Annotated in this window: 103 protein-coding genes and 1 other RNA gene (1 of these 104 running past the window's edge); 34 read left to right on the top strand and 70 right to left on the bottom strand. The window is 70.5% G+C overall.

The features are described from left to right. Positions 1-969: the 3' portion of an o-succinylbenzoate synthase gene (gene menC / locus NE236_RS13610; protein WP_252842304.1), read on the top strand. Its footprint begins 132 nt before the window's first position; only the last 969 of its 1,101 coding nucleotides appear in the window; the start codon falls outside the window, past its left edge; it ends in the stop codon at positions 967-969. Between the two features lie 22 nt (positions 970-991). On the opposite strand, the gene NE236_RS13605 is transcribed toward menC, so the two are convergent. Further along, complete coding sequence (locus NE236_RS13605; protein WP_252842303.1) at positions 992-1,528, bottom strand: cysteine dioxygenase family protein; 537 nt, start codon at positions 1,526-1,528, stop codon at positions 992-994. A gap of 101 nt (positions 1,529-1,629) precedes the next feature. On the opposite strand from NE236_RS13605, the gene NE236_RS13600 reads away from it, so the two are divergent. Continuing rightward, positions 1,630-2,520 (top strand): LysR family transcriptional regulator, encoded by an 891-nt coding sequence (locus NE236_RS13600; protein WP_252842302.1) that lies wholly within the window; start codon positions 1,630-1,632, stop codon positions 2,518-2,520. Between the two features lie 54 nt (positions 2,521-2,574). On the opposite strand, the gene NE236_RS45050 is transcribed toward NE236_RS13600, so the two are convergent. Then, positions 2,575-2,682 carry a DUF397 domain-containing protein gene (locus tag NE236_RS45050; RefSeq protein WP_372494336.1) on the bottom strand — a complete coding sequence of 36 codons (108 nt, stop codon included), beginning with the start codon at positions 2,680-2,682 and terminating at the stop codon, positions 2,575-2,577. Between NE236_RS45050 and NE236_RS13595 the strand changes: the two genes are divergently transcribed. Then, positions 2,671-3,084: an ATP-binding protein gene (locus tag NE236_RS13595; protein WP_252842301.1), complete on the top strand. Its 414-nt coding sequence runs from the start codon at positions 2,671-2,673 to the stop codon at positions 3,082-3,084. The two genes, NE236_RS45050 and NE236_RS13595, sit on opposite strands and share 12 nt — an antisense overlap. An 87-nt stretch (positions 3,085-3,171) precedes the next feature. Here the strand turns inward: NE236_RS13595 and NE236_RS13590 are convergent, their stop codons facing one another. After that, entirely contained in the window at positions 3,172-3,645 is a 474-nt protein-coding gene (locus NE236_RS13590; RefSeq protein WP_252842300.1) for a MarR family winged helix-turn-helix transcriptional regulator, read from the bottom strand. A gap of 183 nt (positions 3,646-3,828) precedes the next feature. Between NE236_RS13590 and NE236_RS13585 the strand changes: the two genes are divergently transcribed. Next, complete coding sequence (locus NE236_RS13585) at positions 3,829-4,074, top strand: DUF1905 domain-containing protein (RefSeq protein ID WP_252842299.1); 246 nt, start codon at positions 3,829-3,831, stop codon at positions 4,072-4,074. Here NE236_RS13585 and NE236_RS13580 read toward each other — a convergent pair. From NE236_RS13580 to NE236_RS13570, 3 genes are all read right to left on the bottom strand, one after another. Further along, the gene (locus NE236_RS13580) at positions 4,041-4,409 is read right to left on the bottom strand and encodes a VOC family protein (RefSeq protein WP_252842298.1); all 369 of its coding nucleotides are present in this window, start codon (positions 4,407-4,409) and stop codon (positions 4,041-4,043) included. The two genes, NE236_RS13585 and NE236_RS13580, sit on opposite strands and share 34 nt — an antisense overlap. Continuing rightward, positions 4,406-4,831 carry a nuclear transport factor 2 family protein gene (locus tag NE236_RS13575; RefSeq protein ID WP_252842297.1) on the bottom strand — a complete coding sequence of 142 codons (426 nt, stop codon included), beginning with the start codon at positions 4,829-4,831 and terminating at the stop codon, positions 4,406-4,408. The genes NE236_RS13580 and NE236_RS13575 overlap by 4 nt, the downstream gene beginning before the upstream one ends. A 75-nt stretch (positions 4,832-4,906) precedes the next feature. Further along, on the bottom strand, positions 4,907-5,752 hold the full coding sequence (locus tag NE236_RS13570; protein ID WP_252842296.1) for an NAD(P)H-binding protein: 846 nt from the start codon (positions 5,750-5,752) through the stop codon (positions 4,907-4,909). A 169-nt stretch (positions 5,753-5,921) separates the two neighbouring features. On the opposite strand from NE236_RS13570, the gene NE236_RS13565 reads away from it, so the two are divergent. Further along, on the top strand, positions 5,922-6,347 hold the full coding sequence (locus NE236_RS13565; protein WP_252842295.1) for a MarR family winged helix-turn-helix transcriptional regulator: 426 nt from the start codon (positions 5,922-5,924) through the stop codon (positions 6,345-6,347). 434 nt (positions 6,348-6,781) lie between these two features. On the opposite strand, the gene NE236_RS13560 is transcribed toward NE236_RS13565, so the two are convergent. The 6 genes from NE236_RS13560 to NE236_RS13535 are packed head-to-tail and all read right to left on the bottom strand — an operon-like array spanning position 6,782 to position 13,767. Continuing rightward, positions 6,782-7,357, bottom strand: coding sequence for a Uma2 family endonuclease (locus NE236_RS13560; RefSeq protein ID WP_252842294.1), 576 nt, complete (start codon positions 7,355-7,357; stop codon positions 6,782-6,784). Beyond that, positions 7,354-8,991 carry an acyl-CoA synthetase gene (locus NE236_RS13555; RefSeq protein ID WP_252842293.1) on the bottom strand — a complete coding sequence of 546 codons (1,638 nt, stop codon included), beginning with the start codon at positions 8,989-8,991 and terminating at the stop codon, positions 7,354-7,356. Before NE236_RS13555 ends, NE236_RS13560 begins: the two co-directional genes overlap by 4 nt. Before the next feature lie 41 nt (positions 8,992-9,032). Next, positions 9,033-10,190 (bottom strand): thiolase family protein, encoded by a 1,158-nt coding sequence (locus NE236_RS13550; protein ID WP_252842292.1) that lies wholly within the window; start codon positions 10,188-10,190, stop codon positions 9,033-9,035. Positions 10,191-10,193: 3 nt separating this feature from the next. Then, entirely contained in the window at positions 10,194-11,219 is a 1,026-nt protein-coding gene (locus tag NE236_RS13545; RefSeq protein ID WP_252842291.1) for a thiolase family protein, read from the bottom strand. After that, the gene (locus NE236_RS13540) at positions 11,216-12,160 is read right to left on the bottom strand and encodes a Zn-ribbon domain-containing OB-fold protein (protein WP_252842290.1); all 945 of its coding nucleotides are present in this window, start codon (positions 12,158-12,160) and stop codon (positions 11,216-11,218) included. Before NE236_RS13540 ends, NE236_RS13545 begins: the two co-directional genes overlap by 4 nt. 29 nt (positions 12,161-12,189) lie before the next feature. Beyond that, a complete protein-coding gene (locus NE236_RS13535) occupies positions 12,190-13,767 on the bottom strand; it encodes an acyl-CoA synthetase (protein ID WP_252842289.1) in 1,578 nt (525 codons plus the stop codon). A gap of 174 nt (positions 13,768-13,941) precedes the next feature. Here NE236_RS13535 and NE236_RS13530 point away from each other — a divergent pair, with 174 nt between their 5' ends. After that, positions 13,942-14,754 (top strand): crotonase/enoyl-CoA hydratase family protein, encoded by an 813-nt coding sequence (locus NE236_RS13530; RefSeq protein WP_252842288.1) that lies wholly within the window; start codon positions 13,942-13,944, stop codon positions 14,752-14,754. A 211-nt stretch (positions 14,755-14,965) separates the two neighbouring features. Here NE236_RS13530 and NE236_RS13525 read toward each other — a convergent pair whose 3' ends face one another. Then, positions 14,966-15,535 carry a hypothetical protein gene (locus NE236_RS13525; RefSeq protein ID WP_252842287.1) on the bottom strand — a complete coding sequence of 190 codons (570 nt, stop codon included), beginning with the start codon at positions 15,533-15,535 and terminating at the stop codon, positions 14,966-14,968. A gap of 197 nt (positions 15,536-15,732) precedes the next feature. On the opposite strand from NE236_RS13525, the gene NE236_RS13520 reads away from it, so the two are divergent. Continuing rightward, the gene (locus tag NE236_RS13520) at positions 15,733-16,119 is read left to right on the top strand and encodes a hypothetical protein (protein ID WP_252842286.1); all 387 of its coding nucleotides are present in this window, start codon (positions 15,733-15,735) and stop codon (positions 16,117-16,119) included. Between the two features lie 97 nt (positions 16,120-16,216). Beyond that, positions 16,217-17,230 carry an adenosine deaminase gene (gene add / locus NE236_RS13515; protein ID WP_252842285.1) on the top strand — a complete coding sequence of 338 codons (1,014 nt, stop codon included), beginning with the start codon at positions 16,217-16,219 and terminating at the stop codon, positions 17,228-17,230. Between the two features lie 246 nt (positions 17,231-17,476). Here the strand turns inward: add and NE236_RS13510 are convergent, their stop codons facing one another. Then, positions 17,477-18,589: an NAD(P)H-dependent flavin oxidoreductase gene (locus tag NE236_RS13510; RefSeq protein WP_252842284.1), complete on the bottom strand. Its 1,113-nt coding sequence runs from the start codon at positions 18,587-18,589 to the stop codon at positions 17,477-17,479. A gap of 306 nt (positions 18,590-18,895) precedes the next feature. Between NE236_RS13510 and NE236_RS13505 the strand changes: the two genes are divergently transcribed. The 3 genes from NE236_RS13505 (at position 18,896) to NE236_RS13495 (ending at position 25,706) form a co-directional block, all read left to right on the top strand. Next, positions 18,896-21,643, top strand: coding sequence for an AAA family ATPase (locus NE236_RS13505; RefSeq protein ID WP_252842283.1), 2,748 nt, complete (start codon positions 18,896-18,898; stop codon positions 21,641-21,643). 156 nt (positions 21,644-21,799) lie between these two features. Beyond that, positions 21,800-24,271, top strand: coding sequence for a M4 family metallopeptidase (locus tag NE236_RS13500; RefSeq protein ID WP_252842282.1), 2,472 nt, complete (start codon positions 21,800-21,802; stop codon positions 24,269-24,271). Positions 24,272-24,335: 64 nt separating this feature from the next. Then, positions 24,336-25,706, top strand: a complete 1,371-nt coding sequence (locus tag NE236_RS13495; RefSeq protein ID WP_252842281.1) for a M1 family metallopeptidase — start codon at positions 24,336-24,338, stop codon at positions 25,704-25,706. Here NE236_RS13495 and pgfA read toward each other — a convergent pair whose 3' ends face one another. Next, positions 25,707-26,750, bottom strand: a complete 1,044-nt coding sequence (gene pgfA, locus NE236_RS13490; RefSeq protein WP_252842280.1) for a cell envelope lipid trafficking protein PgfA — start codon at positions 26,748-26,750, stop codon at positions 25,707-25,709. Between the two features lie 127 nt (positions 26,751-26,877). Between pgfA and NE236_RS13485 the strand changes: the two genes are divergently transcribed. The 3 genes from NE236_RS13485 (at position 26,878) to NE236_RS13475 (ending at position 29,328) form a co-directional block, all read left to right on the top strand. Continuing rightward, positions 26,878-27,615, top strand: coding sequence for a class I SAM-dependent methyltransferase (locus NE236_RS13485; RefSeq protein ID WP_252842279.1), 738 nt, complete (start codon positions 26,878-26,880; stop codon positions 27,613-27,615). Beyond that, entirely contained in the window at positions 27,612-28,835 is a 1,224-nt protein-coding gene (locus tag NE236_RS13480; RefSeq protein ID WP_252842278.1) for an acyltransferase family protein, read from the top strand. The genes NE236_RS13485 and NE236_RS13480 overlap by 4 nt, the downstream gene beginning before the upstream one ends. Positions 28,836-28,950: 115 nt before the next feature. Next, complete coding sequence (locus NE236_RS13475) at positions 28,951-29,328, top strand: hypothetical protein (RefSeq protein ID WP_252842277.1); 378 nt, start codon at positions 28,951-28,953, stop codon at positions 29,326-29,328. Here NE236_RS13475 and NE236_RS13470 read toward each other — a convergent pair. After that, positions 29,325-29,705, bottom strand: a complete 381-nt coding sequence (locus tag NE236_RS13470; protein ID WP_252842276.1) for a hypothetical protein — start codon at positions 29,703-29,705, stop codon at positions 29,325-29,327. The two genes, NE236_RS13475 and NE236_RS13470, sit on opposite strands and share 4 nt — an antisense overlap. A gap of 2 nt (positions 29,706-29,707) precedes the next feature. Beyond that, positions 29,708-30,151: a MarR family winged helix-turn-helix transcriptional regulator gene (locus tag NE236_RS13465; protein WP_252842275.1), complete on the bottom strand. Its 444-nt coding sequence runs from the start codon at positions 30,149-30,151 to the stop codon at positions 29,708-29,710. A gap of 86 nt (positions 30,152-30,237) precedes the next feature. On the opposite strand from NE236_RS13465, the gene NE236_RS13460 reads away from it, so the two are divergent. Beyond that, positions 30,238-31,197 (top strand): NAD-dependent epimerase/dehydratase family protein, encoded by a 960-nt coding sequence (locus NE236_RS13460; protein ID WP_252842274.1) that lies wholly within the window; start codon positions 30,238-30,240, stop codon positions 31,195-31,197. A 113-nt stretch (positions 31,198-31,310) separates the two neighbouring features. Here NE236_RS13460 and NE236_RS13455 read toward each other — a convergent pair whose 3' ends face one another. Then, complete coding sequence (locus tag NE236_RS13455) at positions 31,311-31,916, bottom strand: TetR/AcrR family transcriptional regulator (protein ID WP_252842273.1); 606 nt, start codon at positions 31,914-31,916, stop codon at positions 31,311-31,313. Between the two features lie 123 nt (positions 31,917-32,039). On the opposite strand from NE236_RS13455, the gene NE236_RS13450 reads away from it, so the two are divergent. Continuing rightward, entirely contained in the window at positions 32,040-33,131 is a 1,092-nt protein-coding gene (locus tag NE236_RS13450; protein WP_252842272.1) for an AMP-binding protein, read from the top strand. Then, positions 33,131-34,504 carry an aldehyde dehydrogenase family protein gene (locus tag NE236_RS13445; protein ID WP_252842271.1) on the top strand — a complete coding sequence of 458 codons (1,374 nt, stop codon included), beginning with the start codon at positions 33,131-33,133 and terminating at the stop codon, positions 34,502-34,504. Before NE236_RS13450 ends, NE236_RS13445 begins: the two co-directional genes overlap by 1 nt. Positions 34,505-34,548: 44 nt before the next feature. On the opposite strand, the gene NE236_RS13440 is transcribed toward NE236_RS13445, so the two are convergent. From NE236_RS13440 to NE236_RS13430, 3 genes are read right to left on the bottom strand one after another with little or no spacing between them, the layout of a single operon-like run. Next, entirely contained in the window at positions 34,549-34,755 is a 207-nt protein-coding gene (locus NE236_RS13440; RefSeq protein ID WP_252842270.1) for a DUF397 domain-containing protein, read from the bottom strand. Positions 34,756-34,763: 8 nt separating this feature from the next. Continuing rightward, on the bottom strand, positions 34,764-34,850 hold the full coding sequence (locus NE236_RS13435) for a DUF397 domain-containing protein (protein WP_252842515.1): 87 nt from the start codon (positions 34,848-34,850) through the stop codon (positions 34,764-34,766). A 5-nt stretch (positions 34,851-34,855) separates the two neighbouring features. Then, on the bottom strand, positions 34,856-35,665 hold the full coding sequence (locus NE236_RS13430) for a helix-turn-helix domain-containing protein (RefSeq protein ID WP_252842269.1): 810 nt from the start codon (positions 35,663-35,665) through the stop codon (positions 34,856-34,858). 142 nt (positions 35,666-35,807) lie between these two features. On the opposite strand from NE236_RS13430, the gene NE236_RS13425 reads away from it, so the two are divergent. Continuing rightward, the gene (locus tag NE236_RS13425) at positions 35,808-36,191 is read left to right on the top strand and encodes an ATP-binding protein (protein ID WP_252842268.1); all 384 of its coding nucleotides are present in this window, start codon (positions 35,808-35,810) and stop codon (positions 36,189-36,191) included. Between the two features lie 294 nt (positions 36,192-36,485). Here NE236_RS13425 and NE236_RS13420 read toward each other — a convergent pair whose 3' ends face one another. Beyond that, positions 36,486-37,034, bottom strand: coding sequence for a YciI family protein (locus NE236_RS13420; protein ID WP_252842267.1), 549 nt, complete (start codon positions 37,032-37,034; stop codon positions 36,486-36,488). 97 nt (positions 37,035-37,131) lie between these two features. After that, a complete protein-coding gene (locus NE236_RS44465; RefSeq protein ID WP_308209097.1) occupies positions 37,132-37,392 on the bottom strand; it encodes an NUDIX hydrolase in 261 nt (86 codons plus the stop codon). Between the two features lie 943 nt (positions 37,393-38,335). Between NE236_RS44465 and NE236_RS13410 the strand changes: the two genes are divergently transcribed. Continuing rightward, positions 38,336-40,372, top strand: a complete 2,037-nt coding sequence (locus NE236_RS13410) for a WD40 repeat domain-containing serine/threonine protein kinase (protein ID WP_252842265.1) — start codon at positions 38,336-38,338, stop codon at positions 40,370-40,372. Between the two features lie 23 nt (positions 40,373-40,395). On the opposite strand, the gene NE236_RS13405 is transcribed toward NE236_RS13410, so the two are convergent. Beyond that, a complete protein-coding gene (locus NE236_RS13405; protein WP_252842264.1) occupies positions 40,396-41,076 on the bottom strand; it encodes a TetR/AcrR family transcriptional regulator in 681 nt (226 codons plus the stop codon). A 5-nt stretch (positions 41,077-41,081) separates the two neighbouring features. After that, entirely contained in the window at positions 41,082-41,996 is a 915-nt protein-coding gene (locus tag NE236_RS13400) for a sigma-70 family RNA polymerase sigma factor (protein WP_252842263.1), read from the bottom strand. Positions 41,997-42,068: 72 nt separating this feature from the next. Here NE236_RS13400 and NE236_RS13395 point away from each other — a divergent pair, with 72 nt between their 5' ends. Beyond that, positions 42,069-43,139 carry an oxidoreductase gene (locus NE236_RS13395; RefSeq protein ID WP_252842262.1) on the top strand — a complete coding sequence of 357 codons (1,071 nt, stop codon included), beginning with the start codon at positions 42,069-42,071 and terminating at the stop codon, positions 43,137-43,139. On the opposite strand, the gene NE236_RS13390 is transcribed toward NE236_RS13395, so the two are convergent. From NE236_RS13390 to NE236_RS13355, 9 genes are all read right to left on the bottom strand, one after another. After that, positions 43,045-47,190 carry an alpha-(1->3)-arabinofuranosyltransferase domain-containing protein gene (locus tag NE236_RS13390; RefSeq protein ID WP_252842261.1) on the bottom strand — a complete coding sequence of 1,382 codons (4,146 nt, stop codon included), beginning with the start codon at positions 47,188-47,190 and terminating at the stop codon, positions 43,045-43,047. The two genes, NE236_RS13395 and NE236_RS13390, sit on opposite strands and share 95 nt — an antisense overlap. Continuing rightward, positions 47,178-48,335 carry a glycosyltransferase family 4 protein gene (locus tag NE236_RS13385; protein WP_252842260.1) on the bottom strand — a complete coding sequence of 386 codons (1,158 nt, stop codon included), beginning with the start codon at positions 48,333-48,335 and terminating at the stop codon, positions 47,178-47,180. The genes NE236_RS13390 and NE236_RS13385 overlap by 13 nt, the downstream gene beginning before the upstream one ends. Before the next feature lie 176 nt (positions 48,336-48,511). After that, positions 48,512-49,285, bottom strand: coding sequence for a glycosyltransferase (locus tag NE236_RS13380; RefSeq protein ID WP_252842259.1), 774 nt, complete (start codon positions 49,283-49,285; stop codon positions 48,512-48,514). Positions 49,286-49,288: 3 nt separating this feature from the next. Beyond that, positions 49,289-49,423 (bottom strand): hypothetical protein, encoded by a 135-nt coding sequence (locus NE236_RS43495; RefSeq protein ID WP_289850344.1) that lies wholly within the window; start codon positions 49,421-49,423, stop codon positions 49,289-49,291. Beyond that, entirely contained in the window at positions 49,420-51,129 is a 1,710-nt protein-coding gene (locus tag NE236_RS13375) for an MmpA family trehalose lipid delivery protein (RefSeq protein ID WP_252842258.1), read from the bottom strand. Before NE236_RS13375 ends, NE236_RS43495 begins: the two co-directional genes overlap by 4 nt. Before the next feature lie 3 nt (positions 51,130-51,132). Further along, positions 51,133-53,415, bottom strand: a complete 2,283-nt coding sequence (locus tag NE236_RS13370) for an acyl-CoA dehydrogenase family protein (RefSeq protein ID WP_252842257.1) — start codon at positions 53,413-53,415, stop codon at positions 51,133-51,135. A gap of 24 nt (positions 53,416-53,439) precedes the next feature. After that, on the bottom strand, positions 53,440-55,638 hold the full coding sequence (locus NE236_RS13365; protein ID WP_252842256.1) for an acyl-CoA dehydrogenase family protein: 2,199 nt from the start codon (positions 55,636-55,638) through the stop codon (positions 53,440-53,442). A 110-nt stretch (positions 55,639-55,748) separates the two neighbouring features. Then, positions 55,749-57,431: a hypothetical protein gene (locus NE236_RS13360; RefSeq protein ID WP_252842255.1), complete on the bottom strand. Its 1,683-nt coding sequence runs from the start codon at positions 57,429-57,431 to the stop codon at positions 55,749-55,751. Positions 57,432-57,667: 236 nt separating this feature from the next. Beyond that, on the bottom strand, positions 57,668-58,450 hold the full coding sequence (locus NE236_RS13355; protein WP_252842254.1) for an EI24 domain-containing protein: 783 nt from the start codon (positions 58,448-58,450) through the stop codon (positions 57,668-57,670). A gap of 146 nt (positions 58,451-58,596) precedes the next feature. Between NE236_RS13355 and NE236_RS13350 the strand changes: the two genes are divergently transcribed. Continuing rightward, positions 58,597-58,953, top strand: coding sequence for a tetratricopeptide repeat protein (locus NE236_RS13350; protein WP_252842253.1), 357 nt, complete (start codon positions 58,597-58,599; stop codon positions 58,951-58,953). 408 nt (positions 58,954-59,361) lie between these two features. On the opposite strand, the gene ssrA is transcribed toward NE236_RS13350, so the two are convergent. From ssrA to ftsE, 6 genes are all read right to left on the bottom strand, one after another. Continuing rightward, positions 59,362-59,736: a transfer-messenger RNA gene (gene ssrA, locus NE236_RS13345) on the bottom strand. A gap of 491 nt (positions 59,737-60,227) precedes the next feature. After that, on the bottom strand, positions 60,228-62,090 hold the full coding sequence (locus tag NE236_RS13340) for a penicillin-binding transpeptidase domain-containing protein (RefSeq protein WP_252842252.1): 1,863 nt from the start codon (positions 62,088-62,090) through the stop codon (positions 60,228-60,230). A gap of 2 nt (positions 62,091-62,092) precedes the next feature. Then, positions 62,093-62,566, bottom strand: coding sequence for an SsrA-binding protein SmpB (smpB, locus tag NE236_RS13335; RefSeq protein ID WP_252842251.1), 474 nt, complete (start codon positions 62,564-62,566; stop codon positions 62,093-62,095). Positions 62,567-62,570: 4 nt separating this feature from the next. Further along, positions 62,571-63,737 carry a S41 family peptidase gene (locus NE236_RS13330; RefSeq protein WP_252842250.1) on the bottom strand — a complete coding sequence of 389 codons (1,167 nt, stop codon included), beginning with the start codon at positions 63,735-63,737 and terminating at the stop codon, positions 62,571-62,573. Between the two features lie 55 nt (positions 63,738-63,792). Next, positions 63,793-64,698 carry a permease-like cell division protein FtsX gene (ftsX, locus tag NE236_RS13325; RefSeq protein ID WP_252842249.1) on the bottom strand — a complete coding sequence of 302 codons (906 nt, stop codon included), beginning with the start codon at positions 64,696-64,698 and terminating at the stop codon, positions 63,793-63,795. Positions 64,699-64,755: 57 nt separating this feature from the next. Further along, a complete protein-coding gene (gene ftsE, locus NE236_RS13320) occupies positions 64,756-65,454 on the bottom strand; it encodes a cell division ATP-binding protein FtsE (RefSeq protein ID WP_252842248.1) in 699 nt (232 codons plus the stop codon). A gap of 267 nt (positions 65,455-65,721) precedes the next feature. Between ftsE and NE236_RS13315 the strand changes: the two genes are divergently transcribed. Continuing rightward, a complete protein-coding gene (locus NE236_RS13315) occupies positions 65,722-65,907 on the top strand; it encodes a hypothetical protein (RefSeq protein ID WP_252842247.1) in 186 nt (61 codons plus the stop codon). 82 nt (positions 65,908-65,989) lie between these two features. Here NE236_RS13315 and prfB read toward each other — a convergent pair whose 3' ends face one another. After that, entirely contained in the window at positions 65,990-67,111 is a 1,122-nt protein-coding gene (gene prfB / locus NE236_RS13310) for a peptide chain release factor 2 (RefSeq protein WP_252842246.1), read from the bottom strand. Between the two features lie 146 nt (positions 67,112-67,257). Between prfB and NE236_RS13305 the strand changes: the two genes are divergently transcribed. Continuing rightward, positions 67,258-68,301, top strand: coding sequence for a DUF8094 domain-containing protein (locus NE236_RS13305; RefSeq protein WP_252842245.1), 1,044 nt, complete (start codon positions 67,258-67,260; stop codon positions 68,299-68,301). Positions 68,302-68,421: 120 nt separating this feature from the next. Here NE236_RS13305 and NE236_RS13300 read toward each other — a convergent pair whose 3' ends face one another. From NE236_RS13300 to NE236_RS13250, 11 genes are all read right to left on the bottom strand, one after another. Then, on the bottom strand, positions 68,422-69,375 hold the full coding sequence (locus NE236_RS13300; protein WP_252842244.1) for a DUF8094 domain-containing protein: 954 nt from the start codon (positions 69,373-69,375) through the stop codon (positions 68,422-68,424). A 57-nt stretch (positions 69,376-69,432) separates the two neighbouring features. Beyond that, the gene (locus tag NE236_RS13295) at positions 69,433-70,344 is read right to left on the bottom strand and encodes a DUF8094 domain-containing protein (protein ID WP_252842243.1); all 912 of its coding nucleotides are present in this window, start codon (positions 70,342-70,344) and stop codon (positions 69,433-69,435) included. Between the two features lie 100 nt (positions 70,345-70,444). Continuing rightward, positions 70,445-75,382, bottom strand: a complete 4,938-nt coding sequence (locus NE236_RS13290; protein ID WP_252842242.1) for an NAD-glutamate dehydrogenase — start codon at positions 75,380-75,382, stop codon at positions 70,445-70,447. A gap of 588 nt (positions 75,383-75,970) precedes the next feature. Next, positions 75,971-77,785, bottom strand: coding sequence for a serine/threonine-protein kinase (locus NE236_RS13285; protein WP_252842241.1), 1,815 nt, complete (start codon positions 77,783-77,785; stop codon positions 75,971-75,973). Positions 77,786-78,034: 249 nt separating this feature from the next. Further along, complete coding sequence (locus NE236_RS13280; RefSeq protein ID WP_252842240.1) at positions 78,035-79,999, bottom strand: acetoacetate--CoA ligase; 1,965 nt, start codon at positions 79,997-79,999, stop codon at positions 78,035-78,037. A gap of 157 nt (positions 80,000-80,156) precedes the next feature. Then, positions 80,157-80,867, bottom strand: coding sequence for an HAD family hydrolase (locus NE236_RS13275; protein ID WP_252842239.1), 711 nt, complete (start codon positions 80,865-80,867; stop codon positions 80,157-80,159). A 203-nt stretch (positions 80,868-81,070) separates the two neighbouring features. Further along, positions 81,071-81,667 carry a methane monooxygenase/ammonia monooxygenase subunit B gene (locus tag NE236_RS13270; RefSeq protein WP_252842238.1) on the bottom strand — a complete coding sequence of 199 codons (597 nt, stop codon included), beginning with the start codon at positions 81,665-81,667 and terminating at the stop codon, positions 81,071-81,073. Between the two features lie 57 nt (positions 81,668-81,724). Continuing rightward, the gene (gene pruA / locus NE236_RS13265) at positions 81,725-83,353 is read right to left on the bottom strand and encodes an L-glutamate gamma-semialdehyde dehydrogenase (protein WP_252842237.1); all 1,629 of its coding nucleotides are present in this window, start codon (positions 83,351-83,353) and stop codon (positions 81,725-81,727) included. A 136-nt stretch (positions 83,354-83,489) separates the two neighbouring features. Continuing rightward, positions 83,490-84,125: an HAD family hydrolase gene (locus NE236_RS13260; protein WP_252842236.1), complete on the bottom strand. Its 636-nt coding sequence runs from the start codon at positions 84,123-84,125 to the stop codon at positions 83,490-83,492. A gap of 60 nt (positions 84,126-84,185) precedes the next feature. Beyond that, on the bottom strand, positions 84,186-84,890 hold the full coding sequence (locus tag NE236_RS13255) for a response regulator (RefSeq protein WP_252842235.1): 705 nt from the start codon (positions 84,888-84,890) through the stop codon (positions 84,186-84,188). Continuing rightward, a complete protein-coding gene (locus NE236_RS13250) occupies positions 84,890-86,578 on the bottom strand; it encodes an ATP-binding protein (RefSeq protein WP_289850342.1) in 1,689 nt (562 codons plus the stop codon). The genes NE236_RS13255 and NE236_RS13250 overlap by 1 nt, the downstream gene beginning before the upstream one ends. A 173-nt stretch (positions 86,579-86,751) precedes the next feature. Between NE236_RS13250 and NE236_RS13245 the strand changes: the two genes are divergently transcribed. From NE236_RS13245 to NE236_RS13235, 3 genes are all read left to right on the top strand, one after another. Then, entirely contained in the window at positions 86,752-87,570 is an 819-nt protein-coding gene (locus NE236_RS13245; protein ID WP_252842234.1) for an ABC transporter ATP-binding protein, read from the top strand. A gap of 55 nt (positions 87,571-87,625) precedes the next feature. Continuing rightward, entirely contained in the window at positions 87,626-88,513 is an 888-nt protein-coding gene (locus NE236_RS13240) for an ABC transporter permease (protein WP_252842233.1), read from the top strand. A gap of 70 nt (positions 88,514-88,583) precedes the next feature. Continuing rightward, positions 88,584-89,639 carry an ABC transporter substrate-binding protein gene (locus tag NE236_RS13235; protein WP_252842232.1) on the top strand — a complete coding sequence of 352 codons (1,056 nt, stop codon included), beginning with the start codon at positions 88,584-88,586 and terminating at the stop codon, positions 89,637-89,639. A 72-nt stretch (positions 89,640-89,711) separates the two neighbouring features. Here the strand turns inward: NE236_RS13235 and NE236_RS13230 are convergent, their stop codons facing one another. Next, positions 89,712-90,218 (bottom strand): DUF6912 family protein, encoded by a 507-nt coding sequence (locus NE236_RS13230; protein WP_252842231.1) that lies wholly within the window; start codon positions 90,216-90,218, stop codon positions 89,712-89,714. Between the two features lie 53 nt (positions 90,219-90,271). After that, positions 90,272-90,916 (bottom strand): HAD family hydrolase, encoded by a 645-nt coding sequence (locus NE236_RS13225; RefSeq protein WP_252842230.1) that lies wholly within the window; start codon positions 90,914-90,916, stop codon positions 90,272-90,274. Positions 90,917-90,976: 60 nt separating this feature from the next. On the opposite strand from NE236_RS13225, the gene NE236_RS13220 reads away from it, so the two are divergent. Together NE236_RS13220 and NE236_RS13215 are read left to right on the top strand one after the other, a co-directional pair. Next, a complete protein-coding gene (locus tag NE236_RS13220; protein ID WP_252842229.1) occupies positions 90,977-91,717 on the top strand; it encodes a copper homeostasis protein CutC in 741 nt (246 codons plus the stop codon). 73 nt (positions 91,718-91,790) lie between these two features. Beyond that, a complete protein-coding gene (locus NE236_RS13215; protein ID WP_252842228.1) occupies positions 91,791-92,339 on the top strand; it encodes a hypothetical protein in 549 nt (182 codons plus the stop codon). A 376-nt stretch (positions 92,340-92,715) separates the two neighbouring features. Here the strand turns inward: NE236_RS13215 and NE236_RS45045 are convergent, their stop codons facing one another. Beyond that, positions 92,716-92,853: a DUF397 domain-containing protein gene (locus NE236_RS45045; RefSeq protein WP_372494332.1), complete on the bottom strand. Its 138-nt coding sequence runs from the start codon at positions 92,851-92,853 to the stop codon at positions 92,716-92,718. Continuing rightward, positions 92,850-93,668, bottom strand: coding sequence for a helix-turn-helix domain-containing protein (locus tag NE236_RS13210; RefSeq protein WP_252842227.1), 819 nt, complete (start codon positions 93,666-93,668; stop codon positions 92,850-92,852). The genes NE236_RS45045 and NE236_RS13210 overlap by 4 nt, the downstream gene beginning before the upstream one ends. Positions 93,669-93,785: 117 nt before the next feature. On the opposite strand from NE236_RS13210, the gene NE236_RS13205 reads away from it, so the two are divergent. After that, entirely contained in the window at positions 93,786-94,094 is a 309-nt protein-coding gene (locus tag NE236_RS13205; protein WP_252842226.1) for a hypothetical protein, read from the top strand. Positions 94,095-94,096: 2 nt separating this feature from the next. After that, the gene (locus NE236_RS13200) at positions 94,097-94,465 is read left to right on the top strand and encodes a hypothetical protein (protein ID WP_252842225.1); all 369 of its coding nucleotides are present in this window, start codon (positions 94,097-94,099) and stop codon (positions 94,463-94,465) included. Positions 94,466-94,943: 478 nt separating this feature from the next. Here NE236_RS13200 and NE236_RS13195 read toward each other — a convergent pair whose 3' ends face one another. Both NE236_RS13195 and NE236_RS13190 read right to left on the bottom strand, forming a co-directional pair. Beyond that, positions 94,944-96,374, bottom strand: a complete 1,431-nt coding sequence (locus NE236_RS13195; RefSeq protein WP_252842224.1) for an HNH endonuclease signature motif containing protein — start codon at positions 96,372-96,374, stop codon at positions 94,944-94,946. Positions 96,375-96,793: 419 nt separating this feature from the next. Continuing rightward, a complete protein-coding gene (locus tag NE236_RS13190; RefSeq protein WP_252842223.1) occupies positions 96,794-97,462 on the bottom strand; it encodes a class I SAM-dependent methyltransferase in 669 nt (222 codons plus the stop codon). Positions 97,463-97,473: 11 nt separating this feature from the next. On the opposite strand from NE236_RS13190, the gene NE236_RS13185 reads away from it, so the two are divergent. Further along, a complete protein-coding gene (locus NE236_RS13185) occupies positions 97,474-97,872 on the top strand; it encodes a copper homeostasis protein CutC (RefSeq protein WP_252842222.1) in 399 nt (132 codons plus the stop codon). Here the strand turns inward: NE236_RS13185 and NE236_RS13180 are convergent. The 6 genes from NE236_RS13180 to NE236_RS13155 all read right to left on the bottom strand — a co-directional run bounded on the left by NE236_RS13180 (position 97,853) and on the right by NE236_RS13155 (position 103,924). Further along, complete coding sequence (locus NE236_RS13180) at positions 97,853-98,803, bottom strand: DUF3800 domain-containing protein (RefSeq protein ID WP_252842221.1); 951 nt, start codon at positions 98,801-98,803, stop codon at positions 97,853-97,855. The genes NE236_RS13185 and NE236_RS13180 overlap by 20 nt on opposite strands. A 150-nt stretch (positions 98,804-98,953) precedes the next feature. Next, positions 98,954-99,847 carry a carbohydrate ABC transporter permease gene (locus NE236_RS13175; protein ID WP_252842220.1) on the bottom strand — a complete coding sequence of 298 codons (894 nt, stop codon included), beginning with the start codon at positions 99,845-99,847 and terminating at the stop codon, positions 98,954-98,956. Then, the gene (locus NE236_RS13170) at positions 99,844-100,728 is read right to left on the bottom strand and encodes a carbohydrate ABC transporter permease (RefSeq protein WP_252842219.1); all 885 of its coding nucleotides are present in this window, start codon (positions 100,726-100,728) and stop codon (positions 99,844-99,846) included. Before NE236_RS13170 ends, NE236_RS13175 begins: the two co-directional genes overlap by 4 nt. Before the next feature lie 41 nt (positions 100,729-100,769). After that, on the bottom strand, positions 100,770-102,035 hold the full coding sequence (locus NE236_RS13165) for an ABC transporter substrate-binding protein (protein WP_252842218.1): 1,266 nt from the start codon (positions 102,033-102,035) through the stop codon (positions 100,770-100,772). Between the two features lie 39 nt (positions 102,036-102,074). Further along, positions 102,075-102,998: an N-acetylmuramic acid 6-phosphate etherase gene (gene murQ, locus NE236_RS13160; protein ID WP_252842217.1), complete on the bottom strand. Its 924-nt coding sequence runs from the start codon at positions 102,996-102,998 to the stop codon at positions 102,075-102,077. Further along, positions 102,995-103,924: a MurR/RpiR family transcriptional regulator gene (locus tag NE236_RS13155; RefSeq protein WP_252842216.1), complete on the bottom strand. Its 930-nt coding sequence runs from the start codon at positions 103,922-103,924 to the stop codon at positions 102,995-102,997. Before NE236_RS13155 ends, murQ begins: the two co-directional genes overlap by 4 nt. Positions 103,925-103,966: 42 nt before the next feature. Here NE236_RS13155 and NE236_RS13150 point away from each other — a divergent pair, with 42 nt between their 5' ends. Beyond that, complete coding sequence (locus NE236_RS13150; protein WP_308209090.1) at positions 103,967-105,028, top strand: N-acetylglucosamine kinase; 1,062 nt, start codon at positions 103,967-103,969, stop codon at positions 105,026-105,028. Positions 105,029-105,160: 132 nt separating this feature from the next. Here the strand turns inward: NE236_RS13150 and NE236_RS13145 are convergent, their stop codons facing one another. From NE236_RS13145 to NE236_RS13120, 6 genes are all read right to left on the bottom strand, one after another. Next, a complete protein-coding gene (locus NE236_RS13145; RefSeq protein ID WP_252842215.1) occupies positions 105,161-106,810 on the bottom strand; it encodes a hypothetical protein in 1,650 nt (549 codons plus the stop codon). A 252-nt stretch (positions 106,811-107,062) separates the two neighbouring features. Then, complete coding sequence (locus tag NE236_RS13140; protein WP_252842214.1) at positions 107,063-108,895, bottom strand: glycoside hydrolase family 3 protein; 1,833 nt, start codon at positions 108,893-108,895, stop codon at positions 107,063-107,065. Between the two features lie 118 nt (positions 108,896-109,013). Beyond that, a complete protein-coding gene (locus NE236_RS13135; RefSeq protein ID WP_252842213.1) occupies positions 109,014-110,291 on the bottom strand; it encodes a glycoside hydrolase family 3 protein in 1,278 nt (425 codons plus the stop codon). Between the two features lie 363 nt (positions 110,292-110,654). Next, the gene (gene ptsP / locus NE236_RS13130; RefSeq protein WP_252842212.1) at positions 110,655-112,316 is read right to left on the bottom strand and encodes a phosphoenolpyruvate--protein phosphotransferase; all 1,662 of its coding nucleotides are present in this window, start codon (positions 112,314-112,316) and stop codon (positions 110,655-110,657) included. After that, entirely contained in the window at positions 112,309-112,572 is a 264-nt protein-coding gene (locus NE236_RS13125) for an HPr family phosphocarrier protein (protein WP_252842211.1), read from the bottom strand. Before NE236_RS13125 ends, ptsP begins: the two co-directional genes overlap by 8 nt. Positions 112,573-112,585: 13 nt before the next feature. Then, positions 112,586-113,632 (bottom strand): SIS domain-containing protein, encoded by a 1,047-nt coding sequence (locus tag NE236_RS13120; RefSeq protein ID WP_252842210.1) that lies wholly within the window; start codon positions 113,630-113,632, stop codon positions 112,586-112,588. A 150-nt stretch (positions 113,633-113,782) separates the two neighbouring features. Between NE236_RS13120 and NE236_RS13115 the strand changes: the two genes are divergently transcribed. Both NE236_RS13115 and NE236_RS13110 read left to right on the top strand, forming a co-directional pair. After that, on the top strand, positions 113,783-114,538 hold the full coding sequence (locus tag NE236_RS13115; RefSeq protein WP_252842209.1) for a GntR family transcriptional regulator: 756 nt from the start codon (positions 113,783-113,785) through the stop codon (positions 114,536-114,538). A 278-nt stretch (positions 114,539-114,816) separates the two neighbouring features. Next, positions 114,817-115,305 (top strand): Rv3235 family protein, encoded by a 489-nt coding sequence (locus tag NE236_RS13110; protein WP_252842208.1) that lies wholly within the window; start codon positions 114,817-114,819, stop codon positions 115,303-115,305. The last annotated feature ends 38 nt before the right edge of the window (positions 115,306-115,343 follow it).

The raw sequence follows: 115,343 nt of genomic DNA, 5'->3' as shown, positions 1-115,343 counted from the left end.
GGCGAGTGCGTCGCGTCCGCCGACCCCCTTTACTCCGCCGAGTACGTGAACGGGGCCGAGCAGGTCATCCGGGACTTCCTGCTCCCCCGGCTGCCTGATGACGTCACCGCCCGCGGACTCGGTGCGGCATTCGCCCCGGTGCGGGGGCACCCGATGGCGAAGGCCGCCGTGGAGATGGCGGTGCTGGACGCCGAGCTGCGCGCCTCGGGGATGTCGTACGCGGCGTACCTGGGGGCGACGCGGACGCGTGTGCCGGCCGGGGTGTCCGTCGGGATCATGGACTCGATCCCCGAACTGCTGGACGCCGTGGACGCCTACCTGCGGCAGGGGTACGCCCGGATCAAGCTGAAGATCGAACCAGGGTGGGACCTCGAACCGGTACGGGCGGTGCGGGAAAGGTTCGGGGACGTCCCGCTGCAGGTCGACGCCAATACCGCCTACACGCGGACGGACCTGCGGCACCTCGCGGCGCTGGACCCCTTCGACCTGCTGCTGATCGAACAGCCGCTTCCGGAGGAGGACCTGCTCGGGCACGCGCACCTCGCGGAGGCCCTGACGACACCGATCTGCCTCGACGAGTCGATCGTCTCCGCACGGTCCGCGGCCGACGCCATCACGCTGGGCGCCTGCTCGATCGTCAACGTGAAGGCCGGCCGCGTCGGCGGCTACCTGGAGGCCCGGCGGATCCACGATGTGTGCGCGGCGCACGGCGTTCCCGTCTGGTGCGGCGGAATGCTCGAGACCGGGCTGGGCCGCGCCGCCAACCTGGCGTTCGCGGCCCTGCCGGGGTGCACGCTGCCGGGCGACGTCTCCGCGTCGAACCGGTACTACACGCGCGACGTGACCGAGCCGTTCCTGCTGGAGGACGGGCTGATGCGCGTCCCGGACGGCCCGGGCCTCGGCGTCGAGCCGCTCCCCGACGTCCTCGAAGAACTGACCGAATCGACCGATGTCGTGCGGCTCACCTGACAGGGATCACCGGCGCCCCGCGTCAGTCTCGTACGGGCAGGTCGTAACAGCGCCGCACGCTGGAGTCGACGCGGGAGATGTCCGTGCCGTAGATGTGCAGGGAGATCGCGGTGCCGTCGCCCGAGTTCCGCACCCGGTGGATGTCACCGGGCGGCGCGAAGCCGCTGACCTCGCCGACGTGGTTGTCGTTGACACCCACCTGGACGAGGTGGTCGCCGCGCTCGACGTACAGCTCCTCGTGCTCCACGCCCTGCAGCACGCCGAAGACGCACCAGGTGACGTGGTCGTGGATCGGCGTGACCTGTCCGGGCCGCCACACGAGCCCCACCAGGGAGAACATGCCGCCGGGCTCGACGTAGAGCGTGTGGCTGACGTACCGGTCAGGGTCACCGATCCGCTCCTCGGCGGTCAGCATGTCCGGAGTGGGCATGTGCCGACGCAGCTCGGCCGCGACGCGCCTCGCGGTCTCCCGCCAGTCCGCCCGCAGGTCGACGACGGAGCGCACTCCCGTCACCAGATCGTCCAGACCAGGGCGTACGGTCCCGAGCACGAGTGTCATGGCCAACCTCCTTCGTCCCCTCCAGAGTGCCGGGCGGGTCACTCATCGGTCCAATGCCAATCGTCGACATGTCTCATAGAAGACATCGATATATTGGCCTCATGCTGGACGTATCCCGCCTTCGCGTGCTCGTCGCGGTCGCCCGTACGGGCTCGGTGACGGCCGCCGCGAAGGAGCTGCACTACTCGCAGCCGTCGGTCAGTCATCACCTCGCCCGGCTGGAGGCCGAGACCGGCGCCAAGCTCGTGCAGCGCGCCGGGCGCGGCATCCGCCTCACCGACGCGGGCCGCACGCTCGCCGAGCGAGGCGCGGAGATCCTCGGCCGGCTCGACGCTGCCGAGAACGAGCTGTCTGCCCACCTCGGGCTCACCCAGGGCCGGGTACGCCTGGCCGCCTTCCCATCGGCGCTGGGCACGTTCGTGCCCCGGGCCGCGTCACTCCTGGCGGAGCGCCATCCCGGCCTGCGCGTGAGCCTCACCGAGGCCGAGCCGCCCGAGGCCGTCCGCATGCTCCGCGCGGGCTACGTCGACGTGGCGGTGATCTTCCGGTACGACCCCGGCGCCGAGGAGGACGACATCCGCACCCGGCGGCTGCTGGACGAGCCGAGCCACCTGGTCACGGCGGAGGAGGCCGGGCCCGACCTGGCGGCGTACGCGGACGCGGAATGGATCGCCGGCTGCGACCGCTGCCGCCGCCACCTGCTGGAAATGTGCGAGCAGGCCGGGTTCAGCCCACGAGTCTCCTTCATCACGGACGACTTCGTCGCCGTCCAGGCACTCGTCGCGGCCGGCCTCGGCGTGACAGCGCTGCCGGCACTGGCGCTGGAGGCAGCCCGCAACCCGGCCGTACGCACCATCGCGCTGCCAGGCTCGACCCGATACGTCCTTGCCGCGACGTACGGCGAGCCACCCGAGCCTCCTGCCACCACCGCCCTCCTCGACGCGCTGACCGAGAGCACCGGCGTGGGCGTTCAGCCCTCGGCGGGCGGCTGACTCACCCGGCGGTCCGTAGGACCAGGAGAAGCTGCGGACCGGGAACAGGAACGCCTATTTGTGCGTCGGCGGCACGCTCGCTACTTCGACACAGGCCCCTTGATTGGCACTCCGGCTGCTCTTCACCCAGGTCGGCGAGTTCTTCTGCTCGTGAATAGGCATGTCGCCAAGGCCCGCAGCTTCGCCAGTACGGCGGTGTTCGGATACCCGTTCGACGCCTACGAAGTCGCCCTGATCGTCAGCGAGCTCGTTACCAACGCCATCCGCACCGCCACTGCCCTGCGCACCTGGCCGGACGACACCTATCCGATCGGAATCGAACTGCTGGCCACCACCCGCTACGTGCACCTGGCCGTCACCGACCCCGATCACCGGCCCATGCCCGCACCTGACCAGGGCGGCCTGCTGGCCGAGCACGGCCGCGGACTGACCATCGTTGATCAGCACGCCGCCGACCGATGGGTCACCTACGCCGAGCACGGCAAGACCGTCCACGTCGTCATCCCCTCGCCCGGGATCACCCTCACCACCGCGGAACTCGCCGCACGCCGGCCCCGGACATGAGCCGACGGGTGACCGGCGGACTCGCGCCGAGGGTTTTCGGTCCTCTGGCACCGATGATCCTCGACGATCATCACCAGCGATGGGTGGTCAGTCGAGCCGTTTCACGCGCTCGATGACCTCGGGGGATATCTCGTTGTTGCGGGTGACGTAGGCGATCATGGTCCGCAGGTCGTCGTCGCCGAAGTCCGCCATGATCTTCTCGTAGAGCTCCGCCACGGGCATGAACCTGCGGCCGAGCTCCACGATCGGGCCGTCCTCGAGCACCTCGATGATGACCCGGCGGCGGTCCTTGTCGTCCCGGCGGCGCCGCACCATCCCGGCCTTCTCCAGCCGGTCGATCACGGCGGTGATCGCACCACCCGTGGTGAGGAACATCGCGTCGGCGATCTGCCCCGGCGTCATCGGGCCGCGCAGCTGCAGCAGGTTGATGCACTGCATGTCGGTGACGTTGATGCCGGACCGGCTGGCGATCGCGTTGTGCAGCAGCACCGTCCACATGGTGCTCACCCGGGCCTGGTGACTCAGCTCCGCGATGAGCTCCGCGCGCTCGGACGACGCCATCGACCCCCACCTTCGGACGATTCGGGAAACGCTCTGAAGACGAGCTTCTCCGGCCATCGTATCCATCACCCGTCAAGGAGATTCCCCAGCGCGCGTCTCAGTCCAGGAAGGTCGCCTGGGGTTCTCGCGATGAACCCGTGGGCGCGCCCAGGGACTGTCGGACCCCAGCGTCACGATGAACTCGTGGTGGTCGTTTTCGATGCCGAGCTGTGGATATGGGATGCCCGGCGCGCCGACACTTGGACCTTCGTGAGCCTGCCTACCGAGGCTTCCGAGGAGATCCGTGACCTGGCCGGCGGAGCCCGTCGCGGCTTCGGTTCGCTGCGGGTGCGGGTCACGGTCGGCGGGAGCACCTGGAAGACCTCGATCTTCCCGGACAGTACTGTGGGCGGGGGTCAGCCGGCGCGCGTCAGGATCTCCATGTTGTGACCGTTGGGGTCGTTGAAGTACACCCCGCGCCCATTCCAGCGATGGTCGATCTCTCCCGGCTCGGCGTGGCCGGGGTCGGCATAGTAGGTGACCCCGGCGTCCTGGACACGCGCGAAGGCCGCGTCGAACTCCTCGTCGCTGACCAGGAAAGCGCAGTGGTGCGAGTGGATGTCCTTGCAGTTCATGTAGTCGAGGGTCACGCCGTTGCTGACCGTGATGGGGACGAACGGGCCCGCCGGTTCGCCGATCGGCACGCCGAGGATGTCGGCGAGGAACGTCGCGGACGCGTGCTTGTCGTGGGCCGGGATGATGATGTGGTCGAGTTCGATACTCATCCTGCTGTTCCTTCCGAGGACGCGTGCTGTGTCGCAAATGGCGGTGGCCCGCCAATCGGGCTGAGATGGACTCCGGCAAGAAGCCAGTCCTCCCCGCGCCGGACGGCCACGTGCGTGCCGCGCAGCCGGGCGTCGGCGCGGTTGCCCTGGTATTCGGCCCGCTGGGTGTGGCATCCGATGGCGACCGCCGCGTCGCCGTAGGCGCGCACCTCGATCTCATCCCACACCAGGGAATGAGTGACCAGCGCGCCAGTGCGGTAACGGTCGAGCCATGCCTGCTTGTGCAACACGAAGCCGAGGGGTCCGACGAGCGTGAAGTCGTCGGTCGATAGTGCGCCGAGTGCTTCGACATCACCGCGCTGCTCCGCCTCGGCCCAGCGGCTTCCCAGTTCGCGGATGCGGTGGTCGGTGGTGTGTTCCATCTTGGTCTCCCTGCTGTGGTCAATTGCTCCACTGCGGACAGCCGGCGCCACCGTGGACGGTGAGCGCCATTGTGGTTAGTCGGCGCCGAGAAACGCGGCAGCGTGTTCGCGAGCCCAGGCGTCGAAGGTGACCGGAGATCGGCCGAGCACCTGCTCGACGGTTGGCAGGACCTCCGCCCCTTCACCGCCGGTCAGAACGCGGGCGACGACCGCCTCGACCACGGGCTCGGACATCCCGGACCGGAGCAATCTGGCCTTGGCCTCGTCGATCGTCGGTTCGACCAACCGCAACGGCCGGCCCAGCGTCGTGGCGAGGATGCGCAGCTCGTCGGCGGGCGTCAGCACCTCGGGTCCCGACAGCTGGTACGCGACGTTGCGGTGATCATCGGTGGTCAGCGCCGCCGCGGCGATGGCGGCGATGTCCGCCGGGTCGATCGGCGCGGCCGGTCGGTCCGCGAACGGGATGTGCACGGTGCCGCCCCGTCGGATCATCGGTGCCCAGTACAGCGCGTTGGACATAAACCGCCCAGGGCGCAGCAACGTCCAGTCCAGGCCGCTGTCCATCACGGCCGCCTCGGCCTCGCGGTGCCAGATGTCGAGGACGTCGGCGCCTCGGACGCCGTACACCGAAAGCTTCACGATGTGCCGGACACCGGCCCGCCGTGCGGCGCGAACGAGCCGCAGGTCGTGGGTCGGCTGTGCGGCGCTACCGACAGCTTGGGCGGACATGAGAAACGCTCGCTCGGCGCCGTCGAATGCCCTGTCCAGGCTGGCCGGGTCGTCGCTGTCGCCAAAGACCACGTCGACGCCGGACGGTGCGGCCAACTCTTTGGGGCGCCGGGTCATGGCCCGCACCGGCTGGTGCGCGGCAGCCAATTGGGCGATCAGTTCGCCGCCGACATGCCCGGTAGCCCCGGTCACGATGATCATGGTGATCCCCCTTGGGCCTTCGTGCTCATGAATGAGGTGCGCACCGCAGTCCGAGCCAAACGTTAGTTATCTAACGGTCACATGTCAAACCCTTAGATCTCTACTGATCTGCTATGCTCGGCCCATGCCGCGTCCGACTGGCCCACCGATCGGCCTGACCTTGGCCCGCACCGCCAAGAGCGTGAGTCGAGCATTCGACGATGCGCTCGCCGCCGCGGGTGGCTCGCTGCCGGTGTGGCTGATCATGATCTCGTTGAAGACGCGGAGCCTGGGCAACCAGCGCGAGTTGGCCGATGCCATCGGCATCCGTGGCGCCACGCTCACCCACCACCTCAACGCGATGGAGGCCGACGGCCTGGTCACCCGACAGCGTGATCCTGCAAACCGCCGGATCCATCAGGTCGCGCTCACCCAGCGCGGTGAGACCCTGTTCGGCCGGCTCGCCGCCGCAGCGACCGAGCACGACCGGCGATTGCACGCCGACCTCAGCAAGGAGGACATCGCCACGCTCGAACGGCTCCTCCACCGCCTGCAAAGCAACGTCGGCAGCGAAGTACCCGAAGCGACGGCCGGATCCGACGCGTGAAGACGCGATTCAACATCCCTGGGGAAACGAACCGCCTACCAAGGCAGAAGTGATCAGGCTCCCATGCTGTCACCCATCGGGCGCTAACCGAAGAACCTCATCGGCAGATGAGTATGTATAGGGCCGATCTGATCCGCAGACTCGTGGTATCGGGCTGGCGTCCGCTGGTCCGGTGTTCCACTGCTGCACTTCCGCCAGTGTCCCCGTGTGAGTCCCCGCACGAGCCTGCCGCAGCATCTCTTTGGCCTGCAGCAGGTCTCCGCCCAACTCGGCACGCAACACCATCATCAGCACGATGGAACTCGCCGACGAGTCAACGAGCTGAAGTCGCGCCGGACCGTGCTCGGCCAGGCAGCCGACTGCGCAGGCGGCTCGCCTAATTGGACGTGGCCATCGTATTCAGCGCCCGTCAAGAAGATCCCGGAGCGCGCGCCTCAGTCGAGAAAGATCGCGGTGTCCAGCGCAAAGTCCACCGGCTCGGGGATGTGCAGCTTCTCCCCCATCGTGACCTCGGTCTTCTCGGTGTACGCGCCGTTTTTGAGCCGACTGAAGACCGTGACGGTCGGCGGGTCGCACACCGGGTCGACCAGCAGCATGATCGGCACACGGCCCCGGGCGTAGATACGGGGCTTCTTCTCCCGGTCGTCCGCGACGCTCGCCGGGGAAACGATCTCCCCGGCCATGACGAGGCCGTCGGTGAAGACCTCCCGTTCGCCCCAGCGCGGCGCGTCCTTGGGAGCCATCACGAAGTCCGGCTCGAACGGCTCCCTCGTGCCGGGCAGGCACACGTCGAGCCCGGGATACACCCGCCAGCCCCGCTCCCGTGCCAGCGGCGCCAGCGCCTCCAGCAGTCCGGCGGTCATCCACCGCTCCTCAGGGGTGCCCCTCGGGCCGATGATGAGCCGTCCGTCGATGATCTCCGCCCGCCACGTGCCGAGATGGGGGACCAAGCGCTCGTAGAGATCGCGTAGTGGCTCGGTCGGCCGCTGCACAGGCGATCGCTCTGTCATGAGCCAGGCGTATCACGGTGGATACCCAGCGCGACGGAGTTGTACGTGCGGGCTGCGGCGTGTTCGGCGATCTGTTTGGCCCAGCGGTAGTCGGCCTTGCCGGCGGGTGAGCGCTGCATCTCCTCGACGAAGGCGTACGTGCGCGGCACCTTGTAGCCCGACAGGACGCCGCGGCAGTGGGCGTCCAGTTCCTCGGGGGACGGGGCCGTGCCGTACGGCTGGACGACGGCGGCGACGCGGCTGCCGAACCTCTCGTCGGGAATGCCCGTGACGAGCGCGTCGAAGACGGCGGGGTGCCGCTTCAGCACCGCCTCGACCTCCTCGGGGTAGACCTTCTCCCCGCCGGTGTTGATGCACTGGGAGCCCCGGCCGAAGATGGCGATGGTGCCGTCCGCCTCCACGGTGGCGATGTCACCGGTCAGCAGCCAGCGCACCCCGTCCACCTCGACGAACGTCTTCGCCGTCTTGACCGGGTCGCTGTAGTAGCCGAAGGCGATGTGCCCGCTCTTGGCGACCTGGCCGATCACCCCGGACCCGGGCTGGACCTCCTTGAGCGCGTCGTCCAGCACCCGCAGCCGCGCGTTGTTCGGCCGGTACCGCATCCCCGACTCCGGGGAGGAGCCGTCCACGCCCGACGCGGTGAAGCCCGACTCCGAGGATCCGAAGTTGTCGAGGATCGCGACGTTCGGCAGTTGCTCCTGCAGGCGGTCCCGGACCGCGCCGGACAGGATCGCGCCGGTCGAGCTGAGCACGGCCAGCGAGCTCAGGTCGTACAATCCTGCGGCGATGGCGTCGGCGAGGGGCCGGGCCATCGCGTCGCCGGTGATGTTGATGGTGAAGACCTTCTCCGCCCCGATGGCCCGCAGCACCTCGGCCGCGTCGAACCGGCGGGTGTAGACGATCGTCGCGCCCATCCACCAGCCGATGAAGGTGGCCATCTGCGCGGCGCCGTGCATGAGCGGCGCGGCGGGCATCATCACCAGCGGCCCGGAGGCCCGCGCGGTCTCGATCACCGCCTCGGGCGTCTCGAGCGGGTCGCCGTACGGGTTGCCGCCGCCGAACGCCATGAACAGGTCCGCGCACCGCCACATGACGCCCTTGGGCATGCCGGTCGTGCCGCCGGTGTAGATGATGTAGACGTCCTCGCCGGACCGCTTGTCGAACCCGCGCGTCGCCGGGCTGCCCGCCAGCGCGTCGGGGTAGGCGACCGCGTGCGGGGACGTGCCGCCGACGACGATCCGGTGCGCCAGCTCCGGCACCCGGGCCGCGGCGGCGGTCACACGGTCCTCGAACTCCGCGTCGTACACCAGCGCCACGAGGTCGGCGTCGTCGTAGAGGTACTCCAGCTCGGCCTCGACGTACCGGTAGTTGACGTTGACCGGCACGGCGCGGATCTTCAACGCCGCGAGCAGGGCCGTCACGTACTCCAACCCGTTGTACAGCTGGATCCCGACGTGCCGCCCGGCCTCCACGCCCGCGTCCCGCAGGTGGTGGGCCAGCCGGTTCGCCTCGGCGTCCAGGTCGGCGTACGTCCGCCGCTCCGTGCCGCGGGCCGAGTCGAAGACGACCACGGCGGTCCGCTCCCCGATCGCGTCCGCCAGTTCTTCGAACAGGTCGGCGTGGTTGAACTCCATCGGAACCTCCGGGGCCCGGGGTCCGGCCCGGGCCGGCAGTCTCAGGGTTTTTCGGAGCCGACGACCCACATGGCGTAGAACTGCGCGCCGCCGCCGTACGCGTGACCGAGGGCCTTGCGCGCTCCCTCGACCTGGTGTTCGCCGGCCAGCCCGCGCACCTGCAGGGCCGCCTCGGCGAAACGGATGAGCCCGGACGCGCCGATCGGGTTGGACGACAGCACGCCGCCCGAGGCGTTCCAGGGGATGTCACCGTCGAGTGCGGTGGCGCCGCTCTCGGTGAGCTTCCAGCCCTCGCCATCACCGCAGAAGCCGAGGTTCTCCAGCCACATCGGCTCGTACCAGGAGAAGGGGACGTACGTCTCGGCGCAGTCCAGCTCCCGGCGCGGATCGGTGATGCCCGCCTGCCGGTACACGTCGGCGGCGCAGTCCTTGCCCGCCTGCGGGTTCACCGTGTCGCGTCCGGCGAAGAAGATCGGCTCCGAGCGCATGGCGGTGCCGTGCACCCAGGCCGGCGGGTTCGGGGCGCGGCGGGCGGCGTCCTCCGACGCCAGCACCATCGCGGCGGCACCGTCGCTGGACGGGCAGGTCTCCAGGTAGCGGATCGGCTCCCACAGCATCGGCGTCATCTCGACCATCTCCCGCGAGATGCCGGCGATGCGCAGGTGGGCGTACGGGTTCTTCAGCGCGTTCTGCCGGTCCTTGACCGCGACGAGCGTGCCGATGTGGTCAGGCGCGCCGGTGCGCCGCATGTACGCGCGGATGTGCGGGGCGAAGTAGCCGCCCGCGCCCACGACGATCGTCGGCGACAGCGGCGGGTGCGTGGACAGCGCCCACGTCGCGTTCGACTCGGACTGCTTCTCCCACGCCACGACGAGCACGCGGTCGTGCACGCCGCCCTGGACGAGGCTCGCCGCGACGTTGGCCGTCGACCCGCCGACCGACCCGGCGGTGTGCACCCGCATCATCGGCTTGCCCCGCGCGCCCAGCGCGTCCGCGAGGTACGCCTCCGGCATCATCACGCCCTCGAACAGGTCGGGGGCCTTGCCGATGACGACCGCGTCGATGTCCCTGAACGTCAGCCCGGCGTCCTCGAGGGCGCGCAGGGCCGCTTCGCGGACGAGCCCCGCGATGGAGACGTCGGTGCGCTTGGTGCGGTACTCGGTCTGCCCGACACCGATCACCGCGCAGGGGTTCCCCATGGTTCAGGCCTCCAGGACGCAGACGAGGTTGTGCTGCAGGCAGGGCCCGGACGACGCGTGCCCGAGCGTGCGGCGTGCCCGGCCGCGGTGGATCCACGACGCCGCCTCGCCGATGCGGATCAGGCCGGTGGCCATCACCGGGTTGGCGGCGAGCGGCCCGCCGGACGGATTGACGGGGACGTCGTCAGGCAGGCCGATCGCCGCCCGCAGGATCAGCTCCTCGTGGCTGAACTGCGCGTGCAGCTCGGCCACCTCGACGTCGCGCGCGCCCGCCTTCTCGGCCGCCAGCGCGGCCGACTCCGACCGGCTCAGGTCGCGGGCGCCGAGGGAGTGCGCCTCGATCCGGTGGTCGATGCCGCGGATCCAGGCCGGGTTGGCACAAAGCTCGCGGGCGCGGTCCCCGGCGGCCAGCACGACCGCCGCCGCCCCGTCGGTGATCGGCGCGCAGTCGTACGGGCGCAGCGGCGCGACCTCATAGCCCTCATCGCCCGGATCGGGCAGGTCCAGGGCGTACGGGTTGTCGCGCCCGGCGGCACGGGACCGGGCGGCCACGGCGCGCAGATCGTCCTCCTTGTGCCCGGCGTCGAGGAACGCGCGGGCCTGCAGGGCGGCGAGGGACACCTGGTCGGGGCCGAGCGGCGCCAGGTAGTACGGGTCGAGTTGCAAGGTCATGATCTCCCGCAGCGACCCCTGGGAGGACTTGCCGAACCCGTACACCAGCGCGGTGTCGACGTCGCCGTGCTGGAGGCGCACCCACGCCTCGTACAGTGCCCAGGCGCCGTCCATCTCGACGTGGCTCTCGGAGATCGGCGGCCAGGCCCCGACCGTGTCCAGGGCGGACACGAACGAGAACGGCGCCCCGGCGAGGTAGTCCAGCGACCCCGAGCAGGTGAACCCGAAGCGGTTCAGCCCGGTGGTCTGCTTGATCTCGGAGATGACCGGCGCGAGCAGCTCCACCTCGGTCAGCCCGGCATCCTCGCCCGTGTGCTTCGTCTGCGCGAACGCGACGACCGCGACATCCGTCGTCATAGATAATCCTTGATCGAGTCGAAGGGGACGTCGGGTTCGCCGGTGGGCTCGAACCACTTGACGTTCTCCATGGTCCGGCCCCACTCCTCGCGCGGCCTCCAGGCGGCCCTGACGCGCATGCCCATCCGCACCTGGTCGGCGGGGACGCCTGCCACCAGCGCGAGCAGGGCGATGTCGGACCCGTCCAGCAGGATGTACGCCGAGACGAACGGCACCTCGGGGGCGCGCGGGTCCGGGATGTTGTTCACCGCGAACGTCGTGACCGTGCCGGTGTCGGGGACCTCCACCTCCTCGGTGGTCGGCACGCCGTCGACCGGACACAGCCCCCTCATCGGCACGTAGACCTTGCCGCACACGTCGCAGCGGTGGCCGAGGAAGCGGCCCTCGGATACGCCGGTGAGGAACCTCGTGAGCGCCCGGCCCGCGTTCAGGCGGTACTCCGCCCGGCTCGGTGCCGTGATCATCGTGATGTCGGGCCGGAAGGACTCGATGTCCTTGATCGAGCCGGTGCGCTCGGCGCGCCACTTCGGCCGGACCCGCATCCCCGTCCGCAGGGCCTTCGGTGGTTCGGCGCCGGGCTCGAACACCCCAACGTCGAGGGCGTGGAGGATGGCCGTGCCGGCGCCGTCGGGCCGGATCAGCGCCCAGGCGAACGGCCGGTCCAGGGGATGGACCGCGCGCGGACGCGACACCCACGACCAGGACGTCACCGTGCCGCCGGGACCGACCTCGACGTACTCGTCGGTGACCGCCTCGCCGTCGGGGTCGTACTCGGCGGGCGGGAAGAGCACCCCGCCGGAGGCCGTACGCACACCGACGAGACGCCCGTCGCGCAGTTCGGTGAGGAAACGGCCGATCACCGGGCCGACCGACCGGGTGTACCCGCCGGGGAACTCCAGGGCGTGGTCGGCGACCAGCGGCTCCCGGTCGTCAGCAGTCATTGTCGTGCTCCCCTCCTCACTCGCTCCGGTCAGATGGCATGGTCGCGGTCCTTCCAGTACGGGTCCCGCAGCTTGCGTTTGAGGAGCTTTCCGTTGGGCTCGCGGGGCATCCGCTCGATGAAGTCGAAGGACCTGGGCCACTTCATGCGGGCCAGCCGGCCGTCCAGGGTGGCGAGGATCTCCTCGGCCAGCTCCGGCCCCGGCGCCACGCCCTCGGCGGGCTCGACGACGGCCTTGATCTGCTCGCCCCACTCGTCGTCGGGGATGCCGAAGACGGCGACGTCGGCGACCTTGGGGTGGATGAGGATCTCGTTCTCGATCTCGGCGGGGTAGATGTTCGCCCCGCCGGAGATGATCATGTCGGCCTTGCGGTCGGACAGGAACAGGAAGCCGTCCTCGGTGAGGTAGCCGATGTCGCCGACGGTGAAGTGGTCCTTGAGCTGATTCGCCTTCGTCTTCTCGGGGTCGCCCTTGTACTCGAACGAGACGCCCGCCATCTTCATGTAGATCGTGCCGTGCGTGCCGGGCGGCACCTCGTTGCCGTCGTCGTCGACGATCAGCAGCTCACTGATCGGCCAGGCCTTGCCGACGGTGCCGGGGTGCTCGCGCCAGTTCTCGGGGCTCGCGACCGTGCCGCCGCCCTCGGTGGCCGCGTAGTACTCCCAGATGCAGTCGCCCCACCAGTCGAGCATCGCCTTCTTCAGCGGCACCGGGCAGGGCGCGGCGGCGTGGATCGCCCACCTCATCGAGGAGACGTCGTACCGCTTGCGCACGTCCTCCGGCAGCGACACGAGGCGCTTGAAGTGGGTCGGCACCATGTGCGTGTTCGTGATCCGGTATCGCTCGATGAGGCGGAGCGCCTCCTCGGCGTCCCACCGGTCCATGTAGACGAGCGTGTGGCCCATCTGCAGCGCCGACCCGCCGAACTGGGTGACCGCCGTGTGATAGTTCGGCGAGGTGACGAGGTGGGCGTTGGGCGGGCCCGGCGTGAAGCCGAAGAACGACAGCAGGAAGGTCATCAGCTCGGCGCTGTCATCGGGGTCGATCCCGGCCAGCCGGCGGCGCACGCCTTTGGGTCGTCCCGTGGTGCCCGACGTGTAGTGCATGGTCGCACCGTTCGTACGGTTCTCCGGGAGGGTGTCCGGCTGCCCGTCGACCAGTTCGTCGAAGCTCCGAAACCCCGGCACCTCGCCACGATGCCCATTCCGCGTCTCCGACACGAGCGAAAAGCGCCGCCGCGGGTCGAGGCCCGCCTCCTCGGCTCCCCGCGCGCCCTCGGCGGCGTAGCGCTCGTGCACGAAGAACGCCTTCGCCTCGCTGTCCGCGACGATGTAACCGATCTCGGGGCCGGTGAGGTGCCAGTTGACCGGCGTGTAGTACCAGCCGGCCTGCAACGCGGCGAGGTAGAAAATGAGGCCCTCGACGCCGTTGGGCACCAGGCCGCAGATGCCGTCGCCCGGCTCCAGCCCGAGGTCGCGCAGCCCGTGGACGACGCGGTTGCAGCGGGCGAGCAGGTCACCGGCGCGGTACTCCGTCCCGTCCGGGTCCACGGCCGCGATCCAGTCCGGATCGTTTCGCGCCAGCCGCCAAAAGCCCAACGAGCCCATCGGATTCTCCCTGTACGTCTCGGTACCGGTCGCACGGAGGTGTCCCGCCCGCAGTAGATCACGTTCTCGTTTTGTCGGGCAAGCCCTGTTGAAGTGCGACGCGCGTCACTAGAATCCGTTCTTGTTTTAGGTGTCGCGTGACCTCGTACGCGGCCGCGAGCAGGGAGGACGGCAATGGCGGAACGACTGCCCATCAGCACCCCGCACTGCACGGTCGAGCGCGACGGCCACGTCGTGATCGTGACCATGAACCGGCCCGAGGCCCGCAACGCCCTCAGCACCGACATGCTCGTCGGCATGGCCGACGCGTGGGCCTACGTCTCCGATACCCCGGACGTACGCGTCGGGATCCTCACCGGGGCCGACGGCCAGTTCTGCGCGGGCGCCGACCTCAAGGCCATGGGCCGCCCGTCGGAGGACGAGCGGGTACGGCAGCGCGCCGCCGAGATCGAGAACTTCCACTGGAAGGGCCTGCTACGGGACTCCCGGCCCAAGAAACCGCTGATCAGCGCGATCGAGGGGTACGCGGTGGCCGGCGGGACCGAACTGCTCGTCGGCACCGACCTCCGCGTCGTCGCCGAGGGCGCGACGCTGGGGCTGTACGAGGCCAAGCGCGGCCTGTTCCCCATGGGCGGCTGCGCCATCAGGCTCCCCCGCCAGATCCCGTACGCCTTCGCGATGGACATCCTGCTCACCGCCCGGTCCGTGACCCCGGACGAGGCCCTGCGGATGGGCTTGATCAACCGGATCGTCCCGGACGGCCAGGCCCTGAAGACCGCCCGTGAGATCGCCGACGAGATCGCCTCCTGCGGTCCTCTTGCCGTCCAGGCGATCCTGGAGACCTACCGCAGGACCGAGGGCCTACCTGAGGACGAGGCCCTGACGATCTCCGACGAACTCGGCTGGCCGGTCATCGGCTCGAACGACGCCAAGGAAGGCTCCCTCGCCTTCAAGGAGAAGCGCCCCGCCGTCTTCAAGGGCGAGTAGCCCGGCGCGCCCCCGCGACGCCGTCACTGCGCGCTTCGGAAGGCTTCACCCGGCTCTGGCCGTCCCACTTCGTCAGGCGTTTCGAGATTCCAGTTGACGCAGAGCCTCGAGGGAAGCACACTTAGTAGCAACGCCGCCGCTTCGCGAAGCGGGTCAGGAAGTGAGCCCGGGAAGTTCCCGCTGGACGGTGGGGTCCCGGGTTCGCGGCTTTTTATGCCTCCACCACGCAGACGGTGACCAGCGGCGCAATCTGGTCAAGGTAGGAACGATCCCCGCAGCGTGCGGCCACGACTGCACCCGCCACCAAGTCCGGAATCCAAAGAAGCGGTTCCCTGGGGCCAGATAGATGATCAACCCGAATGTCGGCGTGTATCTCCCGCCGCGATCGTAGCGCCTTGACGAGGTTAAGGTCATTACGGCTCTGCCTTGCCTCGCGCGCCTCGAAAATGATCTTGTGTGCACCCATCGCAGACAATTCGAAGAACAGACGCTCCATGCACTTACGCCGGCGACGCTCCGACGTCTCCCCGACTGCCCCGGTGCGCACGACAGCGAGATGGAGGACCTCAAGGGAGATCACCGTCTCGATAAGAATGCGACGCCGCTTGTCCGATTCGTGGTACCAGTGCACCTTATGCTCGCCAGGCAGCCTCAGGCATGCCATCACTTCCCGCACGCTCTCTCGGATATCTGACGCCATGATCGACGCTACGAGGATGTAGACGTCGGGGTCGAGTTTGCGGTTGGACTCGGACTCATCGACGAAAGCGCACCAGGACAACGCACCCTCCTACGCGCGAAACGCCTCTCTCCTTCCGCGGGTCGAGGGCGAACGAACCTTCGATTCGGCTGCTCAACATGCCAGGTCACATCGGTCGCCGCAGGCGATTACATAAAGTGACCGTTTAGTGGCTTTTTTCGGAGGGACAACCTGGGCAGAAGAAGCCCCCCGGGGGCCCTCTGGAGGAGGAAATACAGATGGCCACTCAGATATGGCGGCGGCGGCGCGAGCCGGCGGCCGAGGCGAGTTCGACGCAGGCGGCCGGCGACACCCGAGCCCGACGCTGGAACACCACACGGGTCCGGCGCTTCCAGCGGCACGACAGGCTGAGCGCGTTCGTGTGGCTCGTGGCGTGGACCGTCACGCTCGTCCTGCTGTTCGGCATCGCGCTGACGTGGGGCGGGGCCAACCCGCACAACCACATCGTCCACGGGCTACTGCGGGCCGGCACCTGGCTGGCGACCCCGTTCCACGACGTCTTCCGCAACGCCGACGCCCGCAGGGAGCTGACGGAGAACTGGCTGTTCGCCGCCGGCGTCTATCTCATCGCCGGCCGCGTCCTCGCCTGGCTGCTCCGCTGGTGACCGCGGCTGGAGCACGCTGAGCGGAAACTGACCAATCCGCGTCAGCTTCGACCGAAATCTCTGGCCTGGGCTGATCGGGCGCTGTTAGCTTCCGGCCATGACCGTTACAGATGACTTCATCAACGCGCTGCCCAAGGTCGAACTTCACGTTCATCTGGTCGGTTCGGCGTCCGTGCCCACGGTGCTGGAGCTCGCGCGTCGGCACACGGACCACCGTGTGCCGACGAACGAGGCGGACCTGCGGGAGTTCTTCGAGTTCCGCGACTTCCCGCACTTCGCCGAGGTCTACTTCGCGGTCAACGGTCTCGTACGGGAGCCGGAGGACGTCGCGACGCTGGTCACCGGCGTGGCTCGGGACCTGGCGGCGCAGAACGTCCGCTATGTGGAGCTGACCGTCACCCCGTACTCGCACGTGTCGGTCGGCATGACGATGCCGGCGGTGACCGAGGCGCTCGACCTGGCGGCGCGGGAGGTCGCCGACCGGATCGAGGTCGCGTACGTCTTCGACATCCCCGGTGAGTTCGGCGACGACGCGGCGCGCGCGACCGCCGACCACGCGCTGAACCACCCGCCGGAGAAGCTCGTCGGCTTCGGCATCGGCGGCATCGAGCAGGACCGCCTCGGGCATGAGCGGGCGATCCGCGACGCGTTCCGCGCGGCGGTGGACGCCGGTCTGCACAGCGTGCCGCACGCCGGGGAGATGACCGGGCCGGAGACGATCTGGGAGGCGATCCGCGAGCTGAAGGCGGAGCGGATCGGGCACGGCCTCAGCTGCCTGGACGACCCGGAGCTCGTCGCGTACCTGCGAGAGACGCAGCTCCCGCTCGAAGTCTGCCCGACTTCCAACGTGTGCACCAAACAGGTGCCGGACGTCGCCGCGCACCCGCTCCCCCGCATGCTCGCGGAGGGCCTGTACGTGACGTTGAACAGCGACGACCCGCCGATGTTCGGCACGACCCTGACCAACGAGTACCGGGTGGCGGCACGCGATCTGGGGCTCGGCCGGAAGGAGCTCGCCGACCTGGCCCGCAACGGCGTCCGTGCGTCCTTCTTGGGAGAGGGCCGCAAGCGGGCGATCCTCGCCGAGATCGACGCCGTCCAGTCGGCCTGAGCCGAGTTCCCCGGAGCGCGGCGTCTGCCGTGCATCGGCGGCCGAGCGGAAGGCTCGGTGAACGTCGGCGGGGCGACCGCCCGAAGGTGACGGCTTGGGAGGAATCGCAGCGGTCCGGCCGCGTTCGCCGAGTCTTCTGTACGGGACTCGTGCGGGGCGGGCCGGTGGACCCGTGGTGACCGGGGGCCCCGGCGCGCGGGTGGCCGGACCCGCCCGTGCGCCGGGGCCGCGATCGCGGATCTGAGGTCAGCCCTCGGTGAGGGTGTTCAGGCGCTCCATCGTCTCGACGTACTCCTCGATGAGGTCGTAGATCACCTGGGAGGTGCTCTTGACCTGGTTCATCGAGCCGACGATCTGGCCGACGGGGAAGGTGGTCAGCTCCCCCGCGCCGGCGCGGTTGATCCGGCGGAGGGCGTCGGAGATGAGCATGAACTGCATGGGCATCGGCAGGGTGCCGGGCGACTCCGGCGACTCCCACGCGTCGGTCCACGCGGTCTTGAGCATCCGCGCGGGCTTGCCCGTCCAGGAGCGGGAGCGCACCGTGTCGCGGGAGGTCGCGGCGAGGAGCCTGTCGCGGGAGCCCTCGGGCGTGTCCGCCTCCTCGACGGTGAGCCAGATCGAGCCGGTCCACGCACCCTCGGCGCCGAGCGCGAGGCCGGCCGCGAGCTGGCGGCCGCGGCCGATTCCGCCCGCGGCGAGCACGATGGTGTCGGGGCCGACGGCGTCGACGACCTCGGGGATGAGGACGATCGTGGACACGTCGCCGGTGTGGCCGCCGGCCTCGGTGCCCTGGGCGACGATGATGTCGACGCCGACCTCGACCTGCTTGCGGGCGTGCCGGGCGTTGCTGGCCAGGCCCGCGACCTTCACGCCGTGCTGGTGCGCCTGCTCGACGACGTCCGCCGGGGGCGGGCCGAGCGCGTTGGCCAGGAGGGCGATGGGGTGCTTGAGCGCCACCTCGACCTGGGGGCGGGCGGTGGCGTCGGTCCAGCCGAGGAGGTAGTGGCCGGCGCCCTCCTCGGTGAGCGGGTCGACGCCGTGGCGTTCGAGGAGGTCGTTGACGAACTGCCGGTGGCGCTCGGGGATCATGCCCTGGAGCTTGCCGAGCAGCTCGCCGGCGTCGCCGAGGTCCGCGCCCTCGTACTTGGCGGGCATGACGACGTCGACTCCGTACGGCTTGCCGCCGACGTGCTCGTCGATCCAGTTGAGCTCGGTCTCCAGCTGTTCGGGCGTGAAGTAGAGCGCGCCGAGGACGCCCATGCCGCCGGCGCGGCTGACCGCGGCGACGACGTCACGACAGTGGCTGAAAGCGAAGATCGGATACTCGATGCCGAAGAGTTCCGTTACCCGTGTCCGCACAGTCCCGACCATAAGAGCCGATCCATGAAACTGCAACACGTTCTAGTTGTCTTTCTTCGCTCGACTCTCCCCTCAATCCAGCTGCTGCTCTGTAACACGTAGCAGGCCCACTCCACCGGATGCCCGAACTAGGGGTGTTGACGGCCGTATGACCGATTGTTAGCTTGCCCGCTCGGGGCTCTCACGCTGGGAGCGGCGCCCGGAGGGCCAGAACGGATGACCGATGCGTTCGGATCAGCCAACGGAACGGCCGCCCCGCCTGCGGTGACACGACCGCCGGCCAGGGGACCGCGGCCGCCTGCCCTGGTGAACCGCGAGCCCCTCCTCGCCCGCGCCCGCGACCACCTCACCGCCGGCGGCAGCGTCGTCCTGACCGGTCCGGCCGGAATCGGCAAGTCGACCCTGCTGGCGACCCTGGCCGGTCAGTTCACCGATCACCAGGTGCTGCGCTGCTCGCTGTCGGAGACCGAACGCCACCTGCCGTTCCTGGGCCTCATCGACCTGCTGGCCGAGACCGGTGACGACCTCCTGGAGACGCTCCCGAAGCACCAGCGGGCCGTCCTGGAGTCCGCGCTGCTGCGCGGCGACGACCCGGTCGGCGAGCGCGACGTCCTCGGCCTGCGCGTCGCCGTGCTGGCGGCGTTCCGGACCCTGTGCGCCGCCGGGCCGGTGCTGCTCGTCGTCGACGACGCGCAGTGGCTGGACGCGCCGAGCGCGGAGCTGCTGGCGTTCATCGCCCGGCGCGCCGGCGGGCTCCCGCTGCGGGCCCTGACCGGCCTGCGTACGGGGCCGGGCGACTCGCAGGACCCGCCGGGGCTGTGCCCGCCGCCCGTACTGACCCTGCCCGTCCCCCCGATGACCGTCGCGGAGGTCGGCGGGCTCCTCGGTGACCTGGGACTGCCGCGCGCGGTCCTGGCGAAGGTGCACCGGGCCAGCGACGGCAACCCGTTCTTCGCGCTGGAGCTGGGCCGGGCCCTGGCGGACCACGGCGAGCCCCTCGATCCGGGGGCGCCGCTGCCGGTCCCCGACGGGCTGCGCACGCTCATGATGGGACGCCTGCTGGCCCTGTCCTCCGGGACGCGGAAGACGCTGCTCATCGCCTGCGCGGCGGCCCGGCCGACGCTCACCCTGCTGCGCGCCGCGGGGCGGCCGGAGGCCGCCGCCGACATCGCCGAGGCGCGGCACGCCGGCATCGTCGCACCGGGCGACGCGGTCCGGTTCACGCACCCGCTGCTGTCAGCGGTGCTGTACGCGGAGTCGGCCGAGCGGGACCGGCTCGCCGCCCACGCGGCCCTTGCCGACGTCGTCACCGATCCGGTCGAACGCGCCCGCCACCTCGCGGCGGTCGCCCCGGGCCGGGACCCGCAGGTCGCCGAGACGCTGAGCGAGGCCGCCACCGCCGCCCGCCGGCGCGGGGCCCGTGCCGCCGCCGCGCGGCTCGGCCTGCTGGCCGCCGAACGCACCACCAAGCCGGAGGCCGAGCCGGAGCTGCGGCTCACCGCCGCCGAGGACGCCCTCGCCGCCGGGGAGTTCGCGATGGCGCGGGGCATCGCCGAGGACGTCCTGGCGGCGGAGGCGCTGCCCGCCGAGCGGGTGCGGGCGTGGATCGTGCTGCTGGACTCCTGCGGTCAGGCGCTGGCCGAGGTCGACGACGTGTTCCCGCGCGCGCTGGCCGACGCGCGGGACGATCCGGCGCTCCTCGCGCCGCTGCGCTACCGCCTCGCCTGGCGGGCCTGGCTCGTCAAGGGGTCGGCGCCGAGGGCGCGCGCGGAGGCGGCGACGGCGGCACGCCTGGCGGCGGAGGCGGGCGACCGCAACACCGAACTGCTGGCCCTGACCAGCCAGGCCCTCGCGGAGTTCCACATCGGATCGCCGGAGGCGGAACGGACGATGGCGCGGGCGCTGGCCGGCCCCCAGGATCCGGCGATCCGGCTGGGTCACAACGGCCCGGTCTACCTGCGCTACCGGCACCACCTCCTGCACGACCGGCTGGAGGAGGCGCGCGGCGAGCTGCGGTCGCTGACCTACGCGGTGCGCCAGCGCGGCGCGGTGGAGAGCCTGTTCATGTGCCTGTACGCCTCCGCGCAGGTCGAGATGGCGCGTGGCCGCTGCGACCGTGCCCTCGACCTGGCCTACCAGTGCCTGCGGCTGGCCGAGGACAGCGAGCTGAGCCAGGGACCGGCCTGGTGCGCGGTCGCGTTCGCGGAGGCCGCGGGCGGCTCGCCGCACCGTGGCCTGGCAGCCGCCGAACGGGCCGTCGGACACAGCGAGGACGACGGTGACCTGCTGTTCCTGCCGACGACGCTGCACGCCCTCGGCCACATCCGGCTGCTGCGCGGTGATCCGGCCGGCGCCGTCGGCGCCCTTCGCCGGGTACGCGGCCTGGAGACGGCACAGGGCCTGGCCGAGCCGGGGCTGCGGCGCTGGCACGCCGACCTCGCCGAGGCCCTGACGGCGATCGGGGAGATCGCGGAGGCGGAACAGCTGATCGAGGAGACGAGGCGGGACGCCGTCCGGCTGGGCCGGCCGAGCGTACTGGCCACTCTGGACCGGGCCACCGCTCTCGTGACGGCCGCGCGGGGTGACACGGACGGCGCCGTACGGGGGATGGAGCGGGCCGTCGCCGCCCTGGCGGCGCTGCCCTATCCGCTGGACGAGGGCCGGGCCCGGCTCGAACTCGGCCGCCTCTACCTGCGGAGCGAGAACGCCGTCGCGGCGAGGGAGGCCCTGCGCGGGGCGCGCAGGGTGCTGTTGCGCGCCAAGGCCGCGCCGTGGATCGCCGCGGTGACCTCCGAACTGGACCGGCTCGACCTCGGTGTCCCGCCGTCGACCGGGGACGGTGACCCGTTGCACGCGTTGTCCGGCATGGAACGCCGGGTCGCGACGCTGGTCGCCGAAGGGGCGACCAACCGGGAGATCGCGGGCCGGCTGTTCGTCAGCATCAAGACCGTCGAAGCGGCGCTGACCAGGTCGTACCGCAAGCTCGGAGTGCGTTCCCGGGTCGGCCTCACTCGCAAGATCGCCGTGCCGCCCGCGGAGGACCGGCCTGCGTAGGGATTTCCCTACGGCTCCGTGAAGGGGCTTTTCAGCGTCCCATCGGAAACGGACACTCTGCCCAAGGTCCTCCGACCCCGGAGGGCCCGCCCCTGTCCCTTCCGCCTGCCCGCGAAGACGCGGACCCACCCCCTTTGGCGAAAGGATCCTCCGCCCATGTCCAAACGACGCATCGCGACGGTGTCGGCCACGGCCGTCCTCGCCGTCGCCGGCGGACTGCTGACGGCGCCCATCGCCGCCGCCGCCCCGTCCCAAGTTCCCGCCAAAGCCCCCGCCAAACCACAGCCGGCGGGACATTCGGCGTTCACGCCGAACGACTTCACGGCGAACCCGTCCCCCAGCACCCGTAAGCAGGCCATCGCCGACGCCCGCAAGGCCCTCGCCGCGCACAAGGGCAGCGCCCACGTGAAGTCGGGTGACGCCTTCACTCCGCGCACGGTCGTCGTGGCCAAGAACGGCGCCGCCGACGTCCGGTTCGACCGGACGTTCCACGGCCTGCCGGTCTACGGCGGCGACCTCGTCGTGCACCTCAAGGCCGGCGGGGCCTACCGCGGACTGAACACGGCCACCCCCGCCGCCGCGGTCTCCACGACCCCGCACGTCGCCGCCGCCGACGCGGCCCGTACCTCGCGCGGGCGGCTCAAGGGCACGGTCTCCGCGGTCGGCAGGCCGCACCTCGCCGTGTGGTCCTCCGGCCGGTCCTCGCAGCTGGTGTGGGAGACCGTCGTACGCGGCACGCGCGCCGACCGTACGCCGAGCGTCCTGCACGTGCTGGTGGACGCGGTCAAGGGCAAGGTGGTGACCCAGCGGGACGAGGTCGACACCTTCCTGTCGCCGGCCCAGCAGCGCGCCGCCGAGCGCGCCCAAGCCGCGCCGAACGGCGGCGCGACGACCCTCACCGCGGGCACCGGGAACTCGATCTACAGCGGCACGGTGCCGATCGACCTCACCCAGTCCGGCAGCACCTGGACGATGAAGGACCCCTCGCACGGCAACGGGTACACCACGAACCTGAACCACGCGACGAGCGGCACCGGGACGACCTTCAGCAACTCCACCGGAACGTTCGGCAACGGCACGAACAGCGACGCGGCCTCGGCCGGCGTCGACGCGCACTACGGCGCGGCGGAGACGTTCGACTACTACAAGAACGTCCAGGGCCGTAGCGGCATCTTCGGTAACGGCGCGGGTGTGCCGTCCCGCACCCACTACGGGAGCGCCTACGTCAACGCCTTCTGGGACGGCACCCAGATGACGTACGGCGACGGCTCGGGGAACGCCCGGCCGCTCGTCGAGATCGACGTCGCCGGCCACGAGATGAGCCACGGCGTCAGCGGCGCGCTCACCAACTGGGGTGAGAACGGCGAGACCGGTGGCATGAACGAGGGCACCAGCGACATCTTCGGCACCATGGTCGAGTTCTACGCGAACAACGCCAAGGACACGCCTGACTACACCATGGGCGAGCTGATCAACATCAACGGCGACAACAAGCCGCTGCGCTACATGTACCAGCCCTCGCTCGACGGCACCTCGCCGAACTGCTACACGAGCGGCAACGGCTCGCTGGACCCGCACTACTCGCTCGGCCCACTGGCCCACTGGTTCTTCCTGCTGGCCGTCGGCAGCGGCGACCACGGGTACGGCAACAGCCCGACGTGCAACAGCTCCACGGTCACCGGCATCGGCAACGACAAGGCCGGCAAGATCTGGTACAAGGCACTCGCGTCGTACGCCAACAGCAACGAGACCTACGCCAACGCGCGCACCGACTCGCTGAAGGCCGCGGCGGACCTGTACGGCACGCACTGCACCGAGTACAACACCGTGGACGCCGCCTGGGCGGCGGTCAGCGTCACCGGCAGCGACCCGGTCCCCGGCACCTGCCCCGGCCAGCCCGGCGCCCCGACGGTGACCAACCCGGGCAACCAGACGAGCACGGTCGGCACGGCGGCGAGCCTGCAGATCCAGGCCACGGACCCGAACGGCCAGACGCTGACCTACAGCGCGACGGGACTGCCCGCCGGTCTGTCGATCAACGCCTCCACCGGCGCCATCTCCGGCACGCCGACCACGGCCGGGACCTCCTCGGTCACCGTGACGGCGAAGAACACCTCCAACCTGACCGGCAGCACCACCTTCACGTGGACGGTGAACGCGGTCGGCGGCGGGTGCTCCTCGCCCGGCAACAAGGTCACCAACGGCGGCTTCGAGAGCGGCACCACACCCTGGACGACGACCTCCGGCGTCGTGTCGGCCAGCGGCAGCGGTGAGACCGCCCACACCGGCAGCTACCTCGCCTGGCTCGACGGATACGGCTCCACCCACACCGACAGCGCCACCCAGTCGGTGACCATCCCCGCCGGATGCAAGGCCTCACTCAGCTTCTGGCTCCACATCGACACCAGCGAGACCGGCAGCACCGTCTACGACAAGCTCACGGTCAAGACCGGCACCACCACCCTCGCCACCTACAGCAACGTCAACGCCGCCTCCGGATACGTCCAGAAGACCTTCGACGTGTCGTCCTACGCAGGACAGACGGTGACGCTATCGTTCAGCGGCACCGAGGACTCGGGCCTGCAGACCAGCTTCGTGATCGACGACGTCGCCATCAACGCATCCTGACCGTGATCCATCGGGGCCCCGCGCGTTCATCGCGTGGGGCCCTCTTCATCACCAGGAGTTTCAGTTGAAGAAAACTTTGATCGCGGTCATCGCCTCGGCGGCGACCGCGCTGAGCCCTGCGGTCGCGGCCCACGCCTCCGCCCCGCACCCGGCCCCCGTCGCCAGGGCGGCCGCCGACACCGTACGGACGCCGGCGACGCCGTCGTACACGGTGAACCTGACCAGCAACAGCAGCGGTTCGACCTGGACCGGGCACGAGAGCGTGAGCTTCACCAACGCCTCGGCGACCCCGCTCACCGAGGTCTACCTGCGGCTGTGGGACAACTACCACGGCAGCTGCCCGCAGACGCCGATCACGGTGTCGAACGTCACCGGCGGCACCGCCGGCTCACTCGAGGTGAGCTGCACGGCGCTGAAGGTCACGCTGCCGAGCCCGCTGAGCCAGGGGCAGAGCGGGTCGATCGGGTTCGACCTGAGCATCGCGGTCCCGAGCGGGGCCGACCGGTTCGGGCACGACGGGTCGTACAGCTTCATCGGCAACGCCCTGCCAGTCCTGGCCATCCGGGACGGCGCGGGCTGGCACCTCGACCCATACACCAACAACGGCGAGTCGTTCTACAGCCTCGCCAGTGACTTCAAGGTCACGCTCGACCACCCCAGCTCGATCAGCGTCCCGGCGACCGGCACGTCCGTGGACACGCCCGGTTCCTCCGGCCGTACGGTCACCACGGCGACCGCGACGAAGGTCCGCGACTTCGCGTGGGGGGCCGGGCCGTACAGCGTCATCTCCGGCACCTCGCCCAATGGCGTGAAGGTCAACGTCTACCGGGTGAGCTCGATCAGTTCGAGTTCCGCGCAGTCGATGCTGAACACGGCGACGTCGGCGATCGACGCGCACAGCGGGCGGTTCGGCGCCTACCCGTACGGCGAGGTCGACGTCATCCTGGACAACAACTTCTGGTTCGGGGGCATGGAGTACCCCGGCTTCATCCTCGACCTGGTCAGCTCGACGGCGCTCGCGCACGAGCTGGCGCACCAGTGGTGGTACGGCATCGTCGGCGACGACGAGTACAACAACCCGTGGCTGGACGAGGCCTTCGCCGACTACTCCACCGACGTGTACCAGGGCATCACCGGCTCGGGCTGCTGGAACAACGTGTCCTGGGCGTCCTCCGCCGAGAAGATCAGCAACTCGATGGCGTACTGGGACGCGCACTCCAGCCGGTACGGCACCGTGGTGTACACCTACGGCAAGTGCGCGCTCCACGACCTGCGCCGGCTGATCGGGACGACGGCGATGACCACCCTGCTGCGCTCCTACGCGCAGTCCCACTGGTACGGCGTCTCGACGACGGCCGAGTTCAAGGCGGCGGCCCAGGCCGCGACCTCCACCGACCTGACGTCCTTCTGGACGCAGCACCGCATCGACGGCTGATCAGCCGTCGGAACGAGGGCGGGCGGCCTGGCTCAGGCCGTCCGCCTTCGTCGTGTTCCCGCCGCCCTCGGCGCGGTCGGGCAGCGGGATGATCGTCTGGCGCCCGGGGATGGCCAGCACCAGGCCGACGACGAGCAGCACGAGCCCGAGGCCCGCCCCGCCGAGGGGCCCGGCCGTCCGCAGCAGCGTGATCTTGAACGCCTGGCTCCGGTTGAGGTCGACGAGGGACCTCTGGCCGGCGTCGACCATCTTCAGGTCCAGGTCGGCGGCGACGAGCCGGTCCACCCCGTCCCTGGTACGCAGCGCGGTCCTGACCTTCTGCTCCTGGTTCACCTGGCCGCCGGTGCGCGGGTCGACCCAGATCGTGACGGTCGCGTCGTAGACACGGTCCACGGCGACGTTCCCGGTCTTCTTGTCATAGCCCGGAAGGCGCTTGGGGTTCTTCACCTTCAGCAGCGAGGCGGGGAGACCGCCCTTGACCGACTCCGTCACGGTCGGGGGGACGCGCTGGACGAAGCGGTACGCCCTGAGGCCGTGGATCCGTTCCTCCCCCTCGAACGTCGCGGGCCACGTCCGCTTCGTCGACAGGTCGAAGTACGGGTAGGAGCGCTTTCCGACGCCGATCGGCCAGAACAGTCCGACCCCGGACTGCCGGACGCTCGTGTCGCCGCCCACCGACGCGCCCTGGACGTTCTCGAGCGCGCCGGTCCGGCGGTCGAAGGCCGCGCGCTGCTGCTGGATCTCCACGCTCTTCTTCGTGGCCGGATCCTCGATGGAGGTGAAGGAGTCCCAGACGGCGGTCTTCCGGCTCGCCGCCCGTACGTCGCCCCGGATGGTGTTGACCGCCCGCAGGTGTGCGCCCTTGCGGATCTTCAGGGTGGCGGTGTCCAGGTACGAGGCGTCGGCCGCCTCCAGCGTGGTCTGCTGGAAGAAGTTGGCGGGGGCGGCGATGACCTGGTCCGCGACGTAGAAGCGCACCAGCGCGGCGAACGCGAGGAAGAACGTCGCGGTACCGGTCAGGACCAATCCGACGTTACGCCGCACCTTGACCTCCACACGAGTGAAACCGAATTCTAGAAGACCGTGGGGTTGATGCGGGGTTGGGGCGATCTGCCGTGATGAGTACGTTACCGGGGCGTAGGATCGCACCCTCACTCCGCCGGAGGTCTCCTTGCCGCCTGCCCCTCACCGCGCGACGCTCGCCCGTTCGGTACGCCTGCTGCGCGCGTTCCGCGACGAGCAGTCCGACCCGGAGGGGTTCTACCGGCTGCTGGCCGCCGACACGATCGCCCAGCTCGCGCGGTACGTCACGCTGGACGGCGCGATCGTGGCGGACGTCGGGAGCGGCCCCGGATTCTTCACCGCCGCGCTGCGCGACGCGGGCGCCCGGTGCGTCGGCATCGAATGCGACGCCGGGGAGACGACCCTGCACGGCCCGCCGCCTCCGGGCACCGTCCTCGGCACGGCGCTGAGCCTGCCCCTCGCCTCCGGCTCCGTCGACGCCTGCCTCTCCTCCAACGTCCTGGAACACGTTCCTGATCCGTGGCGGAAGGGTGACGAGATGATCCGCGTCGTCCGCCCCGGCGGCGTCGTCTTCCTCGCCTTCACCAACTGGCTGTCCCCCTGGGGCGGCCACGAGACCTCGCCCTGGCACTACCTCGGCGGACACCGGGCCGCCCGGCGCTACGAGCTGCGGCACGGCCGGCCGCCCAAGAACCGGTACGGCCAGACCCTCCACCCCGTGTCGGTCGGCGCCGCCCTCGCCTGGGCACGCCGCCGAGACGACGTCACCATCGAGGCGGCGACGCCGCGCTACCTCCCCGGCTGGGCCGCTCCGGTGGTCCGAGTCCCCGGCGTCCGGGAGTTCCTCACCTGGAACCTCCTCCTGGTGCTGCGCAAGGTTCGATGACCACGACGCGCGCCGACGAGCGGACGCCGGGCCCGACCGCCGACCTGCCCAGGATCTCCGGCCACCAGGACGCCCTGGACGGCGTCCGAGCCGTCGCCGCGCTCGCGGTGCTCCTCTTCCACATCGCCGCCGACACGGGCCACACCTTCAGGAGCGACCTGACGGCCTGGCTGCTGTCCGGGGCCGGGATCGGCGTCCCGGTCTTCTTCACCCTGTCCGGCCTGCTGCTGTACCGCCCGTGGGCCGCGGCACTGCTGCTCGACGGCCACCGCCACCCTCGTACGGGCCGTTTCCTGTGGCGGCGCGCCGTCCGCATCCTGCCCGCGTACTGGCTCGTCGTCGGCTTCGTGATGGCGACCATCCTGACGGAGCACACGCGTGACCCGTGGACCTGGCTGAAGCTGCTGACGCTGACCTACACCTACGACCCGCATCCCTGGTGGGGTACCTACCTGGGCCCCTCCGGGCTCGGCCAGATGTGGAGCCTCACGGTCGAGGCCGCCTGGTACGCGCTGCTGCCCGTCACCGCCGCCCTCCTCGGCCGGTACGCCCGCCGGCGCGGCGAGGACGTGGACCGGCGGGCCCGGCGCCTGCTCCGGGCCATCGCGGCGTACGCGGCGGTCTCGTGCGTCTTCACGATCTTCATGTTCACGCCCCGCCTGTCCGTCCAGCTCGGCGTGTTCCTGCCCCGCTACTTCGCCTGGTTCGCGATCGGCATGGCGCTGTCCGTGGTGACGGTCTGGGCCCGTACGGGCGCCGCGGCGCCGCTCCGGTTCTGCCGTACGATCGCGCACTCGTGGGGGACCTGCTGGGCCATCGCCGGGGTCCTCTACTGCGTCGCGGCGTCCCCGCTCACCGGCCCCACCGACCTGGTCACCCTCGACTCGACCTGGACGTCGGAGCTGCGCGTCCTGCTGTACGGCCTGGTCGCGGCCTTCTTCGTCGCCCCGGTCGCCCTCGCCGGGCCGGACGACTCCGGCGTCGACCGGATCCTCGGCAACCGCGTCATGCGCTTCCTGGGCCGGATCTCCTACGGCGTCTTCCTCTGGCAGCTCGCGGTCTCCGTCACCTGGTACAAGGCCACCGGCCACGCCGCCTTCACCGGCGGCTTTCTCACCGCGTTCCCCGTCATCACCACCCTGACCCTGGTGGCGGCGGCCCTCAGCTTCTACGCCGTCGAGAAACCCGCCCTCCGCCTCACCCGCCGCCGAAGACACTGATCCGGACGGGGCCTATCACTCTTACCGTCCATGCCACGTTTCTCACACTTTACGGGATGTGTCGATGGCATACTCCGACGCGCCATAGTGCGGCGACAGAGGAGGAAGAATGAGAATGTCGTTCAAGACAGCGATCGGGGCGCCGATGGCGGCGATAGCCGCGGCGGGCATCGTCGCGTTCTCCACCAGCCCGGCATCGGCCGCATCACACGGCAGCTTGCTGCAGCAGGACGCCTCCGGCGGCTGCTTTGTAAGCCTTTACCTCAACAAGAGCACGAAGTGGGCGTACGCCAAGGTCGGCATGTACAGCTACGACTGGACCTGTAAAGGGTTCGTCAAGAACAACCACGGGAGCAAGAGTTGGACGGCGAAATCCGCCTCCGACGTGTGGAGCGGCGGCGTCTGGCGCGGGAAGGGATACAAGGTTCAGGCCTGCGTGTACGCGTACTACAAGAACAAATACAAGTCTTGGGCCTGCACGCACTGGCACTAGGCCGAATCAGTCAGATAACGGCCATACCCCAGCATTCCGGGCGAGATATCGACGAACATCACCACGAGCGCATGGCGCGGGCTCCAGGAAAGTCCGGTCGTCTCGGACCGGCCAGGCCCTCGGTTGGGGCCTGGCCGGCGAGCGAACCGAGCCGACGACCAGCTCTTGACCCCGTACGCGCGGATCAGAGTCTGTTCGACGCCGTCGGCGGTGGCGCGGAGCGAGACGTATCCCGCGTCGGGATTGCGTACGGTCGCCGTCCAGGCGGTGCCGCTCTTCTCCACCGGCAGCGTCGCCCAGGACCCGCCGTCGTCGAAGGAGACCTGGAGAGCGGGCCGCCGCGTCCCGCCGCTGGGCCCGATGACCGTGCGAGGCATCCTCACCCTCCACTCGGGCCGGCCTGATCGGCACCAAGTTGTTGAATGACCTTGAGCAACGCCGTTCTCAGGTGATCACGTTCCTCGTCGGTGAGGGTGGCGGTCGCGTGCTCTTCCAAGCGGCGGCGGGCCTCCTGGATGGGCTGCTGGGCGGCGCGGGCGCGGTCGGTCAGGTAGAGGCGGACGAGCCGGCCGTCGTTCGGGTCACGGCGGCGGGTGAGCAGCCCGGCGGCCTCCATGCGCGTGGCCGTGTTCACGATCGTTGGAGTCGTGATGGGCAGGCGGGCCCGGGCCGCCACCTCACCGGGCGTCAGCCCGTCGGTCTCCCAAAGGGCTTCCAGGATGAGGTTCTGGCCGATCCGGACGCCGTGTCGGCCCATCGCCTCGTCCGAGGCGGCGGCCAGCAGCTTGTGCGTCCGGGTGAACAGCGTCAGGAACTCTTCCACAGACCGATCCTAAAGGTCGATTGCATGCTAATGACCTTCCCACTACGGTTTCATTAGCAAGCTAATGACTCTCTCTGAGGACGGCCATGATTCTGATCACCGGTGGGCTCGGCTTCATCGGCTCCCACACCGCTCGTGCACTGCTCGACCTCGGCGAGTCGTGCGTGCTCACCCGGCACCGTACGGCCCGGGTCCCGGCGTTCCTGGGCGACGAGATCGGCGAACGGGTCATCGTAGAAGACCTCGACGTCACCGACCGAGAGGCGTTCCTCGACTTCGGCAAGCGCCACGACATCAGCGGGATCGTGCATCTGGCCGGTGCGCCCATCGGGACCCTCGACCCGGTCGACGAGTTCGAGGTCAACCTCCGAGGCCTGCTCAACGCCCTGCGGGCCGCCTCGGAGTGGGGCGTGCGGCGCCTCTGTGTCGCCAGCACGATCGGCGTTTACGTGGGCGTCGATGACGTTCCGTTCCGCGAGGACGTCCCACTGCCCATGACGGCGCCGCATCCGATCCCCGCGTTCAAGAAGAGCGCCGAGCTTCTGGCGACCTCGGTCGCCGAGCAGTCCGGCCTGGAGGTGGTCAACCTCCGTATCGCGGCGATCTGGGGCCCGCTCGGCCGCCCGGAGTCGGTGTTCTTCGCGGTGCCCCGCCTCGTCCACGCCGCAGTACGGGGTGAGACACCGGCCTTCTCACCACCACGCCGCCCCGCGTATGCCGGCGACGGAGGCGACTACTGCTACGTCAAGGACTCCGGCCGGGCCATCGCCCTGCTGCAGACGGCCGAGAGCCTGAACCACCGCACGTACAACGTCGGCTCGGGCCGGGTGACGACCAACGCCGAGGTGGCCGCCGCGATCAGGACCGTCCTCCCCGACGCGCCGGCAAGCGATCTGCCTGACGGCCGTAACCCGACGGCTCCGGCGGAAGACGCCTACCTCGACATCACCCGCCTGCGGGAGGACACCGGCTTTGAACCCGCGTACGACGTCGAGCGCGCGGTCCGCGACTACGTCACCTGGCTGAAGGCAGGACAGGAACGGTAGGCCGTGCCGTCGAATCGGCTGTGTGCTGCTGGATCTCAGCGGCGTGCGGAACACGGCCCGGATCAAGGCGACACTGAAGGAATGCTGCTCGATGTGTCACCGCGGCGGTGGGGTCACCGGGCCGTGATGGCCGGCCACAGGGTGTCGACGACGCGGGTCGCGAGGTCGTGGTCCTGCGCGCCACGGATGAACGCGGAGTAGTAGCTGCCGACGCACATGTCGGCGATGGCCTCCAGATCAAGGTCAAGGCGGAGTTCGCCGCGCTGTTGGAGAGCACGGAGTGTGTCGAGCAGCAGGCGGAGCCGGGGCCGCACCGCATGCTCGCGCACGATCTCCAGCAGTTCCGGATTGTGTTCGATCTCTGCCAGCGCGTGGCCGAGGAGCATGATCTTCGTCTCGTCAGGGGCGCGGAGGTCGAGGCGGCGTACCGCCTCGGTCACCGCCTCTCGCGCGGTCAGCACGGCGAGGTCGACGGGCGGGGCCGCCTCCTGTTCTGCGCGGAACGACTGGTCGAGGGCGTCGACGATGAGGTCGTGCTTGCTCTGCCAGCGCCGGTAGACGGTGGGCCGGCTGACGCCGGCATCGGCGGCGACGGCGCCGATGGTCATGCGGGAGTAGCCGTCGACCGCGAGCCGACGGCGGGCCGCGCTCAGGATCGCCTGTTCGACCAGCGGGTCCCGCGGCCGCCCCCGCTGCTTCTTCGAAGCCTCTGCTCCCACTGGAAACCCGCCTGACCTGCGATGATCGGGAATAATTTACGTGACAGTATTGTAATACAAGTCGATGAAGGAACGCCCACGAGACCGCTTGGCCGACCGCGTCGGCCTGGGAGGTGGAGCAACATGATCGACAACATCCTGGATCTTCCAGTCGGCGCGCGACCGGACTCTGACGAGTTCGTCCGCGCCGCGATGGAGTGGCATTTCAACCCCGAGACGGGTTCGGCGTACTGGCTGCGGAGGGCGAAGACGCTGGACTTCGACCCGCGCGCGGACGTCAAGAGCATCGAGGACCTGGCGCTCTTCCCCAACATCATCAACGAGCTGCGCGATGTCCGCGTGGAGGACCTCATCCCACGGGGCTACGGGCCGAACCCGGACGTCGTCGGCGTCTACGAGAGCGGCGGCACCACCGGCGCCCCGAAGCGCGTGGTCGTCCTGCGGGACTGGTGGGACCGGATCATGGCGTGGATGAACGCCGGCCTGGACGCCGCCGGTTTCCCGAGGAACGTCAACTGGCTCGCCGTCATGCCGAGCGGGCCGCACATCGCTGGCGAGCTGACGACGAAGCACGCGGCCGACCGCGGCGGCATCAGGTTCGCGGTGGACATGGATCCGCGCTGGGTGAAGAAGCTCATCGCCGCCGGCAAGGCGGAAGAGGCCGACTCCTACGCCGAGCACCTCGTCGAGCAGGCCGCGTTCGTGCTGCGGACCCAGGACGTCGGCGTCATCATGACGACGCCGCCGCTGCTGGAGCGGATCGCCCGCCACGACGACCTCGTCGACCTGATCAACGAGAAGGTCGAGGGCATCGTCTGGGGCGGGGCGCACATGGACGCCGACACCCGCTATCTGTACCGCACCGAGGTCTTCCCCGGAGTCAGGCTCCGCGGCGGCTACGGAAGCACGATGATCCTCGGCGGCACGAATGAGCGCGCCGACCTCACGGACGACGATCCGTGCATCTTCGACCCGCCCGCGCCTTTCATCACGTTCCGCGTCGTCGACCCCGACACCGACCATTCGGTCGGATACGGCGAGCGCGGCCAGGTCGTGATGAACCACGTCAGCAAGAACATGCTGCTGCCCAACAACCTGGAACGAGACCTCGCCACCCGGGTCGAACCGCCGGCCGGTCAGGCCGGTGACTCGGTGGCCGACGTGTCCCCTGTCGCCCGTTTCGACGACGAGGCCGTCATCGAGGGGGTGTACTGATGACCGATCCCATCTACATCGACGCGCTGGGAGCGAACGGGTCCTACCGGGCGCGCAGCAGGCTGACCGTCTCCGACGTGGCCGGCGATCCGCTGGTCGAGCTCAGCCTCGTCCCCAAGCTGTTCGTCAGCCGTACGATGTCCGCGCTGCGCAAGGCCGACACTCTTCCCCTGGAGGAGCGCCTGGCCGCGCTCGCCAAGGCGGGCGAGCTGTTCGCCACCGGCGTGGTCGACGGCATGTCCGCCGCCGACTATCAGTACACGGTCAGCCGGATGTCCGGCACGCCGCTGCCGATCGTCCGGGAGGCGGTGCAGGCCATCGCCCGTAGCGCCGCCGACGCATACCGGAGCGCCCAGCAGGCACGGCCGGTCGGCGCGGTGAACGACTGGCGTGATCCGAACGCCCGGCGGGGCACTGCGACCTGGATCCGGCGCGGAGACGTCTTCGCGGTCCATGCGGCGGGCAACCATCCCGGCGTGCACAGCCTCTGGCTGGAGGCCATCGCGCTCGGCTACCGCGTGGCCGTACGGCCCTCCCGGCGCGAGCCCCTCACCCCCTACCGGTTGATCTCCGCGCTGCGCGCGTCCGGGTTCGGCGACGACCAGATCGTGCTGTTGCCGACCGACTACGCCGCCGCGGACGAGATCCTGCGCCAGGCCGACCTGAGCATGGTGTACGGCGGACAGGAAGTGATCGACAAGTACGCCGCGGACCCGACGGTCCTACCGAACGGTCCCGGCCGGTCGAAGATCCTGATCACCGCCGACTCCGACTGGCGTGACCACATCGACATGATCGTCGATTCGATCAGCCACCAGGGCGGTACGGCCTGCGTGAACACCACGGCCGTCTTCGTCGAGGGCGACCCGACCCCGGTCGCCGAGGCGATCGCCGAGCGGCTCTCGGCGATCCCGAGCCTGCCGCCGGAAGACGACAAGGCCGTCCTCACCGCCTACTCCCTGGAGGCCGCCAAGAAGATCGAGGGCTACCTCCTGGCCAAGGCCGCGGGCACCAAGACACACCTCGGCGGCGACGGCGTGGTCGACGAACTCGCCGACGGCAGCGCCGTGCTCCGGCCGGCCGTACACCAGCTCGACGACCCGTTCGCCGAGCAGGCCGGCGTCGAGTTGGCGTTCCCATGCGTGTGGGTGGCGCCGTGGACGCGGGAGGCCGGGACCGCAGTGTTCAAGGACACCCTCGTCCTCACCGCGGTGACCAAGGACGAGCGCCTGCTGGACGACCTGCTCGCCGACCCCACGATCAAGAACCTGTACATCGGTGACCACCCGACGTACTGGATGGCACCGGGCGTGCCGCACGACGCCTACCTGGGCGAGTTCCTGATGCGCACCAAGGCCGTGATCCGTGACTGACCGCGCCCCAGGGGCATCGGCTGGTCTCGTGATGACCGGCTCGGTCAGGCACCGAGCCGGTTGTCACGACCAATCAGGGCGACCTCGACGCACTGCCCGCCGTCATGACCGCTGCGGATGCTCTTCCGCCAGAGGAGGGCGGCCTCCACACACTCCCCGCCCTCCTGACCGCTACGAATGCTTCGGCGCCAATCGACCAGAACGGCACTCGTCATCAAACGCGCGCCGCCGTCGGCGCGGCCGTCGGACATCGCACTCATTAGTCGACGACCGCCACCTCGACACACTGCCCGCCTTCCTGACCGCTGCGGTCGCTCTTACGCCATTCGAGGGAGGAGGTGTTCATGGCTGTCACGTCCCTTCCACCAGGGTTCGGATCAGATCGGCCGACGCCGCTGCGGACAGGGCTGCGGATCTGATCAGGTCGAACATCACTTTAAGTCCCTCGATCGGCTTGCGCTGCTCGATCAGCGGACCATGGCCGTTAACGGCCTCGGCGTGCCCGAGATCGGGTGCCTCGTCAAAGCTGAAAAGCGTGAAGCCCCCGGATGGATAGACCGGCGCGTGTTCCGGCAGAACATGGATTGTGACGTTCGGCCGCTCCGCCAGCTCGAGCAGTCGCGCGTACTGCTCCCTCATGACGTCGAGCCCGCCAACGACGCGTCGGAGCGCGGACTCGGCGATGACGAAGACTAGCCATGGTGGCTCCTCCCTTCGGAGGATCTCTTGCCTGGCCAGTCGTGCGGCGACGAGTTGCTCCAGCTTGTCCTCCGGCTGCCCCGCGCGTAGCACTTCGCGCGCGTACGCCTCGGTCTGGAGCAGCCCTGGAATCATCAGCGGGTCGAAGAGGCGGATGGACGCGGCGCGAGCCTCGGCGGCGACGTAGTCGCGGAACCAGCTGGGGGTCTGTTCGCGGCGGACGTGCCACCAGAGCTCCTCGAAGTAGGCGTCGAGGCCGAAGAGCTCGTCGAAGCCTTTGGACATCTCCGGGGTGGTCGGCCGCTTGGCGGTCTCGATGTGACCGATCATCTGGCCGGTCACGCCGAATCGAGCTCCTAATGCATCTTGGGACAGATTGGCCTTTTTCCGGTAATGCCGGAGGCGATATCCGTACTGTGCGATCGCCGATACCCGCGGATCGATCTCCCGTTCGCGTCCCATCGGCTTGACCTCCACTTTCGAGCGTTGGGATCTGTAGGGATGAAACCGTATCGACGGTAACCGCGACAAGACACGCTGAGAAACCGATCCCTTCAGCGACCTGAGAGGGATAGGAGAAATAGTCGACCTCGGAGGAAGTCTCGTGATCGAATCGCGCCTTCCGTATGAAATCTCTCTCAACCCGAATACGGCAGCGGCCCCCTGCGCCCGCCTCGTACTCAAGGACCGGCTGACGGAATGGGGCCTGACGGAGCTGCTGGAGGACTCGAGCACCGTCGCAGGCGAACTGGTCGCCAACGCGGCGAGGCTCGGCCAGGTCTTCGCCGTCCGGCTGACTCCCGAGGACGGCGCCCTGCTGATCGAGGTGGTGGACTCCTCGCCGGACGAGCCTCAGATCAAGGACGTGTTCGGAGACTCCGACAGGGAAGGTGGACGGGGCCTGCTGATCGTCGACGCGCTCGCGGCCGGCTGGGGCGTCCGCCGAGAGAACGGGCAGAAGGTCGTCTGGGCACGGGTCGCCCCATGAGAGCCGGGGACCTCGATGCGGAGCTGAACGGCCTCCGGCGCGCGCATCCGGGCTGGCTGATCCTTTTCGGCGCCTATACACGCCGCTATGTCGCGCATGGTTACATGCTCGACAGGCCGGGCATCTGGGTCACCGCCGGAACCTGCGCGGAACTACACCGCAGAATAGGTCTGGTGGAGAGCACCTATCAGAGGAGTTGCCCCGGCGTTGGAGGCGGGAACCGCCTCGAAGAGCGTCATCACCTCCGGTACCAGGCGTCTGATCCCCAGCCTTTCTCGTCACGTTCATAAGTCATTATCGCCGCCCGCCGAACTCCCAGGCGTGGACCTCGATGTCGGCGTACCGGTCCGCGGTCAGGACGGCGCGTGCCGTGTCCGGGTCCGGCGCCCTGACCAGCGCCGCCGTACCCACCCAGGTGGAGCCGTCGTCGGACAGCAGGGGCCCGTACGCGATCAGTTCGTCCTGGTCGGCCGGCACGGCGAGGTCGGCCGCCTGCCCCGAACCGAGGCCGAGCACCAGGTACCGGTCGCCTCCGGTCCGGCCACCGGGGAAATCCCACATCGTGCGCCCGAGCAAGTTGCGCCACCGGCGCAGCAGCACGTCCCGGTACGCGCCGGCCTGGTAGCTGGGCTCGTCGAAGGCGAACGCGCGGGCGGCGGCGGGATCCGGCAGGTCGACGATGTGCACGCTGCCGGTGAGCATGCCGTCGTCACGGACGAAGGTCGGGCCCCGGGCGATCAGCTCCTTCTCGTACCGGTCCATGTAGGACCAGTGCTCTTCCAGCAACTCGTGGCGCAACGCCAAGGAGCCGGGCCGATCGCGGTGGTAGCAGAAGAACTCCATCCCCGGTTTGTACACCACGCCCGGACTCGCCCTCACGCTCGCGTAGCTGCGTCCACGAGCTGATGGAGGACACCTATCCGAGTCGCCTGGAACGGAGTCAGCCAGTCGGTCGCGCATGAGAACGGGTGTGGTGTGCCACGGTCACGTCGATGATCTGGCTGTTGTCGGGAGGAAGGCCGGCGGTGTCCCACCAGCGGATGGCGCTGATCTCCTGGTTGGGGGTGAAGCCGTCGTCGCGGGCGAGGACCCGGGCGGTGTAGATCGCGGCGTATTCGTCGCGTGGTGGGGTGGTGAGCCGGAAGCGTGCGTACCCGGCGAGGGTGAGTGTCGGCAGGTGCAGGCCGCTCTCCTCGTGCAGTTCCCGTACGGCGGCTTCGAGGGGCGTCTCGCCGGGATCGATCCGGCCGCCAGGGTGATCCAGTCACCCTCCGGCTGCATGTCGATGATCTCCGACGGTACCGTCGAGGGTTTTCGCACTCAGAACAACGAAAACCCTCGACGTGGACACCGAAGATCGCTCGATGAGGCGGACGCGCTCGACCACCGACCCTGGGGGCGGACAAAAGCTCGGTGATGACACCGACCACGAGGCGCTTCATCCGGATGGCGATGCCTTTCACCTCGCCTTTCCCGAGCATTTCGATCGCCCCCTACGACACCGGCGCACCGGGCGCGGGCGAGTCCTTCGGTCAGGCCCGCCGCCAGGACGCCGATCGCCGCGACGGGCAGCGGTCCGTGCGCCTCCACGGCCTCATACAGGGAGGGGCCGGGGATGTAGGCGCTGGCCATCCACGGCGGGTGAGCGTCGGAGTCGGCCTTGACCAGCTGCGCGGTGTAGAACCCGCCGACCCTCCGGGCGGCCTTGGCCTCCAGGGCCAACCGGCGCCGGAACCCCGCGTCGTCGGCCAGTTCGGGGCGTACCACCTTGACCGCGACCGGACGCCCGCCACGGGAACGCCCCAGGTACACCTGCCCCATTCCGCCGCCGCCCAGCCGCCCTTCCAGCCGGTACGGCCCCACCTGGCGCGCTCCCGCAGCGGCTCCATCCGGGACCTGCTCCCGCTCAGAAGAACATCCATGTACAGTTGATGTAGATCCTTTCAGGAAACGACCTTTTCGTGAAGTGATCGGGTTCCATGGCGGTTCCCGTGGCGGCGGTCCGGGGACCCGGGCGGGCGGTGGACGCCGACGAGCCTGTCGACGACGCCGGCGCGTTCACGTACTTCGGTGAGCGGTTGTTTCCCGAAGGAATCCGGTCCAGTCTGACAGACGCTGGTGTTCTTTCCAGATGGGCGCTACTCATGGATCCTCTGCAGGTCGGCGATCCGCGGCAGGTAGGGGCGTATCCCCTGCTGGGGCGCCTGGGCGGCGGCGGGATGGGCCAGGTGTTCGTGGGCCGCTCTCGCGGAGGCCGTCTGGTCGCGGTGAAGCTCGTACGCCCTGAGCTGGCGGACGATAGGCGGTTCCGCCTCAGGTTCGCCGAGGAGGTCGCCGCGGCCCGCAGGGTCGGCGGCTTTTACACCGCCCCGGTGGTCGATGCCGATCCCGACGCCGATCCACCGTGGTTGGTCACCGCCTTCATCGCCGGCCCATCGCTGCAACAGGCCATCGAGGCACATGGGCCGCTACCGGCCCAGGCGGTCGGGGTCCTGGGGGCGGGGCTGGCGGAGGGGCTGGCCGCGATCCACAACGTGGGCCTGGTGCACCGTGACCTCAAACCCGGCAACATCATCCTCGCCGCCGACGGTCCCCGCGTCATCGACTTCGGCATCGCCCGCGCGCTGGACGCCACCCACGCCTCGACCACCGTGCTCGGAACCCCCGGGTTCATGTCCCCCGAGCAGGCGAGTGGACTCCGGGTAGGACCGCCCAGTGACGTGTTCGCGCTGGGCTCGGTGCTCACGTTCGCCGCGACCGGGTACGGCCCCTTCGGCGCAGGTTCGGCCGAAGCGATCGTGTACCGAGTCGTGCACCACGATCCCGACCTGACCAGGCTCCCCGCCCATCTCACCGGATTGATCAGCGGCTGCCTTGCCAAGAAGCCGGAGGAACGGCCCGGCCTCACCGAGATCCTGGACCGGCTCGCGCTTCCCGCCGGAAAGGGGGGTACATGGCTCCCACCTGCCGTCACCACGATGATCAGCGAATGTGATCGTGAGTTTTCGCACCAGGCCCGTGCGCCGAGGCCGGACACCAGGGCGCTGACCGCAAGGTCACACGGTCGTCAGTGGCGCCCGAGCCGCCGTGACTTCATGGTGGCCGGGCTGGGCGTCGCCTCCGTCGCGGCCATCCCGGCGGTTTCCCTGCTGCGCTCAGTGGGCGCGAGCGGGCATCCGACTCCGACGCCGAATGCGACCGGGCACTCCGAAGCCCCGGTGACGCTCCTCTACGGCGGCAACAAAATGGTGCGATCGGTGGCCTTCAGCCCGGACGGCAAAATGCTGGCCGGTGTCGGCGACGACGGTAAGGCCAGGCTGTGGGAGGTGGCCACCGGGACGTTGGCCAAGACCTTCACTCACACGGTCACCAACCCCTGGGCGAGGCCGCTCGCACAGGTCACCGCTTTCAACTCCCAATTCTCGGCCACCATGTCCGCGGCGTTCAGCCCGGACGGGGCCGGCCTGGCGGTCGGCAATGGCGACGGGACGATCAGCCTGTGGAATGTCGCCACCGGCGCCGTCACCACCCTCCCCTACCTCAACCCCGTCGAGTGGAACGGCTCTCCCGGCTGTGTGGCGTTCAACCCGGCCGACGGGACGCTGGCAGCCGCCTACGACGCCCCGGCCATCAGGCTCTGGAATCCGGCCACCCGGACGAGCAGCGCGACCCTGCACACCGGCAACGGCTACTGGGTCGCGGTCCTGGCGTTCAACCCCTCCGGCCGCATCCTGGCCAGCGCCAGCGGCAACGGCAACCCCGGGAACACCAGCAGCGACGGGCTGCTCCAACTGTGGGACACCTCCTCCCATGCGAACATCGCCACCCTGGCCCATACCAATTCCAGTGCGCACTCCCTGGCATTCAGTCCCGACGGAAAGACGCTGGCGAACCTCCGCAGCGACGGGACGATCACGCTGTGGGACGTCACGGCCCGTACGAGGATCGCCGGCCTGACCGGGCCCGGCTCCGGCGTGACCTGCATCGCGTTCGGCCCGGACGCCGTCCTGGCAACCGGTTTCAATGACGGCACCGTCACGTTGTGGGACGTCACTCGCCGCAAGGGCATCACTGCCCTCAGCACCGGCACCGATGCCGCGATCAACTGCGTCGCCTTCAGCCCGAACGGCAGGACCGTCGCCATCGGAGGCAGGAATCTGACAATGTGGACGATCGGTTAGAGGTCACGGGCGAGCTTGCTGGATCACGCCGATCCCGGCCGACCTGCCTGCTGTCCGAAGGCTCCGGCCTTCCAGAGGGTGCGGACGTGGTCGATCACCGATGGTCCGATGGCGCGCAGCGCCTCCAGATCGTTGTCGGCGACCGCCTGGGTCACCAGGGTGCTGGTCCCCGCGACGATCAGTTGGCAGGCGAACCGGCCCGCGTCATCGGTGACCCCCATGAGGTCGGCGAAGTTGGCGGTGATGGCGGCCTGCAGCTCACCCCGGCGCCCGATGGCCTCGGGCCCGGCCGCGTACACCTCGATCAGGAACAACCGCGTGTAGGGCAGTTCGATGGCGAGCGCTTCGAGGTAGGCGGTGAACGCCCGCTCGAACCTCTGCAGCGGATCGCCGGCCGCCTCCGGTCCGGGTACGCCGCGCTCGTCGGCGCCGACCATCTCCAGCAGCCGCCTCATCAGCAGGTCGCCCGCCACGTCGAAGGCGGCCATGAAGCAGTCGATCTTGGAATCGAACACCTGGTAGAAGCTCTGCCGCGACACCCCCGACCGCTTCAGTACGTCGGCGACCGAGGTGGCCACGTACCCCTTCTCGGCCATCACCTCCGCCATCGCCGCGCACAGCCGCGATCGCTGGATGCGCTCCACTTCCTCCGGCGCAAGGGCGTAACGCCCGCGAGGCAGCCGACGCGGCGATGAGTCCGACACGTGTTTCACCTTAGATCGTCGCCGTCCCGGTAGGACCAGGCGGCAGGCCTGACGTCCAGGACCGCGAGGTCGAGCCGCCGGAGGCGAGCCGGGTCGGCGATGAGCTCGTACTCGGCGACCCGGTCGCCCGCCACCGTGATCGCGAGAGCGAGCAGCAGCCGGCCGTTCGGGGCGACCACGGCACCGACCGTGCCGTCGACCAGCGCCGGCTCCGCGAACCTCGCGCGCCGTCCGAAGACCAGCATCTCCCGCGCGACGGCGTCCGCCCCCCGCAGCACCGTCTCCCGGCCCGGCGTCAGCGCCAGGGCGTCGGCTCGCCGTACGACGTCCGGGGCCAGCACGGCGAGCAGCGCGCCCAGGTCGCCGCCGCGCGTGGCGGCGAGGAACGCCTCGACGACCCGCCGCTGCCGGGCAAGCTCCGAGACGGGGACCGCGGCGGCGCCGCGTACCCGGTGCCGCGCCCGGCTGGCGAGTTTCTTCGTGGCGACCGGGGTGCGGTCGACGATGGGAGCGATCTGGTCGAACGGCACGGCGAACAGGTCGTGCAGCACGAACGCGACACGCTCGGCGGGAGGGAGCGCGTCCAGCACCACGAGCATCGCGCGGCCGACCGCGTCGACGAGGACCGCCTCCTGCTCCGGATCGTCGTCCGCCGCCGGGGCGGGCACGTGCCACCCCAGCGGGTCCTCCCGGCGCGATGTGCGCGTGCGCAGCATGTCGAGGCAGAGGCGGGACACCACCGTACGGAGCCAGGCCTCCAGATTGTCGATGCCGCCGAGGTCGGTGCGGCTGAGCCGGAGCCAGGCCTCCTGGACGGCGTCGTCCGCCTCGCTCAGGGAGCCCAGCATCCGGTAGGCCACCGCGCGCAGTTGCTCGCGATGCCCCTCGAACTGCTCGGCCGGCCCGTCGTGCTCGTCCATCGGTCACCTTTCACCGTCGCGCTCCGTCTGTCTCGTGGCGCCGAATCAGCGAGCGATGAGGAAGAAAGATCAATGATGCGACAGAAGCAGGGTAGCGAGTTCGGCGGGAACCGCCCGTTGCTGGGTCCGGTGGCCCTCGGGGACCTCCGGCTGCCGAACCGGGTGGTGATGGCGCCGTTGACGCGGTGCCGTGCGACCAACGAGGACCTGGTGCCGACGGACCTGCATACCGCCTACTACGGCCAACGGGCGAGTGCCGGCCTGATCGTCGCCGAAGGCAGCTGGGTGAGCGAGCGCGCGATCGGCTTCCCGAACGTCCCCGGCATCTACAACGAGCGGCAGGCCGCCGCGTGGAGCCGGGTCACGGACGTCGTCCACGCCCTGGGCGGACGCATCGTGTTGCAGCTCTGGTACGCCGGTGCCGACGCGCGATCCGTACGGGAGCTGACCCCGGCGGACATCGGGCGCACGGTGGCGGAGTACGGCGCCGCGTCCGAGAACGCGCGCCGGGCCGGATTCGACGGCGTCGAGATCGCCGCGAACGGCACGTACCTGATGGCGCGGTTCCTCAACCCGCGGCTGAACCGGCGAACCGACGCGTACGGCACCCATCGGGACCGTCTGCTCTTCGAGGTCGTCGACGCGGTGACCGCCGCGTGGGACGGGCGACGGGTCGGCGTACGGCTGTCGCCGTACTGGACCATCGACGACGCGCCCTCCGCCGACCGTTCGCGCGACGACTACCCCTACACCGCCGATGAGCGGACCCTGGTGGGCCATGACACCGTCGTGGCCGGGCTGAACGAACATCCCCTCGCGTACCTGCACCTCCGCGGTCCCGCTCCCAGGAACCCCGTCCCCGACATCGACGCGATCGCCCGCTACCGCAAGCTCTTCGACGGGCCGCTGATCGCCAACCACGGCTACGACCGGGAGACGGGTGACGCGATCGTCGAGGCCGGCATCGCCGACGCCGTGTCCTTCGCCCGCCTCTTCATCGCCAACCCCGACCTGGTCTGCCGGTTCGCCCTGGGACGGGAGACGGCGATCAGCGACCCGGCGACTCACTACTCCGGCGGGGCCCGCGGCTACGTCGACCATCCGATCTGGCCGGGGTCCCGAACCCCGCCAGTGCCGCGATGAGACGCGCGACGATGAGGAGGCAGAGGAGCCCTGGGAGGGTCTCGGCGAAGAAGGCCCCCCAGGAGTTCTGCGCCGACTGCAGTCGCAGGCCGATCGTCAGGGACGCCGTCGCGGCGAGCATCGCCGCCGCCGGGAGCCAGGCGGCGGCCGGCCGCACGCGCGGCACTCTCGCGGAGGCGGCGAACACCACCACGGCGACGAGCGCCACGGCCGACGCGGTGATGCCCCCGGCCCAGAATCCGATGCCGGCGGTCCCCACCGCCCCGGCGATCGTCGTGATCACGGTCGACACCGTCCCGCGCGGCGCCGACTCCGGCTCTGCGGCCCGGTCCCGCGCGTCCTCCCCGTCGGGCCGGTGCCGGGAGGGCCAGCGGGCGGCGATCAGCAGGATGAGGAGGAAGTTCAGGCCGGCCAGGACGGAGGCCTGGTAGGTGCGGTCGGGCGTGTACGACAGGTGGACGGTGCCGATGGTGCCCGCGGGGACCGCCCACGCCTGTCGCCAGCCGTCGATGCGGACCGGGCGCAGGGTCCGGCCGCCGATCTTCGCCTGCCACCCGGCGTTGGCGTTCTCGTTGACCACCAAGTAGGACGCCTGCTGGGCCGAGACCTCGACCTGCCGGTGCTCGGACGTCCACCGCGTCACGGTCACCGGCGCGGGCTCGTGGTCGGCGGCGGCCGCGGCGCCGACCGGGCTCAGCACGGCCGAGTCGACGCGGAAGGTGTCGAAGGGCACCGGGGTGAGCCGGTCGTCCCCGGCCCTGACCGTGACCGTACGGCAGGCATGGAAGCGAATGGGACGGCCCTGCAGGAGGTCCGCGTACGTGCCGGTCGCTCGCGTGGGGACGTCGGTGCCGCCCAGGCGCAGGCGCGGGCCGAAGCCGCACGGCAGGGGGACACGGGCGCCGGGGAGCGTGCGGAACGGCGGGACCCCGGGCACGGTGACGTCGGTTATCTGCGGCAGGCCGGAGAAGCGCAGCGTCAAGTGGCCGGTCCGCATCGGCTTGAACGACAGGCGGCCGTTGTCGTCGAGCGGCGCCTCGCGCCACTGGCCGTCGTCCCCCTCCAGGCGGACCTGGGTGAGAAAGGCGGCACCGGCCGGGCGTCGTACGGTGATCCGGCCGACGCGGATCTTGCGCTTCCAGGCCAGTGAGAGCCAGGGGGCGCGGTCCCCGGTCGCGGGCACCCAGGTGGTCGCCGGGTCGGCGTCGAACGCGGCGCGGGGCAGGGTCGCGGGCTCGCCGGTCAGGGTCGAGCTCGCCGTGACCTTCAGGCGGGGATCGGTGCTGGTGTAGCGCTGGATCAGGCCGGGATCGGTGAGGGTGGCCGTTCCGGACAGCTTGGCGGTGCCCGTACGAGCGGCGGCGAAGACGCGGTCGAAGCCGTACGGCTCCTCGTCACGGCGTTCGAAGAACGGCGAGCAGACCCAGCGGACGGAGCCCTGCATGCAGGCGGGCATTCCGCCGGAGGTCCGCGACATCACCACGGTGGCGCCGGCCGGGACCGAGGGCAGGCGGTACTCGCGGGCCGCGTGCACGCCGTCGATGTGCAGTTCGGGTACGGCGACGCGGGCCGCGGCGGGTACGGCGGGCCGGGCGGTGAGGGAGAGGACGCGGATCCGCAGCCAGCGGGTCGCTCCGGCGGGGACGCGGAGCGGCTGGGCGGGGGAGGTACGGGCGAGGCGCTGGACGATCCGGCCGGTCTCGGTCTCCACGGCGATCTCGTCGGGCGGCGGGCCGAGCCGGTCGTCCTGGGCGAACATCGCCGTGACGTTCCGGGGCGTCAGCGGGTGGTCGAAGTCGACTCTGAGCCACTGGCCGACGGGGCCGGTCCACCCGCCGCTCTCCCACCGCGTCCGCGGGTCGCCGTCCAGGGCGGCGTACGGCAGGGCGCCGCTCTGGTCGAGTTCGGCGGGCGAGGTGACGTCCGACGCGGAGGCGGAGGCCGTGACGTCCCTGATGCCGCTGTAGGCGGCGACCGTGGAGTAACGGTCCCAGCCGGATTCGAGGATGTCCCGCCGCGTGGCGGGCACGGTCGCGCGCTCGGCGGTGGTCAGGGTGGGCGAGGTGTGGCCGCGCAGTTCCCCGAAGTCGCGCTCCACCCGGCGCAGGGAGTCGGCGACGACGGACCGGCCGGTGGTGTTCGGGTCGTCGTCGCCGAACAGGACGGGCCGGTCGCCCAGCAGGCCGTTGTCGGCCAGGGTGAGCAGTGCCTCGGGCGAGCCGTACAGCCGCAGCGCCCGGTCGGCGTCGAGGAGCCCGACGGCGTCGTCCGCGCCCCCGACCTCGTAGATCTCGACGGGCGCGTACGGCTGGTCCGGGGAGCCGACCGCGTCGTCGGGCAGGGTCGAGCCGGCCGGGACATCGCCGAACCAGGCGACCCGCCGGATGCCGGGCGAGGCGTCCAGGGCCTGGTGGACGCGGGCGGGCCACGCGCCGCGCAGATCGCTGCGCTGCAGGTCGTTGCGCACGAGGAGGTACCGGACGCCCATCCGGGCCAGTACCTCGGTCAGACCCTGGGAGCCCTGACCGGTCGTGATCCGCTGGTCGATGGCGTCCATCATCCGGGTCAAGCCCGCCGACCCGGCGGGGACGAGCTGCCGTTCCCCCCAGCGGACGTTGAGGAGCGGCTGGGTGATCTCGTCCATGGGGCGTCCCCACAGGTACTCGCCGAAGCGCGCACCGGGGACGACCATGACGCCCTGCTCTCCGGCGCGCCCGTTGAGCCAGGCGGCGGCCTCCCGCCAGTACTGCGGGACCTTCGGGAAGTCGCCGTCGGCGGACAGGCCGGTACTCAGCGCGGACAGCATCACGCCGGCCAGGGCGGCCGCCGCTCCGACCGCCGCCCAGGGCCGCCGGGACCGGCGCGGGGACGACAGCAGGTGCGCGACGCCCAGGGCCAGCGGCAGCCGTACCAGGCCGTCGAACTTGTAGAGGTTGCGGAGCGGGGCGAGCGGCCCGTCGATCAGGTCCCGTACGGCGAGGGCGAGCGGGCCCGCGTGCCCGGCGACCATGACGGTGAGGCCGGTCAGCAGGGTGAGGATGAGGAAGGTCCGCTCGGGCAGCCCGGCGCGCATGAGACCGGCCAGCCCGAGGGCGGCGATGAGGCCGGTGCACAGGATGGGGGCGGTCTCGGTCGCGAAGGCGTGGCCGAGGGGCCACCAGGCGCGGCCGTCGACCACGAGGAAGTTCACCCAGCGTTCGGAACCCCGCAGGACGTTGGCCGGGCCGGTGGTCGCGGTGGTCGTCGCGGCCTTCTCGGTGTAGAGCAGCCACGAGTAGGCGTACCGGCCGAGCAGGAGCAGGGGCACGGACCACCAGGCGGTCGCGCAGCCGACGGCGACCGTCCACCAGGCGAGGAGGCGGGCACGGAGCAGCCGGGGGCGTCCGGTCCTGGTGAGCACGTACAGGACCGGGACGACGAGGACCGCGAGGGTCGCGGTGGCGTTGATGCCGCCGCAGCAGGCGACGGCGAGGCCCGACCGCGCGGCCGCCCGGACCCGCCCGCCGCCGTGGGCCGCGCCGACCAGCGGCAGCACCATCCACGGCAGCATGGCCAGGGGCAGGTACTCGGAGGAGTTCGTGCCGAGGGACGCCAGCCCGTGCGGCCCGAGGGCGTACGCGAGCGCGCCGATCAGCCGCGCCGTCGGCGTGCCGATCGCCAGCCGTCCGGCGAGGCGGCGGGCGCCGAGGAACGCGGTGCACAGGAGCGTCGCCAGCCACAGCCGCTGGGTGATCCAGGGCGGCATTCCGGCGAGGTGGGCGAGCGCGTAGAACGGGCCCATCGGGAACAGGTAGCCCGACACCTGGTTCTGCAGCTGGCCGAACTGCTCGATGTCCCACAGGTGCAGCGCCCGGCCGAGGAAGCCGAGCGGGTTCACCGCCATGTCGATCTTGGTGTCGGCGATGATGCGGCCCGGTCGCGTCGCCGTCGCGAGCAGCGTCAGGAGCGCGCAGCACAGCAGGGTCCGCAGGCGTTCGCGGAGCCGCTCGTCGACGCCGTCCGGTTCGTCGGCCGTGCCGGGGAGCGCCTCGGCCCTGGTCAGCGCGGCCATGGGAACGACTGATCCTCCAAGCCGTGCGCCGTACCGCGCCGTACGGCCGCGTCGAGCAGCGCCGCCATCCGTTCGGCGCTGTGGGCCCAGGCGAACTCGGCGGCCCAGGACCGGCAGGCAGCAGCCGTCTCGCGCCGCCGTTCCGGCCCGGTGAGCTCCTTCAGCGCCCGCTCCACGACGTCCGTGAGGTCGTCTCCCTCGGGCGCGAGCCAGCCGGTCACGCCGTCGATGACGGCGTCGCGCAGCCCGTCGACGTCGTACGCCACCGTCGGCACGCCCAGGGCCGCCGCCTCGGCCACGCTGAGGCCCCAGCCCTCCCCCTGCGAGGCGCTGAGATGGAGCCGGGCCCGGGCGACCAGCGCGACCTTGTCCTCCTCCGGCAGGTGGCCGTGCAGGACGACCAGGTCGTCCAGGCCGCGCGCGGCGACCAGGGCGCGCAGCCTTTCCCCTTCGGGCCCGCGCCCGATGACGTGCAGCCGGACGCGGAGGCGCTCGGCGACGTCGAGGAGCCGGTCGACGCGCTTGTGCGGGACGAGCCTGCTCACGCACACCAGCTCCGGCGCGCCTTCCTCCCGTTCCGAAACGGCGCCGGCGAGCGTGACGCCGTTCGGGACGACGTACACCGGCCCGGTCCAGGCCAGGCGCTCCCGCATGGCGGTCACCGTCGACGGCGAGACCGCCACACAGGCGTGCCGCCGGTACGCGCGCCGGGCCACTGGCCCTTCGAGAAACCGGCCGATCCGCGCCGGCCATGCCGGGAAGTGGACGCCGAACTGCTCGTCGTGGACGTGGTGGACGACGCACAGCACCGGCACGCCGCGCGGCATCACCCAGGGGGTGAAGAAGGGGATGCCGTTCTGGCAGTCGAGCACGGCGTCGAACGCCCGCCGGTGGATCAGCATCCAGGCCAGGACCAGCGGATAGATACTGAACCGGCCGCCGAGGCGGACGACCTCGACCCCGTCGACGCGTTCCCTCCGGGCCTGGCCGGGGGCCCGTGCGGTGACGAACCGCACCCGGGTCCCCCGCGCGGTGAACCACTGGGCCATCTCCCACGCGTAACGCTCGGCCCCGCCGGCCGCCGGGTGCCAGGGGTCGCGCCAGTTGACGACCGCGAGCGTCCGCAGCTCTCGCTCCGTGCGCACCCGGCCCGCAGTCCGCGGCCCTGGCTCCATGCCCTGTCGCCCGACAGTCCGCCGCCCTGGCTCCACGCTCTGTCGGCCCACAGTCCGCCGCCCTGGCTCCATGCCCTGTCGCCCCACAGTCCGCCGCCCTGGCTCCACGCTCTGTCGGCCCGCAGTCCGCGGCTCTCGCTCGGCGCTCATCCGGCCCGCAGTTCGTCGGCGACGGCGCGGGCGCGCCGGCCCGCCAGGGAGCACCTGGCCTGGGCGTGGATGCGGACCAGGTCGCGCAGGCAGCCGGCCGCGTGCCGCCGTACGGAGAACGTCGAGCCGGGCACGTCGTGCCACACCACCGGGATCTCCACGGCCGCGGCGCCCCGGCGACGGCAGTGCAGCAGCAGTTCCACGTCGAAGGCGAACCCGGGCGTGCGCAGGTCGGCGGCGGCGGACCGGGCCAGCGGGCCGGTGAAGAACTTGAACCCGCACTGCGTGTCGGTGACACCGCCGGTGAGGTCGCGGACCAGGCGGTTGAAGGTGAGGGCGCCCAGGCGTCGGAGCGGATGCCCGTACACCTCGACGACCGAGCCCGGGTGGCGCCGCGAGCCGACGACGACGTGGTGCCCGGCCCTGATCAGCTCGAGCGCGTCGTCGAGGGCGGCCAGGTCGGTGGCCATGTCCGCGTCGCAGAACCCGACGTACGGGGCGGTGGTGGCCAGCAGCCCCGCCCGGACCGCCGCGCCCTTGCCGGGCGTCGCGCACCGCAGGAGGCGCACCGGCACCGGCCCGGACCAGCGCGCGGCGATCCGCGCGGTGGCGTCGGCGCTGGCGTTGTCCACGACGATGATCGAACTGCTCAGCGGCAGGCCGACCAGCTTGTCCGACAGCCGCTCGAGGCCGTACGGAAGCCGCCCGGCCTCGTCGCGCGCGGGGATGACGACGTCCAGCGCCTCAGCGGGCGGGCCCTCCGGGCGCACGGGTCACCGGGTGCCGTAGTTGTACAGGGGCTTGACGACCGGGTCCCGCTGGGAGGTCGTGACGACGCGCACGATGCCGAACGAGGTCACGAGGGCCAGCATGATTCCGGCCAGCATGGCGACGGCGATCCGCATCATGGCTCCTTCGGCGAAGATCGTGCGAAGAGGCTACCGACCGGTAGTCGCGTTGACCAGACAACAACCGCAAATGTAATGAACCATGCAATTTCAACCGGCCACTGCGGAACGCGTTTCTCACGGCTCGGAACCACCGCGGGGATGCGGTAGAGCACCAGGTCAGGCCCTGCGGCGACCCGTTCGGTCCCGGCGAGACGCTCCGCCGGGACGCCCAGAGACTCGGGCGCGTCGACGGCGACGTAGCGGACGCCGCGGGCGCGCAGCGCGCCGGTGAGCGGCGCACCGGAGCGGATCAGGGGGCCGAGCGCCCGCGCCCGAGGGTCCTCCGCCGCCATCCGGAGGTCGCGCCGCCCGGTCGTCCCGACCCGTACCGCGTCGTTCAGGATCACCCGGCCCGGCAGGAAGCGTGGCAGCGGATCGAGCACCCGGCGGCCGTGGTTCCAGGGGTAACTCCGGTACGCCTCCCACGGCAGGACGAGCACGTCACCGGGGTCGGCCCGCACCACGGCGCGCGCCCGCGCCCAGTCGGCCGGGTAGCGCACCGCGGCGAGCCGTCCGCCCGCCCCCCAGGCCAGGCCGGGCAGCAGCGCCACCGGCACGAGAAGGGCCAGGGCGGCCAGCTCCGGGCGCCACCGGCCGAGACGGTCGACGGCCAGGCCGGTTCCGACCGCGACCGCCAGGGCCGACGGCGCGAGGTACTGCTGGCCGTCCCGCAGGACCGCGAACCCCGGCCACAGGCCGATCGCGCCGCGCAGGAGACCGGGTGCGACCGCGCCGAGGGCGGCCAGGAACAGACCGACCAGCGCCGCCGTCCCCAGCCCCCGCGTCCCGGTCCCCCGGCCCGCGTACGCCGCCAGGGCGAGCAGGACGACGCACAGCCAGGGCACGGCGGTGACGACGGCGCCGTACCCGGGCGGCACGGTCTCGGCGTTCCAGCCCCCGCCGAGGAGCAGCAGGCTGCCGAGCGTGCCGAACGGCGTGTCGGCGCGGGCGGCGAACGCCGTCACCCCGGCCGGGTCCGCCGGGACCCCGGAGAAGAGCTCCATCGAGGGCACGAACCAGGGCAGGCTCATCACGAGCAGCCCGGCGAGCGGCAGGAGAAGGCGCGGGGGCTCCCGGCGGAGGCCGATCGCGAGGACGACCAGGCCGGACACGGCCATCGCGGCGAACCCGCCGATCGCCGCCGGCACCAGGGAGAGGATCAGCCGACGGGGGTCGCCGCGCGCGGCGGCCCGCACCACCCACGGCAGCGCGGCGTACCCGAGGAGCAGCGCCCACTGGCCGAGCAGCAGGCGTTCGGCGACGAACGGGTTCCAGGCGTAGACGACGCCCCCGGCCAGCCGCGCCGTGAGCCGCTCGGACGGGACCAGGGCGGAGGCGGAGACACAGGCGATGACGAAGATCGCCAGCAGGATCGCCTTCTGGACCAGGTCGGCGGGCAGAACCTGGGACAGGGCCGTCACCACGGCGTCACTCGGCACGTGGCGCGGCAGCATGCCGGTGAGCCCGAACGTCTCCCGGTCGAACACCGGATGCGGCACGAACACCATGTCGTACGCCAGGACGAACCCCGGGGCCAGCGCGGGCCCGAGCGCCAGCAGCCCGAGGACGAGTCCCGTCCCGGCGGCGACGGCCGCGTGCCGGCGCCTCAGGGGCCGTCCCCCGAGTTCCGTCTCCGGCGAGAGAACGGCGGAGCCGCGGGCCACGCGCTAACGTCCCGGTTCGGGGTCCCGGGGCAGCCCGAGGAGGCGTTCGGCGATGACGTTGAGGTTGACCTCGGTGGTGCCCCCGCCGATCGTCATGGCCCGCGAGGCCAGCAGCAGCCGGGCCCACTCCGCGCGGGCGCCGCCCCGGCCGGTCAGCGCGCCCTCGGCGTCCAGCAGCCCGAAGCCGTACTCGGTGACCCGCTGGCCGTGCTCCATGCCGACGAGCTTGCTGACGTTCGCGGTGGCGCCGGCGTCCACGCCGGACAGCCGTTTGAGGGTGGCCCGCAGGCCCAGCAGCGCGAACACGTGGGCGTCGGCGACCAGGCCGCCGACTCCGTCACGTACGACCGGGTCCTCGGCGAGGCCGAGCTCGCCGACCAGTTCCAGCAGCCGGGGCACGTCGGCGCCGAGCTGCCAGCCGGTCGACAGGTTGACGCGCTCGGCGGTGAGGGTGACCCGCGCGACCTGCCAGCCGGCGTTCACCGGGCCGACGACGAGGGAGTCGGGCACGAAGACCTCGTCGAGGAACACCTCGTTGAAGACCTCCTCGCCGGTGAGGTCCCTCAGCGGCCGTACCTCGACTCCCGGAGACGCCATGTCGATCAGGAAGTAGGTGATGCCCTCGCGCTTGGGCGCGTCCGGGTCGGTGCGGGCGACGCAGATGCCCCACTGGGCGTACTGGGCGAGGGAGGTCCAGATCTTCTGCCCCGACACCCGCCAGCCGGTCTGTGCTCCACCCCCATAGCCACGCCCCGCCACCCCCCCGGTTCCACCCCCATGGCCACGCCCCACCACCCCCTCGGCGCGCTCCGCCCGGGTGCGCAGGCCGGCCAGGTCCGAGCCGGCGCCCGGCTCGCTGAACAGCTGGCACCACACGATCTCGCCCCGGAGCGTCGCGGGCAGGAAGCGTTCCTGCTGCTCCGGCGTGCCGTAGGCGGCCAGCGACGGCACGACCCACGCGCCGATGCCCAGCCGCGGCCCCTGGAGCGCGGCGGCGCGCAGTTCCTGGTGGATGACGACCTGTTCGAGCGGTGAGGCCGCCCGGCCCCACGGCCGGGGCAGGTGCGGCTGCACCCAGCCGCCGGCGGCCAGCTCCGCGACGCGCTCGCGCTCCTCCAGCGCGGCCAGCTCGGCCACCCGCGCCCGGATCTCCTGCCGCAGCGGCTCGGCCTCGGGCGGCAGGTCCGGCTCCCGATCCCGCGTCGTGCCGGCGAGGGCGAGCCCGGCGATCGACGCGCGCCACCCCGCCGCGCGGCCCAGCACCGCCCGCAGGGTCAGGGCCCGCCGGTAGTACAGATGGGCGTCGTGCTCGAAGGTGTAGCCGATGCCGCCGTGCACCTGGATGCAGTCCTCGGCGCAGGCCACCGCCGCGTCGGGGGCGACGACGGCCGCGACCCCGGTGGCGTACGGGACCTGGTCACCGCCGGTGACGGCCTGGGCGGCGTCCCAGACGGCGGCGCGGGCCTTCTCCAGCTCGATCAGCATCCGGGCGCACTTGTGCTTCACCCCCTGGAACTGCCCGATCGGGCGGCCGAACTGCTCCCGGCACCGGGCGTACGACGCCGCCGCATCGACCGCCCACCCGGCCACCCCGCAGGCCTCGGCGCCGAGGATCACCGCCGCGAGGGCCAGGACGCCGGACCGCGTGAGCCCGGTCAGGACGCGGTGCTCGGGCACGACGACGCCGCGCGGCGCGACGCGCGCCATCCCCCGTACGGCGTCGACGCCGTCCATCGCCTCGATGCCCTCGCCGAGCTCACGCCGGTACAGGACCACCCACTCCTCGGCGCCGCCGTCGACGGCGACCGGGACCACGAGGACGTCGGCCGGCAGGCCGCCGGGCACCGGCCCGGCGACGCCGCCGACGACGAGGGTGCCGCCGTCGCGGCGGCCGGTCAGCCCTGCCGCCAGGCACACCGCACCGGTCCGCGCCCCCTGGGCGAGGCCGCCCAGCAGTTCCTCGTGCGCCCTGGGCGCGTCGGCCGCGGCGACGACGGCGCTCGCCAGCACCGTCGGCACGTACGGCCCCGGCGCCAGCGCCCGCCCCATCTCCTCGACGGCGACCGCGAGTTCCAGGACGGAGAAGCCCTGCCCGCCGTACTTCTCCGGAAGATGCAGACCGAGCAGGCCCTGCTCCGCCAACTCCGGCCAGAAGGCGGGCCGCGACTCCCGTACGCCCTCGTCCGCCACTGCCGCCCGTACCACCGTGCGAGGCACGTGGCGTGCGGTGAAGCGCCGCACGGTCGCGGCCAGCTCCTCGTGCTCCTCGATCAGCCCGATCCCCATCGGCCGGTCCCCCGTGTCTCTTGCCTACTTGCCGGGCTCCGGGTCACGCGGCAGGCCGAGCATGCGCTCGGCGATGACGTTCAGCTGCACCTCGGTGGTGCCGCCGTAGATGGTCATCGACCGGCTGAACAGCATGTAGCGGGCCCAGAGGCCGGTGGCCTGGCCGGGCTCCTCCTCGGCGGCGACCGCGCCCTGCGCCTCCCAGATGAAGTCGGCGGCCTGCTGGTTGTACTGCACGCCGAGCAGCTTGCGGACGCTCGCCTCGGCGCCCGGCTCGTGCCCGGAGATCTGCTTCAGCGTGAGGCGCAGCCCGAGCAGGTCGATGGCCTGCCCCTCGCACAGCAGCCCGCCGAGCTCGGCGAGCGTGACCGGGCCGAGGTCCTTGCCCTGGAAGAAGCCCAGCAGCTCCTTCGTGCCCGCACCGAGGCCCTGCCCGCTGGACAGCTGCACCCGCTCGTTGCTGAGGGTGTTGCGGGCGACCTTCCAGCCCTGGCCGACCTCGCCGACGACGCGGTCGTCGGGCACGAACACCCCGTCGAGGAACACCTCGTTGAACATCGCCTCGCCGGTCAGCTCCCGCAGCGGCCGCACGTCGACGCCCTCGGACTTCATGTCGACGATGAAGTACGTGATGCCGTCGTGCTTCTTCGACTCGACCGAGGTGCGGGCGATGCAGATCGCCCACTGCGCGTGCTGGGCGATGGACGTCCAGATCTTCTGCCCGGTGAGCCGCCAACCACCCTCGACCCGCTCGGCCCGCATCTGCAGCGACGCGAGGTCCGAGCCCGCTCCGGGCTCGCTGAACAGCTGGCACCAGACCAGCTCGCCGCGCAGGGTCGGCGCGAGGAACCGCTCCTGCTGGTCCGGCGTGCCGTACCTCACCAGCGACGGGACCACCCACGCGCCGATGGCCAGCTGCGGTCCCTTGACCTTCGCGGCGCGCAGCTCCTGGAGGATGAGCACCTGCTCCATCGGGGACGCGGCCTTGCCCCAGGGCCGGGGCAGGTGCGGGAACACCCAGCCCTCGTCGCCCATCTTCGCGAACCGCTCCTGACCGTCGGTGATGGCGGCGAGCTGCTCGACCTCCGCGCGGATGCGGTTGCGCAGCGGCTCGGTGTCCTCGTCCAGCTCGACCTCGACCGCGCGGCGCGCGCCGCCCCGCGCCAGCCGCGCCACCGAGGCGGCCCAGTCCTTGCCCGGACCGAGGAGGACGCGCAGCGTCGAGGCACGGCGCAGGTACAGGTGGGCCTCGTGCTCCCACGTGAAGCCGATGCCGCCGAGCACCTGGATGCAGTCGCGGGCGCAGCGCAGCGCGGCGTCCGGGGCGATGGCGGCGGCGACGCCGGCCGCGAAGCCGGACTCCTCGGCGGGGTCGTCGGAGGCGCGGGCGGCGTCCCAGACGGCGGCGCGCGCCTTCTCCAGCTCGATCAGCATCCGGGCGCACTTGTGCTTGACACCCTGAAACTGCCCGATCGGGCGGCCGAACTGCTCGCGCACCTTGGCGTACTCCGCGGCGGTGGTCACGCACCAGTCGGCGAGGCCGGCGGCCTCGGCGCCAATGAGCAACGCGGCCAGGTCGAGGACCTCCGGGCCCGTGAGGCCGGTCAGGATCCGGTCGGCCGGGACGGTGACGTCGTCGGCGGACACGCGGGCGACGCGGCGGGTGCGGTCCAGGCTCCTGACCGGCGTGACCGTGAGCCGGGCGGCGTCGACGGCCACCCACTCCTCGCCATCGCCGGTGGCGATCGGCAGCACGATGACGTCGGCGAGCCCCGCGCCCAGAACCGGCTCGACCGTGCCGCTGATCGTCAGGCCGGCGTCCGTACGGCGGCCGGTGAGGCCGGTCGCCAGGGACAGGGCGCCGACCAGGGAGCCGTCGGCGAGGCCCGGCAGCAGCTCGGAGTGGGCCTTGCCGGCCTGTTCCGCGCGCAGCAGCGCGGCACTGGCCAGCACCGTCGGCAGGAACGGGCCGGGCACGACGGCGCGGCCGAGCGCCTCCAGGGCGACCGCGAGCTCCAGCAGGCCGGCGCCCTGCCCGCCGTACTCCTCGGGTACGTGCAGACCGAGCAGACCCTGGTCGGCGAGGCCCGCCCAGAATGCGGGGCGGACCTCCTCGTCCACGTCGAGCGTCGCGCGTACGACGTCGACGGGCGCGTTGCGCTCCGCCCATCCGCACACCGCGTCGGCCAGCGCCTCGTGCTCCTCGGTCAGCCCGATGGCCATGTCTCCACCCCATTCACAACGTCCTGTTGCGGCCTACCTTAGATCGCCGCCGAGGCCGAGTGGAATGGGATTCGGTATGTGACGCGGCTTTCGGAGACCGAGGAGCCGGGTCACGACACCTTGATGGACCGCATCACGTAGTTCACATCCGGCCACAGCGTCTTGTGGGTGTTCGGCACCGACATGAGCACCACGCCGGGCACCTTCTTGCCCGTGTCGACGAGGGCGACCGCGAAGAGCTCGCCCGTGGCCTTCACCCCGGGGCGGTGGTACGTCAGGTAGTAGCCGACCAGCCATCCCTTGTGCCCGTCGACCTCCAGTGGCTGCGAGGCCAGCACCTTCTTGTGATGCTTGTAGCCGTACATCCGCGCCTCGTAGGAGTCGGCGACCCGCGTGGCGGCGCTCCGCTCCGTGCCCGGGCCGTCATAGTCGTTCTTCTCGGAGCCGCCCAGCTGGGCGCTCAGCAGGCGACCCCAGCGCTTCGGCTGGTTCCCGGCCTTCTCGGTCACCGCGAACTGGCCGGCGCTGAACCCGAGCTCGGCCATGGCGCTCTTCTGGGTCTGCATCTGCCACGGCTTGCCGAGCTTCGGGTACGACAGCCCGGAACGGGGGTCGTTGATCCGCCCCACCGGCTTGGTGTGGTCGCCCTTGAACTGCGTGAGCGCCTTCTCCGCCGGCGCCGGCTGACTCGTCTTCGACGACGACGTCTTCGGCGGATGGCTCTGAGCGGAGCGCGCGGTGGTCTCCGAACCCCCGCGCACCTTGACGAAGTAGACACCGCCCGCCACGATCAGGCCGACGACGAGCACGCCCAGGCCGGCGATCAGCGGCAGCTTCGACCGACCCTCCTCCCGGAAGTCCTCGCTCGGCGGAGCGACCGGACCGCCGGTACCACCGTTCTCGTCGCGCATCCATTCCGGCAGCCGCAGGTTGCCGCTGCTGGGCTTACCGGGCTGCGGCGGCGGACCGGACGGGCCCACCGGCTTGTCCCACATCGGTGAATGATCGTCCGGCGCGAAGAACTCGTTCTCCGCGGCCTGGTCCTCGGCCGACACCGGCCGGCCCGCGGGGAACGGCGAGGCACCGGGCTCGCCGTCGAACGCCGTCTCCCCAGGAGCGCGGAACGACTGGGGCGGCGCGTCGTCGTACTGCTGTAGCCCGTTCGGCGCCGCGGCGCCGGAGGTGCCCTCCCCCGGCTTCAGCAGGGACTCGTACGAGAAGGGCTCCGACGCCTTGCTGGGGCCCGAGGTCATCACGTGGTCCGGCGCACCGGGCTCCCCGATGGGGTCACGCCCGGTCAAGCCGAACGAGGGGTCCGCCACCTCGTACCCGTACGCCGCGTCCCGCGCGTCGTACGGGTCGACGCTGGGAGTCTCCGTCCCGAAGGACGGGGTCGAGCCGGAGCTCCCGGTCTCGTGCCGGGCGGGCTCCATGACGTCGGCGGAGAACTCCGTCGTCGTGGACCGGCCGAAGGAGCTCGACGGCGCCTCCTCCTGCGGTGCCACGGACTCGAACGCCGTGGTCGGTTGGAAGGAGGGCTCCGGCTCGGCTGTCTCGGAACCGAACGAGCCCCCGGGCGGGAACGAAGCGCCCGGCTCAGGCCCGTACTCCGCGGAGGTCTCGGACTCGCCGCCGGAGTCGGGCGTCACCGGCCCGCCGCCCGGGTCGACGGGTTCGAACGGCGCGCGCTCCCGGCGAGTCGCCGTCGGCGGCTCCGCCGACGTCGGGACACTGGGGAACCCGCCCGTCGGCGCGTCGTCGTCCGCGGACCAGGAACCCGGCTGATCGCTCACGGGAGGGAACCCCGCCGGTGCGGCATCCTGTCCGTTGACCGCGGGAAGCGGGCCTGTCGGCTCATCCTGTTCGGAGTATCGGCCAGTGTGGCTGTTCGCCGGACGCCACTGCCCGGCGCTCCCCTGATCAGACATGCCGCACAGGTTACGTGAAGATCAACATTTCTCGCTTCAGTCACTAATTACGCTCAGGCCACAGCTTGTTAGCCGGGGCATGGCCCACCGTGACATCACCCTCACGCGGCGTTCTCCGCGAGGGCGCCGTGATCTGGCGGAATACCCGGTCCGGTGAGCCTTTCGCGCGCCAGGAGCGTACCGCCCGCCACGGCGCCCGGCATCGTCAACACCGAGCCGAGCGGGATGAGGAAGACCACAACGACCGCCACCCCGAACCCCAGGGACAGCCCCTTGTTACGGCGCAGGATGGCGAAACGCTCGCGCCGCCGCATGCCGCGCCGCTCCAACGCGATGGACGTCAGCTCGAACGTGAGGAAGTACCCCGACACGCACGCCGCGACGACGGGGACGACCGTCTGCCCGACGGCAGGCACGAAGCCCAGGGCGAAGAACAGCACCGCGAACAGCGCGGTCACCGTCCCGACGACGATCGCGTCGACCGTGGCGCGCGCGAGCGTCCGCAGCAGCGGGACGTCGACCTCGGGAGGAAGCCCGCCGGTGCTCTCCTCCACCCGCCCGGAGAGACTCTCGTAGAAGGGGTCGCCGACGATCAGCGTGACGCCGGTGAAGGTGACGATCGCGATCATGATCGCCGCCGCGAAGACGAGCGCGGCGATCAGCCCGCGCGTGGTCTCGCGGGCGCCTTTCGACCAGTGGTCGGCGAACGGGCTCATCGACTTGGCCAGATCCCAGTCGTAACGGACCAGGAGGACCAGAGCGACGACGTAGACGACGAGGACGATCAGCGCCGGAATCAGGCCGAACAGCCACTGCCGGGGCCGCCGCGCCACCCATCCCATACCCCGCAGGAAATACCGGACTCCGATCACGAAATCTCGCACGCGCCCACATTAGAGCCCGATCACCGTGCGACGTCAGGAGAAGCCGGGACAGCGCTGAAGCCGTTCACCCGCCGGGAAGAGACCGGCACCTGCCGGCGTTGTGGCGCCCGGCGCCTCGTCAAGGGGACGCCTTCGATGGAGGAACGATGACCTACGAGGACTACCAGCGCGGAAGCATGTTCTTCGACGCGAAGGACTACGCCGGGGCCGGCCGCATCCTCGCTCCGATCGTCGAGCGAGACCCGTCCAACCGGGCGGCGGTGGAACTGCTCGGCCGGGCGTACTTCCACAGCGCCCAGCTCGGCCGGGCCGAGGAGACCTTCCGGCGACTCGTCGACCTGGACCCGGCGAACGGCTGGGCACACGAAGCCCTGGCCCGCACCCTCGAGCGCCGTGGCCGCCCCGCCGAGGCCGAGCGCCACCGCAAGCTGGCCGTCGCCATGGGCACCGAGCCCGCCCAGCCCACCGACATCAGCGTCACCGCCGCCAACCTCGCCGACTAACGGCAACTACCGAGTCGGCCGTCGGCCTACCGGGGCCTCGTAGCCCCCGGTAAGGCCGACGGATCTGTCACGAGACAAAAAGAAAAAGCCGCTGACCGACAGGTCAACGGCTGATCTCCCCCTAGGAGCCGCCCACCGGAGGACCCGGGAGGTCGCCCCCCCAAGCCCAGCCCGGAAGCGAGGCGAAGCCGCACACCGGGGGGTCGGGGATCGCCACCATGGAAAGACATAGCGGCGAACGGCAAAGACGACCGAAGGTCGTCGAGCACCGTTGGCCGACCGGGGCACGAACGCCCAGCCCGGAGGCGCGGCGAAGCCGCACACCGGGGGGGTTCGGGGGGTCGCCCCCCGAAAGACATAGCGGGCCTGCGCGAAGGTGGCCAAAGCCACCGAGCACACAGGCCCGCCTCGTGGAGGTGGCGGGAATCGAACCCGCGTCCTTCAGTACCAAGACAGGGCTTCTCCGGGCGCAGCCTGCTAGTCGTTTTCTCAGCCCCGGCGCTCACGCAGGCGTGTCGCCGACAGGCTCAGCCACTGTTAGGTTTCCCCGTCACTCCCGTGGCCGGAGTGGCAGGTTGAGTCTCCTAGCGATGCCAGGTCCCGGGCCGGAGACACTCCCGGGCTGACAAGTTCGCTACCTAGCCTCAGGCGGCAAGGGCGAACTGAGTGCGCTTAGAGTTGGCACTTGTTCGTTTGCGGTCACAGGATTAACGAGGTCATAACCGCAGCCCTCGGCCCGCTTCCCCGTGTCTCGACATACCGAAGTCGAAACCGGTCACCCCCTCTTGAGTTGTCAACCGGGCACCGAAGCGCCCGTCGCGTCGACCGTACATCTTCAACGCCAGCGATGCCAACGAGATTCCCGCCACGGGAGATCTATCGGGCGGCGGAGGCGAGCCTGACGCCGAGGGCCGCGAAGGAGCCGGCGATGACGCGGCGCATCCAGGTCATGACGCGGGGCCGTGAGGCGACGTGGTCACGCATCGAGGCGGCCGGCAGACCGTACGCGGCGAAGGGTTTCAGAAAGACGAGAACCCCCGTGGGCGTGAACTAGGCACACCCACGGGGGTGACCGGCAGGGTCGGGCCGGTCCGGACGGCAGAGCCTCCCCCGAGACGAGGCTCTGGTCTCATCACGGCGACTGAGTCCGCAACCCCCCGAGCGGAGTCTCAGTCACTTGTTAAGACGTCCGATCGCATACGGATGGTTGCGACCCCAGAGTCAAGAAATGACAAAGCCGTCACACCGGTCACCGCCGCGTCCGCGGCCCCGCGTCAGCTCTGCGCCTTCACGAACTTCGCGGCCAGGTCGTCCGCAGGGGCCTTGCCCTCCACGGCGATCGCGAAGGCCACACCCTGGCGGTAGCCGACGAACCAGGAGACGTACTGTCCGTTACGGTACGGCACCGTGGCGGTGACGCCCCCGGAGACCTTGGTGCCCTTCGCGGTGCCGCTCACCACGGCGCGCTGCATGAGGCCCTGCAGGGTCGGGATCCCGTCTGAGGGGTCCGTGTTCTTGGGCGGCACCGACGGTGAGGCGTCCTTGAGGAGCTGCGGGGGCCGCCAGGTGCCACTGCTGACCGCCCCGGCGACCAGCGCCATGGACAGCGGGCTGACCTCGATCCTGCCCTGCCCGACCATCTCGGCGGCGCGCTCGGCGTCGTTGGCCGGGACCGCCACCGAACCGGAGAACGAGGGCAGTGGCAGACTCCATGGGGCTCCGATCCCGAAGCGGGCCGCGCTCGCGGGCAGGTCCTGGGGCGCGATGCTGCGGTACAGGTTGGCGAACGCCGTCGTGCAGCCCACCGCGAAGTTGGCCTGGAACGTCTTCCCCACAGGACCTGAGTAGGTGAAGGTCTGCCCGCCGACCTGGGTGCCCTTCAGGCAGCGCAGCGGCGAGGTGATCTTCTGGTTCGGGTACTGCAGGAGCGCGCGGGTGGTCACGATGCTGAACGTCATCCCCGGGGGGTAGTGGCCGTTCAGCGCGGCGCTGTTCTCCTGCGAGGCGTCATCTCCCTTGGCCGCGCCGTACTTCCGCTGCGACGCGGCGTTGTTCGCAGCGGCGAGGACGTTGCCGGTGGCCGGGTCGATCGCGGCCAGCGATGCCGGGTAGCGCACCCTCCTGAGGGCGCTCTCGGCGGCGTTCTGCGTCTTGCGGTCGATCGTCGTGGTCACCGACTGGCTCTCGGCGCCCCGGACCTCGAACAGCTCCTTCGGGTTGATTCCGGAGGGATCCTGCGCCACGACATCGACGGTCGGCGTGCCGGCCAGGGTCCGCTGCTGCAGGACCTGCAGCCCGGACACGCCGATCGTGTCGCCGGGCTGGTACGGCGCGCCGACCTGCTGGAGGCGTTCGGCGGTGGCCGGCCCGAGCCTGCCCACGATCTCGTCGGCGACCGCCGGGGCGACGTACGACAGGCGGGACCGGCGCTCGACGCCGGGAACCTGCCGCAACTGGGCTGCGTCGCCGGCCTGGTCGGGGGTCTGGAGGGTGACCAGCGGCAGGAACGTCTGCGGAGGTGCGGACCGTACGTGGGCGATCACGCGGTCCTTGTCCAAGTGCGTGATCTTGGCGAGCTGGCCGAGGGTCTGCTCCGCGTTGGCGAGTCTGCCGGGCGTCACGCCGAAGATCTCGACATTGACCTTCTTGAGGAGCGTTTTGCCCCGGTTGTCCAGGATGTGCTGGCGCACCGGCGTCTTCGTGACGATGGCCAGCCGCTGGCCCGGACCCAGGTCCGGATGGATGATCGACGGGCTCCAGACGACCTTCCAGGTGCCGTTCGTGCGGTGCAGCCGCATCGAACTGCCGTAGCTCCACGGCGAGCCGCCGTCCCCGAGGTCGACGTTCACCGCGAACTGGGCGGTCGCGTCCTCGCCGTTCTGCCGAACGCGGCCGAGCGCGAGATGCAGCGACGCGAGGTCCAGCTGGGCGGGTACGGCGCCAAGGGCCGCCGCGACCACGTCCCGGTCGCCGTTGGTCTGCTTCGCGGCGTTGCGGTAGTTGCTGTTCTGCCACGCCACGAGGAAGTCCCGGATGGTCGGCAGCGGCGAGGGCTCGGCGAAGCAGCCGGCGCTCGTCGTGGTGACCAGCAGGGTCGCGGCCAGCGCGGCCGTCGACCGGAGCCGTCGGATGCCCACCCTCAGCGCCTCCGCAGCCGTGCGGCGCGAGCCCGCTCCATCTCCCGGGCGGCGTCCCGCTTGGCGATGGCCTGTCGCTTGTCGTATTCGCGCTTGCCGCGCGCGACCGCGATCTCGACCTTCGCCTTGCCGTCCTTGAAGTACAGGGCCAGCGGGACCAGCGTGTGGCCGGGCTCGTTCGTCTTAGCGATCAGCTTGCCGATCTCTCGCCGGTGCAGCAGGAGCTTGCGGGGACGACGCGCCGCGTGGTTGGTCCACGTCCCCATCGTGTATTCGGGAATGTGCACTCCCTCGAGCCAGGCCTCTCCGTCGCGGATCAGAGCGTACCCGTCCGTGAGGTTGGCCCGTCCGGCGCGCAGCGACTTCACCTCGGTGCCGGTGAGCACGAGGCCCGCCTCGTACGTGTCCTCTATGTGGTAATCGTGACGCGCGCGCTTGTTCTGCGCGATCAGTTTGCGTCCCTCTTCGCGTGGCAATGACTCAGCCTCGGTCCTTCGTCGGCAGGGTGGCCAGCAGTCCGCGCACGACGGTGAGCGCGCGCCGCTCGGCCTCCCGGGGTGGGCGGTTCGCGTTGACCGCGACGTCGGGATCGATTCCGGACCCATCGAGGTTACGGCCACTCGGAGTCCGGTATCGACCGACGGTGACTTCGATCGCGGATCCGTCGGCCAGCCGCAACGGCTCCTGCACCGACCCCTTTCCGAAGGTACGCGATCCGACGATCACTGCGCGATCTCGATCACGCAATGAGCCCGCGACGACCTCGGCGGCACTGGCCGTTCCTCCGTCGACCAGGACGACGAGAGGGACGGTGGTGTCGCCGTCCGGGCCGGCCAGGAGCCGCTCCGGCGGGGACCCGGCGCGTTCGAAGGTCACCACCGTTCCGCCCGACAGGAAGACCGACGCGGTCTCGACCGCCTCGTCCAGCAGGCCGCCGGGGTTCGCCCGCAGGTCGAGCAGGACGCCGCCGCGGTGCCCGGGACGTCCGGCCACCGCCTCGCGCACCTCCCGTCCGACCCCTCGCGTGAACGCGGCGATCCGGATGACCACGACGCCGTCGGGGGTGAAGGACGCGTCCACGTCGTGCGACGCCATCGCCGCGCGCACCAGCGCGAACCGCAGGGGGACGCCGTCGCGGCGCACGGCGAGGCCGACGCTGGTGGCGGGCTGTCCGCGCAGCGCCGCGGCGACGGTGGCGACCGTCAGGTCGCGCGTGGCGATGCCGTCGACCGCCGAGATGACGTCACCCGGCCGTACGCCCGCACGCTCGGCGGGAGACCCCGGCTGGACGCCGACGATCCGGACGTCCTTCCCGGTCTTCTCCAACCACAGGCCCACGCCGCTGTACCAGCCGTTCAGGGTTTCCTCGAGGCCGCCGAACTCCGCCGCCGTGTAGAACCGCGCCCACCGGTCACCGAGGCGGCGCAGCGTCTTCTCGACCGCGGCGCGCTCTCGCGCGGGATCCGCCGCTGCGCTGTACGCCTGGGCCATCGGCTGCTCGACCGGCCGGTGATCCTTCCGGGACGCCTCCGGGTGTGCCGGCACGCCGGTGTCCGGCCCGCCCGCCCCGGCGTCCATGGCGTACGCGAACGCCAGGGCGGCCACGGCGGCCGCCCTGCGGAGCACACGACCGGTCAGCCGGGGCATGCCAGGATTGTACGAGCGACCTGATCACCGGACCGGCACATCGCCGGGAGCAGCGTCAGATCTTGAGGTAGCGGCGCAGGGTGAGGAACGACGCCAGGGCACACAGCACCACGCCGAAGCACATCGAGGCGACGATGACCGTCGTCACGTCGACCCAGCTCAACGGCGTCGCGAACTGCAGGTTCTTCTGCAGCCTGCCGAGCAGGAAGACCTTGGAGAAGCTCAGCAGAACGGCGGCGAAGACCCCGCCGACGAGGCCGGCGATCGCGCCCTCGAGGACGAACGGCAACTGGATGTAGATGTTGGAGGCGCCGACCAGCCGCATGATGCCGGTCTCCCGTCTTCGGTTGAACGCCGAGAGACGGATGGTGTTCGCCACCAGCAGCACGGCCGCGATGAGCTGGATCGCGGCGATGGTCAGGGCCGCCCACTGCAGACCACCGAGGATCTTGAAGAACTTCTCGAGGATGGCACGTTCGTTGACCACTTGGTCGACGCCCGCCCGCTGGTTCATCTGCGCCACGACCGCCGCGAAGTCCTTGGGGTCCTTGAGCTTCACCCGGAAGGAGTCGGGGATGTCACCGGGCTGGATGGAGCCGGCGATGCCGGGGCTGTCCTTGAACTGCTCCTTGGCGCGTTGGAACGCCTGCTCCGCCGTCTCCGGGGTGACCTTCGCCACCTGCGACATGCCCTCGAGCTGCTTCTGGATCTCTCCCTTCTGCTCCGCCGTTGGCGCGGCCTTCTTGCAGGCCGGGTTGGCGCTCAGCTTGTTGCACAGGTAGATCGAGACCTCGACCTTGTTCGACCAGTAGTTGTTCGACTTGTCGACCTGCATCTTCAGCAGCACACCGGTGCCGAACAGCGCCATCGCGATGGCGACGGTCACGACGAGCGCGATGGTCATGGTGAGGTTCCTGCGGAGACCGATCCAGATCTCCTGAAGAACGAACTGTACGCGCATGCCTCGATGTCCTTGGTCGTCCGGTGTGGGGTCGTGTCGTCGCGGCGGCGCGGCCGGCTAGACGCCGCCGTACGCCTGGCCGTAGACGCCGCGCGACTGGTCGCGCACGACGCGGCCGTCCTCCAGTTCGACCACTCGCTTACGGAAGGCGTCGACGATCGCCGCGTCATGCGTCGCCATCACGACGGTCGTGCCCGTCCGGTTGATCCGGTCGAGCACCTTCATGATGCCGATGCTCGTCGCCGGGTCGATGTTGCCCGTCGGCTCGTCGGCCAGCAGGATCATCGGCCGGTTGACGAACGCCCGCGCGATCGCGACACGCTGCTGCTCACCGCCGGACAGCTCATCGGGCATCCGGTGGGACTTGCCCTCGAGGCCGACCAGGTCGATGACCTCCGGGACGACCTTGCGGATGAAGCGCCGCGGCTTCCCGATGACCTCGAGAGCGAACGCGACGTTCTCATAGACGTTCTTGTTGGGGAGCAACCGGAAGTCCTGGAACACGCAGCCGATGCGGCGGCGCAGGTGCGGGATCTTCCAGTTGGTCAGCCGACTCAGATCCTTACCGGCGACCTGGATGCCTCCCTGCGTCGGCCGCTCCTCCTTGAGGATCAGGCGCAGGAAGGTCGACTTGCCGGAACCGGAAGGACCGACGAGAAAGACGAACTCGCCCTTCTCCACGGCCACGTTGACACCCTGGAGGGCCGGTCGACTCTGGTGCGAATAGACCTTGGTGACGTTATCGAAGTGGATCACGGCTGCATCACGACGTGCCAGTCTAGGGGCTGGGGGACGGCAGCGGCTGTCTTTTCGTCGACAGACCCCTGCCGCGGCTTCCCGGCTTGGCGGGCCGATTGGCCAAGCAGCAGTCTAGGGGGGAGACTGGCATGGATCGTCCAACTTGGGTACACCCAGGGAAAGCAACCGGGCATCACGGACACCCGTCGCCCCATTGACGGCGGGCCACCGGCCAGGAACGCATACGCTGGGCGGACTCCCCGCTCAACGTTCGGAAGGAGCCGGATGAGCTGCGAACATCTGATCTGCGCGCGATGCTCGGGCCCTGTCGTCGAGGGGCGCTGCCCCGCGTGCCGCGCGGCACGGGCGGAGGTGCACCGGCCCGGCCCGTTCGGCCTGTCCCCCATCTTGATCGGCGCCCTGATTCTGGCGCTGACGCTGCTAATCGCCCTCAAGCTGGGCCTGCACTAGGCCACCGGCTCCCCGCTCTGGCCTGCACCAGGCCACCGGCTCCCCGCTCCCCGGCGCGCGGTCATCGCGAACGGATCGGGCGTCACGCCTGCTCTTCGCCGGCCTCCCGGCGGCGCATCCACCTGATCTCGGCCTCGATGAACTCATCGATGTCGCCGTCGAGGACGGCGGTGGGATTCCCCGCCTCGGTGCCCGTGCGCAGATCCTTGACGATCTGGTACGGGTGCAGGACGTAGTTACGGATCTGCGTGCCCCACGAGCTCGTCGACTCGCCGCGTAGGTCGTTCATCCGCTGGAGTTCCTCCTGGCGCGTGCGCTCCAGGAGCTTGGCCTGCAGCACCGACATCGCCGTCGCGCGGTTCTGCAGCTGGCTGCGCTCGTTCTGACAGGAGACGACGATGCCGGTCGGCAGGTGTGTGATCCGCACCGCCGAGTCGGTCGTGTTGACGCCCTGCCCGCCGGGGCCGCTCGAGCGGTAGACGTCGATGCGCAGCTCGTCCTCGGGGATGTCGACGTGGTCGGTCTGCTCCACGACCGGCACGATGTCGACGCCGGCGAACGAGGTCTGCCGGCGGCCCTGGTTGTCGTACGGGGAGATCCGGACCATGCGGTGGGTGCCGTGCTCGCCGCGGAGCGTGCCATAGGCGTACGGCGCCTTGACCGTGAAGGTCGTCGACTTGATCCCCGCCTCTTCCGCGTACGACGTGTCGTACACCTCCGTCGGGTAGCCGTGCCGCTCGGCCCAGCGCATGTACATCCGCTGCACCATCTGGGCGAAGTCGGCGGCGTCCACGCCACCCGCCTGCGCGTTGATCGTGACGAGCGCCTCGCGGGAGTCGTACTCCCCCGACATGAGGGTGCGGACCTCGAGCTGCTCGACCTCCTTGCGGAGCGCGCCGAGCTCACGCTCGGCCTCGCCGCGGGCGTCGTCGTCGGCCTCCTCGGAGGCCAGCTCGAGCAGGACGGTGGCGTCGTCGAGCCTGCCGCGCAGGCCCTCCACCTTGCCCAGCTCACCCTCGAGGTAGGACAGCCGCCGGGTCACCTGCTGGGCGCGGTCCTGGTCGTTCCACAGGTCGGGATCGGCAGCCTGCTCGCGTAGCTCTCCGATGTCGCGACGCATCGCGTCGAGGTCGAGGACGGTCTCGATGCCGGTGAGCATCGAACCGAGCTCCTTTATCTCTTCAGAGGGATCCATGGCTGCCACGTTCGAAGCCTACCCGTGCCTGTACTCTCCGCGTACGCGCTCGGTCGGTCTTTGCCGACCCGGCTCCGCCTGGTCCTCCGGCCGGTCCACTTGGAGATCCCTGGCATACTCTGCCCCACAGATGTAACGATGATCGGCCGGGGAACATGAACAAGGCGGTTGCGTCCACGCTCGTGGCGATGCTCACCCTCACCGGTGCCGCGGGCTGCTCGGGCAAGACCCACCGCACCGTCCGGACGACCCCGGTCGCCGCCGAGAGCAGCCCCGCTCCCGAGTCCGTCACGCCCGAGACGGCGGCCAAGGCGTTCCACTCGTTCGTGAACAACGACGACGTGGCCCGGGCCAGTGGAGACGAGCGGCTCGCCCTGTGGTGGACCAGCGAGGGGCAGTCCCAGCTCACGGCGTCGGCGTTCCGGCGAGCCGTCGCCGCGGGTGAGCCGGTGCCCCGCTACCGCTACGACGCACCGGTCTTCTACGTGCCGCACCTGCTGGCGACCGGGCCGCAGTGGTTCGTCGTGAGCGCGCGCCGCACCACCGCGGACGGCAAGAACCCCCACACCGTGTACATGGGGTTCCTCCGGTCCGAGCCGGTCGAGCGCTGGCGGCTGAGCCTGGCCGCCGTGCTGGACGACAAGCAGAAGCCCCCGAACATCCTGATGGACGCGCAGGGCTACGCGAAGGCCCTGCCCACCTTCGACAACGCCCTGCTGATCCCGCCCCGGCTGGTGCCGTCGATCCAGGCCACGCTGGCCGAGGAGGGCCCGCAGAACGTCGCGGCCCAGGTGATGCGCGCCGGGAAGTACACCACCGGCTACTACAGCACGGACCAGAAGTCCATGAAGGGCAAGAAGGACAAGAAGGCCGGCCTGCGCAGCAGCGTCGTCTACGCCGCGACCTCCTTCTCGATCTTCCCGCTGGCGACCGCGGACGGCGGCGGCCTGGTGCTGTACTCGCTGAGCCGCGACACGGTGATCTCCAAGAGCAAGAGCAAGCCGGGCCGCGTCCCGGTCCCCGAGGACGCCATGCCGTTCCTCAGCTCCAAGCTCGTGCGCAACGAGATCGACTTCAGCCAGACCATGCAGTACGTCGCCGTCGTCCCGGCCAAACCGAAGAAGGACGACGGCACCGTCAAGACCGAGATCATCGGCGCGGACGGCGGCACGGTCAAGGCGTCGGTTCCCGGCAAGTAGCGCGGTACTGCCCAGCCGAAGGCGCGGCCGACCTGGGTGGTGTGCAGGGTCGCCTTTGCCGGTGTGGCCGCCGTGACTTCTTGCCCATGCCTCCCGCCGGGGTGTACGACCGCCCGTCCTTCAGGCGACCCGGGCCGAGGCGAGGTCGAAGTCCTCGATCAGCACGGTCGCGCGGCCGCGTACCGGAACGTAGGCGACGGCGCGCCAGACCCAGGTGGCCGTCACCCGGTGCCCGGTCCTGCCGTGGAGGTAGGTGCGGACGTCCGCCGGCACGGCCGCGACGTCACCGCCGCCGGTCGCGGTGTAGGTCGTCGTACGCCGCAGCGAGTAGGTGACGATCGCCCCGCCGTCGTCGGTCCGCAGCGCGTAGACGGGGTAGCCCGTCGGCGAGGACCGGCCGGTCACGGCCACGTGGTGGGCGCGCAACTGCTTCTCCTGCCGGGCCTCGGCGGTCCGCCACCGGCGGGCGGTGGTTCCCGGCCAGATCGACCGGTCGTCACCGCGGTCGAGGTACGCGGCGTGCGCCGCGGGGAGCGCGGACGGCGTCGTCGCCGGCGCCGAGGCCCCCGGATCCACCGCGACCGCGTAGCCCTGCTCGTCCGTGGTGATCCGCGGTGGCAGTCCCCGGAAGTACATCCGGCTCGACAGCCGCCACCCGGACCTCGCGCTCTTCTCGACGAACACCGCGAAGATCGGGCGTTCGCCGCCGCCGCGCCGCTCCAGCGCCACCGTCGCGAACCATCGGGGCAGACCGCGCAGCCGCGGAACATACATCACGGGATTGCGCAGGGAGATCGCCCCGGCTCGCGGCGGCCGTCCGCCGCCGAGGCGCAGGGCGGCCTCGGCGGTGGCACCGAGCGCGTCGGTGCCGAGGCCCCGCCATTCCTTCGCGTCACCCGCCGTGACCGCCTTGTTGTAGCCCCGGACGTAGGCGGCGAGAATCCGCGCCGAGGCGTCCGCCGAGACGGCCGGCGCGGGCGCGTCATCGGCCGCGTCACCGTCGTCATGGCCGCCCTCGCACCCGGTGAGCAGGAGGATCGCCAGCACGGCCGGCGCGACACGGCGGGGGCGCATTGCCGAATTCTTACACCACGGACGTACGGTCGCACGTTCCCCGCGCGCCCGTGTGCGCTACGACGCCGCCGCCTGGATCGCCTTCCGGTAGCTTCCGACGACCCGCGCGGCCCCCTGCGGGGGCACCACGGCGAGGTACTGGGTCAGCGCGGTGGTGGCCAGGTGGTGACGGACCTTGCCGTCGATCAGGCCGGCCAGATCGCCGCCGCTGCCGATGACCCCCGGCTTGGCCAGCTCGTAGGTCTCGCTCTGCCGGACGACGTACCAGACGAGAGCGCCGCCGTCGGTGGTGCGCAGCGCGAACGCCTGCTGCCGGTCGGGCCGGAAGTCGGAGGTGAGCCTCACCCCCCGGCGCTTGAGCGCGGACTCCGCCTTGACCAGCGCGTCGTGCGCCTGCGTGGTGTAGGGGCCGGGGGCGATGCCGGACGTGCCGCGCGACAGGTTGGCGGCGTGCACCGCGGCGACCTTCCCCGGTGCCGGCGCCGTCTTCGTGTCGTCGGGGGCGACGGCGGTGGCGTATCCGTCCTTGTCCAGGGCGATGCCGCTGATGGTCGCGATGGGGAACGGGTCGGCGGTGAGCAGCCAGGGGCCGCCGGGCCGCTCCTGGGCGAAGACCAGGGCGTGCCGCATCTTGCCGGTGGCGGCGGTGACCGCGAACCACTTGGGGAACCCCGTCTGCCGGGGAATGTAGTACGCCGGACCGGTGTAGGCGAAGGGAGCGTACTTCTCCCCGGCCGCCGCACGCCGCCGGTATTCGGCCCGGTCCATGTCGAGCTGGGCGCCGGTCTCCACGGTGGCCAGCAGCTTTTCGTCGGACGTGCCGTTGGCCCGGTTGTTGACGGACTGGTAGTGGGCGAGCAGCTGCGCGGCCCGGTCCTTGGTCACGGCGGGCGCGGCGATCGCCGGCGAGCCGCCGCACGCGGCCAGAGGCAGCAGGACGACCGTCAGGGCGGTGAGGTGTCGAAGCATGCGGACCAGATTCGCACAGTGATCATTCGATTACTCTGCGAATCTGGAATTCTCCTCAGGAGACGCCCCGGCGACCGCCGGGGCGTCGTCCATCGGCGCGTCAGCCGGGCAGCGTGCTCGCGGTCACGAGCGTGCGGATCGCGCGTAGTGCGACCGACAGGGTCGCGATGCCGAAGCTGTCGCTCTCCCAGATCTCACCGAGGGTCTGCGCGGCGCGCGACACAGCGGCGCTGTTCTTCTCCGACCAGGTGACCAGGCGTTCTTCGGGATCAGCTCCGGGCTCGCTGGTCACCAGCACGTCGCGGGCGAGTGCCGCGTGCGCGGCGTACAGGTCGTCGCGCAGCGCCGAACGGGCCATCGACTGCCACCGGTCGTCACGCGGCAACGCGATGACGCGCTCGCGCAGCCGGGAGAGCTGCAGACGGTCGGCCAGGTCGAAGTACACCTCGGCGACCTCGCCGACCGGCCGTCCCGTGCTGTGCGCGATCTCCACCAGGTCGAAGGTGGAGTACGCCGGGACCATGATCGCGACATGCTCGGCCAGCTCGCCGGGCACGCCCGCCTCCGTGAAGCGGTCCCGCCGTTCCTCGAAGCCCTCCAGATCGCGGCCGACCAGCAGCTTCGGCAGCTGGGGCGCGAGCGTGGCCGCGCCGTCGGCGAAGAAGTCCACCGTCTCGCGCAGGTCGAACGGCATCCGCCGGTTGTGCAGCAGCCAGCGGGCGCCGCGCTCGGTCAGCTTGCGCGACTCCAGGCGCATCCGGATCTGCGTGGCGGTGTCGACCTGGTAGTCCAGCGAGTCCACCGAGCGCCAGAACTGCGGCATGTCGAACACCGCGCGCGCCACAAGGTAGGCGCGGGCGATGTCGGAGGGCGAGGCGCCGGTCTCCTCGTTCATCCGGAACGCGAAGGTCGTACCGCTGTTGTTGACCATGCTGTTCACGACGGACGTGGAGATGATCTCCCGCCGCAGCGGATGCCGGTCCATGTAGTCCCGGAAACGCTCCCGCAGCGGCGTCGGGAAGTACTCCACGAGCCGGGTCGCGAGGTCGGGGTCGTCCGGCAGGTCGGAGGCCCGGATCTCCTCTTCCAGCGTCAGCTTCGTGTAGGCGAGCAGCGTGGCGAACTCGGGGCCGGTCAGGCCGAGACCCGCCTGCCGCCGTTCGGCCAGGGCCTTGTCGTCGGGCAGGTCCTCCAGCCGCCGCTTCAGCTTGCCGTCCCGTTCCAGCTTGCGCAGGTAGCGCGCGTGGACGTGCAGCATCGACGGCGCCTGCTTGCGGGACGCGGCGAGCACGACGTTCTGCGCGTAGTTGTCGCGCAGCACCAGATCGCCCACCTCGTCGGTCATCTCGAGGAACAGCGCGTCCCGCTGCTTGCGGGTCATCTCGCCGTCGCGGACGACCTGGTCGAGCAGGATCTTTATGTTCACCTCGTGGTCGGAGGTGTCCACCCCGGCGGAGTTGTCGATGAAGTCCGTGTTGACCAGGCCCCCACCGCGGGAGAACTCGATCCGGGCGCGCTGGGTGAAGCCCAGGTTGCCGCCCTCGCCGATGACCTTGCAGCGCAGCTCGGTCGCGTCGGCGCGCAGGGCGTCGTTGGCCCGGTCGCCCACGTCGGCGTGGTTCTCGTTCGTCGCCTTGACGTACGTGCCGATCCCGCCGTTCCACAGCAGGTCGACGGGGGCGCACAGGATCGCGTGGATCAGCTCGTGCGGGGTCATGGCGGCGACCCCGTCGTCGATGCCGAGCGCCTCGCGGACCTGCGGGGTGATCGGGATCTTCTTGGCGGTGCGCGGGTGCACACCGCCGCCCTTGGAGATCAGGGAGGTGTCGTAGTCGGCCCAGGAGCTGCGCGGCAGCGCGAACATGCGCTTGCGCTCCCGGAACGACGTCGCCGGATCGGGGTTCGGGTCGAGGAAGATGTGCCGGTGGTCGAACGCGGCCACCAGCTTGATGTGCTCGGACAGCAGCATCCCGTTGCCGAACACGTCACCGGACATGTCGCCGACGCCGACGACGGTGAAGTCCTCGTTCTGCACGTCGACGCCGAGCGAGCGGAAGAGGTACTTCACCGACTCCCAGGCGCCGCGCGCGGTGATCCCCATGGCCTTGTGGTCGTAACCCACCGAGCCGCCCGACGCGAACGCGTCGCCCAGCCAGAAGTCGTACGACGCGGCGACCTCGTTGGCGATGTCGGAGAACGTCGCCGTGCCCTTGTCGGCCGCCACGACCAGGTAGGTGTCGTCGCCGTCGTGCCGCACGACGTCCGGCGCGGGCACGACGCGCATCTGGCCGGCCCCCTTACGGGGGCCCACCCCCTCCTCGCCACCGACGAGGTTGTCGGTGATGTCGAGCAGGCCGCTGATGAACTGCTTGTACGAGGCGACGCCCTCGGCGAGGAACGCCTCCCGATCGCTCGGGTCGGGCAGCTGCTTGCAGACGAACCCGCCCTTCGCGCCGGCCGGCACGATGACGGTGTTCTTCACCGCCTGGGCCTTGACCAGCCCGAGGACCTCCGTGCGGAAGTCCTCCTTGCGGTCGGACCAGCGCAGGCCACCGCGGGCCACCTGCCCGAACCGTAGGTGCACGCCCTCGAGGCGCGGCGAGTACACGAAGATCTCGAACTTCGGCCGCGGCTGCGGCAGGTCCGGGATCGCCTCCGGATCGAACTTCAGCGACAGGTACGGCTTCGGCCGGCCGTCGGCGGTCCGCTGGTAGTGGTTGGTGCGCAAGGTTGCGCGGATCATCGCCAGGTAGCTGCGGAGGATGCGGTCCTCGTCCAGGCTGGTGACCGCGTCGAGCGCGCCTTCGATCTCCTCGGCGATGGCCGCCGCGAGCTCATCGTGGGCGGCCGCCGACCGGTCGTCACCGGCGTGGTTCAGCCGCGGGTCGAGCCGCGCCTCGAACAGCCGGACCAGCAGCCGGGCGACGCGCGGGTTCGCGACGAGGACCTGCTCGATGTACCGCTCGCTGAAGGTCGTCTTGGTCTGGCGCAGGTACCGGGCGTAGGCACGCAGCACCATCGCGGACCGCCAGCCCAGGCCCGCGCGCAGCACCAGCGCGTTGAACCGGTCGCTCTCCACGTCGCCGCGCCACAGCGCCTCGAAGGCCTCCTGGAAGAGCCCCTTGACCTCGGTGTCGTCGACGTCGGGCGAGGGTTCGTACCGCAGGCCGAGGTCGTAGATCCACGACTCGCGCCCATCGGCGCGGGCGATCTCGTACGGCCGCTCGTCCACGACCTCGACGCCCATCTCCTGCAGCAGCGGCAGGATATGGGACAGGGAGATCGGCGGGCCGAACCGGTAGATCTTCAGGCGCCGCTCGCCCGGCCCGGCGTCGTACGGCTCGTACAGGTTGATCGAGATCTCGCCGGGCTCGGCCAGCTCCTCGAGCCGCTTGAGATCGGCGCAGGCCGTCCGGGCCGGGAAGTCCGCCTTGTAGCCCTCGGGGAACGCCTCGGTGTACCGGCGGATGAGCGCGCTGGCCTGCTCCTCGCCGCACTGCTGGACGATCGCCTCGGCGAGGTCGTCGGTCCAGGACCGGGTGGCGGCGATCAGGCGCCGCTCCAGGTCGACCGGGTCCACCTCCGGCAGCGGGCGGCCCCGCTCGCCGCGGACGACGACGTGGAGGCGCGCGAGGATCGAGTCGCCGACCATCGCGCTGTAGTCGACGGAGAGGCCGTCGTACGCCTTGAGCAGGATGTCCTGGATGCGCAGCCGGATCTGCGTGGTGTACCGGTCGCGCGGCAGGAAGACCAGGCACGACATGTACCGGTCGTACTCGTCCTTGCGGACGAACAGCTTCAGCTGCTTGCGCGCCCGCAGCCGCAGCACGCCGAGCGCGAGCGGCAGCAGCTCGTCGACGGAGATCTGGAACAGATCGTCGCGCGGGTAGGTCTCGAGGATCTCGATGAGGTCCTTGCCGTCGTAGCTGTCGACGGCGAGCCCGGCGCGTTCGATCACCTCCTCCAGCTTGTGCCGCAGCACCGGGATGTGCGCGATGCTCTGGCTGTAGGCGGTATGGGTGAACAGCCCGAGGAAGCGGCGCTCGCCGACGACCTCCCCGCTGTCGCCGAACTTCTTGACCCCGACGTAGTCGAGGTAGGCGGAGCGGTGCACGGTCGCCCGCGAGTTGGCCTTCGTGAGCACGAGCAGGTGCGCCTCGCGCGCCTTCGATCGCACCTGCTGGGGCAGCGACGCGAAGCTGGTGGACTCCGCCTGGTCGGAGCGCAGGATGCCCAGGCCGGTGCCGGGCACCGCGCGCAGCTGCTCGCCGTCAGGGCCTTCCTCCAGCTTGTACTCCCGGTAGCCGAGGAAGGTGAAGTGGTCGTCGGCCAGCCAGTCCAGCAGTTCGACGCCGTCGGTGATCTCCCTGTCCGGCAGCGGCGGCCGCTTCTCGGCCACCTCGACCGCGATCGTGCCCGCCAGCGCGCGCATCTTCTGCTCATCCTCGACGGCGTAGCGCACGTCGCCGAGCACCCGCCGCAGGTCGGCCTCGAGCTCGTCGAGCAGGACCCGATCGCTCTGCCGGTCGATCTCGATGTGGATCCAGGACTCCTCGAGCACGGGGCCGTCCCCGCCACCGTCGCCGATCCCCTGCAGGTGCCCGGCCACGTCACGGGCGACCTTCAGCTGCGGATGGACGATCAGGTGCGTGGAGAGCCGGTGCCGGTTGAGCTCCATGACCACCGAGTCGACGAGGTACGGCATGTCGTCGGTGACCACCTGCACGACAGTGTGCCCGGGGTCCCAGCCGTACTCCTCGAGCGTCGGAGTGAACGCCCGCACCCTGGCCCGTCCCTGCGGCCGCTCCTCACCCAGGTGCCGGTGGACCAGCGCCGGGCCGCACACGTCCACCGGGTCGCGGTCGAGGAGGTCCTCCGGCGCGACATGGCGGTAGTAGAACCGCAGGTAGCCGAAAGCCTCGTCGGCGTCCTGCCGCGCCCCCGGCGTCTGCGCGCACGCCTGTGCGGCGCGCCTCAGAAGCTCGTTCTTGGCGTCATCGAGTCCGCCGGTGCCGCTCACGATGGCACTCGCGCTCATACCTGCCCCCCGGACGGCCGGACCTGACCCATCGCAGCCTGTCGGACCCGACCCATCGTCGGTTCGCCCCTCATCTCAAGTCTCCCTCAGTACCTTCGCGAGTCCAGTGCTTCACGCGGCCGCGGACTTCGGCGACCGTTGTTCCCGCCATGACGTGTCGAGAACGCGGCCCGGTCATGGCGGGACGGCCGTCGGTCACGGTGGTGCCGCAGGTCGGTCGGCCGTGCGGGTGCGGCCTGCCGGTGAGACCGCCCGTCCCCGGTCCGGGAACGGACCGCCGCTCGACCGGCCTGCCGTGCCGTACGCGCCGCGCCGCCATCTCGTCGGATTCGAGAAGATCTTCGACGAGTCGCCTGAGGTCGTCATGACGGTCACGGTGATGCCTCGCTGCCGGAGAGCGCCTGTTTGGGGCGTCTCCAGTGGGCGGACGTGTTTTCGCGGAAGGATTACGAAGCTACGCCCGGGCACGCCGGAACCGTGTCCGGACACGCCGGAACCGGACGCGGCCGCACCACGCCGTTGTGGTGTTGTGCTCACGGCGGCCAGGTTAACGCGAAAACCGAAATTATCCGACTCGACGGGACCGGATCACCGGCCTCCGGTGCTGGTCGTCGCCCCGGAGTGGGCGTCCGGTGCGGTGTGGGAGCCCGTTCCCCCGCCGGTGGACCCGGACTTGCCGGAGCTCGATCCGCTGCCGCCTCCGGAGCCCGATCCCGATCCACCACCGCTTCCCGAGCCGGGCGTCGTACCCCCGCCGCCCCCGGTGCTCGGGCTCGTCGCGGGCGTCGGCGTGGTGGAGGGTGTCGGGGTGATCGAGTGAGTCGGCGTCGGCGAGTGAGTCGGCGTGGGCGAGTGAGTCGGCGTCGGCGAGTAAGTGGGCGTGGGGGAGTCCGTCGGCGTGGACGTTCGCTGGGGCCGCGACGAGGACCGCGAACCGTTGGGCACCCCCTGGTGCTTCTGCCCGCCCTCGGACGGTGAGACGTGGCTCTGGGTGCCCTGAGGGGTGTACCCGGTGTTCTGGCCCGAGCGGTCGTCCGCGTGGGAGGTCAGGACGATCGCACTGACGACCGCCGCCGCCGCGACGAACGCCGCACCGGCGGCGGCGAGCGCCCGGCGGCCTCGCGACAGCGCCGACCAGCGGGCGGGCCCCGGTGCGGCGCCGGGCACGGGCGGAAGGACCGGCGACGTCCGATCCTCCGGGACCGGCGGGAGCAGGGGCGTCCGGTCCGCCGCGACGGGCACCGTACGGGCCGGGGCGGGCATCGTGTACCCCCCGGCGGGCATGGTCCGGCCCACCGGCGTCGTGTGGCCCCCAGCCGGCGTCTGAGGGCGCCCGACGGGGGTCTTGGGAGCCCCGACGGGAGTCTTGGGAGCCCCGACGGGGGTCTTGTGCGCCGCCGCCGTGGTCCCGGGGTGCGGTGTCCCCGCCAGGACCGTGCCGGTGGGCGGCGTCCGCTGCGCCGCCATCGTGGCGGCGTGCTGGAGCAGGTCGGCGGGGACCGTCGCGGGACCCGCGTCGACCGACATGGGGACCGGCGGGAGCAGTTCGGTGGCGGGCTCCTGTGGCCGAGCCGCCGCGCCGCCGCCGAGCAGGCGCAGCAGGAGGGCGTCGGCCGTGAGCCGTTCTTCGGGGTCCTTCTGCAGGCATCCGGCGACGAGCGCGCGGATCGGGGCGGGCAGGTCGCCGAGCCGGGGCTGCTCGAGCAGGATACGGCTGACCACCACCGAGATCGCGTCACTGCCGAACGCCGGGGTTCCGGTGGCCGCGAACACGATCGTGCCGGCCCAGGCGAAGACGTCGGTGGCCGGTCCGACCGTCTCGCCGCGGATCTGCTCGGGGGCCATGTAGGCGGGCGTGCCCACGACCCGGCTGGAAACCGTCGCGGTCGTGTCCAGCGCCCGCGCGATGCCGAAGTCGATGACCCGCGGGCCGTCGGGCCCGATCAGCACGTTGTGCGGCTTGAGATCCCGGTGTACGACCCCCGCCTGGTGGATGGCGACGAGCGCGGTGGCCGTGCCGATCGCCAGCCGCTCCAGCCGGGCGCCGCTGAGCGGACCGCTCTCCTTGACCAGGTCGTACAGCGACCGGCCGGGGACGTACTCACTGACGATGTAGGGCCGCTCGCCGTCGACGTCGGCGTCCAGCACCTGCGCGGTGCAGAACCGCGCTACCCGCTTGGCGGCGCTCACCTCGCGCTCGAAGCGGGACCGCGCCGTGGCGTCCTGGGCCAGTTCGGGGTGGAGGAGCTTGATCGCGACGTGGGCGCCCTCAGGCGACGTGCCGAGGAAGACGGCGCCCTGGCCGCCCCTCCCCAACCGTCCGATGAGCTCGTACGCCCCCAGCCGCCGAGGATCACCTGGCTGCAGGGGGATCGCATTCTGGTCCGCCGCAGTCCGGTCCATGGCCGACCGCATCCCTTCCGTTGGTCCCCGCCGACCGTCCCCACGGCCGGGCATATCGGTTGAGATGCGGTCGACGTCCCCCTGGTTCGACCGGGCTGCCAGGGAAGATCACTCCCCCGCCGGCCCACCGATCAGGGCACGGGCGACGAACCGCATCTGCCGAACATATCCCCCACCGACGCCGCGAGCCCAGAGAAGGCCGCGCCGGGTGACGGACATGTCCCGTACTGGAGACGCGCCCGACCCGGGTCAGGAATCCGGAGTGAAGTGCCGCAGCACTTCCGGATTGGCCATCGCGTCCGGATTCGCCGCCTTGTCGATAGGCGCGCCGAGCAAGATCTTACGGACTGGAACCTCGAGCTTCTTACCGGACAGCGTGCGCGGCACGCCCGGCACCACCCGGATCTCGTCGGGGACGTGGCGGGGGGACAACGTCGACCGCAGAGCGGAACGGATCCGCCCGACCAGGTCGTCGGACAGGGAGACGCCCTCGGCGAGCTGGACGTACAGCAGCAGCCGGCCCTCCTTCCCCAGCTGCCCGGTGTCGACGACCAGGGAGTCGGCGATCTCCTCGAACCCCTCGACGACGCGGTAGAAGTCGGCGGTGCCCATCCGTACGCCCCCGCGGTTGAGGGTCGAGTCGGACCGCCCGTAGATCACGCATCCGCCGTCGGGCAGGATCTTGATCCAGTCGCCGTGGCGCCACACGCCGGGGTACACCCCGAAGTACGAGTCGCGATACCGGTCGCCGTCCTCGTCGTTCCAGAAGTAGATCGGCATCGACGGCATCGGTTCGGTGAGCACCAGTTCCCCGACCTCGCCGACGACCGGCTCGCCCTTCTCGTCGTACGCCTCGACCTTCGCGCCGAGCCCCCGGCACTGGATGACGCCGGCGCGCAACGGCAGCAGCGGGCACGGCCCGACGAACCCGGTCGCCACGTCGGTGCCCCCGGAGAACGAGCCGACGAGCAGATCGCGCCCGACATGGTCATGCAGCCAGCCGAAGCCCTCCGGCGGCAGCGGCGAACCGGTCGAGCCGATCCCGCGGATCCGGGACAGGTCGTGGGTCCGGCCGGGTTCCAGACCCGCCTTCATCGACGCCAGGACGTACGGCGCGCCGACCCCGAAATAGGTGACCCCGGTCTCGGCGGCCAGCCGCCACAGCGTGTCGCCGCCGGGGGCGCCGTCGTACAGCACGATCGTCGCGCCGACGAGCAGGCCGCCGATGAGGTAGTTCCACATCATCCAGCCGGTCGTCGTGTACCAGAAGAAGACGTCGCCGGGGCCGAGGTCCTGGTGGAAGGCGAGGGCCTTGAGGTGCTCGAGGACGATGCCGCCGTGCCCGTGCACGATGGGCTTGGGAAGGCCCGTGGTGCCCGAGGAGTACAGGATCCACAGCGGATGGTCGAAGGGCACCTCCTCGAAGCCCAGAGGCTCACCGGCGCGCCGCAGGTCGGCGTAGCGGATCGCCCTGCCCTCGCCCGAGCCGATCGGCCCGGTCTCCAGATCGAGGTACGGGATCGTGACCGTGGCCTCCAGCGTGGGCAGGGACGCCTGGATGTCCCGCACCATCGCCGACCGGTCGAACCGCCTGCCGTTGTAGGCGTAGCCGTCCACCGCGATCAGGACCTTCGGCTCGATCTGGGCGAACCGGTCGATCACGCTCGGCGCCCCGAAGTCCGGCGAGCACGACGACCAGATCGCGCCGAGGGACGCGGTCGCGAGGAAGGCGACCAGCGCCTCGGGGATGTTCGGAACGTACGCCGCCACGCGGTCCCCCCGGCCGACGCCGAGCGCTCGCAGCCCGGCACGGACCTCGGCGACCTCGGCGGCGAGCTCCGCGTAGGTCAGCGTCCGCGAGCGGCGCGGGCCGCCGGAACCGTCGTCGGCCTCCGTGCGGAACACCACCGCCGTGGCGTCCGGATCCTCCTCGTGTCGCCGCAGCATGTTGCGCGCGTGGTTGAGCGTCGCGCCGGGGAACCAACGGGCGCCCGGCATCTCCGCCCGCTCCAGCACCGGCCCGTCGCCGCGGTCGCCCAGCACGCCGAAGTAGGTCCAGATCGCGTCCCAGAAGGCGTCGACCTCGGTGACGGACCAGCGCCACAGCTCGTCATGGGAACCGAACCCGCGTTCACGCATGAACCGGGCGACACGGGCGGTCCCTCGGACCTCCTCGGACGGTTCCCACAGCAGGTCACCCTCGGCAATGGACACGGCGCGCCTCCTCACAGTCTCGTGGCACCCAGCATTCACGGCGGTGACCACCGACCGCAATGCCGGGTCGCCCCAGGCGTTCGCCGCCGTCCGGCGCGGGATGCCGTCAGACACGGGATGCCGTCAGGCGCGGGATGCCGTCAAGGGCGTGGCGCCGTCAGGCGCGCGGTGCCCGCGTGAGGTCCTGAATCGCGGCGACGACGTCGTCGGTCTCGGCGAGGGTCGGCAGGACCACGTCCGCTCCCGCGCCGCGCAGCTCCGCCTCGGTGGCCGTGCCGGTCGCCACCGCGATCGTCTTCGCGTGGGCGATCCGCGCCGCCTGCACGTCGCGTGGGGAGTCGGCCACGAGCACGGTGGCCGCCTCGGCGATCACGCCGCCGTACCTCTCCCCCGCGCGGGTGCGGGCCAGCTCGACCAGAGCGGCCTTGGGGTAGGTCTCCGAGCCGTAGCCGCCGACCTCGAAGTCGAGGTGCTTGTCCAGGCCGAGCGCCTTGAGCTTGGTGATGGCGTTCGGCTGAATGGAGCCCGTCAGCACCGACTGGACCACGTCGCGCAGCCGGCTCACCGCCGTGAGGGCCTCACGGGCGCCGGGCAGCACCCGCCCCTCCTTGCGGACCGCGCCCTTGCGCGCCGTGAACGCGTCGGCCAGCGCGGATATGAACGCCGGCAGGTGGTCCTCGGTGGTCACCACGTCGTTGAACGCCAGGGTCTCGAAGATGATCTCCGACTCGGTGCGACCTGCGGTCGCGGCGAGGCGGACGAGCGGCCGCCCGGTCACGCGCTCGAAGGCCTCGGCGTACGCCTCCCGGGTCACCTTGCCGACGTCGACCAGCGTGTGATCGATGTTCCACAGCACCAGACGAGGCATGGCGGTCTCCTGCACGTAGCTCCCCGCGAGCACGGCCGACGGGCACCACCGGACGTGCACCGGGGAAGCCTCGCGTCTCGGCCGTCGAGCCGGTCGACTCGCCGGTCAATCGTGGAGGCTGCGGCCCGTCCGCGCAAACCCGGCTGTTCACGACGGGTGCGACCCCGTCATCGGGCCGGCGCGCCGCTCGCAGGCCCGCGGGGTCAGGGGAACCGGCCCGTCGTCGCCCTGATCTCGCCGAGCACCTCCATTGGGATGGTCCCGCCGACGGGCTCGGTGAACCGGCCCATGAACGTGTGGATCACCATCCGGCCGCGCGGCGGCCGGTCCGCCGGGGTGTCCACGACGACGCGCACGGTCCGCGTCTCCCCTGGGGCGAGTTGCTGGAAGATGCACTCGACCCGGCCGATCCCCCAGCACGCCGGGTCGCTGACGGACACGACGGCCAGCCGGTCGCCCGTGCCGGGGGCGGCGACCTTGACGCTGCGGGCGACGACGTGCCGGATGGTGTCCGGACCGGCGTTGGTCACGCTGAAGCTGTACCCGGCGCGCCTTCCCGGGACGAGCCGGTCACCGGTCAGGGGGACCAGCCGCGGATCGGCGTTGAGCGAGAGGCGGCCCAAGTCGGCGTCCCCCTCCGCGTCGACGACGCGGGCGGGACGCGAATCGGCCTCGGTGGTGAGCACCTTGACCGCGAACCCGGCCGCCGCCGCGCAGATGAGGACGACGGCCGATGACGTCAGACGCCCCACACAGCCCCCCGGTCTGCCGTAGGCGTGCCACGCATTCTGCCTGTTCACAGGCTATGCCATGGCCCATACGAAACGAACGTTACCGGCCGGGGGGAGCCGAGGCGATCACCCCATGTGGGGGTACCGATGGTCGGTCGGCGGCACGAACGTCTCCTTGATCGACCGGGTGTTCACCCACCGGATCAGGTTGAAGATCGAGCCGGCCTTGTCGTTGGTGCCGCTCGCGCGCGCGCCGCCGAACGGCTGCTGGCCGACCACCGCGCCGGTCGGCTTGTCGTTGACGTAGAAGTTGCCGGCGGCGAACCGCAGCTTCTCCGACGCCTCCGCGATGGCCCGGCGGTCCTGGGCGATGACCGCCCCGGTCAGGCCGTACGGCGCGGCGCTCTCCATCTGGGTGAGCACGGTGTCGTAGTCGGCGTCGTCGTAGACGTGCACGCCGAGGATCGGGCCGAAGTACTCCTTGGTGAAGATCTCGTCCTCCGGGTCGCCGCTCAGCAGCACCGTCGGCTGGACGAAGTAGCCCTCGGAGTCGTCGAGGCCGCCGCCGACGAGGATGTCGATGCCGTCGTGGGACCGGGCGCGCTCGATCGCGGCCCGGTGCTTGGCGAACGCCCGGTCGTCGATCACGGCGCCCATGAAGGCCGACAGGTCCTCGGCGACGTTCCCCACGGTCAGGGACTCGACCGTGGCGAGGAAGTCGTCGCGCATGGTGTTCCACACCGAGCGCGGGACGTACGCCCGCGACGCCGCGGAGCACTTCTGGCCCTGGTACTCGAACGCGCCGCGGACCAGCGCCGTCGCGAGCACCCGCGGGTCGGCCGACGGGTGGGCGACGACGAAGTCCTTGCCGCCGGTCTCACCGACGAGCCGGGGGTAGGCCCGGTAGCCGGTGATGTTCTCGCCGACGGTGCGCCACAGGTGCTGGAAGGTCGCGGTCGAGCCGGTGAAGTGGATGCCCGCCAGGTCGGGGTGGCGCAGCGCGACGCCCGAGATCGCCTCGCCGTTGCCGGTGACCAGGTTGATGACGCCGGGCGGCAGGCCGGCCTCCTCCAGCAGGCGCATCGTGAAGTGCGCGGCGAACTGCTGCGTCGGCGAGGGCTTCCACAGGACGACGTTGCCCATGAGCGCGACGGAGGTGGGCAGGTTGCCGGCGATCGCCGTGAAGTTGAACGGCGTGATCGCGGTGACGAAGCCCTCGAGCGGCCGGTACTCCAGGCGGTTCCACACGCCGGGCGAGGAGATCGGCTGCTGGGTGAGCAGTTCGCGGGCGAAGGCGACGTTGAAGCGCAGGAAGTCGATCAGCTCGCATGCCGCGTCGATCTCAGCCTGCTGCACCGACTTGGACTGGCCGAGGATGGTCGCGGCGTTCAGCGTGTTCCGCCACGGGCCGGCCAGCAGGTCGGCGGCCTTCAGGAAGATGGCGGCCCGGTCGTCGAACGACAGCGCCCGCCAGGCCGGCGCGGCCTGCCGCGCGGCCTCGATGGCCGCGCGCACGTCGTCGTCGGTGGCCTCCCGTGCCTGTCCGAGGACGTGCTGGTGCTTGTGCGGCTGCACCGTGTCGATGGGCCGTCCGCCGCCGAGCCGCCGCTCGCCCCCGATCGTCATCGTGAGGTCGATCTGCTCGCCGGCGAGTTCCTTGATCTTCGCCTCGAGGCCGGTCCGGTCCTGACCGCCGGGGGCATACGCCTTGACCGGCTCGTTCACGGGGACCGGTACGTTCGTGACAGCGTCCATGAGAGGCCTCCCCGCAGTTCGTGACAGCGTCGTCATGAGGATCCCGGATAGGGACCGTGGTCACGATCCCTCGTGAGGATCGCACTGTGCATCCTCGCACGACGCCGTCAACGCGACAAAACACCCATTCTGCAGGTCAAATGTACGCCGAGATCTCAGTGAGCCGGTCCACGACCGGTACCCCGAAGCGGTCGAGATCCGCCCTCGCCTGCATGCCCCCGGTGTACAGGATCGCGCGCGCCCCCGCGTGACGGGCGGCCGCCGCGTCGTCGACGCTGTCCCCGATCGCCACCACCTCGGCCGGGTCGATCCCCAGCGCGGCCAGGTGCCGCACCATGAACTCCGCCTTCGGCCCGCCGGCCTCCTCCGGCCGCAGGCCGTCGACCCGGCGGAAGATCTCACCGATGCCGTGCTCGCGCACCGCGACGGTCAGCCGGTCGTGGTGCCACATCGACAGCAGGGACTGGGTGTGCCCGGCGTCGGCGAGGGCGTCGATCGCGTGCCGGGCGTCCGCCGCGAGCCGGCAGCGCTCCATCAGCCGGTGGTAGGAGTCGTGAAACGCCGCGTCGAGCCGCACCCACTCCCCGTCCTCCAGCGAGCGGCCCAACATGCGCTCGTAGCAGGCCCAGATCGGGCGCGTGTAGATCGATCGGAACCCCTCCAGATCCATCGTCGCCAGGCCGTACGAGAGGAAGATCTCGTTGGTGGCGTCCACGATGGCGTCGAGGTCGTCGAAGAGCGTGCCGTTCCAGTCCCACACGATGTGCGTCATAACGCATCGATCATAAGACAGCCGGCTCGGACCACGGCTGCGCCGCGATGACGGTGAACGTCAGCGAGCGGCGGCGCTGTAGCGATGCTCCGGCCGACCGGTGATGCCGTAGCGGAGCCGCAGGTCGACGACGCCGTGCCGCGCCAGGTAGGCGAGATACCGCTGGGCGGTCGGGCGGCTGATGCCCACGAGCGCGGCGACCTCGGCGGCCGACATGTCCCCAGGCGCCGACCGTACGGCGTCCCGGACGTGTTGCAGCGTCGGCGCCGAATGCCCCTTCGGCAGGCTCGACGGAAGGGCCGTGGGCCCGCGGAGCAGGCCGTACAGCGCGTCGACATCCGCCTGATCGGCGGTCTGGTCGTCCAGCGTGGTGAGCCGAGTGTGGAGTTCCTCGTACGCCGTCAGCCGCTCCCGCAGTGCCGCGAAGCCGAAGGGCTTGACCAGATAGTGCACGGTTCCGAGCTGCATGGCCCGCCGCACGCTCGCCACGTCGCGGGCCGAGCTGATCACGATGAAGTCCGGCGGCGCGGAACCGTCATCGCGGGCCGCTTGGTCGAGCACCCGCCGGATGACGTTCAGGCCGTTGTCATCCGGCAGGTAGATGTCGAGCAGCACCAGATCGGGGTGCAGTTCGGCGACGGCGGTGAGCGCGTCGGCGGCGCTGTGCGCCTGCCCGAGAACCGAGAACCCCGGGACGCGCTCGACGTACTTCGTGTGGATCTTGGCGACGTGGAAGTCGTCATCGGCGACCAGCACACCGATCATCAGATCGTCTCCTTCTCGTGCGGCGGGGGACCGGGCGCGCGGCGCTCGCCGGCCGGGTGGGGCCACGTGGAGTCGGGCAATCGCACCGTGAATGTGGCCCCCGGCCCCTCGCCGACGCGGATTCTGCCGCCGATCCGGCGGACGAGCCGGTGGACGATGGCCAGGCCGAGCCCTCGACGGCGCACCTCGAACGCTCGCCTCGCGTCGTCCGTGCCGCCGTGATCGGTGTGCTTGGTGCTGTACCCGTCGGTGAAGATCAGATCGGCGTAACCGGGCGGGATACCCGGCCCGGTGTCGGAGACGGCCATCGTGATGCCGTCACCGTCGGTGAGCCGCACGGTCACCTCGGCGGGGCGCGCCGCCGACGCTCCCGGCCGGGGCCTCCCGGCGGCGTCGATGGCGTTGTCCACGAGGTTGCCGAGGATGGTGAGCACCGCCTGGACGTGCGAGGGAGACTCTCCCAGCCAGGAATCCTCAGTGAGCGTCAGCGTGACGCCGCGCTCGGCGGCGACCACGGACTTCGCCAGGATCAGACCGACCACCAACGGGTTCGCGATGCGCTCCCGCACCGACTCCGACAGCGCCGCCTCCGCGCCCTGCGCGGTGGTGAGGTAGGCGATCGCCTCGTCATGGTCGCCGAGTTCCAGCAGCCCGGCGACGGTGTGCATGCGGTTGGAGAACTCGTGCTGCTGGGCCCGGAGCGCGTCGGTCAGGGCGCGCACACCGTCCAACTCGCGTAGCAGGCCCGACAGCTCGGTGCGGTCCCGCAGTGTCACCACGGCGCCCAGTTCCCGGCCGCGCAGGCGTACCGGCCGGCGGTTGACCGTCAGGTAGTGCTCGTCGGTGAGTACGGACGCGTCGGCACCGTCGTCCGCACCGGCCAGGACGTCGCGTAGCCGCCCAGGCGGTACGACCTCCTCCAGGCGGCGCCCGACCGCCGACGCGCCGAGCCCGAGCAGCCGCCGGGCCTCGTCGTTCACGATGGTGATCCGCTCGGCGCGGTCGAAGCCGATCACGCCCTCCTTGATCCCGTGCAACATGGCCTCGCGCTCCTGCAGGAGCGTGGCGATCTCCTCCAGCTCGAGCCCGAACGTGCGGCGCTTCAGCCGCCACGCGAGCACGTACGACGCGCCGGCGCCCAAGGCCAGCGCGATGCCCAGCCACAGGCCGAACGCGGGGAGCTCACTCCACAGCGTGCTGGAGACGGCGCGCTCGCAGATCCCGGCGGACACCTCGCCGACGAGGGCGCCGGACGGTCCGTACAGCGGGGCCTTGCCGTTCGCGGAACGGCAGAGACTGCCGTGGTCGATGCCGGTGTGGCCGCCCCCGTCGGCCGCGATGAGCGGTTCCGCGACCGGCTTTCCGACCAGGGCCGGGTTGGGATGGGAGTGCCGGACCGACTGGAGGTCGAGCACCACGATGTAGCCGGCGCCGGAGGCCTTGCGCATCCGCTCGGCGGTGCTCTGCACCAGGTCGCCGGCTCCGCCGTACTCCATCGCCGCCTGGATCTCCGGGGTGCCCGCCGTCGTCTGGGCGATCGCGAGAGCCCGCCGGCGGTACTGCTCGTCCAGCTTCGCCCGCTCTTCGTGAGCGAACAGCCCGAAACCGACCAGCATGCTCGCGGCCAGGATGGTGAGCTGGCTGGTCAGGATGCGGGTGGACAGTTTCCGGCCAGGCGCGGGCCACATGGGACGAGTATGCCAAGCAACACGAATGAAACGTCCTATTTGCCCGATTCAAGCGATAAGCAAAACGCTCAAAACCACGAAAAAGCCGAAGATCCGCCACAACGAACAGAAGGGTCGCCCCGCAGCGTGAGGGCTCCTTAACGTCTCCGCAACACGAACGCGGGGAGAGTCCCATGACCCAGTCCGAGGCCACGCCGCCGATCGAGCTGCGTGGCGCCACCAAGAGATTCCGGACTCCGGATGGTTCCACCTACACCGCACTGCGCGACATCGATCTCACGGTCGCGCCTGGCGAGTTCTGCGCCGTGGTCGGCCCCACCGGCTGCGGTAAGTCCACCACCCTCTCGCTCATCTCCGGCCTCGAGGAGGCGAGCACGGGAACGGTGACGATCGATGGGAGGCCGGTCAGCGGGATCGACCGGCGGGTGGGCTTCATGTTCCAGCAGGACGCCGTCTTCCCCTGGAAGTCGGTGCTCACCAATGTGGCGGCCGGGCCGCTGTTCCGAGGGGCGGCCAAGCGCGAGGCGATCGACCGGTCACGAGACTGGCTGCGACGGGTCGGGTTGTCGGGGTTCGAGGACCACTACCCGCACCAGCTGTCCGGCGGCATGCGCAAGCGCGTCGCGCTCGCCCAGACGCTGATCAACGAGCCACGGATCCTGCTGATGGACGAACCGTTCTCCGCCCTCGACGTGCAGACCCGGCAGATCATGTCGGACGAGCTGCTCGACCTGTGGGAGCTGACCCGGCCTTCGGTCGTGTTCGTCACGCACGACCTCGAAGAGGCCATCGCGCTGGCCGACAAGGTCGTCGTCCTCACCGTCGGCCCCGGCAGGGTCAAGGACGTCTTCCCCATCGAACTCCCCCGCCCGCGTCGCGTCCAGGAGATCAAGTTCGAGCCGCGGTTCGTCGCGCTCTACGAGCGGATCTGGAACTCGCTGCGTGACGAGGTGCGGGCGGCCTACTCGCGGACGGCCGGTGAGGCGGCATGAGCGAGCGAATCAAAAGCACAGCGCGCCCGGTCACTCCTCCGACGAAGGAGGTCGCATGAGCGAGCAGAACATGACGGCGGTGTCCGCCGCGCAAGAAGCGGCGCCCCACGACTCGCCGACGGCCGTGACGGCGAGGAGACGCCGACTGCGCGGCCGCGCGACGATCCTGTCCATCCAGGCGGTGCTGGTCGTCGCCGTGCTGGGGAGCTGGGAACTGGCCGCGCGCCAGAAGTGGATCGACACCTTCCTGTACGGGCAGCCGTCCGGCGTGTGGAAGCAGCTGGTCGACTGGTTCGAGCACGGCACCGAGGTCGGGTCCATCTGGCAGCAGTTCGAGGTGACGCTGGAGGAGGCCCTCCTCGGCTTCCTGATCGGCTCGGTGGCGGGCATCGTGCTCGGCGTCGCACTCGGCAGGGTGCGGATCCTGGCCGCGATCTTCGGCCCGTTCATCAAGCTCTTCAATTCCATTCCCCGGATCGTGCTCGCAGCGATCTTCGCGCTGTGGTTCGGCCTCGCGATTCCCGGCAAGGTGGCGACCGCCGTCGTCCTGGTGTTCTTCGTGGTGTTCTTCAACGCCTTCCAGGGCACCCGTGAGGTCGACCGGAACCTGATCGCCAACGCACGGATCCTTGGTGCCTCGCCGTGGAAGGTGACGACCCAGGTCGTCGTCCCCTCCGCGTTCACATGGATCATCGCCAGCCTCCACGTCGCCTTCGGCTTCGCCCTCATCGGCGCGGTCGTCGGCGAGATCATCGGCGCCCAGCACGGCCTGGGCCTGCTCATCAACCAGGCGAAGGGCAACTTCAACCCGAATGGGGTCTACGCCGGCACCGTGCTGGTCGCGGTGATGGCGCTGGCCGCCGAATTCCTGCTCACGGTGCTCGAACGCCGGCTGCTCGCCTGGCGCCCGTCCAACGACCGCGACCCCGAGAGCGGTCTGTAGAGAGTCCCCGGCGGCCCGGCACCCGTCCGCGCGACACGCCCGGGTCGCACCACTCCGAAGGAGATTCGTCATGTCCCTGCCACGAAGAGTCCTGATCGGCATGGCCGCAGCCGCGCTGGCCCTGTCCGCGACCGCCTGCGGTTCGAGTGGTACGAAGACGTCCGCGGGCAGCGGTACGTCGGGCGGCGGGTCCACCACCGTGAAACTCATGGTGGGCGGGCTCGACAAGCAGATCTACCTTCCGGCCATGCTCAGTCAGCGGCTCGGCTACTTCCAGGCCGCCGGGCTGAACGTGCAACTGTCCGACGAACCGGCCGGTGTGGACGCCGAGAACCAGATGCTCGCCGGCAACGTCGACGGCGTCGTCGGCTTCTATGACCACAACATCGACCTGCAGGCCAAGGGCAAGCAGACCGAATCCGTGGTCCAACTGCTGCAGGCACCCGGCGAGGTGGAGATGGTCCGCACCGACGAGGCCGGCCAGATCAAGTCCGCCGCCGATTTCAAGGGCAAGCACCTCGGCGTGACCGGCCTCGGCTCCTCCACCAACTTCCTCACCAAGGCCCTCGCCGTGCATGCCGGGGTGCCCGTGAACCAGATCACCTCGGTCCCGGTCGAGGCCGGCCCGACGTTCATCGCGGCGATGCAGCATCACCAGATCGACGCCGGAATGACCACCGAACCCACGATCACCGCCCTGATCCAGAAGCATCTGGCCCAGCCGCTGATCGACATGCGGACGGCCCAGGGCGCCCGCCAGGCGCTCGGCGGCACCTATCCGTCATCCTGCCTGTACCTCCGCACGGACTGGGTGAGCACCCACAAGGACACCGTGCAGAAGCTGGTGAACGCGTTCGTCAAGACGCTCAAGTGGATCAACGCCCACAGCGCGGCCGAGGTCGCCGGCAAGATGCCGGCCGCGTACTACACCGGCGTGGGCATGGACGCCTACGTCAAGGCGCTGCAGAACGAGAAGGGCATGTACAGCCCGGACGGCCTCATGCCGGCCGACGGCCCCAAGACGGTCCTGAACGTCCTGAGCGGCTTCTCTCCCGACGTCAGGGGCCACCAGGTCGACCTGAGCAAGACCTACACGAACACCTTCGTCCAGCAAGCGGGTCAGTAGGGGCCCGGTCGACTCAGAAGCGCGTGCCGCGGTCCTCGGGGAGCACGCTCCCGTGGGCCGCGGCCGACGTGGTCAGGACGACAGGTGACGGAGCTCCTGGGTGGCGTACCACATGAGGTCGTGCCCGGCGGCGCCGTCGACGGCGAACCGGGCGTCGTCGTCACCGGCGTCGGCGGCGTGGATGGCGGCGCGCGCGGCACGGACGTCCGGCTCGGCCTCGGCGTCGTCGATGTGCCCGGAGACGACCCGGCTCAGGGGGATCTTCTCCGACACTCGTACGACCGCCCGATCCTCGGCGTCGACCAGGTCGCCGACGGCGTAGGTCACGGACTCGTCGGGGACCTCGGCGACGATGACGACCCGGCGGGACGGCGCCTCCGGGTCGTCGGCCAGCAGCCGGAGGGACGCCTTGGCGGCGTCCGACATCGCGGCGTACTCGAGCTCCTCGAGGTCCGCGGACGCGTACCACTCCCGCAGCGCCGGCGTCACGGCGTAGGCGGTCAGCGGCACCGGCCCGAGCTCCCGATCACGGAGGATCCGGGCCAGGCCGTCGAGTGTGGACGGTAGATAAACGCGCATGACTCTGGAGAGTGTGCCAGTACCGGACCGCGAATGCGCGCTCCGTCGACGGACTAGATCAGGGAGATGCCCAGCAGGTGCTCCAGCCGGGCGACCGTGCTCTCGGTGTCGACGTAGTGCACGCCGGTGATGCCGAGCTCCTCGGCGGCGCGGACGTTGTGCTCGATGTCGTCGATGAACGCGCACTCCTCCGGCGGCAGCCCGAGCAGTTCCAGGGCGTGATGGAAGATCGCCGGGTCGGGCTTGCGCAGCCTGACCTCCGAGGAGATCACCACCGCGTCGAACAGCTCGGCGAACAGCTCCCGTGGATAGGTGTTGCCCCAGGAGTTGGACAGCAGGCACGTGCGGAGGCCGGCCGCCCGCGCCCGGCGCAGCGCGTCGTACATCGGCTCGACCGGCTCGAAGGCGAGGAACATCCGGGTCAGCAGCCCGTCGGCGGGGACCGCCGCCCCCGTCCGGGTACGCAGCCGCTCGGCCAGCCGCCGTTCGAACTCCGCGGGGCTCAGTGAGCCATCCTCCAGCCCGTGGATGGGGTTCACCACGCCGTCGCCGGCGTACGCCTCACTCACCCACTCCCGCATGACCAGCCGGTAGGCGTCGGCGTCGATGTCGTCCGCCTCGATCCACGCCGTGATCGTTTCCTTCAGCGGCGTGGTGAGCACGCCGCCCCAGTCGGTGATGAGTCCGCGCACTGTCACGCGGCGATCGTAGGCGACGGCCCACCGACGGCCGATCGCGGTTCTGCCAAACTGCCCGCCATGCGCTTCGAGATCTGCCTGGCCTCCGCCGACGACGTCGCGGCCGCGGTCGACGCCGGTGCCGACCGCGTCGAACTGTGCGCCGCCCTCTTCGAGGGAGGGATCACGCCGAGCATCGGGATGATCGAACAGGCCGTCGCCGCCGCGGCCGGCCGGATCAAGGTCCATGTGATCATTCGCCCCCGTGGCGGGGACTTCGTGTACGGCCCCGCCGAAGCCGCGGTGATGCTGCGCGACATCGCGGCGGTCAAGGCCGCCGGCGCGGACGGCGTCGTCATCGGCGCGCTGACCCCGGACGCGGAGATCGACACCGAACTGTGCGCGCGGCTCGTCGAGGCCGCGCGCCCTCTCAGCGTCACCTTCCACCGCGCGTACGACGTCACCCGCGACCCCGAAGCGGCGTTCGAGGACGTCATCGGCCTCGGCGTGGACCGGCTGCTCACCTCCGGCGCGGCCCCCACGGCCCTGGAGGGCGCGGACCTCATCGCGCGCCTCGTCGAGAAGGCCGCTGCGCGGATCGTCATCCTCCCCGCCGGCGGGATCAACGAACGCACCGCCGCCCGCGTCGCCGAACAGACCGGCGCCCAGGAGCTGCACTTCACCGCCTCGGAGGCGCTACCGTCCCTGTCCCGCTTCATCCGGCCGGGCATCCACATGGGCGGCGCGCTGTACCCCCCGGAGACCGTCCGCGCGATCACGACGACGGCCCGGATCCACAGCATCATCGCCGCCGTCGGCTGATTTCTTCTCGAACGGAGGCGGGGATGCCCTTCCAGGAACCTCCGCATCGTCCGAGATCCTGCACACTTCGGATATGAAGATCTCCGAGGGCGAACTGCGACGTATCCGGCTCGGCCCCGCCGAGGATGACGAGGAAGGCCTGCTCCTCGTACGGGTGTTCTTCACGGCGACCGACCCGGCGGCCGTGATCGCCCGTGCGCGCGAGGTGCTCGGATGCGTTGTCGAGCGGGTGGATTCATGGCCGGCAGAGGAAGAGTGGCCGGAGATCCTCCCCTCCTGGTTCGTCGAACGGTCCGCACCGGAAGTCAAGCCGTCCCCACCGGAACCGGTCTTCGATCCTGCCGACAGGGCCGCCGCCTGGCTGGAGCGCTGGCAGACCACGACTCCGGCGGAGGAGGCCACCGCGGGCAAGGCGCCGTGGAGCCTTTCGAACTGGCTCTTCTATTTCGACCTGGACGAAGAAGAGGGCGGAGGCGACGACCGGAGCTGGTGGTGGTGGAATGCCGGAACCGACGCACCGGGTACGGGCTGGATCGACGTCGCCACGACCGGGCTGCCTTTCGGCACCGGAACGCTGTACTGGCTGATCGAGGCGAGCGGCGGGACGGGTCCCGGCTACTGATCGAGCTCGCCACCACCGGCTGAACGTGGCGCCGCAGGATCAGCCGGTCGCGGGCTCGGCGTACGGCAGGACGATCGGCTGGTCGTCCTCGCTCGCCCAACGGCAGCGATCCGGGCCTGCGGTGACCGGGGTCGCTGACCACGAGGCCGCCCCGCAACCGACCGGTCTCGTCCCGGTAGCGATACTGGCGGTCGCGCAGCGCCGCGCCGTGGTCGGTGCGCACCGCAGGGCATCGGCCGGAGGCGTGCACGGAGCCGGGCCGCGTAGGCGGTGGCCGCTATCGGGAGGACGAGCGTCGACACGGCGAGGCCCGCGATCTGCAGGCCGACGTGGTTGTCGCGGTGCGCGAACAGGGGGACCTCGAGCAGCGGCCCGACTACGCGTTCGTCGGCGGTTCGGCGTCGCAAGCGGTGGCCAGCGACCGCACGGCGGCGACTTCGATGCATTGGCCACCGGTGGGGCCACTGCGGCTGCTCTTACGCCATGAGCCGGTGGGCAGATCCAGAATCTTCATAGGTCCTCCCACATGGTGCGAAGTAAATTCAGTGAGTCTTCTACGGACACGGCTCCACCTCTGATCATATTAAAGTTTAGTTCGTGATCCTGGACCTTGTTAGGCGTATCGATCACTTGGCCTTCAGCGTGACCCTCCACGTACACGAGATCCGGGCCGTCGTCGAAGCTCAGCATGGTGAACGAACCCATGAACCCGAGGTATGCACCGGTCCTGCTAGGCACCACCTGAACAGCGATGTTCGGCTCCTGGGCGTTTTCAATCAAGCGACCGATCTGCTCTTTGCGGGTCCCCTGGTCCCCAACCGGTCGATGCAGAACCCACTCGTCGAGGACGAGAACGATTTGAGGAGGGTTGTCGCGGGCGAGGATCTGCTGACGCTCCATCCGTGTGGCGACCAGCCGTTCGACCACCTCTGGCTTCCGGCCCGCCTTGAGAACCTCATAGGCGTACTGGGGTGTCTGGAACAGGCCTGTGATGGCCATGTTTTCAAAGATGTACATGATGGTCGCCTTGGCCTCCAGGTCCACGAATCCAGAGAAGCCTGGCGGTAGCTCCGCGTGCTTTCCGGCGCGGCGGATCTCGACCCACATCCGGTGGAAGGTCTCCGGAGTCTTGAAGTAAGTATCGAAGTCTTCCGATGTCGCCTCCGATGGTGCCCGCTGGCCGGTTTCGAGCTTCTCGATCCACTGAGGTGTGCAGCCCAGTGCCTTGGCCAGCGCGGGGCGTGAGAGCTTCGCCGCCTCGCGGTGGCCGCGCAGCACGGCGCCGAACGCTCGGATCAGGGGGTCTCGGGTGAGCGCGCCATTCGCCATGGTGAGTCCTTCGAGAGGGCCAGGGGGTCATTGGGTGACGCCTGTCTGTAGCTCAAAGTAACTCAGCGTGTGAGTCTGGTCACTGGAAATCGGCGGGCGAATAAAAGGGAATAAGTCGTGGAACCGTACACATCGGAAGACATTCACGCGTACGCGAAGTGGCTGACTCAGGAATGCCAGGCGGCGGGGCTGAACGCCGAGCAGTACGGTGCGGAGATCCTTATACACGGGGCGAGCAATCACCTCAGCGAGAGGATCATCTGCAAACCTGATGAACAGGGACATACCCGCTGGCACTGGTCGTGGGGAGTCCCGATCGGCCGCCGGGGCGACTCCTCCTGGCTCCTCGCCGTCGACGACATCGACGAGCTGATCCGGTCGATCAGCAAGGTCGTCTGCGTGCCGCTGCGGCGCACGGGGATGTGACGATGACGCCCGAAGAACGTCTCATGCGCTCGCTTCCGGCGCTACGCGCCCTGGTCGACTCGCTGGCGACCCGACCACCGTCCGAGGCGAGGCAGCTGTTTCAGCTCCACTTCCTCATCCGCAAATACCCGGCCGCCGCGCGGATGAGCCTCCAGTGGCGGCAGCGGGATCGCACCGACCTGCCGGTGCCGCCGCAGGGGTGGTCGTCGGTCCTGGACACCGGCGGGCTGCCGCTGTGGCGGTGGACCGGTGGCCAGGTCTGCGTGGGGACCGGCGACACCGATCAACTCCGATTCCTCGGAGCCGCCCTGAGACGGTTCGATGAGATGACCGCCGAGGAGGTCCACGCCTACCTGCGGGGCCGATCGTGACGACCACGGCGTGCGTCCCACCGACTCGCATGGAGCACCGTCCCGTGGACCCGACGACCACGATGGCGTCGCCGCGGCCGCGCGTTCACCAGCCCGGGGCTGCTCGATCTAGCCAGCTGGTACGGCACGGTGGAACCCCCCGACCCGGTTCGCCTGCGGCGACTCATCGAGGCCTATGTCCACGCGGGCGGCCACCACGACGCCCTGACGTAGCGCGCCGGCCTGCCCACCAAAGCGTGGGCGCTCGGCTGGCACCGCGTCTGGGCGGTCGAGTGGTTCATGGAACAGGCAGTCCGCTGGGTAGACGATCCCGCCACCGACCCCGCGTGCGTGAAGATCGTGCACCGACATCTGCATGACGCGATGCGATGCGCCTGCTGGAGCCGTAGTGCATCACATCCTTCCCCGTAGCAGGCCCACGCTCGCCAGCGCATCGCCGCCAGCACCCCCTGACTGCCGGGGCGATCACTGAAACCCTCTATGCGTACGGGTCTGGGCTGACGAAGTATTTCCGTCCGGTGGGTGTCACCCAGACCAGTCGCCCTGGCTCCGGATGAAGCAATGTCCATCCCGCCGACTGCTTCAGCCGATGGTGTTTCCGACACAGCGGCGCGAGGTTGCAATCGCATGTCGTTCCGCCCTCGTCATACGGAACGGTGTGGTCGAGGTCGCAGGCTTCTGCCGGTCTTCGGCAGGTCGGGAATCTGCACGTACGGTCGCGGGTCTCGACCCTGTGGCGCAGGGTCTCCGGCGGCCGGTAGGCACCCTGGATGTGTCGATTGCCCGGATCGTCGACCGAGTTGGGCCCATGCCCACAGCCAGGACGCGTCTCGAGACCGCCGAAATATGCGGTGATGAGGTCGGCCAGGGCTTCTCGGTTCATCTCCTCGTCACCGTCACGAGGTGGCGGAATGTGCCCGTGGCCGACGGCACATCCGGACTGGTCGATCACGGTGTAGCACCAGCGCCGCCCAGTGGCCGTGGCCGCGATCGCGCGCGCCACCGAGGCCGGGACCATGCCGTGGCCGGGAACTTCGCCGGGCTGCTCCGCCATGCCGAGCAGCGTGTGAAGCGGCACGATCAGATGGACCCTGCCGGCGAAACCGGCCTTTGACGCCGACCGGGACACCGGCGGCCGGGCACGGAGATCATTGGCATCGGCGTCCTCGCCGAACCGGGCCCGGTTGTCGATGTCGCCTGACTCGTCAGCGGGACCAGTGTCGGGCCGTTCGTCGGGTTGATCGTTCGTCGGTGGCCAGCTGGGCGTGAGGCCGGCGCCCAGCAGCAGATCGAGGAAGACCTGGGCACGCAGGAAGGCCAGGGAATGCGAGGAGCCGTCGGTCTTGAGCGCTCGCGCCAATGCGGTGATGCGATTGTCGGCGGCCAGTGCCTGGTCGGCAGGCAGGTCACGCCCGCACAGGTCGGCGGTGTGGTCGTCCGTGGCCCGCAACTCGACCCGGCGATCGGCTTCGGCATTCGCGCGGCGGCGCTCGGCCGCGCCAGGGTCGACCTCGATCAACGCCCGCTGGACCGCGCTCCGCAACTGCCCGGTCGTCTGCCGTGGCGCCTCGGGGAGCACACGCCGCTCCATCAGCCGCGCGGTGGTGGCGTCCGGGGCGCCGTCGACGGCACGGGCGATGACCCGCGCCTTGGCCTCATCGATCAGCCCCTGACGAAGGGCGTCCATGGTGCCCGGCAGCTTGTCGGCCAGCGGACAGGCCAGCTCCAGCAACCGCGCGGCACCCCATCCGGTCAAGGTGAGCTCCAACTGGATCTCACTCACGGCGGACTCGAACGCCTGCACGCCGCCCCCACCCCGGGTGCGCTTTTCAAGCAACGCGGCCACGGCGGCCAGTTCCCCGGCCTTTGCCCACGACCCCAGCCGTCGCCAGGCGCCGATCGCGGTCAACAGACCATCATCGTCAAGCGGCGCCAGATCCGTGGCGGCCAGCGTCGCCGCCGATCCTGGCCCCGGTGGAACCTCCAGGTCGGACAAATCCACTTCCAGGCCGTCATCGAACCACGCCGGCGCCGACTCTTCGATGAATTCACCCGGCCATACGTAGGATGGATCCCCATCCCGCCCTGTCACATATCCGTAAGAGGGAACCGCGCACGCTATCTGGGCCACGCCACACCCCCTTTGGACATGCCCTCAACGCATCTAATCATCGAACATACTATCGCAAGATCGCCGCTAAACGACGCCACATATCACCACAAAAAAGGCAGACAAAAAACGGGATCGCGAATTAAGCAATAACCCTAGAGTTCCCTGAGCCAATGAAGCTGATCGCCCCGATTGCCCCATCCGTCAGCCGTCAGCCGTCAGCCGGCCCCGCCAACCGGCGGGTTCGTTTGCCTGAGCAGGTCGGACCCAACGAAGGTGAACATACGCACGCCCAGGGCCAGCCGACGCGGCTCGCCGGCGAAGCAGTGCACGCCAACGCCGAAGCCCGCATCCGGTTCGGACACCCACTGCCGGTCGAAGCCATGCCCCTCGAACCAGTCGCAGATCAACGGCACTCGGTCGGGCAATCTGCGGTGCCGGGTCCAGATGACGGTGCCGCCGGTCTTGCACAACTGGGAGCAGGAGTCGATGGTGCGCTCGATGTCCTCGTCGGTGATGTTGCCGAACACCCCGCAGGCCAGCACGAGATCCGCGGGAACCATGCCGCGATAGTGGTCGGTGAGCGCGGCGTCAGCCGTCACCACCTCGACCCGGCTAAGCCCGGCGCCTCTGGCCGTCTCCAGCGCGGCCGCAGTGTTGCGCGCGTCCAACTCCACGAGACGTGCCCGCACATCAACGCGGCGAGGATGCCCGGCCAGCACACCCAGCAGATCATGACCTTGACCAGCGCACAGGCTGATCACCCGCAACGGACCGGAGGGGCTGCGGTCCAAGGCCGCCCGGACCTGCTCTTGAACCACCCGCAATCGCCGCGCCAACGGCGAATCGGGAAGATCGTAGTCGTCGTGCCAGGTCTGCCAGTCCATGGCGGCAGCCTATGGTCGAAGATTCATTTCAAGCACAAGACCGAGTCGCACGGGCAGCCATCGCCACGTGCGCGTCGTCGTGGCCGACGACCAGGCGAGCGGCGGGGCGGACCCCGGCTACTGATCGCGCTCGCCACCACCGGCTGAACGTAGAGCCGCAGGATCAGCGGGTCGCGGGCCGGATCGTCATCCTGCCGGGCAGCGGGATCACCGAGCGCACCGCCGCCCGCGTCGCCGAACAGACCGGCGCCCAGGACTTGCACAACTTCACCGCCTCGGAGGCGCTACCGTCCCCCTCCCGCTACAGCCCGGCCAGGCATCTACATGGGCGGCGCGCTGTACCCCCAGAGACCGTCCGCGCGATCACGACGACGGCCCAGATCCAGCGCATCATCGTCGCCGCCACCTGACGGCCCGTCCGTCGCATGACCCCAACGACGGAATCCGGTCCCCGGTCAGCCGAGCGTGAGGTCGGGCCGTAGCGGCCCGGTCTGCTCGGGGATCAGTCGCTCCTCGCCTTCGCCCGGGCCGAAGAGCAGCCATCCGGGGCGGCGGCAGGCCGGGTCGCTGACCACTAGGCCGCCGCGCCACCGGCCCGTCTCGTCGCGGTAGCGGTACTGCAGGTCGCGGAGGGCGCCGCCGTGGTCTGCCCGGACCGCCGGGTAGCGCGTGGACGGAGTCGGGCGGGGCGCCGTAGGCGGCGGCCGCCATCGGGAGGACGAGCGTGGAGGCGATGAGGTCCGCGATCTGCAGGCCGACGTGGTTGTCGCTGTGCGCGAACAGCGGAACCTCGAGGAGCGGCGGATAGGGATCCCCTGCGGTCCGCCACTTCTGCGTGAAGATCGAGTGCGCCACCGTGACATTGAGCCCCGGCGTCCGCCCGTCCGCGATCAGCACGCCTTTGGAGTGCTCCTCTGAGAGGAATTTACTATAATGCCGGGCTATGTCCTGCACGGCATAACAGTAAGTGGGGTCCGATTTGAGCGACTTTCCCTTTTCCTTGACCCACACCCGGCCGACAATCTGGCATCCATACCCGTCGACCAGTTTGAGAAGGTCATGACGGACTAATTTGGCCTGGCGCCGCCGGTCGCGTGAATCCTTGCGGGTCATCTGGAGGATGTCGCTGCCCTTGACCTCGGTCAGCACGTGGTCGAGAGCGGGGCCGCACCGGAAGCGCCCGGGGAAGTGGCGGCGCTTCAGCGCGAGGAAGTCGCGGGCCAGTGCGGGGATGTGCCGCGCTGGAATGATCAGGCCCAGGATGACCATTGCCGGAGTGGCGTTCGGAGTCTGGTCGGGCGGCTCACACCCACCCGACTCATCGAGATAACAGAAATACATGACCGTAAAAATACACTGAGACCGACCCCTTAGGGGGCGGCCTCAGGATGTGATGTTCGGCTTTCACCTAGGCACCGGATTCAGCGTACCACGCTCACGCTGACGTAGCGAAGACAATAGTCCGGGACATCGAGCGCGGATAAAAAGCGATTATTTGGTCATTCCGGCGGTGAGGCCGGCGACGATCTGTTTGGTGGCCACGAGGAAGAGCACGACGAGCGGGATCGTCGTGATCACCAGGCCGGCGGACAGCTGCGCGTGGGCGGCCTCGAACTCGGCGAAGAACCGGGTCAGGCCGGTCGGCAGGGTGTACTGATCGTCCTTCAGCAGCACCAGCGGGAAGAAGAAGTCATTCCACAAGGGAATGAACTGGAACAGCGCCACTGTCGTGAGCGCGGGCCGGACCATAGGCACCATGATCCGGGCGAAGATCCGCAGCTCGCCCGCGCCGTCGATGCGGGCCGCCTCCTCCAGCTCCATCGGCAGCTGCCGGAAGAAGGCCGTCAGCACGAACACCGAGAACGGCACGCCGCTCCCCGCGTACACGCAGATCAGCCAGAACCGGCCGTCGACTCCCGGGAGCGCCTGGGTCAGCGAGTTGACCAGGTAGAACACCGGGACGGCGCCGAGCCGGATCGGCAGCATGAGGCCGGCGAGGAAGTAGGACGACAGCGCACCCCGGCCGCGGAAGCGGTAGCGCCCCAGCGGGTAGGCGGCGAACACGGACACCCCGGTGCCCAGGAGCACCGAGCTCACCGTGATCACGACGGAGTTCAGGAAGTAGGTGCTGAAGTTGCCCTCGGACCAGGCGTGGGCGTAGTTCTGGAAGGCCGGGTGCAGGGGCAGCCCGAGGGGCTTGTTCGCCAGGTCCTGCTCGGTGCGCAGCGAGTTGAACGCCATGATCACGAGCGGGGCGAGGGCCGCCAGGGCGTACGTCCACAGCAGGATCACCGAGGCGACCCCGCCGACCCGGCTGCGCCGGCGGGACGTCCCTGCGGGCGGGGCGACGGCGCGCGGCTTGCGGATCATGAGAGTGCTGCTCATCGCACGCGTTCCTCCATCCTGCGGAAGACGCGGTTGGCCGCCAGCGACACTCCGAAGATCAGGACGAACATGCACACGGCGAGCGCGCAGGACTGGCCGATGGCGTTCGGGTCCGAGTTCTCGAAGGCCGTCCGGTAGAACACCAGCCCGAGCACGTCGGTGGAGAACTCCGGGTTGCCGTGCGATCCCTGCAGCGCGTAGATCAGGTCGAGCACGTTGAACGTGCCGATGAACGTCAGCACGGTCACGATGCCCAGCACCGGAGTGAGCAGCGGCAGGGTGACCCGCCGGAACACCTGCCACGACGACGCGCCGTCGACGCGGGCGGCCTGCTCGTACTCGTCGGGGATGCCGGCGAGCGCCGCGCCGAACAGCAGCATCGGGAAGCCGATCCACTGCCAGGCGTTGACGACGATCGACACCGGCAGCGCCAGGTGGGGATCGCCGCGCCACGGCTGCGCGAGCGAGCCGAGGCCCACGTCGCGCAGGGCGGCGTTGATCGCGCCGAACTGCGGGTTCAGCATGAGCGACCACAGGTAGCCGACGACGATGGGGCTGACCAGGTGCGGCAGCGTGTAGGCGGTCTGCAGGAACCGCTTGCCGCGCCGCGACCTGTGCAGCAGCACCGCGAACGTCAGGCCGAGGGTGGTCTGGATCAGCATCGTGCCGATGAAGAACAGACAGTTGTGGCCGAGTGCGCGCCACACCTGCTCGCTCAGCGGGTACTTGGTGAACAGGTCACGGAAGTTCGCCAGGCCGGCGAAGCCGTCCTGCCGGTTCCCCGACCACGAGTACACGCTGTACTGCGCGGCGGAGACCAGCGGGTAGACGATGAACACCGTGTACAGCGCCAGAGCGGGCAGCAGGAAGGTCAGCAGCACCCGGCGGCGGGGTCGACCGCCGCCGGTGCCGACCGGACGCCTCAGCCTCCGCTGGGCTTGAACCACGCTGAAATACCCTTCTGGACGAGTTTGCCCGCGTCCGCGGCCGAGGTGCCGCCCAGCATCTTCTGCAGGGCCAGCCCCTCCTGGTCACGACCGAGCGGGTTCCCGTAGCCGAAGTCGACGACCATCATGTACGTCGCTCCGTGGTCGTTGTAGTTCTGGGACGCCTGGGCGAGCAGCGGGTCGCCGGGCGTCGTGCCGGGCACGACCGAGATCTGCTTGAGCGTGCTCGCGTACAGCTGCCCGAACTCCGGCGTCGCCATCCATTTCACCAGCTCGGTCGCCTCGGCCTTGTGCTCGGAGTGCGCGTTGACGCCGTACGACCCGTCGACGTAGCCGGAGGTGAGCGCGTGGTCGACCTTGGCGCCCGGCGCCGGCGGGGCGTCGAAGAACCCGATCTGAATGTCTGGCGCCGTCTTGGTGAACGGGCCGATCTCGTACGAACCACCCGGGTACATCGCGGCCTTACCGCTGGTGAACAGCGTCTGCGCGTCGGGGTAGTCGATCGCGGTGACCTGGTCCGGGAAGTACGGCTTCAGGCCCGTGACGGTCCCCAGCGACGCCGTGTAGTCCGGGTCGGTGAAGTTCTTCTTCCCGGTGAGGACGGCCTGCTCGAAGTCGTTGCCGCCGTAGCGGGTGGCGCCGAAGATCTGGTGGTCGATGGCCAGGACCCACGGCTGCAGACCGCTCGTGGCCAGCGGGGTGATGCCCGCCTTCTTGAGCTTGTCGCAGGCGGCGGTGAAGTCGGCCCACGTCTTCGGCGGCTCGATCTTCTGATCGGCGAAGATCTTCTTGTTGTAGAGCACCTGCAGGGTCTGCAGGGCGTACGGAACGCCGTACAGCTTGCCGTCGTCCTTGCCCTTGGCCGCCTGCAGCACCTTGTCCTGCCAGCCGCCGACGTTCACCTGGCCGTCGAGCGGCACGAGGTTGCCCGCCTTGACGTAGGACTGCAGCGGTCCGTACGGCTTCAGCTGGACGACGTCGGGGCCGCCCACCGACTTCTTCAGCTCGTTCGGCAGAATCGTCAGGTAGTCGGTGGCCTTGATCGGCTTGAAGTCGATCGTGACCTTCGAGTGACTCTTCTCGTACGCGGCGAAGATCTTCTTGTACCCCGCGGTGTCCTCAGGACGCCAGGACAGGACCGTGAGGTGGACCTTGCCGTTGCCGCTGTTGGTGCTGGGTGCACACGCCGGGAGGGCGAAGGCGACACCGAGCGCCGCGACAAGCGTGCAGAACTTCCGCATCAGGAGGTTGGCCCCTTTCTCTGTGCCCCCGACGTCTGACTAGACCTCACGCCGGACCCTGCGCATGGCGTCTCGCACCGAACCCCCGGTCTCCGCCAGCGCCTCGGCCGCGTGATCGGGTGGCACGTCGCACAACAGGGACAGCAACGCGATGCGCGTGTCGCCGCCGGCACCCGCCAGCGCCGTCGCGCATGTCTCGGCGTCCAGACCGGTCGCCTCGACAAGGATCTTGATCACGCGGCCGCGCAGCTTGGAGTTGAGCGCGTCGACGCTGACCATGAGATTGGAGTAGGTGCGGCCGAGCCGCACCATGGCGGCCGTGGACATGGCGTTGAGCACCAGCTTGGTCGCGGTGCCGGCCTTCATGCGGGTGGAGCCCGTGACGGCCTCCGGCCCGGTGTCCACGGCGATGTTGACGTCGACCTCCGCGCCGAACACCGCGGCGGGATTCGAGCTGATCAGCGCGGTGTGCGCACCGCGCCGGGCCGCCGCGCGCAGGGCGCCCACGACGTACGGCGTGCGGCCGCTCGCGGTGATCCCCACGGCGAGCTCGCCGAGGCGCACGTCCTCGGCGTCGCGGGCCCCCAGATCGTCGTCGTCCTCGACGTCCTCGATGGCCTGGGAGAGCGCGCCGAGCCCGCCCGCGTGGTGGGCGACGACCAGACCCGGCTCGATGCCGAACGTCGGCGGGAGCTCGGCGGCGTCCAGCACCGCGAGCCGCCCGGAGGTGCCGGCGCCGAAGTAGTGCACGCGCCCGCCGTCGCGCAGCGCGTCGACGGCGAGGTCGACGGCCTTGGCGACCTGCGGCAGCACCTTCGCCACCGCGCCGGGGACCTGTTCGTCCTCGGCGTTGATGAGACGGAGCACGTCAAGGGTGGGCAGCAGGTCGATGTCGACGGTGCGCGGATTGCGACCCTCGGTGGGGACCCCCTGCAATACCCCGACGGAGAGGCGATCGGTCACCGGCGTCTCCGATCGGATCCCACGCGGCGGACCCGGACCGCTTCGCGGGTCGCCTCCAGGTGCTCGCGGGTCGGCTCGTACGTGCGCTGTGCGACGCCGACGAAGACGCAGTCGACGACGGTCAGCTGGGCCAGCCGGCTCGCCGTCGCGCCCGACCGGAAGGTGGTCTCGCGGGCGGCCGTGGTCAGCACGTAGTCGGCGACCTCGGCGATCGGCGAACGCGGGAAGTTGGTCAGCGCGACCGTGGTCGCGCCGCGCCGCTTGGCGACGTTGAGCGCGTCGATCGTGTCCACCGTGGTGCCGGTGTGGGAGATGCCGACCGCGACGTCGCCGGGCTCCAGGACGGCCGCGCTGGTGAGCATGATGTGCGCGTCCGACCAGCCGTAGGAGGTGCGTCCGATGCGATGCAGCTTCTGCTGGAAGTCCAGGGCGACGAACGCGCTGGCCGCCACGCCGTAGATGTCGACCCGGCGCGCGTCGACGATCGCCGCGACGACCCGCTCGAGCGCCTGGATGTCGAGCTGGTTGGCGGTCTCCTCGACCGCCCGCGCGTCGGCGAAGGCGATCTTCTCCACGACCTCTTCGAGCGTGTCGTCGGTGCTGATGTCGCTGCCGACCACCCGCCCGCCGGTGACCCCCTGGGCCCGCCCGGCCTCGGTGGCCAGAGTGAGCCGCAGCTCCGGGTAACCGGCGAAGCCGATCGCGCGGCAGAACCGGATGACCGTCGTCTCGGAGGTCCCGCAGGCCTGCGCGAGTTCGGTGATGGTGGAGTTGGCCACGGCCTCCGGATCGTCGATGACGCGCTGGGCGACGCGCGCCTCCGCGGGAGGCAGGGAGGGCAACAGGGAACGGACGCGAACGACCGTGCTGAGCGACGCGCTCGCACCGTCGGCCGCCGACCCGGGGTCGGGCCCGACCTTGCTCATGCAGGTAACTTTCCTACGAAAATGATTCAATGTCAATATGCCATGTTCTACGGTCACAGTGTGTGTTCTGAAATGAGGGACTCGTACGTCGTGGGAGTGGATGCCGGGGGCACCAACACTCGCGCCACGGTCATGACCGTTGACGGCGTCGTCACTGGTCGAGGGCGCGGTCCTGGCGCCAATCCTAACTCCAGCGCCGACCCGGCCGGCGCGCTGACGACGGCGCTACGCGACGCTTTGGGAGACCTTGACCCGCTACGCGTGGTGAGCGGCGTTTTCGGGATCGCCGGCGCCGGCGCGGCCGGGCGGCTGAAAGCGGTTGCCGCCGCGACCACCGCGTGGCAGGCCCTGGCCATCCCGGGGCAACCGGAAGTGGTCACCGACATCGCCGTCGCGTTCGCCGCGGCCAGCCCCGCACCGGCAGGACTTGTGGTCTTCGCCGGCACCGGCGCGGGCGCCGCCGTGATCGACGACGGCACGATCGTCCGCCGTGCCGACGGCTACGGCTGGCTGGTCGGCGACGACGGCTCCGGGGTCTGGATCGGCATCGAGGGGGTGCGCGCGGCGCTGCGCACCTACGACGGGCGCGGCGCGCCCACCGTCCTGGCCGAGACGGTGCCGCGACTGATGCTCGGCGAGGTCGCCGATCCCCTCCTCGCCGAGATCGATCTGAAGGCCCTCACCACGGGCACCGGCGACGCCTCCGCGGCGACGATGACGTCCGGTTCGGCACTGCCCCAGGCCATCCTGAAGGAGGTGTACGGCGGGCCCCCGGCCGCTCTCGGGTGCGTGGCCCCGCTGGTCAGCGCGGCGGCCGTGAACGGCGACGAGGTCGCCCGGCGCATCGTCGCCGAGGCGACCGACTGGCTGCTGGCCGACGTCGACGCCCTGCGCCCCGCCCTCGACGAGGTGATCCGCACCGTCGAGGACCGAGCCCCCGGTGTCGTGGTCGCCGGTTCGCTGCTGGAGAGCGGTCCGGTCGCCGACAACGTGCGCGCCGGTCTGGTCGAACGGTTCGGCGTCGAGCCGTCCGTGAGCCGCGACGGCGCCCTGGGAGCCGCCCGCCTGGCCCTCCGCCGCGCGGGCGTGACCGCCCGCGAGTGAGCCGGGAACGATGACGGCCCCCGCCACGAGGACGGAGGCCGTGAGCGTGCGCGAGTGAGTCATGTGAGGTGACGGCCCCGCCAGGAGGGTAGAGGGTCGTCACCTGTCATGGACCGACCGGGTCGGTCGGCGTCAGCGGACGCCGTAGGCGCGGATCACCGTCTGGTCGACCGCCCCGTCGATCTTCGTCCGCAGGGAGACGGACCCCTTGGCCGGGTTGCGGAAGGACGCCACCCACCGGTCGCCGTCGGCGCGGACGGGGACCGGAGTCCACGACTTCCCGTCGTCGAAGGACGTCCACAGCGCCGGCTCGGCCCCCGCCTTCGCCTGCTGGGGCACGACCGTCAGGGTCTGCGTGGTGTTCGCGCGGGCGCGGTTGGTGTCGTCGAGCGCCGTCTGATACTGGACGGTCGGTAGCTTGATGACATTGTCCTGGCCCACGGTGACGTCCCAGACGACATGCTGGCTCGTCGCCAGGTCCGACCACGGCGCCGTCCGCGTGGCATTCGTGGTGAGCGTGTACCGGCCCGGCTCCGGGCGCGCCCAGATCTGGCCGTAACCCGGGACAAGGCTCTGGCCGATGGACTCGCCGGTCGAACTCTCGAGCGCCGAGTCGCCCTTCAGAAAGGCATAACTCCCGACGTTGCTCAGCCCGTCGGGCCCGGACAGCATCGCCGCCGAATACCCCGTCCCGTCGCCCGTGTCGAGGACGAGCTCACCGTCCGCCGGGCCGAGCGGGCCCTTGTTCCAGCTCCGCGTGTACGTCCCCGCCTTCGGGAACCGCTCGTTGCGGAACTGGACATCGTATTGATCGAACGCGCAGTCCGGGGTGGTGATCTCCCCGGTCAAGTCCCAGTCGAACCCGGGGGTGTAGTACTCGGTCCGCGTCGCCGGCAGGCCTCCCGTGACCGTACGGAAAACGGCGATGGCGCTGCTTCCGAAGTCGACGCCCGCGTACTGCTGGGCGCAGGCGGGTCTGCCCTCGCCGGCGTACTCGACCCGCACGGCCGCCAGGTCCTTCGTGCGGGCGCTCAGATTCGGGTCCGTGGGGATGCCCGCCGCCTTCGTGGCGACGTTGTACGCGTACGGGCTGCCCTCTTCCTCGCCTCCCTGGGTCAGCAGCGCCTGCAACTCGTACTCGACACCGCCATCCGCGGCGGCCGGGGTGACATAGAGATGGTCCCCATCGATCTCTGTGACGTCCCGGAATACGCCGCCGATCCGCTGCGAGACCCAGACGACGGTCCCGGCCGGTTTCGCCCCTGCCTTGTCCACCTCCACATGGACGGGGTTGGCCTTCCGGGCGTCCAGGGTGAGCGACACATCGCCGGCCACCGTCACCTTCGGCAGGTAGATGAGCGACGTGGACGTCGTTCCGTCCGGCTCCGGCGTCTTCACGGTCGCGTTGATCGTGTAGTCGCCGGGGGGCAGAGACCCCTCGGCGTGCCCGTTCACGACGTCGGCGAAGGACGGGTCGTCGCCGTTCAGCGGCCAGATGAACAGGGTGTTCACCTCATCCGACGTGGCGGCCACACCCTTGCGGTCGAGCACCGTGGCCTGCAGCTGGTGCTCACCCGCCGCCAGGGTCCGCGACAGCCGCCTGAACGACGGTGTCTTCTTCTTGCGTTCGATCTCCATCCCGCGGTGGAACGGCTTGTGGCCGTGCTGCGCCGGCCCGGCTGTGACCGGCTTGGCCGATGCCGTCGCCTGTGCCTGCGACACGGGTCCCGTCGCGATCAGCGCAAGCGCCCCCAGCCCGGCCAGTGTTCTCTTGATCGCCATTCCCTCTCCTCGTCATCGAGCGCCATCGGCGCCGGGGTACGGACGTCGATTCAAGATCAACGTCCCCCCATGCTTCGCCGAAGCGGGGAATGGTGTTCGCGGGGCGATCACTGGGCCGGGGCGTGGGACGGCGGCCGGCGGGGTCCCGCCGTCCCACGCCCGGTCTGTGGCGTCGACGCCTGACGGCCTCGACGCGGTCCGGGCCCCGCCTCGTCGATCCGGACATCGAGGAGGCGGGAACCGGGGCCGGGCCTACTTGCGGAAGGTCAGCCCGGTGCCGAAGGGGTAGAGGGTCTTGCTTGGGTCGCCGGCGACCGGAATGGTGACCGGCAGCTCGCCCTTCGGGCTGATCTCGCCGAACAGCACCTTGGTCAGCGACTCCAGCGACGCCGGCGTGTAGCCGTACGTGGCGAGGTAGGTCTTGACCTCGGTGAAGTAGGCGATGTCGTACGCGTCGCGTACCGCGGCCACGATGACGGGCTTGCCGGTGGCCACCAGGGCCTTGACGAGGTCGGCCTGGCCCGGCCCGTTGTGGCCGGACTCCGTGGAGACGTCCCAGGCGCGGTTGGTGGTCACGACGACGACGTCGTTGTCCTTGGCCTTGGCCACGGCCTGGTCGATCGTCGCCTTCGAGGGGCCGGTGCCGGTCTGGTACACCGTCGTGGCCGGGCCTCGCTTGTGGATGTCGCCGGCGAGCGTCTGGGTGGTCGAGACGCCCCAGCCGGTCACGAGGACCTTGCCGCCGTCCTTCTTCAGCGGCAGGGCGCCGTTCTTGACCAGCGTGGTGGTGCGGTCGGTGACGCGCTGCTCGGTGGCCAGGTGCGCGGCCGTGCCGACCCGCGCCGCGACCTTGCTCTCGTCGACGTACGGGTTGGCGAACAGGCCGTGCTTCTTCTTCAGCGCGAGCAGCCGGTACACCGACTCGTCGATCCGGGACTCGGTGAGCTCTCCGTTCTTCACGGCGTTGATCACCGCGTGGAACTGCAGGTCGAACAGGCCCTTGCCGGTCTTGGCGTCCGTCGGCGGCTTCTCCAGCTCGTCCGCGCCCGCCTTGATGGCCAGCACCGGCACGCGGTCGTCGCCGTACTTGTCCCGGACGCCCTGCATCTCGAGGGCGTCCGTGGCGATGACGCCCTTGAAGTGCAGCTGGTCGCGGAGGATGCCGGTGAGGATCGGCTTGGACAGCGTCGCCGGGTCGAGGGACGGGTCCAGTGCCGGCACGATGATGTGCGCCGTCATGATCGAGTCGACGCCGTGCGCGATGGCGGTCTTGAAGGGCGGCAGGTCGAGCTTCTCCCACTGCTCCCGCGTGTGGTTGATCCTCGGGACGCCGGTGTGGCTGTCGGTGTCGGTGTCGCCGTGCCCCGGGAAGTGCTTGGCCGTCGGGATGACGCCCGCGGCCTGGTAGCCGTCGACCTCGGCGGCGACGAACTTGGACACCAGTGTCGGGTCGGAGCCGAAGGACCGGACCCCGATCACCGGGTTGGCCGGGTTCACGTTGACGTCGGAGTCCGGCGCGTAGTCGGTGTTGATGCCGATCGCCCGCAGCTCCTGCCCGGTGATCTTGGAGGTGGTGTACGCGTCGCGCGGCTTACGCCCGGCCCCGAGGGCCTGGCTGCCGGGGAACTGCGTGAACGGCGCGGGCACGCGGGTCACCACGCTGCCCTGCTCCTGGTCGGTGACGATGGTCGCCGGAATCGGCACCCGCTGCCGCATGGCGGCGTGCTGAATGCCGTTGGACAGGTGCGCGACCTGCTGGGGGCTCGCGAGGTTGGGCGGGTCGACGGAGTAGTAGATGACGCCGCCGGGGTGGTACTTGTCAATCAGCTGCTCGGCGTTGTCCACCCCGTAGAGCCTCTGGTTGGCCGCGACGGCGGCCGGGTCCTTGGTATCGGCGCTCGTGCCGTACACCTGGAGGACGAACAGCTGGGAGACCTTCTCCTCAAGGGTCATCTTGTGGAGGGTCCGCAGGACGCTCTGGTCCTTGCCGTGTGCGGGCGCGGCCTGGGCGGTTCCCGCGCTCAGACCCGCGATGGCCACGAACGACGCCGTACTGATCGCGGCGAGCCGTCGGCGACGGGACATCGAGACTCCTTCCGTCCGCCCCCGAAGACGAATAGAAAGAAAATGACTAGACGAAGCTAGCCTTTGGAACTTAGTTGCGCACAGGGACGCGCGTCAACGGTTCGGGTGTACGCGATCGTCAACGACCTGATCGGACGTGGGCGGCGACCCTGCGCGCGGCCGTCCGGTGCTCCGTCGAGCCCACGATCCCGGAGACCCGGGAGGCGTCGACGTACGGCGACCGGAAGAGCCCCCGCGCCTGCTTCATCCGCAGGATGCGCGTGACCGCCTGGTCGAGACGGCTCTGCGGTATCCGCCCCGACCGCACCGCGGCCAGCACGGCGCGGTAGGCGCTGCTCAGGGAGGGCGGCATGAGGAGCATGTCCGCACCGGCCCGGACCGCGCGCACCGCCGCCTCCGGCGCGCCGTACTTCATCGTCGCCCCGGCCATGCTGAGCGAGTCGGTCACCACGACCCCGTCGTAGCCGAGCTTCTCGCGGAGCAGGCCCGTCAGGACCGTCTTGGACATGGTCGCCGGGTCCCCGGAGGTGTCCAGGCCGGGGACGACGATGTGCGCCGTCATGATCATGTCGACGTGGTGGGCGATGGCGGTCCTGAACGGCGGCGCGTCCAGGCGCTCCCACGTCGCCATGGAGTGCTTGATCACCGGCAGGCCGGTGTGGCTGTCGGTCGCGGTGTCGCCGTGCCCGGGGAAGTGCTTGGCCGTCGCCACGACCCCGGCCGCCCGGTAGGCGTCGACCGCCACGCCGACGAGGTGGGCCACCTTCTGCGGGTCCGCGCCGAACGACCGCACCCCGATCACCGGGTTGCGCGGATTGACGTTGACGTCGGCGACCGGCGCGAAGTCCTGGTTGATGCCGACGGCTCGCAGCTCCTCCCCCGTGGCCCTCGCCGCCGTACGCACATCGTCGTCGGGGTTCTTGGTGGAGGCGAGCGCCTTGTTCGTCGGGAACCGGGTGATGTACGGGACCCGGGAGACGATGCCCTGCTCCTCGTCGGTGCCGACGAGCAGCGGGACGCCGCCCTTCATCGCCGCGCGCTGCAGACCGTTGGACAGCGTCGCGGTCTGCCGCGCGGTCCGCAGGTTGTTCGGGAAGTAGATGACGCCGCCCGGGTGGTACTGCTCGATCATCGCCGCGCCGGCGGACGCGGTGGTGCCCTGGACGGTCGGGATGAACAGCTGGCCGACCTTGTCCGCCGTGCTCATCCGCCGGACGAGCGCCACAACCGGGTCGGGGCTGGGGCTGGCGCTCGGCGTCGTCCGATTGCCCGCCGCCGTGCGCCGTGTGGGCCCGTCGTCGGAGCGCGCCTCGGATGCACCGCACGCGGACACCGACGCCGTGACGGTGGCCGCGGCGACGGCGGCCAGGAACCGTAGACCGCCGATCCGTCTCACCGTCCCGCCCTCCCCGTAAGCCGCTTCACATCCCGCACGACGCTAACCGTAGGATCGGCGTCCGGCAAACGCACCGGTGGGCCCACTGATCCAGTCCGGTCCGGGCTCGAACGCCGGGATGCTGTCCGTACTCACCCTGATGGCACGTCAGAGGGCGCACCGGGCGGCGGTGGATCGAGCGGGGCCCACGCCGCCGGCCGAGCTGCTCGAGCAAGCCGGGGTGGACCGAATCCTCGGGAAAGGCAGCCCCGCTGCGGTGATTCGTCCGGCAATCTGGCGTTCTGCCAGCGCGGCGATCACGCATTCACCGAACCTTCTGCACACGGCGCCAAACACGCTCTGGCTCCGTCGCGGGCGGGGCACCTACAGGCTGGGCAGCTCGGCCCGTGCAGCCGTACGGGCGCCGACGGCGTCTGTGGCCTGCCGGGCCGCCTCGGCGGCGTGGCGGCACTGGTCCAGGGTGTGCGCGGCCAGTGCGGCGCGTACGTGGGGCAGGGACGGGGCGCTCATCGACAGAGATGTGACGCCGAGGCCGGTGAGGACGCAGGCCAGCGCCGGGTCGCCGGCGGCCTCGCCGCAGACGCCGCAGCTCTTGCCCACCTCCGCCGCCGCTTCGGCAGCCATGGCGACGAGGTCGAGCAGCGCGGGCTGCCAGGCGTCCTGGAACCGGGCCAGCGCGCCGATCTGCCGGTCGGCGGCGAAGGTGTACTGGGCGAGGTCGTTGGTGCCGAGGCTGAAGAAGTCGGCCTCGGTCGCGAGGTCGGCGGCGCGCAGCGCTGCGGACGGAATCTCGATCATGATGCCGACGCGGGGCAGCCCGGCCGCACGGCACGCCGCGACGAAGTCACGGGTCTCCGCGGCGTCGGCCACCATCGGCGCCATCACGTTCAGTTCGACGTCCAGGCCCTCTGCGGCGCGGGCGAGGGCGCGTAGCTGTCCCGTCAGCACCTCAGGGTAGTTCTGGAAGAGACGCAGTCCTCGTTCGCCGAGCGCCGGGTTGGGCTCGTCGCCCGGCGGCGGAAGGAAGGCGAGGGGCTTGTCGGCTCCCGCGTCGAGCGTCCGTACGACGACGCTCGGGAACGCCTCCAGCACGGCCCGGTAGGCCGCCTCCTGCTCCTCCTCCGAGGGCGCGGTCGTACGGCCGAGGAAGAGGAACTCGGTGCGGAACAGGCCGACGCCCTCCGCGCCGCGGGCCAGCGCGGCCTCGACGTCCTTCGGCCCGCCGACATTGGCGAGCAGCGGGATCCGGTGCCCGTCGGCGGTGGCGCCGGGCCCGGTCGCCGCGTCGAGCGCGGCCGCCCGCGCCTCGGCCGCCGCCCGTGCGGTCGCGATCTCCTCGTCGGCGGGGTCCGGGTGCACCTCTCCGGAGGCCCCGTCGACCAGCACGACCGTGCCGTCGGGCAGATCCATACAGCCGGAGCAGGCGACGACCGCCGGCACGCCCATCGCGCGGGCGAGGATCGCGGTATGGCTGGTCGGCCCGCCGTCCCGCGTGACGAACGCGAGGACCTTCGCCGGATCCAGCAGGGCGGTGTCGGCCGGGGCGAGGTCCCGGGCGACCAGCACGAAGGGCTCGTCGGAGTCGGGAACGCCCGGGGCCGGTACACCGAGGAGCACCGCTACGACGCGGTCCCGGATGTCGTCGAGGTCGGCGACCCGGGCCGCCATGTACTCCCCCGCGCCGGCCAGCGTCGCGCGGAACACACCGAACGCCTCGTAGACCGCGCGCGGCGCCGAGACCCCATCGTCGATCTTGCTCACGACCAGGTCGGCGAGCCCTGGGTCACGGGCCATCATGGCCTGCGCGGCCAGGACGTCCCGCGCCTCGCCTCCCGCCCGCGCGCCCCGCTCGTCCAGGTCCAACCCGACGGCCTCCAGCGCCGCCAGCGCACGCGCACCTTCGGCGGCCGCATCACCCGCGTGACGCTCGCCGGCGGGCGGCTCCGGCACCGTCCCGGAGATGGACCGTACCGGCCCGGCCGCGACGCCGGGGCTCACCCCGGTGCCGCGCAGGGCGTCAGGCACTTTTCTCGGTCACCAGTCCCGCCAGCTCGTCGAGCAGCGCGTCCGCGCCGTCGCCCTCCGCCTCGATGACGATCTCCTCGCCCTGCTGGGCGTCGAGGCCGAGGACGGAGAGAATGCTCTTGGCGTTGACCGGGTCCTTGCCCGGCTTGGCCACAGTGACGTCCAGGGGCGTCCTCGTGGCCGCCTGGACGAACAGCGCGGCCGGGCGGGCGTGCAGCCCTACCTTCGTTTCGACCCTGACACGGCGCTCGGCCATGTGGTCCTCCTGGTCATTGATCCGTCTGGGTCACCTTGTCGAGGCCACGCGGGACATCGGGGTCGATGCCGAGCCCACGGGCCAACGCCTCGGTCAGCAGCTGGCCTGGCACGATCAAGGCGAGCGGCGATACCCACTCTGGCAGATCCGGACCAGGTAGTGCACATGAGGTCGCTTCGGACAGCGCACGGCCGCCTCCGACGCCGTACGCCCGGGCCCCCGCCGCCACGACCCGCTCGGCCAGCGCGACCGTGCCGGGCAGCGTGGGGCCGGAGTCCGCGGCGACCAGGATCGCGGGCGTCTCGTCGTCGACGACGGCGATCGGGCCGTGCAGCAGGTCGGCGTAGGACAGGCCCATGGCGTGCAGGTAGCACGCCTCCTTGAGCTTGAGGGCCAGTTCGAGGGCGGTACCGTACGCGATGCCGCGCCCGGACACCACCACCCCCTTCACGCCCGCGAGGCCCTCGACGATCGGGGCCAGGGAACCGGACTCCTCGGTCGCCGCGATCAGCCGCTCCACCTCGTCGGGCGCGCGGCGCAGGTCGGCGACGTCCACGTCGGCCCCGAGGGCGATGCCGAGCACGGCCAGTGCCGCGAGCTGCGTGGTGTAGGTCTTGGTGGCGGGGACGGCCACCTCGGCGCCGGCCCTCGTCACCAGGGCGATCTGGGCGGCCTCCGCGAGCGGCGACCCCTCGCCGTTGGTGACGGCGATCGTACGGGCGCCGCAGTCGGCGGCCCAGTCCAGCGACTCGACGATCTCCTCGGTCTTGCCGGACTGACTGATCGCGACCGCGAGGACCCCGGACAGGTCGACCCGCTTCTTGTAGGCCGTGGCCACCGACGGCGAGGCCAGGGCCGCCAGCCGGCCGGCGTGCGTCTGGACCAGGTAGCTGCCGTAGACCGCGGCGTTGTCGGACGATCCGCGCGCGATGAACAGCACCTGGCGGGTGTCCTGCGCGAGCAGGCCGATCTCGGGCATTCGGGGAAGCAGAGCGTCGAGGGTGGCCCGCAGGGCGGCGGGCTGCTCTCCGATCTCCGCGCGCATGCGAGAGGTGCTCATCAGAACTTTCCCATCTTTCCGCCTGTGATCTTGTCGTTACGTCTTCGTGTTCCTGACCTGCATTGACAGTAAGTTCTGACATGTGGTCTAGTCCGGACTAGACCAGTCTGAACCATACTTCACCCCCGACTTCGCTGCCAGAGGTACCCAATGGGGAAGATCGACCCCACCAGCCCCGTGCCCAAGTACTTCCAGCTTCGCGGCATCCTCCTCGACCTGATCGATGACGCGGAGCTGCCCGTCGACGCGCCGATCCCGTCGGAGCGCGAGCTCTGCCAGCGGTTCGGGCTGTCGCGGATGACGGTCCGCCAGGCCGTCGACCACCTGGTCACCGAGGGCCGGCTCTACCGGGTCCCGGGCAAGGGCACCTTCGTCGCGCGACCGAAGATCGAGATGCCGCTGCGCCTCGTGTCCTTCACCGAGGACATGCGGGCGCGCGGCCTCGAACCCGGCGCCCGGGACCTCGACCACCGCACCACGAAGGCCAACGCGAACCTCGCCCGGGTCTTCGGCGTACCGGTGGGCACCGGCGTCCACGTCATCGAACGGCTGCGCACCGCCGACGGGGAGCCCATGGCGGTGGAACGCTCCCAGATCCCCGCGACCGTTGCGCCGGGCCTGCTGGACATCTCCCTCGGCGACGTCTCGCTGTACGACGTGCTGGAGAAGCGCTTCGGCGTGGTGTTCGACGCCGGCGAGCAGACCATCGAGGCGGGGCTGGCCGACAGCGCGGACGCACGGCTCCTCGACCTGCCTCGCGGCAGTGCCGTCCTGCTGCTCCAGCGCCGGTCGTTCATGAACGGCAAGTGCGTCGAGCTCGCCGTCTCCACCTACCGCGCCGACCGCTACCAGCTGCGCGGTGCCCTGGAGATCCCCCGCCGCAACCGCCCGGCCCCACGCCAGTAGGAGCGCTCTGGGCACGGCCTGGAAACCGGCCGGACCGGGACCCCCTCGGGCACGGCCTGGGAACCGGCCGGACCGGAACCCCTCTCGGAAACGGCCTGGAAACCGGCCGGACCGGGACCCCCTCTCGGGCACGGCCTGGGAACGGTCCAGCCGGGGACACCTCTCGTGAACGCCCGTCGTCGCCTCGTGGCCGGATCCGGCCACGATGTATCAATGGGCCGTCTCGGGCCTCTTTGTGGCTGCCGCCCTCCCCGCGGCAGACACCAGGGAGGCCCGTCATGCGCAGAAACCCACCCGCACGCCGCCCGGCTCCGATCCGTCTGATCCCGTACGGTCCCGGCCCGTCCGCCGAGATCGCCGTCCATGGCTCACTGGCCGTCGCCCTGGACTCCGGCCCGCCACCACGCGCCCGTCCGCCGCTCGGTGTCGTACGCCCCGGCGCCCCCGACCTGACCACGGACGCGCGGCTCATCGCCCGGCTGGTCCTCGAGGTGCTGGCCGGCGTGCGTCCGTACCATCACCTGGCCGGGCGCACGACGCCGTCCGTCTTCGAGCAGCTCGGCTCGCTCGCCGCCCGTCTGGCGGGCCGCCGCACACCGCGGCTGCGCACGGTCCGGGTCTGTGCCCCCGCGCCGGACGTGGCGGAGGTGACGGCGACCGCGGCGTTCGGACCGCGGGTTCAGGCGCTGGCCCTGCGCCTGGAACGCGACCGCGGCCGGTGGCGCTGCGCCGCGATCGAGACGACCGTGCCACCCGCGCGCACCTGACGCGAAACGGCGGGGGGGGCCCGGCCGCCGGTCCGGGG

It is taken from the genome of Actinoallomurus purpureus, from assembly GCF_024055795.1.
GTDB lineage: Bacteria > Actinomycetota > Actinomycetes > Streptosporangiales > Streptosporangiaceae > Actinoallomurus > Actinoallomurus purpureus.
Note: the sequence above shows the minus strand (reverse complement) of the source record. Positions and strands in the feature narration are given on the sequence as shown.

Coding starts and splice junctions, on each gene's coding strand:
- NE236_RS13605 (WP_252842303.1), bottom strand. CDS start 1,528: ATGACACTCGTGCTCGGGACCGTACGCCCTGGTCTGGACGATCTGGTG.
- NE236_RS13600 (WP_252842302.1), top strand. CDS start 1,630: ATGCTGGACGTATCCCGCCTTCGCGTGCTCGTCGCGGTCGCCCGTACG.
- NE236_RS45050 (WP_372494336.1), bottom strand. CDS start 2,682: ATGCCTATTCACGAGCAGAAGAACTCGCCGACCTGGGTGAAGAGCAGC.
- NE236_RS13590 (WP_252842300.1), bottom strand. CDS start 3,645: ATGGCGTCGTCCGAGCGCGCGGAGCTCATCGCGGAGCTGAGTCACCAG.
- NE236_RS13580 (WP_252842298.1), bottom strand. CDS start 4,409: ATGAGTATCGAACTCGACCACATCATCATCCCGGCCCACGACAAGCAC.
- NE236_RS13575 (WP_252842297.1), bottom strand. CDS start 4,831: ATGGAACACACCACCGACCACCGCATCCGCGAACTGGGAAGCCGCTGG.
- NE236_RS13560 (WP_252842294.1), bottom strand. CDS start 7,357: ATGACAGAGCGATCGCCTGTGCAGCGGCCGACCGAGCCACTACGCGAT.
- NE236_RS13555 (WP_252842293.1), bottom strand. CDS start 8,991: ATGGAGTTCAACCACGCCGACCTGTTCGAAGAACTGGCGGACGCGATC.
- NE236_RS13550 (WP_252842292.1), bottom strand. CDS start 10,190: ATGGGGAACCCCTGCGCGGTGATCGGTGTCGGGCAGACCGAGTACCGC.
- NE236_RS13545 (WP_252842291.1), bottom strand. CDS start 11,219: ATGACGACGGATGTCGCGGTCGTCGCGTTCGCGCAGACGAAGCACACG.
- NE236_RS13540 (WP_252842290.1), bottom strand. CDS start 12,160: ATGACTGCTGACGACCGGGAGCCGCTGGTCGCCGACCACGCCCTGGAG.
- NE236_RS13535 (WP_252842289.1), bottom strand. CDS start 13,767: ATGGGCTCGTTGGGCTTTTGGCGGCTGGCGCGAAACGATCCGGACTGG.
- NE236_RS13530 (WP_252842288.1), top strand. CDS start 13,942: ATGGCGGAACGACTGCCCATCAGCACCCCGCACTGCACGGTCGAGCGC.
- NE236_RS13520 (WP_252842286.1), top strand. CDS start 15,733: ATGGCCACTCAGATATGGCGGCGGCGGCGCGAGCCGGCGGCCGAGGCG.
- add (WP_252842285.1), top strand. CDS start 16,217: ATGACCGTTACAGATGACTTCATCAACGCGCTGCCCAAGGTCGAACTT.
- NE236_RS13500 (WP_252842282.1), top strand. CDS start 21,800: ATGTCCAAACGACGCATCGCGACGGTGTCGGCCACGGCCGTCCTCGCC.
- NE236_RS13480 (WP_252842278.1), top strand. CDS start 27,612: ATGACCACGACGCGCGCCGACGAGCGGACGCCGGGCCCGACCGCCGAC.
- NE236_RS13475 (WP_252842277.1), top strand. CDS start 28,951: ATGTCGTTCAAGACAGCGATCGGGGCGCCGATGGCGGCGATAGCCGCG.
- NE236_RS13470 (WP_252842276.1), bottom strand. CDS start 29,705: ATGCCTCGCACGGTCATCGGGCCCAGCGGCGGGACGCGGCGGCCCGCT.
- NE236_RS13460 (WP_252842274.1), top strand. CDS start 30,238: ATGATTCTGATCACCGGTGGGCTCGGCTTCATCGGCTCCCACACCGCT.
- NE236_RS13450 (WP_252842272.1), top strand. CDS start 32,040: ATGATCGACAACATCCTGGATCTTCCAGTCGGCGCGCGACCGGACTCT.
- NE236_RS13445 (WP_252842271.1), top strand. CDS start 33,131: ATGACCGATCCCATCTACATCGACGCGCTGGGAGCGAACGGGTCCTAC.
- NE236_RS13440 (WP_252842270.1), bottom strand. CDS start 34,755: ATGTCCGACGGCCGCGCCGACGGCGGCGCGCGTTTGATGACGAGTGCC.
- NE236_RS13435 (WP_252842515.1), bottom strand. CDS start 34,850: ATGAACACCTCCTCCCTCGAATGGCGTAAGAGCGACCGCAGCGGTCAG.
- NE236_RS13430 (WP_252842269.1), bottom strand. CDS start 35,665: ATGGGACGCGAACGGGAGATCGATCCGCGGGTATCGGCGATCGCACAG.
- NE236_RS13420 (WP_252842267.1), bottom strand. CDS start 37,034: ATGGAGTTCTTCTGCTACCACCGCGATCGGCCCGGCTCCTTGGCGTTG.
- NE236_RS13410 (WP_252842265.1), top strand. CDS start 38,336: ATGGATCCTCTGCAGGTCGGCGATCCGCGGCAGGTAGGGGCGTATCCC.
- NE236_RS13400 (WP_252842263.1), bottom strand. CDS start 41,996: ATGGACGAGCACGACGGGCCGGCCGAGCAGTTCGAGGGGCATCGCGAG.
- NE236_RS13395 (WP_252842262.1), top strand. CDS start 42,069: ATGATGCGACAGAAGCAGGGTAGCGAGTTCGGCGGGAACCGCCCGTTG.
- NE236_RS13390 (WP_252842261.1), bottom strand. CDS start 47,190: ATGGCCGCGCTGACCAGGGCCGAGGCGCTCCCCGGCACGGCCGACGAA.
- NE236_RS43495 (WP_289850344.1), bottom strand. CDS start 49,423: ATGATGCGGATCGCCGTCGCCATGCTGGCCGGAATCATGCTGGCCCTC.
- NE236_RS13370 (WP_252842257.1), bottom strand. CDS start 53,415: ATGGGGATCGGGCTGATCGAGGAGCACGAGGAGCTGGCCGCGACCGTG.
- NE236_RS13365 (WP_252842256.1), bottom strand. CDS start 55,638: ATGGCCATCGGGCTGACCGAGGAGCACGAGGCGCTGGCCGACGCGGTG.
- NE236_RS13350 (WP_252842253.1), top strand. CDS start 58,597: ATGACCTACGAGGACTACCAGCGCGGAAGCATGTTCTTCGACGCGAAG.
- NE236_RS13330 (WP_252842250.1), bottom strand. CDS start 63,737: ATGCCCCGGCTGACCGGTCGTGTGCTCCGCAGGGCGGCCGCCGTGGCC.
- ftsX (WP_252842249.1), bottom strand. CDS start 64,698: ATGCGCGTACAGTTCGTTCTTCAGGAGATCTGGATCGGTCTCCGCAGG.
- NE236_RS13315 (WP_252842247.1), top strand. CDS start 65,722: ATGAGCTGCGAACATCTGATCTGCGCGCGATGCTCGGGCCCTGTCGTC.
- NE236_RS13305 (WP_252842245.1), top strand. CDS start 67,258: ATGAACAAGGCGGTTGCGTCCACGCTCGTGGCGATGCTCACCCTCACC.
- NE236_RS13300 (WP_252842244.1), bottom strand. CDS start 69,375: ATGCGCCCCCGCCGTGTCGCGCCGGCCGTGCTGGCGATCCTCCTGCTC.
- NE236_RS13295 (WP_252842243.1), bottom strand. CDS start 70,344: ATGCTTCGACACCTCACCGCCCTGACGGTCGTCCTGCTGCCTCTGGCC.
- NE236_RS13290 (WP_252842242.1), bottom strand. CDS start 75,382: ATGAGCGCGAGTGCCATCGTGAGCGGCACCGGCGGACTCGATGACGCC.
- NE236_RS13285 (WP_252842241.1), bottom strand. CDS start 77,785: ATGGACCGGACTGCGGCGGACCAGAATGCGATCCCCCTGCAGCCAGGT.
- NE236_RS13275 (WP_252842239.1), bottom strand. CDS start 80,867: ATGCCTCGTCTGGTGCTGTGGAACATCGATCACACGCTGGTCGACGTC.
- pruA (WP_252842237.1), bottom strand. CDS start 83,353: ATGGACGCTGTCACGAACGTACCGGTCCCCGTGAACGAGCCGGTCAAG.
- NE236_RS13260 (WP_252842236.1), bottom strand. CDS start 84,125: ATGACGCACATCGTGTGGGACTGGAACGGCACGCTCTTCGACGACCTC.
- NE236_RS13255 (WP_252842235.1), bottom strand. CDS start 84,890: ATGATCGGTGTGCTGGTCGCCGATGACGACTTCCACGTCGCCAAGATC.
- NE236_RS13250 (WP_289850342.1), bottom strand. CDS start 86,578: ATGTGGCCCGCGCCTGGCCGGAAACTGTCCACCCGCATCCTGACCAGC.
- NE236_RS13245 (WP_252842234.1), top strand. CDS start 86,752: ATGACCCAGTCCGAGGCCACGCCGCCGATCGAGCTGCGTGGCGCCACC.
- NE236_RS13240 (WP_252842233.1), top strand. CDS start 87,626: ATGAGCGAGCAGAACATGACGGCGGTGTCCGCCGCGCAAGAAGCGGCG.
- NE236_RS13235 (WP_252842232.1), top strand. CDS start 88,584: ATGTCCCTGCCACGAAGAGTCCTGATCGGCATGGCCGCAGCCGCGCTG.
- NE236_RS13230 (WP_252842231.1), bottom strand. CDS start 90,218: ATGCGCGTTTATCTACCGTCCACACTCGACGGCCTGGCCCGGATCCTC.
- NE236_RS13220 (WP_252842229.1), top strand. CDS start 90,977: ATGCGCTTCGAGATCTGCCTGGCCTCCGCCGACGACGTCGCGGCCGCG.
- NE236_RS13215 (WP_252842228.1), top strand. CDS start 91,791: ATGAAGATCTCCGAGGGCGAACTGCGACGTATCCGGCTCGGCCCCGCC.
- NE236_RS45045 (WP_372494332.1), bottom strand. CDS start 92,853: ATGAAGATTCTGGATCTGCCCACCGGCTCATGGCGTAAGAGCAGCCGC.
- NE236_RS13210 (WP_252842227.1), bottom strand. CDS start 93,668: ATGGCGAATGGCGCGCTCACCCGAGACCCCCTGATCCGAGCGTTCGGC.
- NE236_RS13200 (WP_252842225.1), top strand. CDS start 94,097: ATGACGCCCGAAGAACGTCTCATGCGCTCGCTTCCGGCGCTACGCGCC.
- NE236_RS13190 (WP_252842223.1), bottom strand. CDS start 97,462: ATGGACTGGCAGACCTGGCACGACGACTACGATCTTCCCGATTCGCCG.
- NE236_RS13185 (WP_252842222.1), top strand. CDS start 97,474: ATGGTCGAAGATTCATTTCAAGCACAAGACCGAGTCGCACGGGCAGCC.
- NE236_RS13180 (WP_252842221.1), bottom strand. CDS start 98,803: ATGTATTTCTGTTATCTCGATGAGTCGGGTGGGTGTGAGCCGCCCGAC.
- NE236_RS13175 (WP_252842220.1), bottom strand. CDS start 99,847: ATGAGCAGCACTCTCATGATCCGCAAGCCGCGCGCCGTCGCCCCGCCC.
- NE236_RS13165 (WP_252842218.1), bottom strand. CDS start 102,035: ATGCGGAAGTTCTGCACGCTTGTCGCGGCGCTCGGTGTCGCCTTCGCC.
- NE236_RS13155 (WP_252842216.1), bottom strand. CDS start 103,924: ATGAGCAAGGTCGGGCCCGACCCCGGGTCGGCGGCCGACGGTGCGAGC.
- NE236_RS13150 (WP_308209090.1), top strand. CDS start 103,967: ATGTTCTACGGTCACAGTGTGTGTTCTGAAATGAGGGACTCGTACGTC.
- NE236_RS13145 (WP_252842215.1), bottom strand. CDS start 106,810: ATGGCGATCAAGAGAACACTGGCCGGGCTGGGGGCGCTTGCGCTGATC.
- NE236_RS13140 (WP_252842214.1), bottom strand. CDS start 108,895: ATGTCCCGTCGCCGACGGCTCGCCGCGATCAGTACGGCGTCGTTCGTG.
- NE236_RS13125 (WP_252842211.1), bottom strand. CDS start 112,572: ATGGCCGAGCGCCGTGTCAGGGTCGAAACGAAGGTAGGGCTGCACGCC.
- NE236_RS13120 (WP_252842210.1), bottom strand. CDS start 113,632: ATGAGCACCTCTCGCATGCGCGCGGAGATCGGAGAGCAGCCCGCCGCC.
- NE236_RS13115 (WP_252842209.1), top strand. CDS start 113,783: ATGGGGAAGATCGACCCCACCAGCCCCGTGCCCAAGTACTTCCAGCTT.
- NE236_RS13110 (WP_252842208.1), top strand. CDS start 114,817: ATGCGCAGAAACCCACCCGCACGCCGCCCGGCTCCGATCCGTCTGATC.